Below are 115,343 nucleotides of genomic sequence, written 5' to 3' on the forward strand. Positions count from 1 at the left end.
GTCGGCGTCGATCTGGTGCTACGCCACGCCGGAGGCACGCGAGGCCTGGGGCGGGATGTGGGCGGACCGGATCCACACCGGCGTCGGCCGGATGGCGATCGAACGCGGGCTCGCCGAACCGTCCGAACTGGACGCGATCTCGGCGGCCTGGCGGGAGTGGACGGCGCACCCGGACGGCTGGTTCGTCGTCCCGCACGGCGAGCTGCTCGGCCGCGTCTGATCTCCGCGGTCCCGGTGAGTGATTCGCCCCGTTCCGTCGTGCTCGTCCTCCTGGCCTGGTAGGAAACACCCGCAAGGGGGCACACGGGAGGGGCGGGGCATGAGCGGGGGCGACCTGCCGGTCGGTGCGGAGTTCGGCGACTTCGAGATCCGGGGGCGGCTCGGGGCGGGCGGGATGGGCGTGGTGTTCCGCGCCTACGACAACCGGCACGGCGGTGAGGTCGCGCTGAAGGTGCTGCCCGCGCACCTGGCGACCGACCGGGTCACCGTCGAGCGGTTCCGCCGGGAGGCCCGCGCCGCGTTCGAGCTGCGCGACCCGCACGTCGTGCCGGTGCACGGCTACGGCGAGGTCGACGGCCGGCTGTACCTGTCGATGCGGCTGATCGACGGCGAGGACCTGGCCCGGCTGCTGGCGCGCAAGGCCCCGCTGCCACCGCGCCGCGCCGCAGGCATCGTCCGGCAGGCCGCGCACGCGCTGGACGCCGCGCACGCCGCCGGGATGGTGCACCGGGACGTGAAGCCGGCGAACCTGCTGGTCGTCGAGCCGCGCGACGACTTCACCTACCTCGTCGACTTCGGCATCGCCCGCGCCGTCGGCCCGGACCCGGACACCGCGCTCACCGCGACCGGGGCGACCGTCGGCACGCTGGGCTACCTCGCCCCGGAGCGGCTGACGGACACACTCGGCCCGGTCGACGGCCGCGCCGACGTCTACTCGCTGGCCTGCGTACTCGTCGAGATGCTGACCGGGCGGCCGCCGTTCGTGGGCTCGGACCCCGCCGTCGTGCTGTCGGCGCACCTGATGAGCCCACCGCCACGGATCACCGAGCTGGCGCCGGGACTGGACCCGGCCTGGGACACGGTGGTGGCCCGCGGGATGGCCAAGTCGCCGGACGAGCGGTTCGCCCATGCCGGGGAGCTCGCCGCGGCGGCCGCCCGGGCGGCCGGCGTCTCGGGCGGGACGGCGGTCGCGGGCGGGTCCGGGGTTCCCGGGGACGGCGCGGACGGTGCGCACGGCAGCGGCGGCGGAACGGCAGCCGGCGCCCCGGCCGCGACGCCGGGCGGCGCCGGCTCGGACGGCGGGGCGTGGAGCGGCGCCGGATCGGGCGGCGGTGCGGTGTCGGGCGGCGCTGGAGCCGTCCGCGCACCGGCCGGCAGCGCACCGGCCAGCGGTGGATCGGTACCCGGCGCACCCCCGCCGACCCTCCAGGGCCCGGGACACGGCGAGCGCCCACCGACCTGGATCCTGCCGCAGAACGACCACGACTCCGCCGGGTACGCCCCGGCCCACTCCGGAGGTCCGTCCCGCGGCCGTGGCCTCGCCATCGTGATCGGCGCGGTGGCGGTGGCCGCCGCCGTACTCGTCGGCGTCGTGTGGGCGGTCGTCCCCGCGCGGGGAACCGGGCCGGACACCGTCGCCGTCCCGACCATCACCGAGACCCCGTCCCCCGACACCCCGGGGCCGCTGCAGCCGGCAGGCACCGGGGAGGACGACCCCGCTCCGACGACGGCCCCCACCCCGGCGTTCGATCCGATGGAGGGCGACGGCGACCTCGGGCTCGACCGCCCCGTCACCCGGCTGGCCTGCACGAACACCGACGTCGTGATCGTCGGAGCCGGCGTCGACCCGGCCCGCTACCCGCAGGACGTCCAGGAGCACATCGACTCCCACCCCGGCTCGAACTACCTGCGCGCGCTGGGCAGCTGCACCTCGTTCCGGCCGCGCACCCCGACCGGCGAGCTGATCTACGTCGTCTACCTGGGCCCGTTCACCGACCGCGGGCGGGCGTGCGAGGCGCTCCGGCAGGCCGGCGGCGACTCCTACATCCAGCCGCTCGGTACCGCGCCGCTCTCTCCGGGCGGCCCCGGCTGCTGAGGGGTACACCGGCGTCGTCGCCGGAAGATCGAACTACTCGCACGTACCCGTCGGCGGCTCACTCCCGGCGGTGCAGGACGACCGCGTAGTCGCCGCCGGTGTAGGGGTCGCGGTGCCAGGTGGCCCAGCGGCGGAGCGGGACCAGGCCGGCGACGTCGCACCAGGTGTCGTAGTCGTCGAGGGCGGGCCAGCCGGGCCGCAGCGCGAACCCGGAGACCAGCAGCCCTCCCGGACGCAGGTGCCGGGCGCACCCGGTGATCACGCCGGCTCGGTCGGTCGCGTACGGGATCACGTTGCCCGCCAGCACGACGACGTCGAACCGGTCCGGCAGGTCGAGCTCCTCCAGCCCGGCGAGCTCCCAGCGCAGTCCGGGCGCCTTGGCCCGGGCCGCGGCGAGCATGTCGGGGTCCGGGTCGGCACCGACCACCTCGACGCCCCGCCGGGCCAGCTCGATCCCGACCCGCCCGGTGCCGCAGCCGCCGTCGAGCACGGCGCGGCCGGCCCCGTCCAGCTCGGAGAGGAGCGCCGAGACCAGGTCGGCCTCGCCGTGCGGGTTGTGACCGGCCTCGGCCATCGCTGCCCAGCGTGCGTCGTAGTCGTCGAGGTCGGTGCGGCCGCGCCAGGCGGCCCAGTCGTCGGGAAGATGATCGTCCGGCACGCCGGTGAGACTAGGTCTCCCGCCGCTAACGCTGCAGCCAGGTGGAGGCGAAGAACATCTCACGGGTCACGTAGCGGTCGACCCCGTGCACCGCCGGATCGGTGATCGTCGACAGGTAGCTGCGGCTGAACCACATGTGCGACAGGTCCTCCGCGGCAACGAGCTCCACGTCTTGATAAGCCCGCACCCGTTCCCCCTCGTCCGCGGTGGACTCGGCGAGGTCGAGCAGCTCGTCCACCCGCGGGTTGGCGTAGTTGCCGAAGTTGGTGTTGCCCTCGCTGTGCAGCAGTCGCTGCACCGCGGGGTACGGGTTGTCGAACGGGCCCACCCACTGAGCCAGCTGGAAGTCCCGGCTCTGGGCGACCGCGGACGAGTACTGCGCCAGGTCGAAGAACTCGACCTCGACCGTCACCCCGACCGCGGCGAGCTGGGCCTGCACGAACTCGGCGAACGGCACCCGGTTCTGGGTGGTCACGAAGCGGAAGTCCGGATCACCACCCTCTGCCCGGTACTCCTCGACCAGCGCCCGGGCCCGGTCCGCGTCGAACTCCGGCCACGCCTGCGCCGCCTCGGGGTTCGAGTGCGGGGTGTCCGGGCTGAACATCGTGACCGCCCGCGACATGTGTCCGCGGTACTCCGCCACGGCGAGCGCGTCGAGGTCGATCGCCCGGATGAAGGCCTCGCGCATCCGCCTGTCGTCGAACGGCGCCCGGTCGTGGTTGAAGTACAGGTACTCACCCCCGCTCCCGGGGCCGTAGTACACCCGCAGGCCGGGGTCGTCGACCGACCGGACGAGTTCCTGGTTGTAGGCGGCGAACGACACGTCGACGTCGCCGTTGGCGATCGAGCTCTGCCGGGTCTCGGTGTCGGTCAGCGGGCGGAACTCCAGGCCGTCGAGGTGCGGGAGCCCCTCCTGCCAGTAGTCGTCGTTCCGCTCGACGACCACCCGGGTCCCGGGCCGCCACTCCACGAACCGGAACGGTCCCGCGCCCACCGGCCGGCGGGCCACGTCGGCGTCGGGACGGGCGAGCTCGGCCGGCGAGATGATCACGCCGAGCGTGCCCGAGTTGAAGGTCTGGGCGAAGGCCACCGGGAAGTCGCCCAGCGGCGCGGCGAGGGTGAACTCGACGCGCAACGGGTCGACCGCGCGCATCCCGGCGATCTGCCGGGCGAAGCGGTTCGCCGGCGACGAGCCGACGTCGATGTGCCGCTGGGTGTTGACGACGACCGCCTCCGCGTCCAGCGGCGTGCCGTCGTGGAAGCGGACCCCCTCGCGGAGGGTGAGCAGCCAGGTCGTGCCGCCGTCCGGGGACTCCATCCCCTCCGCGAGATAGGGCTGGACCTCGCCGTCGGCGTCGAAGCGCATCAGCGAGTCGTAGATCGCGGTGGCGACCATGTTCGAGTTCTGGACGGTCGGATCGAACCCGACGACGTCGCGGTCCATGGCCAGCACGAGCGTGCCACCGGCGGTCGGTGCCCCCTCCGAGCCGGCCGGCGCGCCGTAGGGGTCACGCGCGTCGACCGGAGCGGCGTCCCCGGGCTCGACGGCCACCTGGCCACACGCGGCGAGTACCGCCACGGCGACGCAGGCGACCGCGACCCGGACGGCAGCGCTGATCCGGACGGCAGGGCTGGTCCGGACGGCAGGGCTGGGGAACGACCGCATGCAACACCTCGCTGTGTCGACGACCGACAACGACGCTAGAGACCGCGGCCCGGATGAGCAACAATGTTGTTAACAATCTCGTTCGCAATGTAGCGACGCACGGGAGGACAGATGGCTCCGCTCGCGGGATACCGGGTACTCGATCTGACCGACGAGCGGGGGCTCGCCGCCGGGCGGCTGCTCGCCGACCTCGGTGCCGACGTGGTCCTCGTCGAACCGCCCGGAGGCTCCCCCGCCCGCCGGTTCCCGCCGCTCGTCGACGGCGCCGGTTCGGCCTACTGGGAGGCGTTCGCGGCCGGCCGGCGGGGAGTCGTCGCCGATCCGGACACCCCGCAGGGCCGGGACCTGGTGCGCGAGCTGGCGCTCCGCAGCGATGTCCTGCTGACGACGTCGCCGCCGGCGGAGCTGCGTCGCCGCGGGCTGGATGCGGAGACGCTGCTCGCCGCCCGTCCCGGCCTCGTCCACGTGCACCTCAGCGCCTTCGGGGCGGACGGGCCCAAGGCCGGGTACCGGGACAGCGACCTGGTGGTGTGGGCGGCGAGCGGGCCGCTGGACCCGCACCGCGACGAGGACCGCCCGCCGGTGCGGATCAGCTCGTCGCAGGCGTTCCTGCACGCCGGGGCGGACGCCGCGGCCGCAGCGCTGCTCGCCCTGCGGCACCGGGCCGGCACCGGACGTGGCCAGGCGGTGGAGGTGTCCGCCCAGACCTCGCTGGGCCTGGCCACGATCGGGGTCTGCCTGTCGCACGCCGCGGGCGACGACTCGGTGTCGATGTGGCAGTCCAGCTCGACGCGACGCCTCGATCTCAGCGGCAGCGGCTCGGCGACCTCGCCGCGCCGCAAGAAGTGGGCCTGCCGCGACGGCATGGTCGAGATGCACCTCGGGATGGGCCCGGCCACCGGACGGTTCGCCAACGCCCTGGTCGGCTGGCTGCACTCGAGCGGGGTGCTGGACGACGAGGCCGCCGCGCTGGACTGGCGGGAGATCCCCCGGTTGATGTCCGACGGCGTGATCGACGATGACGACGTGGAGAAGGTGCGCGCCGCCGTGGCCGCCGGGCTCGCCACCCGGACGAAGGCCGAGATCGCCGCGGCGGCCGTGACCCACCGGGTGCTCGCCGCGGGCATCCACGACCTCACCGACATCGCCGCGTCGCCCCAGCTGCAGGCACGCGGGTTCTGGGTGGAGCTCGGCTCCGGCGAACGCCGGATCCGGCTGCCCGGTCCGTTCGCGGCACTCGGCGAGGACGCGTTCACCCACCTGCGGCCGGCGCCGACGTGCGGCGAGCACACCGGAGCCGTCCGCGAGGAGTGGCGCGCGGACCCGGCCGCGAACCGGTCCGCGGGGCCGGCACCACGGACCACGCCCCGGCAGGACCCGTGGTCCGCCGTCGCCCCCGCCGGCGCGCCGGCCGACGGAGGACCACTGGCAGGCCTGCGGGTGCTCGACCTGTCCTGGGTGGTCGCCGGCCCGATGATCGGCCGGGCACTGGCCGACTGCGGCGCCACGGTGGTGCGCGTCGAGTCGGGCGGGCGGATCGAGACAGCCCGTGCCATGGGCCCCTACTACGGTGGCCGGGAGGGGGTGGAACGGTCCGTGGTCTACGGCAACTGCAACGCCGGCAAGCTGGGGATCTCCCTCGACCTCGGCACCGCGGAGGCCCGCGAGATCGTGCGCGAGCTCGCCGCGCAGGCCGACGTCGTCATCGAGTCCTTCTCCCCCGGCACCCTCGACAGATGGGGGCTGGGCCCCGACACGCTGCGGGCGGCGAACCCCGCACTGGTCGTGCTGAGCACCTCGATCGCGGGGCAGACCGGGCCGCTGTCGCGGACCGCCGGGTACGGCAACATCGGCGCCTCGCTCGCCGGCTACGTCCACCTGACCGGTTGGCCGGACCTGCCGCCACTCGGGCCGTTCGGTCCCTACACCGACTTCGTCGCCCCCCGGATCTCGCTCGTCGCGCTGCTGGCGGTGCTCGACGAGCGGGCACGGACCGGGCGCGGGCGCTACATCGACGTCAGCCAGGTGGAGGCCGGGGTCTGGTTCCTCTCGGCCGAGCTGGTCGCCCACGACCGTACCGGCGAGGTCCCGGGCCGACGCGGCAACCGCGACCCGGGGATGGCACCGCACGGCGTCTACCCGTGCCTGCCCGAGGACGGCGAGCGGCGCTACGTGGCCGTCGCCGTCCGCGACGACGCCGAGTGGGCGTCGCTCGTCGCACTCCTCGACCGCCCCGACCTCACCGATCCGGGGTTGCGCACGTTGCCCGCCCGGCTGTCCCGCCACGACGAGCTCGACGTGGCACTCTCGGCCTGGACCTGCGCCCGCACCGCGGCCGAGGCCGAGCGCGCCCTGCAGGAGGCCGGGGTCGCGGCGCACGTGTCGGCGTCGAGCCGCGACCTCGCCCACGATCCGCAGCTCGCCCATCTCGGCCACCACGTCCGGCTCCCCCACCCGGAGCTGGGCGAGGTCGTCGTCGAGGGGCCGCGGTGGCGGTTCTCGAGCTGCCCCGCGGGGGTCCGGCGGGCCGCTCCGGTACTCGGTCAGGACACCGACACCGTGCTGGGCACGCTGCTCGGCTACCCGCCGGAACGGATCGCGGCGCTGCACGACGCGGGGGTGCTGCGGTGAGCGCCACGGTCCGGATGGCGGGACTGTGCGACGACCTGGCCGCGGAGACGGCCGCGGTGCGGGCACTGGTCGCACCGCTGTCCGAGGACGGCTGGCGGCGGGCGACACCGGCGCCGGGCTGGACGATCGCGGATCAGCTCGTCCACCTCGCCGACGTCGACGAGCTGGCCGTCCTCGCCGCCACCGGGCCCGGGTCCTTCCGCGCCGGACCGGACGGCCCGCACCGCGGCATCGACGAGCGGGTCGCCGCGCACCGGCACCGCAGCGGAGCCGAGGTCCTCGGCTGGTTCGACGCCGCCCGCGCACACCTGATCACCGTGTTCACCGGCACCGATCCGCGGGCCCGGCTGCCCTGGTTCGGTCCGCCGATGAGCGCCGCGTCCGCGGTGACGGCGCGGATCATGGAGACCTGGGCGCACGGGCTGGACGTCGCCGACGCCCTGGGCGCGGCGCCGGTGGTGTCGGAGCGCCTGCGGCACGTCGCGCACCTGGGGGTGGCGGCCCGCCCGTACAGCCTGCGGGACACCGGCGTCGCCGACCCCGGGGCCGACGTCCGTGTCGAGCTCGCCGCCCCGGACGGCGGCACCTGGGCGTGGGGCGGGACCGGGGCCACCGACCGGGTGCGCGCGTCCGCCCTGGACTTCTGCCTGCTCGTCACCCGGCGCCGGCACCCCGACGACCTCGACCTCGACGTCGACGGGCCGCTCGCCCGCCGCTGGGTCGGGGTGGCCCAGGCCTTCGCCGGCCCACCCGGCCAGGGCCGGGCACCCCGGGAGGAACGACCGGTCAGGCGGTGACCGTGGCGGCGAGCGTGCGGCGCAGCCAGCGCCCGAGCCGCTGGCCCTGGTGCAGCGGGTGGACCAGGACCACCGGCTCGATCCCGGCGGCCGGGTTCAACCCGTCGGCCGCCAGCAGCGAGGCGGCGGCGACGAGCGTGCCGTCGGCACCGCGGACGACCAGGCAGGTCCCGCCCGGCGGCCGCAGCACCGAACGCAGGTCGGCCGCGGTCCAGGTCTCGGCAGCCTCCGCGGCGGCCGGCGACCCCGCCAGGCAGGTGCGGATCAGCGAGTCGAGCTCGGTGACCTCCTCACCGGTGGCCGGGGTGGCGACGAGCTCCTCGCCGTCGGGCAGCAGCAGCTCGTACCCGGCCCGGACCGGCTGCGCGGTCGCGGCCCGCAGGAACGCCTCGGCGCGCGCCCGCTCGGTCACCGTGAACGCCGCCCAGCCGCGCCGGGCGACCAGCCAGCCCGAGTCCGGCGCCGGCAGGCCGAGCGCGTGCGTGTCGTCGTGGTCGGGCTCGGCGGGCTCGACGCCGACCTCGTCGGCCTGCAGCAGCGCGGCCAGTCCCTGCACGAGCCCCCCGGCGTCGCCGGTGTCCTGCGAGCGCGCCTGCGTGACCAGGTCCAGGGCCCGGGTCGGTCCGTCGACCAGCTCGTGCGGGTCGGCGACGACGACCCGGACGTCGTCCGGCCGGGAGGTCCGCAGCGCGCCGCGCAGCACCCGGCCCAGCCTGGCCGCGGACACCGCCCCGCCGACCAGCATCTCGTCGACGACCGAGCGGGAGTCCTGCCCGTGCACGGACAGGCTGAGGATGTTGCCGCCCGCCTCGGCGACGGCGGCGGTCAGCCGGGCCAGCGCGCCGGACTCGTCGGGCAGCAGCACGCGCACCTTGTACAGCGCCGGCAGCGACGTGCCGTCGTCGTCCTTGGCATCGTCGCCCTCGGTGCCCCCGGCGGCATCCGGCACGACGCGGAGCACCGGCCGGCCGCCGTCCGGGACGCGGCAGCCGACCAGGGCCTGGCCGGGGCCGACGGCGCCGTGGCCGACGGCGCCGAGCGCCGCCCACATGGTGACCTGGTTGGCGGTCAGCACCGGCTTGCCGATCTCGCGCTCGAGCTCGGCGATGACGTCGTAGGTCGAGAGGTTCGTGCAGGAGATGAACACCGCCTGCGCATCCGGATGGTCGGCGGCACGGACCGCGCGGACGACCTCGGAGTACGAGACCCGCCAGATCTGGCCGAGCAGCCCGAGCCCGATCCGGTTGACGGTGGTGACCCCGTGCGCGGCGAGGAAGTGCTCCAGCTTGGCCGTGAGGTCGTCGACGTAGGGCGTGACGACGGCGATCCGGTCCGCCTCGAGCGCCGCGCAGGCGGTCACGAGTGCACCCGCCGTCGTGAGCGCCTGCGGCGATCCGGCGTCGACCATGACCTCGACCAGTGCGCGCTCGCCGGTGACCCCGTCGACGAAGCTTCCCGACGTGCAGGCGAACGCGACGACGCCCGGCTCCGGGACGAGCACGTCCCGGGCCGCGCGGCGGACCGGCTCCGGGTCGCTGATCGCGCGGGCCTGGTCGGCGGTCACCGGGGACGCGACGAACGGGGTCCGGGTGACGTGCAGCGACGACGTCGGCGGGACCCACCGCCACAGCTCGCGGTCGAGCGCGAAGTCGTAGGGCACGATCACGCCCACGCTGCTGCCCGGCTCGGGCCCGGCGACCCCGGCCCACCCCGAGCCGTCGGGGAACTGCTGGTACTCACCCATGGCGGCCTCCACGTCGTCCACGATCGCCACCCGTTGTTGCTATTGCGGGTCACAACGGTTTCTTCGGGGTGAGGGCGTCACTCCGGAGGTGAGTGGGTTCCGCCGTCCGGGGAAGTCGACCGTGCACCGGTCACGCGGCCGGAGTTCCCGCGCGGGTTTCGGGTACGCCCTGCTGCGCACAGGATGCCATCCGGCGCCCGGTCCGGGAACCATCCGCCCCGCGACCGGTCCCCCGCCGTCGGGCAGCGGCGGAGCCCCCGGCGGCGCGAGGCGCCCGGGGCGGCCGGTACCTCCCGCGCGCCGAACTCCTGTTGATCGACGCTGGTCAGGCCCCGGTCGAGTGGCACACCCCGTGTCGCGACGGCCGGGCCGCGGACACGAGGTGTGCCGTTCGGCGGGGAGTCAGCCGCAGACCGCGCCGTCGGCTGCGGACGAGACGAGCTTCGCGTACTTGCCGAGCACGCCGCGGCGGTTCGTCGGCTCCGGGCGGACCCACTCGGCACGACGGCGTTCCAGCTCGGCGGGCTCGATCCCGATGTCGATCGTGCGCGCCTTCATGTCCAGGGTGACCGTGTCGCCGTCGCGGACCAGCGCGATCGGCCCGCCGTCGGCGGCCTCGGGGGCGACGTGCCCGACGCACAGTCCGGTGGTGGCGCCGGAGAACCGTCCGTCGGTCACCAGCAGCACGTCCTTGCCCAGCCCGGCGCCCTTGATCCGCCCGGTGACCGCGAGCATCTCCCGCATCCCCGGTCCGCCGCGCGGACCCTCGTAGCGGATCAGCACGATCGTGCCGGGCCCGATCTCGCCGTTGTCGACGGCGTCGAGCGCGCCCTGCTCGCCGTCGAAGACCCGGGCGGTGCCGGTGAAGGTGGCGGCGTCGAACCCGGCGGACTTGACCACGGCGCCGTCCGGGGCGAGTGAGCCGCGCAGGATCGTCAGCCCGCCGGTGGGGTGGATCGGGTTCGCCATGTCGTGGATGACCGCGCCGTCGAGACCCGGCGGGTCGATCTCGGCGAGGTTCTCGGCGACGGTGCGGCCGGTGACCGTCATCGCGTCACCGTGGATCAGGTCCGCGTCCAGCAGCGCCTTCATCACCACCGGCACGCCGCCGACCTGGTCGACGGCGTACATCAGGTGCTTCCCGAACGGCTTGACGTCGGCCAGGTGCGGGACCCGGTCGCCGACGGTGTTGAAGTCGTCGAGGGTCAGCGGCACCTCGGCCTCGCGGGCGATCGCGAGCAGGTGCAGCACCGCGTTGGTGGACCCGCCGAAGGCCATGACGACGGCGATCGCGTTCTCGAACGCCTCCCGGGTGAGCACGGCGCGGGCGGTCAGCCCGGTGTCCAGCATCCGGACGGCCGCCTCGCCGGACGCGCGGGCGACGCCGTCGCGCCGGCGGTCCACCGCGGGCGGGCTGGCCGAGCCGGGCAGCGCCATCCCGAGCGCCTCGGCCGCGGCGGCCATCGTGTTCGCGGTGTAGAAGCCGCCGCAGGCGCCCTCACCGGGACACATCGCCCGCTCGATCGCGGTCAGCTCGTCACGGGTGATCAGGCCGCGGGAGCAGGCACCGATGCCCTCGAAGGCGTCGCCGATGTTGACCTCCCGGTCGCCCACCCGGCCCGGCATGATCGTCCCGGCGTAGACGAACACCCCGGCCAGGTCGAGCCGGGCCGCGGCCATCAGCATCCCGGGCAGCGACTTGTCGCAGCCGGCCAGCTGGACGGTGCCGTCGAGCCGCTCGGCCTGCACCACCGTCTCCACCGAGTCGGCGATGATCTCGCGGCTGACCAGCGAGTAGTGCATGCCGACGTGACCCATGGAGATCCCGTCGGAGACCGAGATCGTGCCGAACTCCAGCGGGAAGCCGCCGGCGGCGTGCACGCCCTCCTTGGCGGCCGTCGCCAGCCGCTGCAGGGACAGGTTGCACGGCGTGATCTCGTTCCAGGACGAGGCGATCCCGATCTGCGGCTTGGCGAAGTCGTCGTCGCGCATCCCGACCGCGCGGAGCATGCCGCGCGACGCGGTGGCGCCGATGCCGTCGGTGACCTGGTGGCTACGGGGCTTGCGCGAGCTGTGCGGCGTGGTGGTCATGCGGCTCCTCGAGTGCGGTCCGGCTGTCGGGACGGCCTCCGATCCTGCCGCACATCCCCCACCCCGGCCGGACCGAACCGGGCGTCCGGCGGCCACGCGGCGCCGCTCACCCGATTCGCAGACGCTCACCGAACTTGCCGACGCTCACACGATCGCGCGAGCGTTGCCGGATCCCGTGAGCGTCTGACGCGGGTGTGAGCGCTGACTGACGCCGCGGGGCATCTGCGGCGCACCGATGGCCACCGCGCGCGCCCCGGAACGGCGACGGCCCCCGCGACCGGTGGTCGCGGGGGCCGTGTCACGTGGGCCGATCAGCGGGCGCCGGCGTTGTCCCGGTCCCGGCGGACGTTGGCCTTGCGGCCCTTCAGCGTCGTCGCGCCGCGCAGCGAGCGGAGCATGTCGTCGGCCGCGTGCTCGGGCACCTCGACCAGGGCGTGCCGCTCGTGGATCTGGATCGCGCCGATGTCCCGGCCGGAGATCCGGGTCTCGTTGGCCAGCGCGCCGACGATGTCCTGCGGACGCACGCCCGAGGCGCGGCCGGCGGAGACGAACAGCCGGGACATGCCGGCCTTCGGCGGGCGGGCGCCCTGACCACGGGCACCGCCGCGCGGGCCACCGTCGCGGGCGTCGCGGCGCGGACCCCGGTCGCCCGGGCCCCGCTCACGGCCGCCCCGCGAGCGGACCTCCGGGATCTCGATCTCGTCGTCCGGCACCGAGGTGCCGGCGCGCGCCATCCGGATCGCCGCGGCGGCGACGGAGGCCAGGTCGTGGTCGCGGGCCAGCTCGATGACCAGCTCGTCGACCCCGTCCTGCGGGTTCGCGTCGGCGTCCTGCCCGGCCTGCTCGCGCAGGGCCAGCGCGGTGCGGGCGAGCCGCACGGTGCGCAGGTCCTCCGGCGTCGGCACCGGCGCGCTGGGCACTCCGAAGCCGATCAGGCGCTCGATGTTGCGCAGGTGGCGCACCGACCCCGGGGTGACCAGGGTGATCGCGACGCCCTCGCGCCCGGCGCGGCCGACCCGGCCGATCCGGTGGACGTAGGACTCCGGCGACGACGGCACGTCGTGGTTGACCACGTGGGTCAGCGAGTCGATGTCCAGGCCGCGGGCGGCGACGTCGGTGGCGACCAGCAGCTCGGTGCGACCGGCACGCAGCCGCTCGACGACCCGGGTGCGGTGCTCCTGGTCCATCCCGCCGTGCAGGGCCTCGGCACGCAGGCCGCGCGCGGTCAGCGTCTCGGTGACGGCGTCGACGTCGGCCCGGGTACGGCAGAACACGATCGCCGCGGTCGGCTGCTCCATCTCGAGCACCCGGCCCAGCGCGACCGTGACGTGGCTGCGCGGGACCTGGTACGCGGTCTGGCGGACCTTCGGGGACTCGCCGTCCGGCGTCGGGGCCTTTTTGATCCGGATGTCGGCCGGGTCGGTCAGGTGCGTCCGGGCCAGGCTCTGGATCCGGGCCGGCATGGTCGCCGAGAACAGCACGGTCTGCCGGCCCGCGGGGGTCGCGCCGAGGATGGTCTCGATGTCCTCGACGAAGCCCATGTCGAGCATCTCGTCGGCCTCGTCCAGGACGGCGACCTCGATCGCGTCCAGCGCCAGCGCGCCACGGTTGATCAGGTCGATCGCCCGGCCCGGGGTCGCGACGACGACGTCCACGCCGCGGCGCAGCTGGCCCAGCTGCGGGCCGATCGGAGCGCCGCCGAAGACGGTGGCGACGGTCGCGCCGAGCTCGGAGCCGTACTTGGTGACCGCCTCGCCGACCTGCATCGCGAGCTCACGGGTCGGGGCGAGCACCAGGCCGAACGGCTTGTTGCCGCGGGTACGGGAGGTGCGGCCGTCGGCGAGACGCTGCAGCATCGGCAGCGAGAAGGCGGCGGTCTTGCCGGTCCCGGTGGCGGCCTGCCCGAGCAGGTCGCGGCCGGCGATCAGCGGGCCGATCGCGGCGGCCTGGATCGGGCTCGGGGTCTCGTAGCCCAGCCCGTCCAGCACGGACAGGATCTGCGGGGCCAGGCCGAGGTCGGCGAACGACGGGGTGGCGTCGGCCGCGCTCGGCTCGGGGGTCGTGCTGTCGACCTGGTTCTCGTTCTCGGGGGTGTCCAGGGAGGGGTGCTGTTCCAGCAGGGTGTTCACTCGGTCCTCAGGGGTCGCGCAGGGGTGTGCGCCTCGTCGGCGGGCGGCTCTCGCCCGCTCGGCAGCCCGCCAGGCCCGCGTGCGGCAACTCGTGTGGTGCCGGTGAACCCAGACCTCCGGGGCTCGCGGTGGCGCGACATCGCCGCCACCGTCGATCGACCATTCTTCCACGTCCGAAGCGGACGCGTCGGGCGGGTCCGGCGTGAGTGCCGCCACCGCGGCCGCGCTCCCCCTGTCGCACACAGGCGGACGCGCGGAGCGAGCTCGCAGACGCCGCGGTCACCTCGTAGGAGTCGCAGCGCCTGCGACGACGTCGACCACCCTGCGACGCCGGAGCAACGCCGACGGTCTGCGTCAGCCCTTGCCGAACCCGGCGCGGCGCAGCGCCTCGGCCATCGCGTCGTTCGCCGGAGCGGGCTTGCCCCGGTCCTCGCGCCGGTTGCCGCCGGGCTTCCCGCCGCCCTGCTTGCCGCCGCGCCCCCCGGAGCCACCCGAGCCACCGGGACCGCCGCGACCACCCTGGGACTGCGGGCGCCCGCCGCCGCGACCACCGCGGTCACCGCCGCGCTCACCGCGACCGCCACCGCCCTGACCGCCGCCGCGCTGCGGTCCCGACCCCGGCTCGTCGTCGAGACGCAGGGTCAGCGAGATCCGCTTGCGGGCCTCGTCGACCTCCAGGACCTTGACCTTGACCACGTCGCCGGACTTGGCGACCTCGCGCGGGTCGGACACGAAGTCCTTGCTCATCGCCGAGACGTGGACCAGGCCGTCCTGGTGCACCCCGACGTCGACGAACGCGCCGAACGCGGCCACGTTCGTCACCACGCCCTCGAGCAGCATCCCGACCCGCAGGTCGGAGATCCTGTGCACGCCCTCGGCGAAGGTCGCCGTCCGGAACGCCGGGCGCGGGTCGCGGCCGGGCTTCTCCAGCTCGGTGAGGATGTCGGTGACGGTCGGGAGCCCGACCGCGTCGTCGACGTAGTCCTTGGGCTTGATCTGGTGCAGCCGCGCGCCGTTGCCCATCAGCGCGGCGACGTCGAGCTTGGTGCGCTCCACCATCTTCCGGACGACCGGGTAGGACTCCGGGTGCACACCGGTGACGTCGAGCGGCTCGTCCCCGCCGCGGATGCGCAGGAAGCCGGCGCACTGTTCGAACGCCTTCGGCCCGAGCCGGGGCACGCCGCTCAGCGCGGTGCGGGAGCGGAACGGGCCGTTCTCGTCGCGGTGCGCGACGATCGCCCCGGCGAGCGACTCCGAGATGCCCGAGACCCGCCGCAGCAGCGGCGCGGAGGCGGAGTTGAGGTCGACGCCGACGGCGTTCACACAGTCCTCGACCACCGAGTCCAGCGACCGGGACAGCGACGACTCGGGCAGGTCGTGCTGGTACTGGCCCACGCCGATCGACTTCGGGTCGATCTTGACCAGCTCGGCCAGCGGGTCCTGCAGCCGCCGGGCGATCGACACCGCGCCGCGCAGCGACACGTCCATGTCCGGGAACTCGGTCGAGGCGTAGGCCGACGCCGAGTACACCGACGCCCCGGCCTCGGACACCATCACCTTGGTCAGCTTCAGGCCGGGGTTGGCCTTGATCAGCTCGCCGGCCAGGGCGTCGGTCTCCCGGGATGCGGTGCCGTTGCCGATCGCGATCAGCTCGGCCGAGTGCTTGGTGGCGAGGGCCGCGAGGACCTTCAGCGCGCCGGCCTTGTCGTTGCGCGGCTCGTGCGGGTAGATCACCGCGGTGTCGACGGCCTTGCCGGTCGCGTCGACGACGGCGACCTTCACCCCGGTGCGCAGGCCCGGGTCCAGGCCGATGGTGGCGCGGGTCCCGGCCGGGGCGGCGAGCAGCAGGTCGCGCAGGTTCGCCGCGAAGACGCCGATCGCGCCCTCCTCGGCGGCGGTGCGCAGCCGGACCCGGATGTCGATGCCCAGCGCGGTCTGCAGCCGGGTCCGCCAGGCCCAGCGGACGACGCCGACCAGCCACGCGTCACCGGGACGGCCCTTGTCGGCGATCCCGTACTCGGCCGCGATCATGCGCTCGTAGGAGGTGGGCTGCTCGTCGTCGCCGGCGTCGAGGGTGACGTCGAGAGCCTCCTCGGTCTCCCCGCGGAACACCGCGAGGATCCGGTGCGAGGGCAGCGTCGTGAACTTCTCGGAGAACTCGAAGTAGTCCGAGAACTTGGCCGCGGCCTGGTCGTTCTCCTTGCCCTCGCGGGCCCTGGTCACCAGCGAGCCCTGCGACCACATGCGCTCGCGCAGGCCGCCGACCAGGTCGGCGTTCTCCCCGATCCGCTCGACCAGGATCGACCGGGCGCCCTCCAGGGCGGCGCCGGCGTCGGCGACCTCGTCGGTGACGTACGCGGCGGCCTCGGTGTGCGGGTCGCGCGTCGGGTCGGCCAGCAGGGCCTCGGCCAGCGGCTCCAGCCCCTGCTCGCGGGCGATCATCGCCTTGGTGCGGCGCTTGGGCTTGTAGGGCAGGTAGATGTCCTCGAGCCGGGCCTTCGACTCAGCGGCCTGGATCGTGGCCTCGAGCTCGTCGGTGAGCTTGCCCTGCGAGCGGATCGAGTCGAGCACGGTGGCCCGGCGCTCCTCCAGCTCGCGCAGGTAGCGCAGCCGCTCCTCCAGGGTGCGCAGCTGCGCGTCGTCCAGCCCGCCGGTGGCCTCCTTGCGGTACCGGGCGACGAACGGCACCGTCGAGCCGTCGTCGAGCAGGGCGACCGCGGCCCCCACCTGGTCCGGGCGGGCGCCGAGCTCGTCGGCGATCCGCTGGTTGATCGAACGGTGCTGCTGGACGCTGCTGGGGGTGTCCGGGGTTGCCGTGCCTGTCACGCCCACCATCGTCGCGAACCGCCTCCGGAGGGCGACCGCCGGGTGGGTGGTCCGGGCCCCGACGTCGCTCTGGTCCGTTCCGGGCATGGCCCGTCCGGCGGTCGCGTGATCATCGCCAGGGTGCCGGACGGTGCCGTGCGCGGCACCGTCCGGCACCGGGACGACGATCACCGCGACGCCCCGGCCGACGTCACCGGGCCGCTCAGCAGTCGTCGTCGGTGCGGTGCCGGTCGGCGTGCTCGGCGGCCAGCCCCCGGGCGAGCGCCCGCATCATCCGGCTGTAGGCGTCCGGGGCGACCGAGCCCGGGTCCAGTCGGTACTGGCGGACCAGCCCGTGGAACATCGCGACAGCGGCGCCGGCGAACTCCTCGTCGCTCACCCCCATCTCGGGGGCACCCTCCGCGCGGTGCACCGCGACCAGCTTCGCGACGGCGGCGCGGGTCGCGGCCTCGTACCCGGCCATCTCATTGCGCAGGTTCTCGCACCGCATCGCCGACACCCAGGTCTCGGAGTCCAGCAGGCTGCGGGCCCGCGACGCGCCGGTCTCGCGCAGGATCGCGTCGGTGTCCTGCAGCGCGGTCCGGCCGGCCATCCGATCGGTGGTGAGGGCGAGCTCGCCGTCCAGGTGGTCCAGCACCAGGGCCCGGAACAGGGTCTCCTTGTTGCCGAACCGGCTGTAGATCGACCCGACCGAGACCCCGGCGACCCGCGCGATGTCGTCGACCGACGCGCCCTCGTAACCCCGCTCGGCGAACACCTCGCGGGCGGCCTCGAGCAGGGCGGCGCGGGTGCGCGCCGAGTCACCCCGCGGCCTGCGGTGCGTGCTCTGACTCATCCGACCCCTCCCCGGCGCCACGGGAGACCGGCGCCGGCGCGCCGATTTTCCCCTGTCGTGCCTACATTCGGTGAGGGGGCCCGGTTCTCCTCACGGTGACCGGTGTGCTGGGCACGGTGACCGGTGACGACCGGGCGTCCGAGGGTGATCCGGCAACGACAGAACGTGATCAACTCTCGCGGCACAGGAAGAACACGAAGGGCCGATCCATGCCCCGCAGGTCCATCACGCCGAGCACGGTGTCGTCGTCGACCCGGCGGAACACGTCGTGGATCGGCAGGTCGTTGTAGCACATGGTGGCGCTGACCACCCCGCGGTACTCGGTGGGCCGCAGCCGGGCCCGCGGTGCGCGGGTCCCGAGGACGGGTGCGACCGCACGGACCCCGCGGGCCAGGATCCGGCTGCGCAGCAGGGCCGGCACACCGAGCAGCCACGGCAGCGGGACGACGCCCGGGCGCAGGTTGAACGTGCCGCCACCGGCCCGGTCCATCACCAGCGGGTGGGCCTCCTCGGCGGAGTCGAAGCGCTTGCCGTGCCAGCCGACCCGGGCGAGCAGGCCGTCCAGGGGGTTCCCGGTGGGGATCTCGCCGCCCGCCCACCGGCCGAACATCGCGGGCACGGTGACGGCGGGCAACCCGTCGAAGAACTCCAGAGCAGCGGTCACGGTCGTGCCGGCCGTCATGTCGCGCAGGGTGTCCGCGGGGGCGGTCATGCGACTCCTTCGTCTCCGGCGGTCCCGGTACCGGTCGGAGACCCTACGCTCGCATCCGGGTCGAGGCCGGGTCGTGCAGCGGTCCCCGGACGACCTCGGCGGTCAGCCGGCGCCCGGCGACCTCGATCTCCACCCGGGTACCCGGGACGGCCCGCGCGGCGGGGAGCCAGGCGTAGGCGATGGAGGTGCCGGTGGTGTGGCCGGTGGCCGCGCTGGTGACCCGGCCGACGACGGGGCCGCGGCCCAGGTCGGACGGGCCGTCACCGGGCAGCGGGACCGGGTCGCGCGAGTACCGGCGGGCGGCGGGCAGGTCGTACACCGGCTCCTCTCCGAACAGGACGGCGCCGGGGTGGTCGAGCACCAGGGTGACCAGCCGCTCGGCGGGCCCGCCGGCCTCCCGGGACGCGTGCACGGCGGCCCGGCCGACGAAGGGGCCCTTGTCCATCGCGACCACGGAGCCGAGTCCGGTGGCGTCCGGGCCGTGCTCCGGGGAGAGGTCGGACCCCTTGGCCCGGCGGCCCCGCTCGATCCGCAACGAGTCGAACGCGAGCCGGCCGGCCGGGATCAGACCGTGCTTCGCCCCGGCGGCGTGCACGGTGTCCCAGAGCCGCTCGGCATCGGTCGCGGCGCAGATCAGCTCCCAGCCGTACTCCCCGACCGAGGACACCCGCAGGCCGGTGACGGGCACCGTGCCGACGGTGAACTCGGCGGCCCGAAAGGAGCCCAGCCGTCGTGCGGGGCCGGGGACCAGGCCGTCGAGGATCTCGCGGACCTTCGGCCCCCACAGCCCCAGGCAGGCGGTACCAGTGGTGTAGTCGGTGACGGTGACGCCGGGCCGGGCGGCGCGGCGCAGCGCGGCGACGTCGAGCCGGTCGGTCATCGTGGCCAGGAAGCGCTCGGTGCCGAGCCGGGCAACGGTCAGGTCGGTCAGGACGCCGCCGGCGGCGTCGAGCATCAGCGCGTGGACGACGCGGCCCACCGGCCGGTCGACGTCGGTGCTGACCAGGCGCTGCAGGAACTCCCGCGCGCCCGGCCCGGTGACCTCGACCCGTCGCATCGGCGAGAGGTCGAACATCCCGGCCGCCCGGCGGGTCACCAGCGCCTCGGCCCCGGCGATCGGTGACCAGTTCCGGGCGGCCCACCCGGTGCGGGGCGTGACCTCGCAGACCTCGGGCAGGCGGGCGTTCGCACCGAACCACAGTGGACGCTCCCGGGAACCGGCCTCGGTGAACGCCGCGCGCAGCTCGACCTGGCGCGAGTGGAACGGAGAGGTCCTGATCGGACGGCCGGCGGCCGGCGGGTCCGGCGGATGGATCAGGTCGTGGATCTCGTCGAACGCCCGGCAGGCCCGGGCGCGGACGACGTCCGGGGCCGGCGCCACCGGATCGAACCGGTCGACGTGCGCCGCCGCCAGGTCGACCGGCTCACCACCGAGAGTGGGACGCCCGGTCGTCACCCACTCCGCGACGGCCTCGGCCACCCCGGCGGCATGGGTGGTCCAGACGGCCTCGGCGGTCCAGAAACCGCGCAACGACGGGTGCTCGCCGAGCAGCGGCATCCCGTCCGGGGTCACGGACCCGACGCCGTCGACGCCCTCCTCGACCTTGGCGTCGCCGAGCACCGGCAGCAGCGCCGCGGCCGCCGTCCAGGACGGCTCGAAGTCGTCCGGGGTGAACCGGCGGCCCACGGGCGTCGTGCCGGCCGAGGTGGGCTCGTCGAGCTCGCGGGGGTCGATCGGCATCGGACGGTGGCCGTAGGCCCCGATGCCCAGCCGCGCGCCGTGCGTCCGGACGTGCAGACCGGCGTCGGCGTGGCGCAGGATCGGCAGCGCCGGGTCGGCGGCACCGGTCGCGACCTCGAGGGCGTGGATCGTCTCCAGCGCACGCAGCGGGTTCGTCCGGGCGTACTGGTGCACCATCGGGACCAGCGGGATGGAGACCCCGGCGAGCTCACCGACCACCGGCCCCCACACACCGGCGGCACAGAGCACGACGTCGGCGGGGTACTGCTCGTCCTCCCCGGTGGCGGTGGAGCACCGCACGCCGGTGACCCGGCCGCCACGCTGCCCGACGGCGGTGACGGTCCGGTGCGCGAGGAACATCGCGCCCCGGCCCATCGCGGCCCGGGCCTGTGCGCGGGCCGCGGCGAGGGGCACGACGGTGCCGTCCGAGGGGACGTGCAGTCCGCCGAGGATCGTCTCGGCGTCGAGCAGCGGGTGCCGCTCGGCGCACTCCCCCGGCTCGAGGACGGCGGTCTCGATGCCCGCGGCCGAGGCCCGGCCGTGCCTGCGGTGCAGCTCGGCGAGCCGTTCCGGGGTGGTGGCGACCTCCAGGCCGCCGACCCGGTCCATGCAGCGGACACCGCCGTCGGACAGCGCGGCGTACGTGCGGGCCGTCGCGGCGGCCAGCCGGGTCATGGTCCGGCCGGCCGCGGTCTGGAACAGCAGGCCGGGGTCGTGCGAGGTGGACCCGCCGGTGCGGAACAGCGGCCCCTTGTCCACGACGGTGACCCGGGTGTGACCGCGCCGGGTGAGCTCGTCGGCCAGTGCACAGCCGACGATGCCGGCGCCGATGATGACGATGCGGGGGGTGGTCGCCATGGTCGTGCTCCTGCGTCGAATCCGTGGTGTGCGAATCCGTCGTCGCGCAGCGCCGGGACCCGCCGGGGGCGGGTGCGTACACACGGGATGAGCCGGCGGCCACCTGACATTCCGACCGCGTGTGTTGCTTGATACGCAACTACGATGTACTTGCCGCAACACGGTGCGTCGCGCCGGAGCCTCGCGTCAAGGACTCGTCGACCAGCGGATATGCCCGGTACCGGACGTCATGCCGCGTTATCGATACCGAAACACGACGCAACGCCGACGGCACGATCCCGTGACACGGTGTGGCGCAACGGTGCCGGAGCGTGCCGACTCCATCTCAGGCCGGACCCGACGGTGCGACGTCGCAGGGACTCGACCGACCTCGCAGGCGCCACGGTGGCTGCGAGGTCGGCATTCGGTCTGCGAGGTGCTGAGGACAGGTCCGGTGAATCGGACAGACCGGTAACGCCACACCATCGGTTCCCGATCTTCGTTCGGGCGACGGGCGCCCGTTCGGGAGGGGCGGAATGAACGAGGGCGAGCAGCTCGGGGACTACCGGATCGACGGCCTGCTGGGTCGCGGCGGGATGGGCGAGGTCCACCAGGCTGTCGACACTCGACGGGCACGATCGGTGGCCCTGAAGGTGCTGCGAGCCGACACGGCTGGCGATCCCGAGTTCCGGGAACGGTTCCGACGTGAGGCTGGAGCGACCGCCAGCCTGCGAAGCCCGCACATCGTCCCGATCCACGACTTCGGCGAGATCGACGGACGTCTTTTCATCGACATGAGGCTGATCCAGGGCACCGGGCTGGACACGGTGCTGGCGCACGGGCCGCTCCCGGTACGCCGAGCAGTCACCATCGTCGCCCAGGTGGCAGAGGGCCTGGAACACGCGCACGAACACGGCGTGCTGCATCGAGACGTCAAACCGTCCAACATCCTTCTGACTCCGACCGACTTCGTGTACCTGGTGGACTTCGGGATCGCGAATCACGCCGACGGCAGAGACCCCGGACTGACCGCGACCGGGATGACGATCGGGACCTGGGCGTACATGGCACCCGAGCGCTTCGAGGCGGGAGAGACGGATCGCCGCGCCGACGTGTACTCGCTGGCCTGCGTCCTGGCCGAGTGTCTTCTGGGACGCCGGCCCTTCGAGGGCACCGCACCGGCCACGCTCATGAAGGCCCATCTCGTCACCGAACCGCCCCGGCCGTCCCGCGAGCGGGCCGACGTACCGTCCGCGCTGGACGACGTCGTGGCCCGCGGCATGGCAAAGGACCCTGCTGAGCGGTTCGGTTCCGCCCTCGAACTCGCCGCTGCGGCGATCGCGGCCGCCTCCGGACGAGCACCGACGCTGGTCGCCGCCATGCCCGGGCGATCCGGCTCGGGCCACCCCGGCTCCTCCGCGTCGGGCTCGAAGCCGGCCACTACCGCGGTCGCGCCGGGAGCCGGCACGCGGACGGCTGCTCCGCGGCGTTTCGGCCGGCTGCGGCGGAACCTGTTGGTCGTGGCGGGAGCCGCCGCTCTCGCCATTGCTGTGCTCTCCGGAATGGTCCTGGGACGCGCTGGTGCGCCCACACAGGCCGCGCCGTCGCAGGAGTCAGTGGCGGCAGCCGAGCCCACCCCCGCGCCCCTGGCAGAACCGACTCCTTCGGCATCCTCGAACTCGCCGGCCGCACGTCCAGCGGCGGACCCGGGCCGGCCATCCGGTTACACGTACACGGTGGACGGGAATTACCCGGCGCGCCTGATCTACATCGATGCCAATGGCGACCGCATCACGACCGATGAGACGGCGACCCCCTGGTCGATCACCTTCGACACCTCAGCCTGGGGATCCGATGCACAACCGTCGCTGTCAGCCTTCACCACGTCGACCCGTGGCGACACCTACCTTGAGTGCACGATCACAGACGCGGAGGGCCGGGTGGTCGCGAATCAGCGCAAGGAGACCGCCAGCGCGATGGTCATGTGCATGAGCTTCGGCTGAGGCTCGTCGCCGCACTCACTTCAGCACCGATCCCTTCGTCTCCGGCAGGGTCAGGATCGCCAGGAACGCCACGACCGCCCCGACGGCGACGTAGACGAAGAAGAAGATCGCCAGGTCCGCCTGCTGCAGGGTCTGGATCACCAGCGGCGCGGTCCCGCCGAACACCGCGACGGTCAGGTTGTACCAGGCGCCGATCCCCAGCCCCCGGACCGATGTCGGGAACAGCTCGCTCATGATCGCCGGCGCGATCGAGGTCATCATCGTGTACAGCCCCAGGCCGACCACGAACACCAGCAGCATGTTCCAGAACCCGGGTCCGATGAGGAACGACAGCGGGACGATCAGGATCGCCGTCGCGGCGGACCAGAACAGCAGCTGGGGACGCCGGCCGCGCCGGTCGGCGAGCGCACCCATCGGGTACTGCAGCAGCACGAACAGCGCCGTCGCGATCGACAGCGCGGCGAACACCTCGGTCGCGTCGGCGCCCCGCGAGGTGGTCGCGAACGGCGTCAGCGCGGAGAAGAAGGTGTAGTAGCAGAGCGTCGAGAGCAGCGTGAACCCGACGAGCTGACCGACCGCCCGCGGGTGCTCACGCAGCGTCAGCGCCAGCGGGTTCCTGATCTTCGCCGCCGCCTCCTTGTTCTCCTCGAACTGCTCGGTCTCGGCCATCTGCCGGCGCATCCACATCCCGATCAGGCCGAGCACGCCGCCGATCAGGAACGGGACCCGCCAGCCCCAGGAGGCCAGCTGGTCGTCGGTCAGCGTGGCGGCGAGCACGAAGCCCATCAGCGAGGCGATCAGCACCGCGGTGCCGGTGGAGATGTAGAAGAACGACGAGTAGCGCCCCCGACGGTCCGGCGGCGCGATCTCCGCCAGGTACGCCGACGCGTTCGACACCTCGCCACCCAGCGACATCCCCTGCGCGATCCGGGCCAGCAGCAACAGCACCGGGGCCAGCCAGCCGACCATCGCGAACGTCGGCAGCAGTCCGATCACGACGGAGCCACCGGCCATCATCAGGATGGTGACCAGCATGGCCGTCCGGCGCCCGCGCAGGTCGGCGAACCGGCCGAGCAGCAGACCGCCCAGTGGGCGGAAGAAGAACGCCAGGGCGTAGGTGGCCAGCGTCGAGATGAGCGCGAGCGCGGCGTTGTCCGGCGGGAAGATCTGGGTCGCGAAGTAGATCGAGAACGTCGCGTAGATGGTCCAGTCGTACCACTCGACGGCGTTGCCGATGGACGCCGCGACCAGCGTCCGCACCGGCAGCCGGTGACGTTCCGTCGCGGTCGTGGCCGGAGTGTCGGACACGGTCCCCCCTGACGTGTCGGACGAACAGTGCGCGAAGCGTAACGACGAAGATTCCGTCGCGAAAGGCAACGTTGCGTGGTTCGCCGAGTCGCCGCCGGGCGACCGGGCTGGTAGGTCGTGGTGGATCCCTGACCCGTGAGGAGCACCGCGATGCCACTGTCCGCCGCCGTCGACGACTTCCAGCTGGCCTACGACCGGCACGGCGACACCGGAGCTCCGCCGGTGGTGCTGCTGCACGGCTGGCCGGGTGACCGGACCGATATGGCGGCCGTCGCCGAGGAGCTGGCCGGGACGCACGACGTCGTCGTCCCCGACCTGCGCGGGTTCGGGCAGTCCGACTCCCACGACCGCGACCCCGTCGAGCACTACGGTGCTGCTGCCCAGGCGCGCTCGGTCGCCGGCCTGCTCGACGAGCTCGGCCTCACCGGAGTGGTGGCCGGGGGCTACGACGTCGGCAGCCGGGTCGCCCAGCGGCTCGCGGCCGACCGGCCCGAGCTGTTGCGCGCGCTCGTCGTGACCCCGCCCGCGCCGGGGGTGGGCCGGCGGATCCTCGGCGACGGGCCGATGCGCGAGTTCTGGTACCAGGCCTTCCACCAGCTGGAGCTGGCCGAGCAGCTGGTCGACGGGAACGCCGACGCCGTCCGGGCCTACCTGCGGCACTTCTGGTCGCACTGGTCCGGCCCGGACTTCACCGTCGCCGACGACCGGCTCGACCACCTGACCGCGACCTACTCGCCGCCGGGGGCGTTCGTCGCCTCGGTCGGCTGGTACCGGGCCGGCGGCGGCGTCGTCGCGCGCTCGCTGGCCGAGACCACACCGGACGCGACAGATCGGATCGGTGTCCCGACCACGTTCCTGTGGCCCGAGCACGACCCGCTGTTCCCGCGCGAGTGGTCGGACCGGGTCGGCGAGTTCTTCGCCGACGTCACGGTCACCCCGGTCGACGGCGTCGGGCACTTCGTCCCGGTCGAGGCGCCGGTGGTGTTCTCCCGGGCCGTCGCCGCGGCCGCGGCCCGATCCGGGCGGCCGCGGTGAGCACTACCCTCGCCCCATGGCCGTCACCACCAAGATCGCCGACCTGACCGGCCCCGGGCACACCGACCGTTTCGGGATCGGCGGCACCGACCTCGGGATCGTCGCGACCGCTCCGGACGGGCGGCTGGTCGCCGTCTTCGGCGACACCTTCGACCGGGCCGGCGTCGGCGGTCCGGGCTGGCGCTCCCCGGTGGTGCTGTTCGCCGACCCGTCGGGCTTCCGGGACGGCCTGCGGTGGACCGGCTCCGGCGGCGACACCGCCGACTACGCGTGCCGGCTCGTCGCCAAGCCCACGACGAACTGGTTCGCGCTGCACAAGCGGATCACCACCATCCTGCCCGCCGACGTGATCACCATCGGCGACACGATGTACCTGCACGTCATGGCCAACAAGGGCCTCGGCAACGTGCTGTGGAGCGAGATCCTCGCCTCGACCGACCACGGCGTCACCTGGCAGCGCACCGGCTGCGAGTGGCCCGGGGACCACTGCCAGGGCCTGTTCCAGCAGCTCACCTGGTGCCTCGAGGACGACGGGTACGTCTACGCCTACACCACCGGCTTCCAGCGCCGCGACGGCCTGCTGCTGCACCGGGTACCCGCCGACCGGATCACCGACGCGGAGGCGTGGGAGCCGTGGGGCTTCGCCGGCGAGCGCTGGGGCTGGGGCAACCCGCCGACGCTCACGGTGCCCGGCGCGTTCGGCGAGCTGAACCTGCGCAAGGTGCCGGGCCCGGACGGGCGCGAGCACCGGCTGCTGACCTTCTTCGACGCCGGGAACTACCGGATCGACACGATGCTGCTCGAGGAGCCGAACGCCGACCTGCACCGGGCCCCGCGGACCACCCTGCTGCGCGGCTCCGGCTGGGACGACGAGGACCACAACACCGGCCGGGTCGCCCAGCTCTACGGCGGCTACGTCGTCCCCGGGTCCACTCTGGACGACCTGCACGTGGTGGTCAGCCAGTGGAACACCACGACGAACTGGCCGTACCGGTCGATGCAGTTCCGGGCCGATGCGACCGGTCTGCTGGGGTAAGCGGTCAGTCCCCCGGAGGCAGCAGGCTCAGGTACCAGCGGCCGTTCTCCTCGGTGACCGAGAGCGTCGTGCGGTACGGGCCGGAGCGGATCTCGGCGGTCTCCGGGCCGGTCGGCGCGAGCTCCGGGACGCCGAGGGCGCGCAGCCGCTGCGCGTAGTCCTGGGAGAACTCCCGGTCCGGAGCGTCGAGCAGGAGGTCGTGGAAGCGGTTGCCGTCACCATCGCGAAGCGCCTCCGCGGCCCGGGTGCCGAGCGAGGCCGGGTCCTCCGCCCCACGGCCGGGCGCGAGCACGATGGCGACGAACGTCCCGCCGATCCACACTGCGAGCACCGCGAACGCGAGCCCGGCGAACAGCGTGCGCTTGCGGACGCGGAACGGACCACCCATGTTCCCGAACTGTGCCACCCCCCGTCGGTCGCGCCGAGGGGTACACCAGGCTCTCGCGGCGACCTCGTGTACCCCTCGGCGGCCGGAGGTGGCTTGACCCGGCCCTCGGGGCCGGGCCGAGCGTGTGTCCCGCCGGGCGCCGTGCCCGGTGACGAGGAGGCGGCGGATGCCTGACGTGCCGGCCGAGCTGACCACCGGCGGGTTCGCCCGGGCCACCGGTCTGACCCGCAAGGCACTGCGGCTCTATGACGAGCTCGGGCTGCTGTGCCCGGCCCGGACCGACCCGGCGGATGGCCTGGTTGCGCCGGGTCGGTACGCCGCTGGCGGCCGGGCACCCGACAACGTCGCCGTCGCCGTCGCGGAACGTGCAGAGCGGCGCTCCGCGCTCGTGAGTACGTCAGCGCACCAGGATGCCGACCTCCTCGCCGGTCAGGGCGCGGGTGAGGGTTCCGGGGGTCGTGCCGTCGATCACGCGGAACGAACGCACGTGCTTGGTGCACTGCAGGGTCGCCAGCGCCTGGCGGTCGACCGGCAGTGCGCGGGCCGGGTCGGCGGCGAGCAGTTCGGCGGCCGACAGCTCACCGGAGCCGGTGGCGGCGTCGCGGACGTAGGTCAGCGACGCCGCACCCCAGGCGTCGGCGAGCAGCAGCGCGCCGGTGTCCGTGCGGTGCGGCGGGAGCTTCCCCGCGGCGGGCGGGAACTCGTGCACGCCGAAGGGCGGGTAGCCGTTGGTGACGGCCGCGTTCGACGCGGCCAGGTGCACCGGCAACTGGTGGGCGACGGTGTCATGGCCCAGGTAGGCGACGCCCCGGTCGGCCAGCAGCGCGGCGACGAGGTGCCCGTTCTGCTCGGCCTCCCGGGCGGCGATCTCGGCGAGCGCACCGGTGGGCAGGCCCAGGTCGAGGCCGACCCCCAACGCGTGCCGGGCCCGGATCCCGGCACCCGTGCAGATCAGCAGCGGGTCGCCGTCCAGCGCGGCGCGGACCTCGTCGAGCACCGGGAGCAGCACGTCCCGGCCCTTGTCGATGATCGACCGTCCACCCAGGACGACCACGCGCAGGCTCGGCAGCATCCGGATGACCGGCTGCTGCTGGTCCACCGGCGCCACCCGCTCGCGGTCGAGCAGGGTCTGGCGGGCCAGCGCGGACTCGACGTCCTTGGAGTACGTGGCGCTCATCGGGTCCCCTCCGCGGTGATGATCGTGCCGACGTGCTCGCCGGCCAGTGCACGGGTCAGGTTCCCGGGCTTGAGCCCGTTGACGATCTGGACGCTGCGCACGTGCCGGGCCCGTGCCATCAGCTCCAGCACCGGACGCTCGACGACCAGGTCGGGCAGGTCCCGCTCGATCAGCTCCCCGACGGTGATCTCCGGGATCAGCGTCGCCGACGGGTCGGTCTTCGGGTTGGCGGTGTAGAGGCCGTCCTCGTCCTTGACGTAGATCATGTTCTGGCAGCCGTAGGTCTCGGCGACCAGGTAGCAACCCGCGTCGGTGCGGTACGGCGGGATGACGCCGGACTCCGGCAGCGGCTGCCACATCGCGTACGGCGGCATCCCGGCGAAGATGGCCGCCCGGACCTCGGCCAGGTACAGCGGCAGTGCCTCGAACCCGCCGCCGGAGACGACCGGGACGCCGTGGCGGGCCATCAGGTAGCCGAGCATCGTGGCGTTCTGCCCGGCGACGGCGTTGCCGAACGAGCTCAGCACGCCGGTGGGCAGGCCGAGCTCGGCGGCGAGGGCGTAGGCGTGCCGGGCCCGCGTGCCGCCGCCGGTGCCGATCAGCAGCCGGTACGTCTCGCGGGCCTCGAGCAGCTCCTCGACCAGCGGGAACACCGCCTCGCGACCCCGGTCGACGAAGCTCTGGCCGCCGACCTTCACCACCGAGACGTCGGGCAGCACGCGGAGGTCCGGCGCACGGTCGGTGGCCGCGGCGAGCTCCGGATCGTCGAGCGAGCGGGTCAGCAGCAACGACTCGAGTTCGGCCGCGGAGGCGGCGTCGGGCATCGGGTCTCCTCGGTGTGCGGGGTCGCGACCACCCGGCTGCGGACCGGCGGTGGTCGGGTCGCTTCCGAACCTAGCGACCGTGCCGGTGCCCGCGCTCGGTTCCGACCCCCGCCACGGGCACGGGATTGCGGTACCGGGTCGGTCCGCGGCCCCGTACCCGCGTCGCGCCCGGGGTTGCCGCCCCGCATCCGCAGGGCGCGAGCGGCGTGGAGTGATCCGCACCACCGACGGCCGTACTCCCGCGCGGTGCCGCACGGGCTCTGTCCGCCCCGCACGTGCGGACCCTGCACGGCGCCGGGGTGCTGGGTCCGGAAGGGCTGGGGCAGCCGGCCGGGGTCAGGAGGTCGGGCGGAGGTCGAAGGTGCCCTGGGCCGGGTCGAAGACCAGCTCGTCGGAGTCGAAGGCGGCACCGATCGCACCGGACGCGGACAGCGCGGCGGGGGTACCGGAGCAGCAGCCGCCGGCCCCGTCGAGCAGCCAGACCGCGTCGGCCAGCCGCAGGGCCAGCTCCAGGTCGTGGGTGGACAGCAGCACGCACAGGTCCTGCTCGCGGGCCAGCCGGCGCAGCAGCCCGAGCAGCGCCACCCGGGCGGCGACGTCGAGGAACGCACTCGGCTCGTCGAGCAGCAGGAGCGACGGCTGCTGGGCCAGCGCCCGGGCGACCATCATCCGCTGCCGCTCGCCGTCGGAGAGCCGGCCGAGCGGGCGCCCGGCCAGCGGCCCCGCCCGGACCGCGCCGATGGCGTCGTCGACGGCGGTGTGGTCGCCCTCCCCGAGCACGCCGGCCGCGCCGGTGTGCGGCAACCGCCCCAGCTCGACGACGTCGCGTCCGGTCAGCAGCCCCGGGTCGGGCCGGTCGGTGAGCACCACCCCGACGCGCCGGGCGCGGGCGGTCCCGCGCAGCGACAGCAGGTCGTCGCCGTCGAGCAGCGCGGTCCCGCCGAGTGCGGGCTGCAGGCCGGCCAGGGTGCGCAGCAGGGTCGACTTGCCGGCGCCGTTCGGGCCGAGCAGCACGGTCAGCTCACCCCGCCCCGCGACGGCGTCCACCCCGGGCAGGACGGCGACGCCGCTCCCCCGCCCGAACGCCCGCTCGGAGCGGTGCCCGACGGTGAGCCCGGCGAGCACCAGCCCGCGCCCCGCCACGGCGGCCGGACCGGGCGTCCCCGCCCCGCTCACCACGCCCGTCCGCCGATCCGCCGCGACCGCAGCAGCACCGCGATCACCACCGGCGCGCCGACCAGCGAGGTCACCACGTTCAGCGGGATCACCGTGCCGACCCCGGGCGGGTGCGCGGCGACCGCGCACGCCAGCCCGACCACCGCACCGGTCAGCACCGTGGCGGGGACGAGGATCCGGTGCCGCGAGGTCCCGACGGCCAGCCGGGCCAGGTGCGGCACCGCGATCCCGAGGAACCCGATCGGCCCGCAGAACGCGGTCACGGTCCCGGCCAGCACGGCCGCGACGACGAGCACGACCAGCCGCACCCGGGCGACGTCGACGCCGGCGGTACGGGCGTAGTCGTCGCCGAGCAGCAGCCCGTCGAGCGGCTTGGTCAGCAGCACGACCCCGAGCAGGCCCACACCGATCAGGGTCGCGAGCACCGGCAGCTCCCCGCGGGCCACGCCGCTGACGCTGCCCAGCCCCCAGACCAGGAACTGCTGGGCGGTCTCCGGGTCGGTCCAGACCAGCAGCAGGCTGACCACCGACGTGATCATCGAGCCGAGCATGACGCCGATGACCAGCAACGCCGTCACCGAGCGGGCGAACCGGGACAGCAGCAGCACCAGGCCGAGCACCAGAACGGCACCGACCGCCGCCGCGGCGACGGTCGCGAGCCGCCCGCCCGGCACCGGCGCCGAACCCAGACCGCCGGAGACGAACACCGCCGTGCCCGCGGCGCCGAGGGTCGTCACCAGGGCGACCCCGAGCCCGGCGCCGGCGCTGACGCCCAGCACGTAGGGCTCGGCGAGCGGGTTGCGGAACAGCGTCTGGGTCAGCAGGCCCGCCGCACCCAGCCCGGCACCGATCAGCGCCGCCGTCACCGCGCGCGGCACCCGCAGCTCGGTGACCAGCAGGTCCAGCCGGGGGTCCGGGGTGCCGATCCCGAGCAGCGCCGAGACGGTCCGGTCGAGCGGGATCAGCACCGAGCCGGTGGAGACCGCCAGCGCGAACAGCACCACCACCCCGGCCGCGAGCACGCCCAGAACCAGCGGCGCCCGGGCACCGGACCGCTGTGCCGAGCGGCCGGCACCGTCGTCCACGGTGGACGACGGGAGCACGGACCGCGCACCCGTCATCCGGTGGGGACCTGCCGGTAGTAGACGAACTCGTGCCCGGGCAGCTGCTCGGGGTGCAGGATCGCGACGAGGTCGGCGAGGATCTCGTCGGGGCGCAGGACACCGCGCTCGTAGATCTGGTTGCCGCCGGTCGGGCCCAGGAACGCGTCCCGGGTCCAGACCTGCCCGCCGGACCCGGCGGCGGTCAGCGAGGTCAGCCGCGGGTCCACCGCGGCGATGTCGGAGGTGGAGTCGAACGGGCCGTCGGCCAGCCAGATCCCGGCGTCGCCGTCGGAGGCCAGCACGCTCTCCAGGGTCTGCGCCGACGTCCCGGTGGCCCGGATCCCGAGCCCGGACCAGGTCGCGCCGGCGTCGCGGAACAGGACACCCGCGGTCGAGTCGGCGCCCGCGACGTTCCAGCTGCCCTGGTACGGCTGGCCGGCGACGATCGGGGTCGGCTCCGTGCCGCGGACCCGGCCGGCGAGCTCGGTGTAGCGCTGGGAGATCCCGTCGAACGCGGCCGCGGCCTCGTCGTCGCGACCGGTCAGCGCGCCCATCACCTTGATCCACTCGGCCTGGCCGAGCGGCCCGGTCTCGAGGTAGTCCGCCCAGCCGACGACCGGGATGCCGGCCGTGTCCAGCGCGGGGAACGCGGCGTCGTCGGTCCCGCCGGACAGCAGCACCGGCGGCGCGGCCGCGACGACCTGCTCGGCGTCGATCGTGCCGTTCGGCGCGAACTCGGTGGCCGCGCCGGACTCGACGTGCGCGCGCACGTCCTCGCCGCTGATGTAGTCCAGGGTGCCGACGCCGGTGAGCCGGTCCAGCACGCCCAGCTCGGTGAGCATCGGCAGCTGGGTGGTCGAGGCGGCGTGGATCCCGTCGACGGGGGTGTGCACGACCGGGGCGTCGGACAGCCCGGCGGGCAGGTTCGGGACCTCCTCCCCGCAGCCGACCAGGACGATCGACTGCAGCGGGCCGGCCGGGTACGGCTGCCGGACGGTCAGCACCCGGTAGCCGTCGCCACCGGCGATCTCGACGTTGCTCGCGTGCTCGAACGGGACGCCCGACGTCGGCGCCGGATCCCCGCCGGCCACGCATCCGGAGGCCCCGTCCGATGACGACGAGGGTGGGGCGGTGGCCGGGGCCGCGCATCCGGCGACGAGGAACAGGAGCAGCAACGCGGCCGTCAGCCGGCGAAGGCGAATCACCTGAACAGTCTCACATATGTGGATCACGCGCCGACGAAGGCCGAGAGCCCGTCGAGGAGGCGTTCGACGTCGCCGTCGTCGGTGTAGCAGGCGAGCCCGATCCGCAGCCCGCCGGTGTCGCCGAGCCCGAGGCGCCGGGAGCACTCCAGCGCATAGAACGACGACGCCGGCGCCGCGATCCGCCGCTCGGCCAGGAACCGGTAGGCCTCGGCCGGATCGCGGTCGTCGAAGGTGACCAGGAGCGTCGGGGTGCGCGACGCCGCGCGGGAGCGGACCGTCACCCCGGGCAGCGCCGTGAGGTGCTTCTCGATGCGCTCCCGCATCGGCTCCTCGTGCGCGGCGACCGCCGCCAGGGAGGCGCGGAGCCGGGCCCGCCGGTCCCCCGGCGCTCCCTGGTCGAGACCGGCGAGGAAGTCGACGGCGGCGGTGGTCCCGGCGAGCAGCTCGTAGGGCAGCGTGCCCAGCTCGAACCGCTCCGGGACGGCGTCGGACGACGGCAGCAGCTTGGCCGGCCGCAGCGTCTCCAGCAGCGCGGGGTCGGCGGCGAGGACCCCGCAGTGCGGGCCGAGGAACTTGTACGGCGAGCAGGCGTAGAAGTCCGCCCCGAGCGCGGCGACGTCGACGGGCTCGTGCGCGGTCAGGTGCACCCCGTCCACCATCAGCAGCGCACCGGCGTCGTGCGCGGCGCCGGCGATCGCCGCGACGTCGGGGCGGGTCCCGACCAGGTTGGACGCGCCGGTCACCGCGACCAGCCGGGTCCGGTCCGACAGCAGCGGCGTCACGTCCTCGAGCTCGGTGCTGTCCGGGTCGAAGTCCAGCCACCGCACCGTCACCCCGGCCGCCTCGGCGGCGATCACCCAGGGGCGGATGTTCGCGTCGTGGTCCAGCCGGGTCACGACGACCTCGTCCCCCGGCTCCCAGGTCGCGGCCAGGGTCCGGGCCAGGTCGAAGGTCAGCGCGGTCATGCTCCGTCCGAACACGACACCCCGCGGGTCCGCGCCGAGCAGGTCGGCCATCGCCGCGCGGGCACCGCGGGTGATCGCGTCGGCCGCCCGCTCCCCGCTGGTGACGGTGCCGCGGTTGGCCAGCGGCGAGGTCATGGCCCCGGCGACCGCCCCGGCGACGGCGTCCGGGGTCTGCGACCCGCCCGGCCCGTCGAAGTGCGCGATGCCCGCCCGCAGCGCCGGGAACCGGCTCCGGATCGCGGCGACGTCGTAGGTCATGGGTGCTCCTCTCCCGTCGGAGGAGAGCCTCGCATCCGGCGCCCCCGCACCGACCGGCGACACCGTGCGCGGTGGCCTCGCGCGGCCGCCCGGCCACCGCGCCGTCCGGTGACCCCTCGCGGTCCGGTGACGCCATGATCACCGGTGACACCCTGTCGCAGACGGGTCCCCCGCATCGCTCCCGGCCGCTGCGCTCGTCCGGTGACACCGTCGTCGCCGGTCACCCACCGTGCAGTAATGCAACGGTGATCTGCGATGGCGTCCGTGTGGGTGACCAATGCGCCACACTGTCCCCATGAGCAGGTCCTGGGGGGACTCGCGCGGCCGGCACACGCCGGACCGCCGCCGGCGACCGGTGCGCCGGCGCACCCTGGCGACCCTCCTCACCGGACTCGCCGTCCTCGCGGTGCTGATCGCGAGCGGCAGCATGGCGGTCGCGGACGGCCGCATCGGCGAGTCGATCGCCCGTGGCATCAGCAGCGCGGTCGACGGGTTCGGCCCCGGCCCCCGCGCCGCACCCGCGGTCCCGGTGACCCGGTCGACGACGCCGCGTCCCGGCCCGCCGGTCGCGCCCCGCGGCCCGGCGCAGGTGTTCGTCACCGACGGCACCCTGGAGGGCGTCGCGCTCACCGGCGACGGCGTCGACGGCGAGGGCGGGCCGGTCCCGGGCGGCCTCTCCCCCGACGGCCGCACCTGGACCGCGACCGCCCCGCTGGACTACGCCACCACCTACCGCTGGTCCGGAACCTGGGTGATCGGCGACGAACCCCGCCCGCTGCCCGAGGACGCCTTCACCACCGTCGACCCGGCGACGACGATCACCGGCACCATGAACATCCGCGACGGTGGCACGGTCGGCGTCGCCGCCCCGGTCGTCCTGAGCTTCCCGGCGTCGCTGTCCGACGAGGCCAAGGCCACCGTCGAGGAGGAACTGACCGTCGAGACGTCGGCCCCGGTCGAGGGCGGCTGGGCGTGGCTGCCGGACACCGCGGAGGGCTCGCGGGTGCACTACCGGCCGCGGGAGTACTGGCCGAGCGGCACCGAGGTGACGGTGCGCGGGACGCTGCGCGGGCTCGACCTGGGCGAGGCCGGCTGGGTCACCGACGACGTCGACCGCACCTTCTCGATCGGCCCGACCCGCATCACCCGCGCCGACACGCAGAGCCACGGGATCACCGTCATCGAGGACGGGAAGGAGATCGCCCGCTACGACGCCTCCTACGGCCTGGAGTCCGACCCGCGGCGGGTGACCCGCTCGGGCGTCCACGTGGTGATGGCGAAGTCCGAGACGGTGTACATGTCCAACCCGGACTACGGCTACGTCAACGAGCGCCACCACTGGGCCGTGCGGATCTCCAACAACGGCGAGTTCATCCACGCGAACCCGGGGTCGACCTACGCGCAGGGCAACAGCAACGTCAGCCACGGCTGCATCAACCTGTCCACCCGGGACGCGCAGGAGTACTTCGGCCTGGTCGAGTTCGGCGACCCGGTCGAGGTGGTCGGCAGCTCGCAGCCGCTGACCGAACGGGACGGCGACTTCTACGACTGGACGATCCCGTGGGAGGACTGGCTGTCGATGTCCGCGCTGGCCCGTCCCTGATCCTGAGTCGCGCGCTCCCGCAGCACGTACTTCTGGACCTTGCCGGTCGAGGTCTTCGGCAGCTCGCCGAACTCGACCCGCTTCGGCGCCTTGAACCGGGCGAGCCGTCCCCGGACGTGCTCGACGATCTCCTCCGCGGTCACGGTCGCGCCCTCGTGCAGGGTGACGTAGGCGGCCGGGACCTCGCCCCAGCGCTCGTCCGGCACCGCGATCACCGCGACCTCGAGCACGGCGGGGTGGTCGGCGATCGCCTGCTCGACCTCCACGCTGGCGATGTTCTCCCCGCCAGAGATGATCACGTCCTTGGCCCGGTCGCGGAGCTCGACGTAGCCGTCCGGGTGCATGACGCCGATGTCCCCGGTCCGGAACCAGCCGTCCGGCGCGGCGTCCCGGGTGGCCTGGTCGTCGCGCAGGTAGCCGAGCATGACGTTGTTGCCGCGCAGCGCGATCTGCCCGGTCGTCTCGCCGTCGGCGGGGGCGTCGGTGCCGTCGTCGGTGATCACCCTCGCGGCGCAGGAGATCATGTTCGCGACGCCCTGACGGGCCTTCATCCGGGCCTGGGCATCGGAGTCGAGGTCGTTCCACTCGGACTGCCAGTCGCAGATCATCGCCGGGCCGAAGGTCTCGGTGAGGCCGTAGAGGTGGGTGACCTCGAAGCCGAGCTCGGCCATCCGGCGCAGGATCGCCGGGCTCGGCGGCGCTCCGCCGGTCGCGACCCGCACGGTCGTCTCCACCGGCCCGGCCTCCGGCGCGTGCGCGATCATCGACAGCACCGTCGGTGCGCCGTTGAGGTGGGTGACGCCGTGGTCGCGGACGAGCTCCCAGATCCGGGCCGGCTCGACGCGGGGCAGGCACACGTGCGTCCCGGCGGCCGCGGTCACCGCCCACGGGAAGCACCAGCCGTTGCAGTGGAACATGGGCAGGGTCCACAGGTGCACCGACGACGGCGACAGCCCGGTGTGCCCGGCCATCGCCAGCGCCTGCAGGTAGGCGCCGCGGTGGTGGTACATGACGCCCTTGGGGTTCCCGGTCGTCCCGGACGTGTAGTTGATCGACAGCAGCGCGCGCTCGTCGTCCGGGGTGATGGCGGTCGGCTCGCCCCAGGTGATCAACCGCTCGTAGTCGGCGCCGACCCGGACGGCCTGCGGCGGCTCGGCCATCCGCCCGAGCGCGTCGGCGACGAGGTCGTCGAACACCGGGTCGTGCACCAGCACCGAGGCCCGGCTGTGCTCCAGGATCCAGGCGACCTCACCGGCCGCGAGGCGGGTGTTCACCGCGACCAGCGGGGCCCCGGACCACGGCACCGCGAACGTCGCCTCCAGCCCGACGTGGGTGTTCGGTACCAGGACGGCGACCGGGCGCCCGCTGTGCAGCGCGGCCAGCCCACCGGCGAGCCGGCGGCAGCGATCCCGCAGCTCCGCGTAGGTGAGGCGCAGGTCGCCGTCGACGACGGCGGTGCGGGTGCCGTGCGCGGCCGCGGCCCGGTCCAGGAACGACGTCGGCGAGAGCGGTTCGTACGACAGCGCCATCAGGTCCGCCGGGACCCCCGCCGGATGGTCCGGCGCGGCGGCAGCGGACGTGTGGGCGGTGACAGCACTGTCGGTCATGCCCCCAGCCTCGCCGTCCGGCGCGGGCCGTGCAACGACACCGTCTTCGCACCCCTCGACCACGCTTCGCACCCGTAGCTACGGGTGCGAAGCGCTGCCAGGGGGTGCGAAGGCTCAGCGAGCGTCGGCGGGGTCGGCGGGGTCGGCCGCGGCGACGTCGGCGCGGTAGTCGGCGACGAGTGCGTTCATCGCGGCCAGGAACCGCGACGCCGCGTCGAGCTCGGCGTCGTCGAACTCCGCCAGGAGCACGTCCATCCGGCTGCCCAGCGGGCCGAAGAAGGCGCCGCCGATCCCGGCCGCGTTCTCGGCCTGCCGCAGCGTGACCCGTCGCCGGTCGGTGGACTCGCGGCTGCGCCGCACGTGCCCGGCACGCTCCAGCCGGTCGATCAGCGCCGTCGTCGCACCGGTGGACAGCCCCAGCCGCGCACCCAGCACGCCCGGGGTGAGCGGTGCGCCGGCGGCGTCGGCGCGCATGACCGCGAGCAGCGCGTGCCAGTCGGTCGGGTGCAGCCGGTGCCGCCCGGCGAACGCCTGCCCGAGCAGGTCGGCCTCGCCGGCGTAGTCCTGCAGCAGCCCGACGAGCTCCTCGCGTCGCGTCGGGCCCGGCATACCGGCGAGCCTAGTCACCGTCCCCCGTCCGGCCGTAGGAACGGCCTATCGTCCGGTCCAGCGCGGCGCCCGCTTCTCCAGGAACGCGGCGATCCCCTCGGCCTTGTCCTCGGAACGGTCGATCGCGGCCGAGGCGATCTCGGTCGCCGCCCAGCCCCGCTCGTCGGGCTCGGACACGACCCGCTCGAGCGCCCGCAGCGACACCGACACCGCCAGCGGCGAGTTCTCGCACACCTGCCCGGCCAGCTGCAGCGCGGCCGCCTCCGCACGGCCCGGCTCCACCAGCTCGTTCACCAGGCCCAGCGCGTAGGCCCGGTCCGCCTCCAGCGGGCGCCCGGTGACCAGCATCTGCTTGGCCACGTTGAGCGGGAGCGGCCGCGGCGTCCGGAACAGCGCGCCGCAGTTCGCGACCAGGCCGCGGGCGACCTCGGGCAGGCCGAAGCGGGCGTCGCGGGAGGCGACGACCAGGTCGCAGGCGAGCACCATCTCGAACCCGCCGCCGTAGGCGACGCCCTCCACGGCGGCGATCAGCGGCCGCCGCCGGTCGCGGCGGACGACGCCGTAGTTCCCGCCGCGCGGGGTCGGGCCTCCGGAGCCGGCGGCGAGATCGGTCCCGGCGCTGAACGCCGTCGCGTCACCGGCCAGCACGCCGCACCGGAGATCGGGGTCGTCGTCGAGCAGGTTGAGCGCGTCGTCGAGTGCGCGGGTCATCGCGGCGTCCACGGCGTTGCGCTTGTCGGGGCGTGTCATCCGCACGACGAGCACGTGGCCGTGCCGCTCGGTCTCCACACGCGGTTGACCCGCGCGATGTTCATTGAGCTGGGTCACGTTCGGCAGCCTAGGTGGGAGCGGGGATCCGACGTTCGTAGTCTGGAGATCGTGCCCCGACACACCACGCGCACGGCGGCCACCGCCGCCCTGATCTCCCCGCTGATCGCCCTCGCCGGACTCGGCCTGCACGTGCGGCGCAACATGGGCGCTTCCGCCGCGGAGCTGCGCCGGATCGCCGAGGGCTCGCCGAACGCCGTCGACGGGCACTTCGCCAACACCGAGCCGGGACTGCCCCGCGCGAAGGCCTCGATCCGGATGATCGTCAACATGCTGCGCAGCCGTACGACGACGGGACTGCCGCCGGGGCCGATCCCACTGGAGGCCCCACGGGTGCCGGTCGTGCCCGGTCCGCTCGCGGTGACCTGGCTGGGCCACGCCGGCGTCCTGCTGGAGATCGACGGCCACCGGGTGCTCGTCGACCCGGTCTGGTCCCGCTACGCGACGCCGGTCCCCGGCATCGGGCCGCGCCGGATGCACCCGCCGGTGGGGCCGCTGTCCGCGCTCGGTGAGCCGCACGTGGTGCTGATCAGCCACGACCACTACGACCACCTCGACCGGCCGACGGTCACCCGGCTGGCCCGCGACACCGCGGCGGTGTTCGTCGGGCCGCTGGGCGTCGGCGCGCACCTGCGGTCGTGGGGGGTGCCCGCGCACCGGGTCGTCGAGCGGGACTGGGACGGCGAGGTGCAGGTCGCCGGCCTGACGCTGACCTGCCTGGAGACCCGGCACTTCTCCGGCCGCGGGCTGCGGCGCAACACCACGCTCTGGGCGGCCTGGAAGGTGGCCGGCGCGGAGCACAGCGTCTACCTGGGCGGCGACGCCGGGCCCACCCGGGCGCACGCCGCGACCGGCGAACGGCACGGCCCGTTCGACCTGACCGTGCTCCCGATCGGCGCCTACGCCGACCTGTGGCCGGACATCCACGCCGACCCGGAGCAGGCGGTCGCCGCGCACCTCGAGCTGCGGGGCCGGATCATGCTGCCCATCCACTGGGCGACGTTCAACCTCGGCTTCCACCCGTGGGACGAGCCCGCCGAGCGGGCGCGGAAGGCGGCGGCCGCCCGGGACGTGCAGCTCATGCTGCCCCGGCCGGGGCAGCGGGTGGATCTGTCCGGCGCCCCGGATGCGATCCGCGCCACGATCCCGACCGATCCGTGGTGGCCCGTTCCCCGCTGAATCCACCGCGGTACTGCATCTCGGAGTGGATTCCGGCTTCGACCGTACGTCGTATCGCGCAGTTCGTCATGTCACGACTTCGCTCATATTCGGGGTAGGGGTTCGACACGGGACAACGGCATCCCTTACTGTTCGCTTCGGAAAACGGTTCGCCGCCCGTTCCGGTTCGTTCCCCCGATGTGGACCCGTCCGGGCCGCCGGCGGAACGTGCGGACCGATTCACCGTCTCGGATGTCCGAGAATCCCCCGGAAGGAACCACGCCGTGGCACAGCAGACGACGATCACCCTGGTCGATGACCTGGATGGCTCGGAAGCCGACGAGCAGGTGGAGTTCGGCGTCGACGGCCGCACCTACGAGATCGACCTGTCGGCCGAGAATGCCGAGCGCCTGCGTGAATCCCTGGCGCCCTTCGTCGCCGCGGCCCGCCGCACCGGCGGGCGCCGGGCGGCCGCTTCGGCGCCGTCGAGTTCGTCGAACGGATCGAGTGCCTCGGAGCGTGCCGCGAACCGTGCGGTGCGTGAATGGGCGATCGCACAGGGCATGAAGATCTCAGAACGTGGACGTATCCCGTCGTCGGTTCTGGAGGCCTACCAGAACGCCCACTAGGCCGACGATCCGCACTACGGGGCGGATGGCAGGATCGGGGGCGGACGAGCCGCGCGGCATCGCGCGGCACTGCGCCACCGAACCCCGAGAGGCCCCGATGTACCCAGGCACGCACGCCGCCACCTCCCCCGACAAGCCCGCCGTCGTCATGGGCGGGTCGGGCGAGGTCCTCACCTACGGGGAGCTCGAGACGGGGTCGGTCCGGCTGGCGAACCACCTGCGGGACGCCGGGCTGGAGCGGGGCGACGTCGTCGCGCTCGTCTCGGACAACACCCCGCGGGTCTACGAGGTGTACTGGGCCGCGCAGCGGTCCGGGCTCTACATCACCGTCGTCAACCACCACCTGTCCGCGCCCGAGGCGGCCTACATCGTCCGGGACTGCGGGGCGAAGGCGCTGATCGTCTCGGCCGGGGTGGCGGGGCTGGCCGCGGCGATCGAGGACCACGTGGACGCCGGGGTCCGGCTCGCGTTCGGCGGCGAGATCCCGGGGGCGTCGAGCTACGCCGACTACGACACCGCGCTGGCCGACGCGTCCTCCGAGCCGCCGGCGGACCAGCCACGCGGTGCCGACATGCTCTACTCCTCCGGCATCACGGGTCGCCCGAAGGGCGTGCTGCCGACGCTGCCCGAGCGGCAGGTCGACGAGCCCGGTGACACCTACGTGGCGCTGTTCGGGCCGCGCTACGGATTCGGCACCGACACCGTCTACCTCAACCCCGCGCCGCTGTACCACGCCGCGCCGCTGCGGTTCACCGCCACGGTGCAGGCGCTCGGCGGCACCGTCGTGGTGATGGAGCGGTTCGACGCCGAGAAGGCGCTCGCGCTGATCGAGCGGCACGCGGTGACCCACTCGCAGTGGGTGCCGACGATGTTCGTGCGGATGCTCAAGCTGCCCGCCGACGTCCGCACCCGGTACGACGTGTCGTCGATGCGGGTCGCGATCCACGCGGCGGCGCCGTGCCCGGTCGAGGTCAAGCAGGCCATGATCGACTGGTGGGGCCCGGTGCTCTACGAGTACTACGCCGCCACCGAGGCGATCGGCATCACCTTCATCGGCCCGGACGAGTGGGCCGAGCGCCCCGGTTCGGTCGGCCGGGCGGGTCTGGGCGTCATCCGGATCTGCGACGACGAGGGCACCGAGCTCCCGACCGGCGAGGTCGGCACGGTCTACTTCGAACGCGAGACCCGCCCGTTCGAATACCACAACGACCCGGGCCAGACCCTGGCCGCGCAGCACCCCGAGCACGAGAACTGGACCACCACCGGTGACCTCGGCCGGGTCGACGCCGACGGCTACCTCTACCTGACCGACCGCCGGGCCTTCACGATCGTCTCGGGCGGGGTCAACGTGTACCCGCAGGAGGTCGAGAACGCCCTGGCCCTGCACCCGTCGGTCCTCGACGTGGCCGTGATCGGCGTGCCGGACGACGAGATGGGCGAGGCGGTCAAGGCGGTCGTGCAGACTCCGGAGGGCGTCGAGGCCGGGCCGGAGCTGGAGCGGGAGCTGATCGACTTCGTGCGGGAGCGGATCGCGCACTTCAAGGCGCCCTCGTCGGTGGACTTCACCGACTTCCTGCCCCGCACCCCCACCGGGAAGCTCGTCAAGCGGGAGCTGCGCGACCGCTACCTCTGATCCCGCCGGGTGTAGCGGGCGCGGCCCCAGGCGGCGCCGAGGGCCAGGGGCACCGAGACCACCAGGGCGGCGAGGAACAGCGAGGCGAACGCGTCGCGGTCGGCGAGCGGCGCACCCAGCGCGGTCCCGGCCGAGCTGCCGAGGAACAGCATGGTCGCGAACAGCGCGACGGCGGTCGCCCGGGCCTGCGGCACGACCTCGGTGGCCCAGGTCTGCAGGGTGGAGTGCAGGAACGCCCAGGTGCCGCCGAGGCACAGGCCGGTCAGCGCGATCGTCACCGGCTCGACCGTGACCAGCGGGAACACCCAGGCCAGGGTCAGGAACGCGCCGCCGATCCCGGCGAGCGCGGCCGGGGTCAGCCGGCCGACCAGGCGTCGCACCACCCGGGAGAACAGCACCGCACCGACGCCGTAGCCGCCCGCGACCAGCCCGGCGAGCGCGGCGGAGCTGCCACCGGCCTGCAGCGAGGGGGCGAGGTAGGTGAGCACGCCGAGCACGACCGCGCCCTCGACGAAGGCCAGCAGCAGGACCAGCAGGGCCCAGCGGTGACCGAACACGGCCCCGAGCGAGCGCAGCACGGTCCACCGGGCCGCCGCGTCCGGTGCGCCGTCGGGCCGCCCGCCCGCACCGGATCCGGACCCCGCCGCCACGCCCGGTTCGGGCAGCGCCCGCAGCGCGACGAACAGCACCGCGGCCGCCGCGGCCGTCGTCGCGAACACCACCCGCCAGCTCGCCAGGTCGGCCAGCGCGCCGGCACCGACGGTGGCCACCGCCGTCCCGACCGCGGTCGCGGCGAGCAGATCGGACAGCGGGCGCTGGCGGACCGCGGCCGGCCAGGTGTCGCCGACGTAGACCAGGGCCGCCGGGATCAGGGCCGCGGTGCAGGCACCGGTGAGCACCCGCGCCGCGATCAGCACCGGCAGCGTCGGCGCGAGCACCGACACCGCACCGCCGAGCACCGCCCCGATCAGGGCCAGCCGCATCGCCCGGACCCGGCCGATCCGGTCGGACGCCATCCCCCACACGATCTGCATCAGGCCGTAGGCCAGGAAGTAGCCGCCCGCGGTCGCGGCCGCCGCGGCGAGCGGGGCGCCGAAGGCGAGCGCGATCGGCACGAGCAGCGGCGCGATCGCGAACCGGTCGCAGGTGCTGATCAGGCTGGCCAGCTGCAGGAGACGGAGCCGGCGGGCTCCGTCGGGGATCTCGGCGTCACTGCCGGTACCGCTCGTACGCACCGCCGTACCCTTCCTCGCCGCGACGCAACGCGCCCGGCGAACGTGGCACCGGCCACACCACCGTCGGCGAGTAGCGTCACGCTCCGTGCCCGACCTCACCCCGGACGAGTTCCGCGCCCTCGGCCATCTCTTCGTCGACGCCGTCGCGGACGCCCGGGCCGGGATCGAGCGCCGCCCGGTCCGTGACGCCGTCGAGCCCGGCACCGTGCGGGCCCGGTTCGACCGGGAGGCCGCGGAGGCGCCGTCGCCGCTGGCCGCGTTCCCGTCGCTGGTGGAAACCGTCACCGGGGACGCCGAGACCCGCTGGCAGCACCCGGGTTTCCACGCGTTCTTCCCGGCGAACGCCTCGCTGACCTCGCTGCTGGGGGACCTGCTCTCCGGCTCGGCGGGCGTCCAGGGCATGTTGTGGTCCACCTCGCCGGCCTGCACCGAGGTGGAGCAGGCGGTCACCGACCAGCTCGCCCGCGCGCTGGGCCTGCCGGAGGCCTTCACCCACGACGGCGGGGGCGGCGGGTCCATCCAGGACTCGGCGTCGTCGGCGGCGCTGGTCGCGCTCACCGCCGCGCTGCACCGCGCGGCCCCGGACCCGGAGACCGGCTGGCGGGCGCGCGGGGTGACCGGGCGGGAGCGGGTCTACGTCTCCGCCGAGACGCACTCGTCGCTGGCGAAGGCGGTGCGTGTCGCCGGGCTGGGCGAGCGGGGGCTGCGCACGGTGCCCTGCGCGGCGGGGACCCGCGCGATGGACCCGGTGGCGCTGAGCGACGCGATGGCCGACGACGTCGCGGCCGGTCTGGTCCCGGTGCTCGTGTGCGCGACCGTCGGGACCACCTCGACCGGGGCGTCGGACCCGGTGACCGAGATCGTCGGGGCCGCTCGTCCGCACGGCAGCTGGGTGCACGTCGACGCCGCCTGGGCCGGGGTGGCCGCACTCTGCCCGGAGCACCGGTGGGTGATCGACGGGGTGGACGGCGCGGACTCGTTCTGCACCAACGCGCACAAGTGGCTGATGACCGCGTTCGACGCGTCGCTGTTCTGGGTCCGCGACGCCCGGGCGCTGCCCGCCGCGCTCTCGATCACGCCGACCTACCTGCGGGACGCCGCGTCGGACTCGGGGGCGGTCGTCGACTTCCGGGACTGGCAGATCTCGCTCGGCCGCCGGTTCCGGGCGCTGAAGCTCTGGTCGGTCCTGCACGGCCAGGGGTTGATCGGGCTGCGCGCGCACCTGCGCGGGCACGTCGCACTGGCGGCCGAGCTCGCCGAGCGGGTCCGCGCGCACGACGGGCTGGAGCTGGCCTGCGAGCCGGTGCTGTCGCTGGTCTGCCTGCGGGTCACCGGCGACGACGACGGGACCGCGACCACCGCGCTGCTGGAGCGGGTCAACGCCGACGGCCGGGTCTTGCTGTCCGGCACCGAGATCGACGGACGGCCGGTGGTCCGGGTCGCGTTCGGTGCGACCGGGACGACGGCGGAGCACCTGGACGTGCTCTGGGAGATCCTGACCCACCCGCGGTGATCTCCGGCGAGAAGGTAAGGGTAACCTGACCAGGTGACAGGGTCGGCTCCACACGAGTGCACCGGGACGGACGTCCTCCGAGGCTCGTTGCGGGCGTTCCGCGGCCGGATCGCCGCCGCGTCGGCGCTGTTCTGCAGCCACCAGGCCGGCGAGGCGCTGGTACCGCTGCTGGTCGGTGTGGTGATCGACCGCGCGGTCGACGGGGGTGACCCGGTCGCGCTGGCCGGGTGGCTCGCGGTGCTGGCCCTGGACTTCGTGGTGCTGTCCTACTCCTACCGGTTCGGCGCCCGGCAGGCCTGGCACGCCGAGGCATGGGCGGACGCGCGGCTGCGCCGGCTGGTCGCGGGCCGGCTGCTCGACCCGCGTGGCGGTGGCGAGCGGGGCCGGCTGCCCGGTGAGCTGACCGGCATCGCGGTGTCCGACACGAAACGGGTGTCCGAGCTCAACACCGCGCTGCCGTTCGCGCTGGCCGCGCTGTCGGCCGTCGCCGTCGCCGCGGTCGCGTTGCTGACCATCGACCTCTCCCTCGGGCTGCTGATCCTGCTGGGCACCCCGCCGCTGCTGTGGCTGGTGCAGCAGGTGGTGAAGCCCCTCGAACGGCGGTCCGGTCCGGAGCAGGAGCGCGCGGCCCGCGCCGCGGGCACCGCCGCCGACCTGGTGTCCGGGCTGCGGGTGCTGACCGGGATCGGCGCCCGGCCCGCCGCGGTGAACCGCTACCGCGCCTCCAGCCGCGACGCGCTCGGTGCGACCCTGCGCGCCACCCGCGCCGAGGCCGGGTTCCTCGGCTCCGTGCAGCTGGCGAACGGCCTGTTCCTGGCCGTGATCGCGCTGGTCGGCGGGCGGGCCGCGGCGAACGGGGACATCTCGGTCGGGCAGCTGGTCTCGGCCGTCGGGCTGGCCCAGTTCCTGGTCGGGCCGCTGCAGATGGTCGGGTTCGTCAGCGCCCGGCTCGCCCAGGGCCGGGCGTCCGCGGCCCGGATCGCGGCCGTGCTGTCCGAGCCGCCCGCGGTCGGCTCGGGAGGGACGCCGGACGCCGGGTCCCACACCGGCGTGCCGGGGGCCGCCTCCGGGAACGGCGACGCACCCGGCGGCCGGCTGCTGCGGGCACCCGCTGACGGGCCGGCCGTGCTGGCCGTGCGCGGGCTGCGGCTGAACGGGACGGGCCCGGACACCGGGCTGGACCTCGACGTCGCCCCGGGCCCGCCGGCCGCCGTCGTGTCCGCCGACCCGGAGGACGCAGCCACCCTGCTCGCCTGCCTGGCCCGGGAGACCGATCCGGACACCGGGACGATCACCCTCGACGGGGTGCACCTGCGGGACTGGCCCGCCGAGGTCGCCCGCGGCGCCGTGCTGGTCGCCGCACACGACGCGCACCTGTTCACCGGCTCGCTGACCGGCAACGTGCTGGCCGGCGCCGGGGAGGGCACGGACCCGGTTCCGGCGATGGCCGCGGCCGCCGCCGACCAGGTCGCCGCGACCCTGCCCGACGGCGCCGACACCGACGTCTCGGCCCGCGGGCGCTCGCTGTCCGGCGGCCAGCGCCAGCGGATCGCGCTCGCCCGCGCGCTGGCCGCGGACGCGCCGGTGCTCGTCCTGCACGACCCGACGACCGCGGTGGACGCGGTCACCGAGGCGCGGATCGCCGAGGGGCTCGCCGCGCACCGGGCCGGGCGCAGCACGCTGCTCGTGACGACCAGCCCGGCGCTGCTCGACCGGGCCGGCACGGTGGTGTTCCTGGCCGACGGCGCGGTGCGGGCCACCGGGACGCACGCCGAGCTCATGGCAGACCCGGCCTACCGCGCGGTGGTGACGTCGTGAGCCAGGTCCTGCTGCCCACCGCCTCCGTCGCGCGGATCCGGGCCGTGCTCGTCGAGCTGGGCCGGCCGCACCGCGGGACCGCGATCGTCGCACTGGCCGTGCTGGCGGGTGGGGCCGCGGTCAGCCTGCTGGCCGCGCCGCTGCTCGGGAACATCGTGGACCGGGTCGCCGAGAGCAGCGCAGGCGGAACGAGTATCGGCGCAGCGCGCCGGGGCGCGGATGCGGTGCTGCCGCCGGTGATCGCGCTCGCCGTCGTCGCCGTCGTGCAGGGGTTGCTGGCCGCGCTGGGTGTCGGGATGACCGCGCGATTCTGCGAGACGCTGCTCGCCGGGCTGCGGGAGCGGTTCGTCGACCGGGCGCTGCACCTGCCGCAGGCCCGGGTCGAGGCGGCCGGGGCCGGGGACCTCACCTCCCGGGTCACCGACGACGTCTCGGTGGTCGGCGACGCCGTGCGCGAGGCCGTCCCGGAGCTCGCCCGGGCCGTGTTGCTGGTGGCGCTGACCCTGGTCGGGCTGGCCGTGCTGGACTGGCGTTTCCTGCTCGCCGCGCTGCTCGCCGTGCCGATCCAGGTGTGGACGGCGCGCTCGTTCGTCGGGCGCTCCACCCCGCTCTACACCGCGCAGCGGGTCGCCGGTGGCGCCCAGCAGCAGCTGCTGCTCGACACCGCCGCCGGGCTGCCGACGGTGCGCGCGTTCCGGCTGCACGACACTCATGCGGCGGGCATCGCCGAGCGCGCCGCCGAGGTCGCACGCCTGGTCGTCGCGGTGGTGCGGATGCACACCCGGCTGTTCGCCCGGCTGAACCTGGCCGAGTTCGTCGGCCTGGCCGCGGTGCTGGTCACCGGGTACTGGCTGGTCACCACCGGTGGCACGACGGTCGGGACGGCCAGTGCGGCGGCGCTCTACTTCGTCAACCTGTTCACCCCGATCAACATCGTGCTGTTCCAGCTCGACGCGGCGCAGACCGCGCTCGCCGGGCTGCGGCGGATCGTCGGCGTCGCGGACCTGGACCGCGAACCCGGCCCCGAGTCGCCCACGACGCCGGCCGACGCCCGGGTACGGGTCCGTGCCGTCACGCACCACTACGTCGACGGGCACCCCGTGCTGTCCGATGTGGACCTCGACGTCGCGCCCGGCGAGCGGGTCGCGCTGGTCGGGGCCAGCGGTGCGGGCAAGACCACGCTGGCCGGGATCGTCGCGGGCGTGCACTCCCCCGTCGCCGGGTCGGTCGAGATCGGCGGCGCACGCCTCGACGACCTCGGCCCCGAGGGGCGCCGGGGGGCCGTCGCGCTGGTGACCCAGGAGTCGCACGTGTTCGCCGGCACGCTCGCCGAGGACCTGCGGCTGGCCCGCCCGGACGCCGGCGAGGACGCACTGCTCGACGCGCTCGACCGGGTCGGCGCCGGCACCTGGGCGCGCGCGCTGCCGGACGGGCTGGACACCGTCGTCGGCGACGGCGGGCACCGGCTCCCGGTCGTCGCCGCCCAGCAGCTCGCGCTCGCCCGGGTCGTCCTGGCCGACCCGCGGGTGCTGGTGCTCGACGAGGCCACCGCCGAGGCCGGCAGCGCCGGCGCCCGCGCGCTGGAGGACTCCGCCGAGGCCACGCTCGCCGGGCGGACCGGGCTGGTCGTCGCGCACCGGCTGACCCAGGCCGCCGCCGCCGACCGGATCGTCGTCCTCGACGCCGGCCGGGTGGTCGAGCAGGGCCCGCACGACGAGCTGGTCGTCGCCGGCGGCCGGTACGCGCGACTGTGGGCCGCCTGGTCCGGCGCCCGGGCCTCACCCGGCGCCCCCACCGCGGATCCGGCCGACCCGCACCGAACCTGACCGCCGTCGCGCGGTCGCACCCCACCGAAATTCCCCGAGAGGAACACCGTCATGTCCCGCACCCTGCTGCGCACGCTCGCCGCGTCCGCGGTCCTGCTGCTCGCCGTCGCCGGCTGCTCGTCCGGCGCCGGACAGTCCGGTACCACCGACGAACCCGCCGCGGCCGGCGAGTTCCCGGTGACGCTCGAGCACGCGTTCGGGTCGACGACCATCGAGCAGGAGCCGCAGCGCGTCGTCACCGTCGGGTTCAACGACGCCGACTTCGCCCTCGCCCTGGGCGTGCAGCCGATCGCCGTCCGGGAGAACATCGGCGACTACGACTACGAGAACCGCCCCTGGGCGCAGGAGGCCCTGCAGGGTGGTCCGGCACCGGAGATCCTCGTCGGGGCGGACATCCCGATCGAGCAGGTCGCCGCGCTGGAGCCCGACCTGATCCTCGGCGTCTACTCCTTGATGGACCGCGCGACCTACGACGCGCTGTCGCAGATCGCGCCGACGATCGCCCAGGGCACCGAGGACGGCACCAACGCCGCCACGTGGGACGAGCAGACCCGGATCTCCGGCCAGGCGCTCGGCCGGACCGCCGAGGCCGACGAGGTCATCGCGCAGACCCAGGCGAAGTTCGACGAGGCGCAGCAGACCTACCCCGACTTCGCGGGCAAGAACCTGAAGTTCGGCTTCTACATCGAGGGCACGCCCTATGACATGGGCACCGAGGACCTGCGGGCACAGCTGTTCGACGGCCTGGGCTTCACCGTCCGCCCGGACTCCGAGACGCTCTCGCTCGAGGAGCAGGGCCGGCTCGACACCGACCTCCTCACGGTGATCGGCCGCAGCCGCGCCGACTCGGAGGCCGACCCGGTGTTCTCCGCGATCCCGGCGGTGCAGGAGGGCCGGGTCGTCTACCTGGGCGCCTTCGACACCGAGTTCGCCGCCGCGCTGGGCTACTCCAGCCCGCTGTCGCTGCCCTACGCGGTCGACGTGGTCGCCCCGCAGCTCGACGCCGCCCTGAAGGGCGAGGCGCAGGGCAGCTGACGCTGCTCGTGAGTGGTTGTCGCGGCCGGAGACCGCGACAACCACTCACGAGCGGAGTGTGCGACGCAGTAGCCGCTCCGGATCGGGGGCGGCCGCCGGCGCGGCGACGGCGATGATCAACCACCCCTCGACGACGGCGAGCAGGGCGCGCACGCCGTCGTCGTCGAGCGGGGTGCCGAGGCGCTCCAGCCAGGCCGCCCCCCGCTCCTCGATCCGCGCCCGCGCCGCGGCGATCCGCTCCTGCAGCGCGGGGTCGAACGCCGCCTCCACGAAGATCGCGTGCCGGGCGAGCGTCAGCTCCCGCCCGGGCCCGGCGAGCTCGCGCAACATCGCACCCAGCACCGCGACCGTCCCCTCGACCCCGCCCCCCTCGGACTCGAGGGGTACACCAGGGCTCTCGCGGGCCGCGCCCACGACGCTCCTGTGCCTCTCGGCGCCGCCCGCCGTGGCCAGGGCCTCCCAGGCGACGACCTCGCGCTGCAGGAGCCGGTCGACCACCCCGGCGACCAGCTCGGACCGGGTCCGCGCCACGTTCGACGCCGACCCCGGCGGGAGCCCGGCCGCCGCGTCGACGGCCCGGTGGGTCAGCGCCCGCGAGCCGCCCGATCCCAGTACGGCGATGGCCGCATCCAGCACCCGGTCCTGTCGTTCCGACACCGCGGCAGACTACATCCGTAGTGACATCCCACTACAGCCGTAGTAGTTTCGCGCTCATGCGGGTGACGGTGGTGGGCGCGGGGATCGGCGGGCTGGCCGCGGCGGCGGGGCTGCACGCGGCGGGACACGAGGTGACGGTGCGCGAACGCGCCCCCGGCCCCGCGACCGACGGCACGGCGCTCGGCATCTGGCCGGCCGCGGTCCGCGCACTCGACGACCTCGGCCTCGGTCCGGGCCTGCGCGCCGTGTCGCACCCGCAGGCGAGCGGGGCGTTGTGCCGCCCGGACGGCACCCGGCTGGCGCGGATCGACGTCCGCGGCGAGGTCCACCTGGTCGCCCGCCCGGACCTGCGCACCCTGCTCGCCGGGACACTGCCCGGCGACACGGTCCGCTACGGCAGCCCGGTCGCCGAAGCCGACCTGCCCGCCCTGCGCGACGGCTGCGACCTGCTGGTCGGCGCGGACGGGCTGCACGGCACGACCCGCACGCTGCTGCCCGGCGGCGACCGGGTCCGGCCACGACGGACCGGGACGGTCGCCTACCGCGGCGTCGCCACCGTGACGGTCGGCGCCGGGACCGAGACCTGGGGCCGCGGCGCGCGCTTCGGGGTGCTCCCGCACGGCCCGGACGGCGACCGCGCCAACTGGTACGCCGTCCTCCCGTCGGCCGACGCGCCGCCGTCGCCGGACCCGGCGGCCGACCTCGCGTTGCTGCGGGAACGGTTCGGCGCCTGGCACGACCCGGTCCCCCGCGTGCTCGCCCGGATCGGCACCGACGGCTACCTGCGCCACCACCTCGCCGACCTGCGCCCGCCGCGCCGCTACACCGACGGCCGCCGCGTCGCCGTGCTCGGCGACGCGGTGCACGCGATGACCCCCGACCTCGGGCAGGGCGCCTGCCAGGCACTGCTCGACGGCATCGCGCTCGCCACCGCGGTCACCCGGTCGGCCGACCTGCCCTCGGCGCTGCGCGCCTACGACCGCCGGCGCCGCCCGCCGACCCGCCGGCTGGTGCGGCTGGCCCGCGCCGTGCACCGGGTCGCGCAGGCGCGGCGCGGGACCCGGCTCCGCGACCGCGCGGTGTCGACGCTCTCCGCGCTGACCCCGTCATCGACCGCCCGCCCGGCTCCGTCCCCGCACTGAACCTCAGGCGTCCGGCCGGTTGACCGACGTCATGAACGACTGCTGGCCGTGCACCTCCATCTCGGCGAGCACCACCTGCGGATCGCCCGCCTCGATGAGCCCGACCAGGTAGCGGTGCCGCGCCGCGTGCTCGAGCAGCGACTCCTGGACCCGGTCGCGGGCGACGAGGTTGCGGGACATGCAGAGCAGGACCTGCTGCTGCACCGACCGGTAGATCGCGCTGAGCCGGCGGTGGCCGGCGATGTCGACGATCGAGGCGTGCAGGCCGTAGGAGCTCTGGACCAGCGACGCACGGTCCCCGGCGCGGGCGTCGGCCTCCAGGACGTCGAGGGCCTCGCGGACCGGCACCAGCCGGCGCGGGTCGCGCACCGGCACCCCCTGCTCGATGGCCATCCGCTCCAGCCCGAGGCGCAGCACCATGACCTCGACGACGTCCTGCTCGTCCAGCGTGGTGACGACGGCGCCGCGGCGGGGCCGGATGGTGATCAGCCCGTCGCCCTCCAGCAGCCGCAGGGCTTCCCGCAGCGGGGGCCGGCTGACTCCGAACCGTTCGGTGAGGCGCTCCTCGACCAGCCGCTCCCCCGGCTCCAGCTCGCCCGCGAGGATCTCGCGCCGGATCTCCTCGTGGACCAGTGTCACCAGGCTGCGCTGCTCGATCCGCCCCGCGGCCGCCTCGTGCGATGACAGCATGATCTCCACCCGCCGTCCTCCGGACTCACGCGCGCCGACCGTTTCGCCTCGAATGAGACTTGCCACACAGCCCGTCCGGACTGTAGACAATAGTCCACGCGAGTCCGGCACGTCCCACCCCCGCCCGATCGTCAGACGAACGGTCACTCGATCCAAGACTGTAGACAATAGTTTGTCGTCGCCTGCCGGTCCGCTCCGCAGAACTGCTCAACGAGGAGAGAGTTCATGAACCGACCGTGGAAGTCCGCGATCGTCCCCGCCCTCGTCGGCGTCGCGGCCCTGGCGCTCACGTCATGTGCCGGCGGCGGCTCGGCCGACGCCGGCGGCGGCGACTACAGCCCGGGGAACTCGGTCCGGATGATCGTCCCGTTCGCCGCGGGCGGTGGCTCCGACCTGGCCGGACGGGCCATCGCGACGGGCCTGGAACCGATCACCGGCGCCACGGTCACCGTCGAGAACCTGGTCGGGGGCTCCGGCGCCGTCGGCTACGCGCAGCTGGTCGGCAGCGCCGGCGACGCGTCCATCCTGCTCGCCTCCGAGACCTCGCTGATCACGCTCCCGGTCGTCCAGGACGTCCCGTTCAGCTACCAGGACTTCACCCCGATCATGAAGCTCGCCGAGGACTACAACCTCGTCGTCGTGCGGGCCGACTCCCCGCACCAGACCTGCAACGACCTCGTCGACGCCGCCGCCGACACCACGATCGGCATCGCCGGCACCACCGGCCCCGACCACATCGCCCTGAGCCTGGTGGAGCAGGAGACCGGCAGCTCCTTCGAGCGGGTCAACTTCGAGTCCGGTGGCGAGATCACCGCGGCCCTGCTCGGCGGGCACATCGGCGCCGCGGGAGCGAACCCGGGCGAGATCCTGGGCCAGCTGGAGTCCGGCGACGTCCGGGCGCTGTGCGCCCTCGCGCCGGAGCGCTACGAGTACCCGGCACTCGCCGACATCCCGACCGGGATCGAGCAGGGCATCCCGGTGGACTTCGCCCAGTGGCGCGGCTTCGTCGCGCCGGGCGGCATCCCCGAGGAGGCCACCGAGTACTGGATGGACGCCGGGCGCCAGCTCGCCGGGAGCGAGGCGTTCACGACCTACATCGAGGACAACATGCTGCAGGAGTCGGTGGCCTACGGCGACGAGTTCCGGACCTACCTCGACGAGTACCAGGCCGACGTCGAGTCGGTCCTCGGCGATGAGTGAGGCGGCCACCGTCCGCCCCGCGCGGGAACGGCCGGCCCGCTCCGACCTCGTCGGCACCCTGGTACTGGCGGCGGTCGGCGCGGTCGCCACGGTCATGGGCATCGGCTACGGCGTGTTCGACGACGGCCAGGTCGGCCCGGGTTTCCTGCCCACGGTCACCGGCGCGTTCATCCTGCTCGCGTCGCTGGCCGAGATCGCCCGGATGTACCTGGCCGCGCCGCGGGTCGACACCGGCGGACTGCTCGCCGCCGCGGAGAGCGCCGAGAAGGCGGCCGCCGAGGTCACGACCGAGGAGCGCGACGTCTTCGGCCGGACGGCACGCCAGCGCGGCCGGGCGATCCTGCTGGTGTTCGGGACGATGCTCGGCGCCCTGCTGCTGGTGCAGGTGATCGGGCTGCTGCTGTCGCTCGGCGTGATGGTCCTGGCGATCACCCTCGGGGTGGAGCGCAAGCCGCTGCTCATCTCGGTGCTGACCACCGCCGGAGCCGTCGGGGCGGCCTACCTGATCTTCATCGTGGGTCTGGGTGTCCCGACCCCCACCGGCGCCCTCGGGCTGATCTGAGGGGACGACAGCATGCTCGAGAACCTCCAGCTCGGCCTCGAGACGGCCCTGACGCCGACGAACCTGCTGTGGTGCTTCGTGGGCGTGTTCCTCGGCACCGTGATCGGGCTGCTGCCCGGTCTCGGCTCGGCGACCGGCGTGGCGATCCTGCTGCCGGTCACGCTGGCCATGGAGCCGATCACCGCGCTGACGATGCTGGCCGGGATCTACTACGGGTCGCAGTACGGCGCCTCGACGAGCTCGATCCTGCTCGCGACACCGGGCGACTCGTCGTCGGTGGTGCTCACCCTCGACGGCTACCAGATGGCCCGCAACGGCCGGGCCGGCGCCGCACTGGCGATCTCGGCGATCTCGTCGTTCATCGCCTCGATCGTGACGCTGGTCGGCCTGCTGCTGCTCGCCCAGCCGATCGCCGCGTTCGCGCTGAACTTCGGGCCACCGGAGAACCTGGCGATCATCCTGCTCGGCCTGGCCACGATCGTCACCTTCGCCGGCAAGAACGTCCTGCGCGGCATCATCATGGCCGCGGTCGGCCTGCTGATCTCGATGGTCGGCATCGCGGCCGGGTTCCCGACGGCCCGGTTCACCTTCGGCAGCGTCAACCTGCTCAGCGGGCTGGAGTTCGTCGCGGTGATGATCGGGTTGTTCGCGCTCGGCGAGGTGCTGCACCAGATCCACCGAGGCGGCGAGAAGCCGATCCGGGCGTCGTTCCGGGACCTGCTGCTCACCCGCGAGGAGCTGCGCCGGTCGGTGGCGCCGACGTTCCGCGGCGCCGGTCTGGGCTTCGGGCTCGGCGTGCTGCCCGGTGCGGGCGCCACACTGGCCAGCTTCATGTCCTACGGCCTGGAGGGCCGGGTGGGCCGCCACCGGCGCAAGCTCGGCAGCGGCACCGTCGAGGGCGTCGCGGGGCCGGAGGCGTCGAACAACGCCGCGGCCAACGCGAGCTTCATCCCCACGCTCTCGCTCGGCATCCCCGGCAGCGGGACGACCGCGATCCTGCTCGGCGCGTTCGTGATCTTCGGGCTGCAGCCCGGCCCGCTGCTGTTCGAGCAGCACCCGGCGCTGGTGTGGGGCCTGCTGGTCTCGTTCTTCTTCGGCAACCTGCTGCTGCTGGTGCTGAACCTGCCGATGGCGCCGGTCTTCGCGCAGCTGCTGCGGCTGCCCTACAGCTACCTCTACCCGCTGATCCTCTTCCTGGGCTTCATCGGTGCGTTCGCGGTGGGGAACAACATGTTCACCCTCTACGTCGTGTTCGCCGCCGGGGCGCTCGGCTACCTGATGAAGCGGTTCGACTTCCCGGTGGCCCCGCTGGTGCTCGGCCTGGTCCTCGGACCGCTGCTGGAGCGGGCGCTGAACCAGACGTCGTCGATGGGCGGGGGCAACCTGCTCATCGTGTTCCAGCGGCCGATCGCCGCCACGTTCGTCGCCGCCGCGGTGCTGGCCTTCGTCGCCCCGCCGCTGATGAAGGAGATCGGACGCCGGCGGGCACTGCGGCGCGCCGCCGACCGTCCCGACAACGAGGAGATCGATGCCTGAGACGTCCACGACCGTCCGCGGCGCCGTCCTGGAACGGATCGGCGACGAGCGGCCCTACGCGACCACGCGCCCCGTCACGGTCGGCGAGCTCGAGCTGGGGCCACCCGGCCCCGGCGAGCTGCTCGTCCGGATGGAGTCGGCCGGGCTCTGCCACTCCGACCTGTCGGTGGTGAACGGCAGCCGGGTCCGGCCGGTACCGATGCTGCTCGGCCACGAGGCCGCGGGCCGGGTCGAGCGAGCCGGGCCGGGCGGGTCCGACCTGGCGCCCGGGCAGCGGGTGGTGATGACGTTCCTGCCCCGGTGCGACGGCTGCGCCGGGTGCCGCACCGGCGGCCTGCTCCCCTGCGAGCCGGGCACCGCCTCGAACACCGCGGGCACGCTGCTCGGCGGCGGGATCCGGCTGCGCCGCGCCGACGGGCCGGTCCTGCACCACATGGGCGTCTCCGGGTTCGCGACGCACGCCGTGGTCGACCGCCGGTCCGTCGTGCCGGTCGACGACGACGTCCCGCCGCAGGTCGCGGCCCTGTTCGGCTGCGCGGTGCTGACCGGCGGCGGGGCCGTGGTGAACGCCGGCCGGCCCCGCCCCGGCGACGACGTGCTGGTCGTCGGGCTCGGTGGTGTCGGCCTCGCGGCGGTGCTGACCGCCGTGTCGCTCGGCCACGGGCAGGTGATCGGCGTCGATCCGGTCCCGGCGAAGCGGGAGCTCGCCCGCGCGCTCGGGGCGCGGGAGGCGCTGAGCCCGGAGGAGGCCGTCGCGCGCGGCGCGACCGCCCCGGTCGTCGTCGAGGCCGCCGGCAGCGCGCCGGCGTTCGAGACCGCGGTGGCGCTGACCGCCCCCGGCGGGACCACGGTGACCGTGGGGCTCCCGGCGCCGGACGCCCGGGCGAGCATCGCGCCGCTGGGCATCACCGCGCAGGCCCGCACCATCGTCGGGTCCTACCTGGGCTCGGCGATCCCGTCCCGGGACATCCCGTGGTTCGTCGACCGGTGGCGGGAGGGCCGGCTCCCGGTCGAGCGGCTGGTGTCGGACACGATCGCGCTCGAGGACCTCAATCGCGCGATGGACGCCCTGACAGACGGGCACGCGGTCCGCCAGATGATCCGGTTTCCCGACTGAAGAGCCGTGTTCTGCGGCCATCGATTGTAGACAATAGTCGGTCGTCGTGACCGACGGAGGAGGAGTCGTGGCACAGCCCAGCGCGAACGGCACGGCGCCCGGCGGCGCCCTCGCCGACCTGAGGATCGTCGACCTCACCCAGGTGATGGCCGGCCCGTTCTGCACGATGGTGCTCGCCGACCTCGGCGCCGACGTGATCAAGGTGGAGAACCCGGAGGAGGGCGACCAGACCCGCCGGTCGTGGGGGCGCCCGGCGCCCGGACGGGACAGCCGCGCGTTCATGGCACTCAACCGCAACAAGCGCAGCGTCACCCTCGACCTCAAGACCGCCGACGGGGTGGCCCGGCTGAAGGACCTGGTCGCCGACGCCGACGTCGTCGTGGAGAACTTCCGGCCCGGCGTCGCGGCGCGGCTCGGCGTCGACCACGCGGCGCTCTCCGCGGTGAACCCCGCGCTGATCTACGCCAGCATCTCCGGGTTCGGCCAGGACGGGCCGTACTCCTCGCGCCCGGGCTACGACCTCATCGCGCAGGCGATGGGCGGGGTCATGAGCGTCACCGGCGAGCCGGACGGGCGCCCGGTCAAGTGCGGGCTCCCCCTCGGTGACCTCGGCGCCGGCCTGTTCACCGCGATCGGCATCCTGTCCGCCTGGAACTGGCGCCGCCGCTCCGGCGAGGGTCAGTACCTGGAGACCTCGCTGTTCGAGTCGGTGGTCGCGCTCTCGGTGTGGGAGTCGGTCGAGTACTGGGGTACCGGCAACGTGCCCGGCCCGCTCGGCTCGGCGCACCGGATCAACGCCCCCTACCAGGCGCTGGCGACCAAGGACGGCTACGTCACCGTCGGCGCCAACAACCAGCGGCTCTGGCGGCGGATGTGCGAGGCGATCGGCGAGCCCGAGCTGGCCGACGACCCGCGGTTCGCGACCAACATGGACCGGCTGGAGAACCTGCCCGCCCTGGTCACCCACCTGGAGGCCCGGCTCGCCGAGGCCGACACCGACACCTGGGTGGAGACCCTGCTCGACCACGGGGTGCCGGCCGGTCCGATCCAGGACTACCGCCAGGTCCTCGACGAGGACCCGCACCTGGCCGCACGCGGAATGGTGACCCAGGTCGAGCACCCGCTGGAGGGGATCATGAAGCTGGTCGCCAACCCGATCCGGCTGACCGCGACACCACCGGACATCCGCCGCCATCCCCCACGGCTGGGCGAGCACGTCGACGAGGTCCTCGGCGCGCGGACCGGGGAGGCCGGAGCGTGAGCGACGACGAGGTGATCTCCCGTCGCGACGGCGCGGTGCTGTGGATCCAGCTGTCCAACCCACCCCGGCGCGGCGCGCTGACCTGGCGGATGTACGACGAGCTGGAGCGCCTCTGCCTCGCCGCGAACGACGACCCCGACCTGCGGGTCGTGGTCATCGGTGGCCGCGACGGCTCGTTCGCCGCGGGGACCGACATCGGCCAGTTCGCCGCCTTCACCTCCGGCGCCGACGGGGTGGCCTACGAGCACCGGATCGGCGAGATCGTCGGGGCGCTGCTCGCGGTCCGGGTACCGGTGGTCGGCGTCGTCGAGGGGCCGGCGGTGGGCGGCGGGCTGTCCATCGCCGCCTGCTGCGACCTGCTGATCGCCACCGAGGACGCGAGGTTCGGCGTCCCCATCGCGCAGACGCTGGGCAACGTGATCTCCCCCGCCGCGGTGCAGCGCCTGCGGGACCGCCTCGGTGCCGGCCGGACGATGGCGATGCTGCTGACCTCGCGGCTGCTCGGCGCGGCCGAGGCGCAGACCGCCGGTTTCGTGCACACCGTCGTCGGGCCGGACGATCTCGAGGCCACGGTCACCGGGATCGTCGAACGGATCGCCGCCGGCGCGCCGCTCACCCTGGCCGCGATCAAGGAGCTGGACCGCCGCCTCGGCGGCCTGACCGCCCTCGACCCCGCCGACGAGCTGATGGCGTCGGTCTACGGCAGTGCCGACTTCCGGGAAGGGGTCGCGGCCTTCGGCGAGAAGCGCAAGCCCGTCTGGACCGGGCGCTGACGCGCCCGTGAGTACTTTTCGTGGCCGGGGCCACGAAAAGTACTCACGGGTGGTGAGGTGTACCGATGGAACCGGCCGGCCCCGCACGTCTCCCCCGGCTCACCCCCGGCGATCTCGACGAGGACCAGCGGCGCGTCTACGACGCCGTCACCGGCGGGGAGCGCGCCCGGATCCCGGGCCGCGTCCCGCTGACCGGCGACGACGGCGCCCTGAACGGGCCGTTCGGGGTGATGCTGCTGGCGCCCGGGGTCGGTGACGCCCTGCAGCAGCTCGGGTCGCGGATCCGGTTCGGCACCGCGCTGGACGGCCGGGTCCGCGAGGCGGCGATCCTGCAGGTCGCCCGCACGCTGGACAGCTCCTTCGAGTGGTACGCACACGTGCCGGCCGCCCGGGCCGCGGGCCTGACCGAGGCCGAGATCTCCCGGATCGCCGACGGTGGCCTCGTCGGGGCGTCCGAGGCGGAGACGGCCGCCGCGGACTTCTGCCGGGTGCTGCTCGCCTCGCCCGGGGTCACCGACGCCGAGTTCGCCGCCGTCCGCCGGCACCTCGACGACCGGCAGGTCACCGAGCTCACCGCGCTGGTCGGCTACTACCGGCTGCTGGCCCAGCTGATGGCCGTCTACGACGTGGGCGCTCCGCGCTCGTGAGTGGTTGTCGTGGCCAGGGCCACGACAACCACTCACGAGCGGCGCAGCCGCCTCGCGGTCAGCACCGCGACCCCGCCGGCCACCAGGACCAGCGCGAGCACTACCCCGGTGGGCAGCATCCAGAGCAGTAGCGTCCACCCCGTCCAGCTCGGGGGCAGCGCGAGCAGCGACAGCGCGGGCAGCAGCAGGAGCCCGCCGACCACCGCCAGCGCGGGCGCGGAGACCGGACGCCGCCGCCCGGCCCGCCGGGGCGCCCGCACCACCCCGATCACCGCCGCGACCACGGTCAGCGCGGCCATCCCGAGCAGGACGGGCTGCAGCACCCGCACCGGGTCCGTCGTCGGCGGCACCGGCGCCACGCCGTCGGCCGCGGCGACCAGGTCGGCCGCCAGGTTGCCGGGACGGCCGGCCGCGTCGGTCAGCACGAAGGCTCCCGTCCCCCGCGGCGAGAGCTCGATCGCGCTGGTGAAGGTGCCCAGCTCGCCGGTGTGCAGGGTGCGGACCCGGCCGTCGTCGGTGGTCCGCGACGACCACCCGAGCCCGTAGCGCCCGTCGGTGCCGGGCGCCGGGGTGTGCGACTCCCGCAGCGACGCGGCCGAGAGCAGGCGGGTGCCGTCCGGCGTGGTCCCGTCGCCGAGCTGGAACCGCAGCCACCGGGTCAGGTCGGCGGCGGTCGTCACGACCCCGCCGTTGCCGGTGCACACCGCCGGGATCTCCGGGACCGCGATCTGCACCCCGAGCGCGCCGACGTGCCCGCGCGCCAGGCCGGGCACCTCCTCCTCGCACCGGTCGGTCGCGACCGTCGCCGTCATCCCCAGCGGTTCCAGGACGGCGTCGTGCAGGTGATCGCCATAGCTCCGCCCGGTCAGCTCCTCGATCATCCGGGCGAGCACCGTGTAGTTCGTGTTCAGGTACTCGTGCCGGGTACCGGGGTCCGTCGCGAGCGGGACCCGGCGCAGGTGCTCGACGTCGGCCGCGGCCGAGGCGGGCGAGGGCTGCCGGAACTCGTCGACGTCGGCGAGCGCCAGTCCCGAGGTGTGGCCGAGCAGGTGCCGCACGGTGATCCGGTCACCGCGCGGGTCCGCGACCGCGAAGTCCGGGAGCAGCTCGACGACCGGCTGGTCGAGCCGCAGCCGGCCGGCCTCGGCGAGCTGTTGCACCGCGACGCCGGTGAAGGCCTTGGCCATCGACGCGATCCGGAACGGGGTGTCGGCCGTCACCGGTGCCCCGTCGGAGGTGCGGCCGTGCGGCACCGTGGTCACGGCGCCGTCGGAGGGGACGACCACTGCCACCATGCCGGGCACCGCGTTCGCCTCGGCGTAGCCGCGGACCGCGGACTCCACATCGGACCGTGACTCGGACGCGGCCGACGGGACGGCGACCGCCGCCAGCGCGATCACGACGGCCAGCGACAGCAGCGTCGGCGCGGGGCTGCGCATCGGGACTCCTCGCTCGTGGACGGTCGGTACCGGCGATCATGGCGAGCCGGGCACGCCGCCTCATCGGGGTGACCCCGGAGACGATCGTCGGGGACGCCCCGACGTCGCCCTCGACCGAGCGTGAGCGGCCGGACACCTCCCGTGTTACTCGGTAACGGGGTGGTGTCCGCCCGTGCGCGCCGGTGGCACAGCCCCTCCCGAGCTGCCTAGGGTCGTTCCGTTTGGCTGGTTCGTCACGCAACCCTGCGGCGGGCCGGTGCCCGGCGACATCCGAGGAGGCCCAGCTCCGATGAGCGACACCGCGTCCCCGATCACCACGGAACCGCGTCCCGGCGACGGCGGTGACGACGACGGACCCGCGGTCCGGCTCAACAAGCCGGTCTTCTACGGCTCCGCGATCGGCGTGCTCGTCGTCGCCGCCTGGGCGATCTTCGCCCCGACCCACGCCGACGCCGTCATCGGCGAGCTCGTCGGCTACATCTCCACCGGGTTCGGCTGGTTCTACATCCTGGTCGCCACCGCGGTGCTGGCTTTCGTGCTGTTCCTGGCGTTCTCCTCCTACGGGTCGATCCGGCTCGGCCCGGACCACTCGCGCCCGGACTTCTCCAACCTGTCCTGGGCGTCCATGCTGTTCGCCGCGGGCATCGGCACCGACCTGATGTTCTTCTCGGTCGCCGAACCGATCACCCAGTACACCGCGCCACCGGTCGGGCCGGGCGAGACGGTCGAGGCGGCCCGCGAGGCGACGGTCTGGACCCTGTTCCACTACGGCCTCACCGGCTGGGGCATGTACGCGCTGATGGGCATCGCACTGGCCTACTTCGCCTACCGCCGGGAGCTGCCGCTGTCGATCCGCTCGGCGCTCTACCCGCTGATCGGCAAGCGGGTGTTCGGCCGGGTCGGGCACGCCGTCGACCTCGCCGCCGTGCTCGGCACGATCTTCGGCGTCGCGACCTCGCTCGGGATCGCGGTCGTGCTGCTCAACGTCGGCCTGAACGTGCTGTTCGGGGTGCCACAGGGGCTCGCGGCCCAGGTCGGGCTGGTCGTGGTGGCGGTGGCGATCGCGACCGTCTCGGCCGTGTCCGGTGTGGACAAGGGCATCAAGCGGCTCTCCGAGCTCAACGTGATCGCGACGCTGGTGCTGGCCGCGTTCATCCTGGTCACCGGGCAGACCTCGTTCCTGCTCAACGCGATGGTGACCAACCTGGGCGACTACCTGGCGTCCTTCCCGTCGCTGACCATGGAGACCTTCGCCTTCGAGCAGCCGACCGAGTGGCTGAACTCCTGGACGCTGTTCTTCTGGGCCTGGTGGATCGCCTGGGCCTCGTTCGTCGGGCTCTTCCTGGCGCGCATCTCGCGCGGGCGCACGATCCGGCAGTTCGTCGTCGGCACCATGGTGATCCCGTTCCTCTACATCCTGATCTGGGTGTCGATCTTCGGGAATGCCGCGCTGGCGAGTGTCCGCGGTGGCAACGACGCGCTCGCCACCGCCGCGGTCGAGCAGCCCGAACAGGGCTTCTACCTGCTGCTCTCCGAGTACCCGTGGTTCGGGTTCCTGGCCGGGCTGGCCACGCTGACCGGCCTGCTGTTCTACGTGACCTCCGCCGACTCCGGCGCGCTGGTCATGGCGAGCCTGACCTCCTACCGGCGCACCCCGCGCGACGACGGCTCGACGGCCAACCGGATCTTCTGGGCCGCGGCGACCGGGCTGCTCACCCTCGGCATGCTCTTCGTCGGCGGCATCACCACGCTGCAGAACGCCACGGTGATCATGGGGTTGCCGTTCGGGCTGGTCATCGTCCTGGTGATGCTCGGGCTCTGGAAGGCACTGCGGCTGGAGCGCTACCGCACGGAGAGCAGGCGCTCCAGCCTGCCCGCGCTGCTGTCCGGCCGCAGCGGGCCGTCCGCGACCGACACGACCCCGGACGACGACGGCGCCGGCGCGGGCTGGCGCGAGCGGCTGCGACGCACGATGGGGCACGCCGACGGGCCGGGCGCCGACCGGTTCCTGTCCGGCACCGCGACCACCGCGCTGACCGACGTCGCCGAGGAGCTGCGTGGGCAGGGTGTTCCCACCCGGGTGCGGCGGTGCACCGACGAGGAGGCTCCGGAGGTCGAGCCGGGTGAGGAACGCCCGGAGGGCATGCGGCCGCTCGAGCTCGTCGCCGAGGTGCACGAGAGCCTGCCGTTCGTCTACCGCCTGGTCCCGCGGGTGACGGGGCTCCCCCGCTATCCGCTCGACGGCGCCCCGGGCGCGGACGGCGCCGTCCGTCCGGACGACACCGCGGCACGCGTCGAGACCGCGGGGACCGCCGGCAGCGCGATGCCGGCGGCCGCCGGGATCGAGCGGGCCGGCACCGGCGGCGCGTCCGGCTCCGCAGAGGGCGCCGGGGCCTGGACCGACCACCACCGCGTCGAGGTGCACCTGCAGGGCGGCGGGCAGGGCTACAACGTCATGGGCTACAGCTACGGCCAGCTCGTCGACGACCTGCTCGACCAGTACGAGCAGCACCTGGAGCTGCTGCGCCTGGAGCGCGAAGCCGCTCCCTGACCGGTGCGACCGTCCTCGTGCGGCTGCGCGATGGTCTCGACGTGGGCGAACCCGCCCGGCTCGGCCGGGTGAACGACTACGCGCCCTCCACCCGTACACACCCGCACGCAGCCCGGGACCGCTCACCGCGATTTAACGCGCCCTTGAGCCGCTCACCGTCCATCGCGACCCGCTCGTCGCGGAAACCGGCTCCCGGCACGATCATGTCGGGACGGCACCGAACCCGGGGGTAGCCTCTCACCAAATTTTGCGGCAGCAACGAACGGGGCGAGCGACGTGACCTCCCACCAGCGGAAACCGCGCCGGGCGCGGGCCCGCCGGGAGCCCGTCGCGGATCCCCCGTCCCGAGCCGTGCCGATGCGTGCCCGGCTGTTCGCGCTCGGTGTCGAGGCGGTCGCGCTCGCGCTGGTCGTGCACGCGATCATCCACGTGACGGTGCCGGGTGTCGACCAGCTGGTGCTCGCCGGCCTGCTGGCCGGCGTCGCCGTGGCGCACGTCGAGCTGTCCCGCACCGCCGAACGGGTGCGGCGCCGGATCAGCGACACCACCCACGTCAACATGACGTCGGTCTGTACCTTCGCGGCGGCCCTGTTGCTGCCGGTGGTGCCGGCCACGGTCGTCGTCGTGGTGATCTACACCCACCTCTACCTGCGGGTGTGCCGGCCGGCGGGGATCGCCGCGCACCGGCACCTGTTCAGCGCCACCACCGTCGTCCTCGCGGTACACGCGGTCGCCGCGGTCTCCGGCCTCCCCGGGGACCCGCTGGGCGGGTTCGGGTCGTTCGGCGACGCCACCCTCATCCTCGCCGCGGTGGCCGCCTTCACCGCGGTCAACATGCTGCTGGTCGTCACGGCCGTCCGGCTGTCCCAGCCCGGGACCCGGTTCCTGCGCATCCTGCTCGGCGGGGAGATCGTCCTCGAGCTCGCGACGGTCTCGCTCGGCGGGCTGGTCGCGGTCATCATCGCGAACACGACCCCGTGGCTGGTGCTGCTCGCGATACCCCCGCTGCTCGTGCTGGAGCAGGCCACCCTGGTCCGCCAGCTGGAGACCCGGGCCGAGACCGACGCCAAGACCGGGCTGCTCAACAACGACGCCTGGCGCTGGCGGGCCCGGCAGATGGTCGAGCGCTCCGCGCGCTCCGACCGCGCCGTCGCCGTCCTGGTGCTCGACCTCGACCACTTCAAGGCGGTGAACGACCGGCACGGCCACCTCGCCGGGGACGACGTGCTACGTGCCGTGGCCGGGGTCCTCACCGCCGAGGTCCGCGACCAGGACCCGGCCGGGCGGTTCGGTGGGGAGGAGTTCGTCGTGGCGATCGGCGGCCTGCAGCGCGACGACGTCGTGTACGGCCGGGCCCGCGAGGTCGCCGAACGGATCCGGCGCAACATCGAGGCCCTCGTCGTGACCCCACCGAGCGCCGGCCGCCCGGTCGACGGGCTGTCGGTCTCGATCGGCGTCGCGGCCTCCCCCGACCACGGCGACGACATCGAGGCCCTGCTCACCGCCGCCGACGCCGCGTTGTACGCGGCCAAGCGCGCCGGGCGCAACCAGGTGCGGGTGTGGGGCGACCCCGAACCGGCCGCGCCGGCCCCGGCCACCCCGCCGTTCGGGATGCGGTACAGCGCCTGAGGTCACGGGCTGGAGAGCAGCACCCGCGCCAGGTCCTTCCACTGCCCGACCATGACGTCGGAGCGCGCGTCCCGGGGGTCGAACGCGTAGGTCAGGGCGGCCCCGCGCATCGAGGTCAGCAGCAGGTCCCGCAGCTGCGTGAAGCGCGGGCGCGACGCGAGCTCCTCGCCGAACATCCGGGCCGCGGAAGCCCGGATCGCCGCGCCGAGCCGCCGCTCCTCGGGCCGCAGCGCGTCGGCGATGCCGTCGTTGATCCGGGCCGCGGTCCACAGCTCCACCGACGCCCAGAAGTGCGGCTCGCCGAAGCTCTCCCACAGCAGCTCGATGACCCGGTCCGCGCGGTCGAACGGGTCGGACGGCGGGCTGTCGGTCCCGGACAGCGCGCGGCGGATCCGCTCCTCGGTGTCGGCGACCCGCTTGGCCGCCAGGTGCTGCGCGGCCGCGACCAGCAGCCGGTCTCGGGACGGGAAGTGGTGCAGCAGCCGCCCGCGGGACACCCCCGCGGCGGACTGGATGGTCAGCGTCGTCGCCCCGGAGTAGCCGCCGTCGACCAGGCAGGTGACGGCGGCGTCGAGGATCCGGGAGCGGCTGTCCTCGGAGCGCTGCGCCCGGCTCCGCGCCGCCGGCCGGGTCACCGGGTCTCCCCCAGCCCGAGGCCGCGGCCGATGACCTCCTTCATGATCTCGGTGGTGCCGCCGTAGATCCGGGTGATCCGGGCGTCGGCGTAGGCCTTCGCGATCGGGTACTCGCTCATGTACCCGTACCCGCCGTGCAGCTGCAGGCAGCGGTCGACGACCCGGCCCTGCAGCTCGGTGCACCAGTACTTGGCCTTCGACGCGTCCACCGCGGTCAGCTCGCCGGCGTCGAGGGCGCGGACGCAGTCGTCGACGTAGTGCTCGGCGATGTCGATCTCGGTGTCCATCTCGGCGAGGGCGAACCGGGAGTTCTGGAACGAGCCGACCGGCTGTCCGAAGGCCTTGCGCTCCTTGACGTAGCCCAGGGTCCCGTCCAGCGCGGCGCGGGCCGCGGCGACCGCGGCGACCGCGATCGAGAGCCGCTCCCGGGGCAGGTTCGCGACCAGCTGCGCGAACCCCTGGCCCTCCTCGGGACCCAGCAGATTGGCCACCGGCACCCGGGCGTCGGAGAAGGAGAGCTCAGCGGTGTCCTGGGCGTGCTGGCCGAGCTTGTCGAGGTTGCGGCCGCGGGTGAACCCCTCGGTCCCCCGCTCGACGACGAGCAGGCTCATCCCCCGGTGCTTCTGCGCCGGGTCGGTCTTCACCGCGACGACGACCAGGTCGCCGTTGATCCCGTTGGTGATGAAGGTCTTGGCCCCGTTGACGACGTAGTGGTCGCCGTCGCGCACCGCCGTCGTCGACATCGACGCCAGGTCCGAGCCGATGCCCGGCTCGGTCATCGCGATGGCCAGGATCTGCTCGCCGCTGCAGATGCCGGGCAGCCAGCGCTGCTTCTGCTCCTCGGTGCAGTAGGCGAGGAAGTAGGGCAGCACGATGTCGTTGTGCAGGCTGATCCCCAGCCCGGCCGCGGCGGCACCGGAGCGCATCAGCTCCTCGGCCGCGACGGCGTTGAACCGGAAGTCGTCGACCCCACCGCCGCCGTAGGTCTCCGGCACCTCCATGCCGAGGAAGCCGGACGCCCCGGCCGTGGTGAACAGCGAGCGCGGCACGATGCCGTCCCGTTCCCACTGCGGTTCGTGCGGGACGATCTCCTTCTCGACGAAGGCCCGGTAGGCCTGCCGGAAGTCCTCGTGGTCGGACTCGTAGAGCGTGCGCCTCATCGCGCGTTCCCCTTCCCGCCTAGCGCGGTGTCATCCGGATCGCGCCGTCCAGGCGGATCGTCTCGCCGTTCAACATCGGGTTGGCGACGATCTGCGCAGCCAGCTGCGCGTACTCGGTCGGCCGGCCCAGCCGCGACGGGTGCGGCGCCTGCGCGCCCAGCGAGGCCTTGACGTCGTCGGGCAGGCCCGCGAGCAGTGGCGTCTCGAACAGGCCCGGCGCGATGGTCACGACCCGGATCCCCAGGCTCGCCAGGTCCCGCGCGATCGGCAGCGTCATCCCGACGATCCCGCCCTTGGACGCCGAGTAGGCGGCCTGGCCGATCTGGCCCTCGAACGCGGCCACCGAGGCGGTGTTGACGACCACGCCGCGCTCGTCGTCGACCGGCTCGGCCGCGGCGATGCGCTCGGCGGCCAGCCGGATCACGTTGAACGTCCCGATCAGGTTCACGTTGATCACCTGGGTGAAGGTGTCCAGCGGGAACGGGCCGCCCTTGCCGTAGGTCTTCGCGGCCGGACCGATGCCGGCGCAGTTCACCGCGACGCGCAGCGTCCCCAGCTCCTGCGCGACATCCAGCGCGGCGGAGACCTGCTCGGGGTCGGTGACGTCGGCGGCCGCGAACCGCGCGTGCGCGCCGAGCTTCTCGGCGACCGCCTCCCCCGGCGACGACGGCAGGTCGAGCAGGACGACCTTCCCCCCGTCCGCGACGAACCGTTCGGCGGTGGCGAGACCGAGACCGGAGGCACCACCGGTGACGACGGCGACAGAGCCGTTGATGTCCATGTGTCCACGCTAGCAGCCGAACAGTCAGAACTGACTGGATCCGGCGACGCGCCGCTAGCGCCGGCCCGCACATAGGTGGAGTCACCACTTACACCGCCCGGCGCATCGCCGTTACAACGTGACTCCCACCACACTGCGAGGCGCCGCATGTCCGACAACGGGGCCGAGGGCCCGGTACACATCCTCTGGATCAACGCGGGCCTGAGCTGCGACGGGGACTCGGTCGCGCTCACCACCGCAACGCAGCCGAGCATCGAGGAGATCGCCCTCGGCGCCCTGCCCGGCCTGCCGAAGGTGGCGGTGCACTGGCCGCTGATCGACTTCGAAGCCGGTCCGACCGGGTCCACCGACGACTTCCTGGAGAACTTCTTCAAGGCCGAGCGCGGTGAGCTGGAGCCGTTCGTGCTCGTCGTCGAGGGGTCGATCCCGAACGAGAAGATCAAGCCGGAGGGCTACTGGTCCGGGTTCGGCAACGACCCGACGACCGGGCAGCCGATCACCACCAGCGAGTGGCTGGACCGGCTCGCCCCGAAGGCGCTGGCGATCCTGGCCGTCGGCACCTGCGCCACCTACGGCGGCATCCACGCGATGGCCGGCAACCCGACCGGCGCGATGGGCGTCCCCGACTACCTGGGCTGGTCCTGGAAGTCGAAGGCCGGCATCCCGATCGTCTGCGTGCCGGGCTGCCCGACCCACCCGGACAACCTGTCCGAGACGATCCTCTACCTGCTCTACCAGGCCGCCGGCTCGGCCCCGATGATCCCGCTCGACGACGCGCTGCGTCCGCGCTGGCTGTTCGGCGCCACGGTGCACGAGGGCTGCGACCGCGGCGGGTACTACGAGCAGGGCCAGTTCGCGACCGAGTACGGCAGCCCGGAGTGCCTGGTCAAGCTGGGCTGCTGGGGCCCGGTCGTGAAGTGCAACGTCCCGAAGCGGGGCTGGGTGAACGGCGTCGGCGGCTGCCCGAACGTCGGCGGGATCTGCATCGGCTGCACCATGCCCGGCTTCCCGGACATGTTCATGCCGTTCATGGACGCCCCGCCCGGATCGCTGGTCTCCAGCGGCGCGAGCAAGGCCTACGGGTCGGTGATGACCCGGCTGCGCAAGATCACCGAACGCAAGCTCGACCACGAGCCGGCCTGGCGGCACGACGGGACCGAGCTGACGACCGGCTACGCGAAGGCCTGGTGAACTCTATGACCGCCACCGAACCGCAGCGGGCCGCGACCGAGACCACCGGCCTGACCGACATGTCCTGGGACCCGATCACCCGCATCGTCGGGTCGCTCGGGATCTACACCAAGATCGATTTCCCGAACCGGCGGGTGGCCGAGTGCCACTCGACGTCGTCGATCTTCCGCGGTTACTCGATCTTCATGAAAGGCAAGGACCCCCGGGACGCGCACTTCATCACCAGCCGGATCTGCGGGATCTGCGGGGACAACCACGCGACCTGCTCGGTCTACACCCAGAACATGGCCTACGGCGTCCGCCCGCCGCACCTCGGCGAGTGGATCATCAACCTCGGCGAGGCCGCCGAGTACATGTTCGACCACAACATCTACCAGGAGAACCTGGTCGGGGTGGACTACTGCGAGAAGATGATCTCGGAGACCAACCCCGGGGTGCTGGAGCTCGCGAACCGGACCGACGCCCCGCACGGCGACGCGCACGGCTACCGCACCATCGGCGACATCATGCGGGCGCTGAACCCGTTCACCGGGGAGTTCTACCGGGAGGCGCTGCAGGTCAGCCGCTACACCCGCGAGATGTTCTGCCTGATGGAGGGCCGGCACGTCCATCCGTCCACGTTGTACCCGGGCGGTGTCGGCACGCACGCGACGATCCAGCTGTTCACCGACTACTACACCCGCCTCATGCGGTACGTGGAGTTCATGAAGAAGGTCGTCCCGATGCACGACGACCTGTTCGACTTCATGTACACCGCGCTGCCGGGCTACGAGAACGTCGGGCGGCGACGGGTGCTGCTGGGCTGCTGGGGCTCGCTGAACGACCCGGCCTACTGCGACTTCGACTACCGCACGATGACCAGCTGGGGCCGGCGGATGTTCGTGACCCCGGGCGTCGTCGTCGACGGGAAGCTGGTCACCACCGACCTCGTCGAGATCAACCTCGGGATCCGGATCCTGCTCGGCCACTCGTTCTACCGGGACTGGGAGGACCAGGAGCGGTTCGTGACCAACGACCCGCTGGGCAACCCGGTCGACATGCGCCACCCGTGGAACCAGCACACGATCCCGGAGCCGCAGAAGCGCGACTTCGACGACAAGTACTCCTGGACGATGTCGCCGCGCTGGTACGACGGCACCGACTTCCTCGCCCTGGACACCGGCGGCGGCCCGATCGCCCGGCTCTGGTCGACCGCGCTGGCAGGGCTGGTGGAGACCGAGTTCGTCCGCTCCACCGGGCACAGCGTGGTGATCAACCTGCCGCGCACCGCGCTCAAGGGAGAGGTCAGCTTCGAGTGGCGGCCGCCGACCGACTCGCACGGCGAACCGCTGTCCAACGCACTGGAGCGCAACCGGGCCCGCACCTACTTCCAGGCCTACGCCGCCGGCGTCGCGCTGCACTTCATCGAGCAGGCCCTGGCCGAGGTGCGCGGCGGCAACTCGAAGACCTGGGAACGGTTCACGGTGCCCGAGGACGCGATCAGCTGCGGGTTCACCGAGGCGGTGCGCGGGGTGCTGAGCCACCACATGGTGGTCCGCGGCGGGAAGATCGCGAACTACCACCCCTACCCGCCGACGCCGTGGAACGGCAGCGTCCGCGACCAGTTCAACACCCCGGGCCCGTACGAGGACGCGGTGCAGAACACCCCGATCTTCGAGGAGAACCGCGGGGACCGGTTCAAGGGCATCGACATCATGCGCGCGGTCCGCAGCTTCGACCCGTGCCTGCCGTGCGGGGTGCACATGTACGGCACCGGGGTGGACCGCCACACCGTCCACTCCCCCGGCTCGCTGAACCAGATCTGATGGCCGCCGAGCTCGACCCGGCGACCGTCGCCACCCGGATCGAGGCCGTCCTGGACGGTCTCGACGAGGCGGCGCGGCCGGCCGCCGAGGAGCTGGTGGGGCTGCTGATGCGGTTCTACGGGGCCGGGCTGGACCAGCTGGTCACCGTGGTGCGGGCCGGTGCCGGGGACCAGCTGATCCACCGGATGGCGGCGGACCCGCTGGTCGGTGGGCTGCTCGCGCTGCACGACCTGCACCCGGTCGAGCTGCGGACCCGGGTCGGGCACGCGGTCGAGGGGGCCAAGCGCTCGCTGGGCGGGCACGGCGACGACGTCGAGCTGCTCGGTATCGACCCGGACGGCACCGTCCGCATCGGACTGACCGGGGCCGGCTGCGGCTCCGCCACGATCCGGGAGGTGGTGTCCGACGCGGTCACGGGGGCCGCCCCGGACGCCGCCGGGGTCGCGTTCGTCTCCGAGCCCGCGCTGCTGCGCATCGGGATCCGGACGTCCTCGTGACCGGGCTGCGGCGCTTCCTCGACCGGACGGCACCGGTTCCGGTCCCGGAGCGCTGCGAGCTCTGCGCCACTCCGGTTCCCGGCGAGCACCCGCACCTGGTGCACGTCACCGAGCGGCGGCTGCGCTGCGCGTGCGGGCCGTGCGCGTTCCTGTTCGACAATCCCGGTGCCGGCGCCGGCGAGTACCGGCGGGTGCCGGACCGCTGGCTGCGCGACCCGTCCGCGACCGGGGTGGATGCGCTCGACGTCCCGGTCGGTGTCGTGTTCCTGATGCGCAGCTCGGCGTCCGGCCGGATGCTCGCCTGCTATCCAGGCCCGGCCGGGGCGACCGAGAGCGAACTGCCGCCGACGGCGTGGGAGTCCGGTCCCGGCCGCGGGCCGCTGGCCGACGAGCTGGCCGACGACGTCGAGGCGCTGCTGGTGCGCCGGGACCCGCCGACGAGCCTGCTGGTCCCGATCGACGCCTGCTACCGGCTGGCCGGGATCGCGCGGCGGACCTGGCACGGGTTCGACGGCGGCACCGAGGCCCGCGACGCGATCGAGGCGTTCTTCGCCGACGCGCTGGCCCGCGCGACCGTCCTTCCGCTGGAGCGGCAGCCATGACCCGCGTGCTCCCGTCGACGCTGACGTTCGCGTGCACCGGGTCACGGCCCGAGCCCTACGCGGCCGGCCCGTCCCTGGAACTGGACCTGCGGATCGTCGACGGGACCGGGCGCCGGGTGCACGCGATCGCGCTGCGGGTGCAGGTCCGGATCGACCCGCGCCGCCGCGCGCACACCCCGGACGAGGCCGCCCGGCTCACCGGCCTGTTCGGCGAACCGGCGCGCTGGACCGAGACGCTCAACCCGCTGCAGCTGGCGACGGTGCCGGTGATGGTCACGTCCTTCACCGGGGAGACCACGGTGCCGGTCGCGGTGCCGCTGTCCTACGACCTCGACGTCGCCTGCCACCGCTACCTGTCCGCACTGGACGCCGGTGTGATCCCGCTGGTCCTGTTGTTCTCCGGGACACTGTTCTACGCCGGCGACGACGGCGTGCAGGTCGGCCTGGTCTCCTGGTCCGAGGAGGCCGCGCACGACCTGCCGGTGACGGTGTGGCGGGGTGCGATGGACGCGCACTTCCCCGGCTCCGGCTGGGTGCGGCTGCGCCGCGACACCCTCGACCGGCTCGCCGCCTACCGCGCGGAGCACGCGCTGAGCTGGGACGCCGCCGTGACCTCGCTGCTCGGGGGTGCGCCGTGACCGATCCGTTCGCCGAGGTCGCCGCGCTCGCCGACGCGGTGTTGTTCGAGGGGTATCTCCTCTACCCCTACCGGGCGTCCGCGCAGAAGAACCGGCTGCGCTGGCAGTGGGGCGTGCTGCCCCCCGGCGGCGAGGACCCCCAACGCGTCGAGTTCCTGGCCGAGCCCCGGGTTGCTGCCGCGACCGGACCGGGCGGCACCGAGCCGTACGGGTTGGCGACGCTGCGGGTCCGGGTCCGGTTCCTGCGGCTGGAACGACGCACCGTGCTCACCGCCGACGGGCTTCCGGTGTCCGAACTGGACGTCGACGGTGTCCGGTACCTCCCCTTCGACGAGGGGGTCCCCGACTCCGAGGAGACCGTGCTCGACCTGCGGACCGGCGGGACCGTGCCGATCGAGCGGGACGCCGTCGAGACGGTGGAGGAACTGGTGCGCGCCGACGGGACCCGGGCGGGCCGCATCGTCCGCACCCGGGAGCCGATCTGCGGAAGCGCGACGATCACCGCGACCGAGGTTCCCGGTCCGTACGACCTCGTGAGACTCCGGCTGGAGGTCCGCAACGACACGCCGGCCGCGTCCCGCGGCGGGGCGACCGCGGTCGTCGGCGAGGTCGCGCCGCCGTGCACGAGCGACGACGCCGGGCGGGACGAGATGCTGCGCACCGCACTGATCGGCACCCACACCCTGCTCGCGATCTCCCCCGGCGCCTTCCTGTCCCCCGTGGACCCACCGGAGTGGGCGTCCGCGCTCACCCGCGACTGCGTCTCCGACCGCTGCTGGGCCGCGCTCGCCGGCCCGCCCGAGCGCTCCGACCTGCTGCTCTGCTCCCCGATCATTGTCGGCGACTACGCCGCGATCGCCCCGGAGAGCGGCGTCGACCTGTTCGACGGCACCGAGAACGACGAGATCCTCACCCTGCGCACGATGGTGCTCACCGACGCCGAGAAGGCCGAGGCCCGGGCCACCGACCCGCGCGCCGCCGCGATCCTGGACGCCGTCGACGGGTTGCCGCCGGAGATGCTGGAACGGCTGCACGGCGCGGTCCGCTCCCTGGACGAGGTCCCCACGATCAGCACGCCACCGCCGTTCGAGGGCCCCGTCGACGCGCCCTGGTGGGACCCGGGTGCCGACGCGGCCGTCGCCCCGGAGACCGACGCGGCCGACGTCGGGGGCATCCCCGTGTCCCGCGGATCGACGGTGCACCTGCGCCCGGGGCGGGGCACCGATGCCCAGGACGCGTTCCTCGAGGGGATGCGGGCCACCGTCCAGGCCGTCGTGCACGACGTCGACGGCGGTGTGCACGTCGCCGTCTCCCTGGATGACGATCCGGCCGCCGAGCTGCAGCTCGCGCACGGCCGGTTCCGCTACTTCCGCCCCGACGAGCTGGAGGTCGCACCATGACCGACGGCGTTCTGGTGGCCGGGATCGGCAACGTCTTCCACCGCGACGACGGGTTCGGCGTCGAGGTCGCGCAGCGCCTGCTGAGCCGGGGCGGGCTCCCGGGGCACGTCACCGTCGTCGACGTCGGGATCCGCGGCATCGACCTGGCCTACCGGCTGCTCGACGGCTGGACCGGCTGCGTGCTCGTCGACGCGCTGGAGGGCGACGGCCCGCCCGGCAGCCTCTACCGGCTCGAACACACCTGGGACGGCCCGGCGGCGCGGCCCGCGCGCGGGGTCTCGCTGGACGGGCACGACATCGGCCCGGACGTCGTGCTCGGGCTGCTGCGCGAGCTGGCCGACGCGACCGGCGTCGCCGACCCGGTCGGCCGGATCCTGGTGCTCGGCTGCGAGCCGGCGGACACCACCCCGGGGATGGGGCTGTCCGCCCCGGTCACCGCCGCCGTCGAGCTCGCGGCCGACGCCGTCGCCGGGCTCGTGGAGCTGATCGTCGGAGAAGGCCAGGAGGCACACCCATGAGGTTGCTGAAGCTGCTCGCGCTGGTCGCCACGGCCGGTGCGGCGATCACCGCGTACCGCTCGCGCGACGAGATCGCGCGCTACCAGCGCATCCGGAAGATGTAGGGGGACGACACGATGTGCCTCGGGATTCCCGGCGAGGTGGTCGAGCTGATGTCCGGCCACGAGGACCTCGCGATGGTCAGCGTCGAGGGCGTGCAGCGGGCGGTGAACATCGGCCTGCTCCGCGACGACGACAGCGCCGAGCTCGACCTGCGTCCCGGCGACTGGATCCTGATCCACGTCGGCTTCGCCCTGTCCACGATCGACGAAGCGGAGGCGAAGGCGTCGCTGGAGTGGCTGACCGGCACCGGGGACGCCTACACCGACGAGCTCGACGCGTTGCGCGCGTCGGACATCACCGACGGTGCCGGTCTCGGGGAGGGGGCTCGATGAAGTACGTCGACGAGTACCGCGACGCCGGCGCCGCCCGCGCGCTCGCGAAGGAGATCGCCGAGGTGTGCGAGCCCGGCCGCGACTACCAGTTCATGGAGATCTGCGGCGGACACACGCACACGATCTACAAGCACGGCCTGGAGGACTACCTCCCGGAGCAGGTGCGGCTGGTGCACGGCCCGGGCTGCCCGGTCTGCGTGATCCCGATGGGCCGGGTCGACGACGCCATCTCCCTCGCCGCGCACGACGACGTGATCATGACGTCGTTCGGGGACATGATGCGGGTGCCCGGCGGGCAGGGATCGTTCCTCGACGCCAAGGCCGCCGGTTCCGACATCCGGATGGTGTACTCCCCGCTCGACGCGCTCAAGGTCGCCCGCAGGAACCCGGACAAGCGGGTCGTGTTCCTGGCCATCGGGTTCGAGACGACGACGCCGTCGACCGCGATGACCGTGCTGCGCGCCGCCGCCGAGGGCCTCGACAACTTCTCGATCTTCTGCAACCACGTGCTCGTCGAGCCGGCGATCCAGGCCATCCTGGACTCGCCCGACCAGCGTCTGGACGGCTTCGTCGGGCCCGGGCACGTCTCGACGGTGATCGGCTGCGCGCCGTACACCTGGATCCCGCGGGACTACGGCCGCCCGATCGTCGTGTCCGGCTTCGAGCCGCTGGACATCTTGGCGTCGGTCCACCGGCTGTTGCTGCAGTTGCGCGAGGGCCGCTGTGAGGTCGAGAACCAGTACACCCGCGTCGTGCCGTGGGACGGGAACCCGACCGCGCTCTCGGTGATCGACAAGGTGATGGAGCCGCGGGAGACGTTCGAGTGGCGCGGTCTCGGGTGGATCCCGCACTCGGCGCTGCGGGTGCGTGACGCCTACGCCGCGTTCGACGCCGAGACGGTCATCGGCATCCCCGGCGACCGCGTCGAGGATCCGAAGGCCTGCCAGTGCGGCGAGGTGCTGCGTGGCGTCCTGCGGCCGTGGGAGTGCAAGGTCTTCGGCACCGCCTGCACGCCGGAGACCCCGATCGGGACCTGCATGGTCTCGTCCGAGGGCGCCTGCGCGGCCTACTACAACTTCGGGCGGTTCAGCCGGGAGCGGGTGCGGGAGGCGAGCCGGGTATGACCTCACACGATCTCGGTACCACCATCCCGAACCGGGCCTCCGATCCCGAGCACCCGCGTCCCGGCGCGCCGCACGCGACCACCGAGGAACAGGTGCTCGACCGGATCGCCCGCGCCCGGGCCGCCCGGCCGCGGCTGCGCGAGGACCGGATCACGCTCGCGCACGGCGCGGGCGGGAAGGCGACGCACACGCTGATCGAGGCGGTGTTCCTCGACGCGTTCCGCAACCCGGTGCTGGAGGCGATGGAGGACGGCGCCGCCGTCGACGGGGGCGAGCGGCTGGCCTTCACCACCGACGCGTTCGTCGTCTCGCCGCTGTTCTTCCCCGGCGGCGACATCGGGGACCTCGCCGTCAACGGGACCGTGAACGACCTCGCGATGACCGGAGCCCGGCCGCTGCACCTGTCCGCGGCGTTCGTCCTGGAGGAGGGGTTCGCCGTCGCCGACCTGCGCCGGATCGCCGCGTCGATGGCCCGTGCCGCCGACGCCGCCGGGGTGCGGATCGTCGCCGGCGACACCAAGGTCGTCGAACGGGGGAAGGCCGACGGCTGCTTCGTGGTGACGTCCGGGGTGGGGGTGCGGGAACGCCCGCTGGAGCTGTCGGCGACGGCCGCCCGGCCCGGGGACCGGGTGCTCGTGTCCGGGCCGATCGGCGACCACGGCGTCACGGTGATGCTCGCGCGCGGTGAGCTGGACATCGTCGCCGACCTGGAGTCCGACACCGCGCCGCTCAACGGGCTGGTCGACGCGCTGCTCGACGCCGCCGGGGACGGCGTGCGCTGCCTGCGCGACGCGACCCGCGGCGGGGTCGCGACGATCTGCAACGAGGTCGCCGTCGCGTCCGGGGTGTCGCTCGTGCTCTCCGAGGACGACGTGCCGGTCCGGCCGGTCGTCAACGGCGCGTCGGAGCTGCTGGGCATCGACCCGCTGTATGTGGCGTGCGAGGGCCGGCTGGTCGCCGTCGTCGCACCGGAGCGGGCCGACGCCGCGCTCGCCGCGCTGGCCGGGCACCCGCTCGGCGAGGGTGCGGCGATGATCGGGACCGTGGTCGACGACCCGCCCGGGCTGGTGCTGCTGCGCACCGCGTTCGGCGGAACCCGGATCGTGGACCTGCTGGTCGGGGATCCCCTCCCCCGGATCTGCTGAGGCATGTCGCCGTGCACGAGCTGTCGATCACCCAGGAGGTCGTGGACGCGATCGCCGGGCGGTTCCCGGACAGGCCCGTCCGACGGGTCCGGCTCGAGGTCGGACGGCTGTCCGGGATCGTGCCGGAGGCGATGGAGTGTTGTTTCGAGATGGTCGTCGCCGGGACGTCGCTGGAGGGGGCGGAACTGGAGTTCGACCGTCCGGTGGGGACGGCGGCCTGCCGGACCTGCGGGAGCGCGTTCGAGACGGGCGAGGTGCTGCCGCTGTGCGACGGCTGCGGCAGCGCGGACGTCGAGGTCACAGGCGGGCGGTCGCTGCGGATCATCGAGGTGGAGACATGTGTGCGACCTGCGGATGCGACGACGTAGCCGGTGTGCGGGTGGTTCCGGTGCCGGCCGGGGCGGTCGAGGACGGCATCGACCCGCACCGGAACCACGACCACCACGGCCACGGAGCCGACGGGCACGAGCACGGGCACGGCCACGGGCACGGGGGCCACGGGCTCGGCACACGAGCACACGGGCCGGCTGCGGCACCGTCCCCTCCGGGCTCCGAGGCTGTACACCGCACGGACTCGCCCGCCGACGTCGTCGCGCTGGAGATCGACGTCCTCGCCCGCAACGACACCCTCGCCGCGCGGCTGCGCGACCAGCTACGCGCAACCGGAACCGTCGCACTGAACCTCATGAGCTCCCCGGGCTCCGGGAAGACCACCCTGCTGGAACGGACCTTGCGCGATCTCGGCGGGGCCCTCCCCTGCGCCGTGCTGGAGGGCGACCAGGAGACCCTGCTCGACGCCGAGCGCATCGCCGCCACCGGAGCCCGCGTGGTGCAGGTCAACACCGGCGCCGGCTGCCATCTCGACGCCGACATGACCGCCCGGGGCCTGCGCGAGCTCGACCCGTCCCCCGGCTCCGTCGTGTTCGTCGAGAACGTCGGCAACCTCGTCTGCCCGGCGCTGTTCGACCTCGGTGAGACCGCCCGGGTCGTCGTGATCTCGGTGACCGAGGGGACCGACAAGCCGCTGAAGTACCCGCACATGTTCTGCACCGCGGACCTGGTGCTGATCAACAAGATCGACCTGCTGCCCTATGTGGACTTCGATGTCGAGGCGTGCTCGGGGTACGTCCGCCGCGCCGCGCCGGGCGCGGAGATCCTGCAGCTCTCGGCGACCCGGGGCGACGGGTTGGACGGGTGGTACGCCTGGCTGCGCGCGCTCCGCTCGCCCGAGTCGGTCGCGCGCCTGACCGGGTGCCTGCGGCCCGGAAGTTAGGCCCTTCACGTCTCAGGACATCGGTGACGAATACGGTCTCGCAATCGAACCGGCGTTCGAGTAGAATGGGCGTATGACCGCGCTCCTCGAACCCCCGATCTGGGCACTCGACCCGGACGACGAGGAGCTGCCCACCTTCCCCGACGACGACCTCGACCTGGTCTTCGTCGAAGCAGCCCTGGACCGGCTCCTGGCCTCGGCCAGCGCCGCGCGCTCCGAGCCGGACAAGATCGACCGGATCCGCCGGATCAAGACCCAGCTCAACCGCCTCGACGCCGCCCTGCACGACACCGCCCACGACTTCGCCCGCACCCACGTCACCACGCGCATCGACACCGCCGGCGCCCAGGCCGCCGAGACACTCGCCCCGGACAAGCTCGAACAGAGCGTCGCCGCCCAGATCGCCCTCGCCTGCCGCACCTCGGTCCACCAGGGCCGCACCCGGATGCGCGTCGCCCGGGACCTGCACAACGGATTCGACCACCTGCACAGCTTGTTCCTCGCCGGGGAGCTGGATGCCGACAAGGTCTCGGCGATCGTCACCGCCGCCGACACGTTGTCGCGCGCCCAGCGGGCCGAACTCGACCGGCGCCTGGCCGAGCACGACCTCACCCGCCTCGGGATCGGACGCCTGCGGGACCTGACCCGGCGGCTGGTCGCCGAGATCGCCCCCGCCGACTTCGCCCAGCGCTGCGAGGCCGCGAAGAACACGCGCCGGGTCACCGTCCGCCCCGCCGCCGACGGGATGGCGTTCCTGACCGCCCACCTGCCCGTCGAGCAGGCCGTCAGCTGCCTGGCCGCACTCGATAAGGCTCACCGCGACCTCTCGGCCAGCCCCGAGCCGCTGCCCCGCACCCGGGGGCAGGTCATGGCCGACACCCTCGTCGAACGCCTCACCGGCAAGACCCACGCCACCGACATCGACCTACACGTCCAGGTCATGATCCCGGTCGAAGCACTGATCGACCCCGAATCCCCACTCCCCGCCGAGATCCCCGGCTACGGACCCGTCCCCGCCGAGATGCTCGCCACCACCGACGGCCGCACGACGCTACGCCGGCTCATCACCCGCCAGGGCATCGTCATCGGCGGAGACACCCGCCAACGCCGCTTCACCCGCTTCCTCGACGAACTCATCCGCGCCCGAACCCGCAACCGCTGCACCGAGGCCTACTGCGACGCCCCCATCCGCCACATCGACCACATCACCCGCGCCGCCGACCACGGAACCACCACCCTCGACCAAGGCCGCGGAACCTGCGAATTCCACAACTACCTCCGCGAACAACCCGGATGGACCGTCGAACACACCCCCGACGGCGTCCAGACCACCACGCCCACCGGGCACACCTACCCGAACGCACCGCCCGGCTGACCGGGCGGCGGTCATGAACTCGAGACGAACGCCGCGATGATCGACACCGTGGCCGCGATGATGAGGGTGTTGAACAGGAACGCCATCCCACTGTGGACGGACACCTGACGACGCATCCTTCGCTCCGTGACGGTGACGTCCGACGTGCTGAAGCTGGTACCGACCGCGATCGTGAAGTAGACGAAGTCATCGGTGTGCGGCTCGTCGGTTCCGGGGAACGACAGGCCTCCCCCTGCGGCGTACCCACTGACGTACCCGATCATGAATCCGGTCTGCATGGTCAGCCAGCAGGACACGACCGCGACGACGCAGATGCCGAACACGAGCCCCGGTGGTGCACCGAGGCTGTCGTACCGCGGCATGATGAGTGCGGTGGCCAGCAGCGCGATCACCGCAGCGGCCTGGGACAGGTCCGTCGGCGAGCTGGCCACGAACCGTTCGGCCAGCCGGGGCCGCCGACGGGCTGCGAGCCCGAGTACCTGCAGCTCCGCAGAATCACGCCGACGATAGGTGAGCCAGGTCAGGAGCAGGTACACCAGCGCGAACGAATCCCAGAACAGCAGCCCTCTCACCGTGTAGTCGCCGGGCACCAGGTAGGTCGGCGGGACTGCCACGACCGTCGCGACGAGCTGCCGGAACCACTCGCGATGCCACCAGCGCACGGTCTCGAGCCGGCCGGACCACGCTCGCGTCACGATGACTCTCCTGCCAGACGATGATCGGCCCGTCAGCCTGGCGCACTGTCCCGATCGGCACCACCACACCCGGGCACCGGGTGACCCGCTAGCCGGCGACGACACCGCTGACGATGGAGACCGTGGCCGCGAGGATGAGCGTGTTGAACACGAACGCCAGGACGCTGTGGGTGAGCACCGTGCGGCGCATCTCCCGGGTCGTCACGGTCACATCGGTCGTCCCGAAGGTCGCGCCGATCCCGACGGAGAAGTACAGGTAGTCCACCAGGCGCAGCTCGTCGTCGCCGGGGAACACGAGCCCGCCCCGCTCGGCATGTCGTCCGATGTAGGCGATCGTGAAGCCGACCTGCATCGTCAGCCAGCAACTGACGATCGCGACGATGCAGATGCCGAGCGTCCAGCCCGGCGGAACGTCCAGCATCGCGTACCGCGGCAGGACGAACACGGCGGCGATCAGAGCGATGGTCGCGCCGAGCTGCGGCAGCTCCTCGGGTGAGCTGGCGAGGCTGAGCCGTTCGGCCAGTCGTCGCTCCCGGGAGGCGACTCCGAGCGCCCGGAGCTCGGCCGGGTCACGTCGTCGATAGGTCAGCCAGGTCAGCAGCAGGTAGACCACGGCGAAGACGTTCCAGGCGACGAGCACCCGCACCGCGGGTTCGTCCGGCACCCAGAAGGCCGGTACGGCCGGCAGCAGCCCGGCGATCTGCCGGAACCACTCGCGATTCCACCATCGGACCACGTCCGACGGCTCCACCCGTACCTCCGACACCGCGACTCCCCCACCATGACGCTGACGATCAGCGGTGAGCCTGACGGACCCGCATCCGGGCCGCCACAGGGAGGGTCAGGCTCGCGCGGCGGCCACCGCGACCTGCCCGAGGCTGATGCCGCCGTCGTTGCACGGGACGCGCGAGTGCACCAGCACTCGCAGCCCCCCGGCCTCCAACCGCGACCGCAACAGCTCCAGCAGCAGCTGGTTGGCGAACGCCCCGCCGGACAGCGCCACGGTGTCCCGGCCGTACGCACGCGCCGCCACCACTGCGGCGTCGGCGAGCAGTCCGGCCAGACCGTGATGGAACCGGGCGGCCACGACCGGCACCGGTACGTCGGCGACCAGATCGGCGACGACCGCGCGGATCAGCTCCCCCGCGGCGAGCCGAGCCGGACCCTCGGCGGGAGGACGTGACCCGGGCCCCGGCTCCCCCACCCGGTAACAGTCGCGCACCGAGAGGTCGGCAACGCGTTCGAGCTCGATCGCCGCCTGCCCCTCGTAGGTCACCCGGTCCCGCACCCCGCACAGCGCCGACACCGCGTCGAACAGCCGCCCCGCGCTGCTGGTCACCGGCTGGCGCATCCGCCCGGCCTCGTGCGCGGCGAGCAGGCGCTGGACGTCATTCCACATCGGACCGACCCGGTCCGGCAGCCCGGGAGGCGGAGCGACGCCGGCGGTGCGCAGCCACGACGCCGCCGTCCGCCACGGCTCCCGGATCGCGGTCTCCCCGCCTGGCAGCGGAACCGGCTCGAGGTGCGCGACCCGGGTGAAGCCGGCGACCGACACGTCGAACACCTCGCCACCCCAGAGGGTGCCGTCGGTGCCGTAGCCGGTGCCGTCGCACGCGATCCCGATCACCGGCCCGGCCTCGCCGTGCTCGGCCAGGCACCCGGCCAGGTGCGCGTGGTGGTGCTGCACCCCGACCAGCTCCACCCCGTCGCGGTCGAGCGCCCAGCGCGTCGACAGGTGGTCCGGGTGCAGGTCGTGGGCGACCACACCCGGCTCGACGTCGAGGATCCGGCACAGCTGCGCGATGCCGTCGGTCCAGGCCGCCATCGTCTCGGCGTTCGCGAGGTCGCCGATGTGGTGCGAGACGAAGGCCTCCGCGCCGCGCAGCACGCAGAACGTGTTCTTCAGCTCCGCCCCGCAGCCCAGCACCGGCACCGCGGAGGCGGCGCACAGCACGATCGGCTCCGGGACCCAGCCGCGCGAGCGCCGCACCGGGTACGGGCGACCACGCACGACCCGCAGCACCGAGTCGTCGGCGCGGGTGCGGATCGGCCGGTCGTGGGTGAGGAGCGCGTCGGCGATCGGGGCGAGCCGGGTCGCGGCGTCGTCGTCGCGGTGCGCGATCGGCTCGTCGGAGACGTTGCCGCTGGTCAGCACGATCGGCTCGGCGAGGTCGTGCAGCAGCAGGTGGTGCACGGGTGTGTAGGGCAACATCAGGCCGAGGTGGGTGTCCCCGGGCGCGACGGCCGGGGCGAGGCCGTCGCCCGGCCGGCGAGCGAGCAGCACGATCGGCGCGCGGTGCGACGTCAGCTGGGCGGCCTCGACCTCGTCCACCCGGCACAGCTCCCGGGCCCTCGCGAGGTCGGGCACCATCACGGCGAACGACCGGTCCTCCCGGTGCTTGCGCGCCCGCAGCGCGGCGACGGCGGCACCGTCGCGGGCCCGGGCGGCGAGGTGGTAACCACCCACCCCCTTCACCGCGACGACGGCGCCCGCCCGCAGCGCGTCGGCGGCGGCCGCGACCGGGTCGTCCGGCACGTCGCCGGCCCCGCCGTACCGGCCGTCCGCGATGCCGGTCCACGGCAGACCGGCGCGATGCGTGGCCGGTCCGCGCGCCACTCCGAACGGGTCATGTCCGGCAACCGGGACGCCCGGCAGGGACGCGGCATCGACGAACCGCAACGTGGGTCCGCAGTCCGGGCAGCACACCGGCTGGGCGTGGAACCGCCGGTCGGCCGGATCGTGGTACTCCGCGGCGCAGGCCGCACACATCGCGAAACCGGCCATCGTGGTCATGGCGCGGTCGTAGGGGACGCCGGTGACGATGGTGAACCGGGGTCCGCAGTTGGTGCAGTTGACGAACGGGTGACGGTAGCGGCGGTCGGCCGGGTCGAACAGCTCGGCCAGACAGTCGTCGCAGGTCGCGGTGTCCGGGGAGACCAGCGTCGCGGCGGGCGCGGCGACGCCGGTGCTCGGCACGATCGTGAAGCCGGATCCGCCACGGGGCGCCATGACCGCCGTCTCCACCCCGGACACGGCGGCCAGCGGTGGTGGCCGTTCGCGCAGCGCCCGGACCAGCCCGACCAGCGCGCCCGGCGGGCCCTCGGCCTCGATGAGGACCCCGCGCTCGTCGTTGCCGACCGATCCGGACAGTCCGAACTCGGCGGCGAGGCGGTGCACGAACGGCCGGAAGCCGACGCCCTGCACGATCCCGGTCACCCGCACCGACCAGCGCTGCACGGCCGGGGCGCGCACCGTCACCGCACCCGGCCGATGGCCTCACCGGCGTGCACGAGCAGCCGGTCCCCCACCGCGGCGTCGACGAGCGCGACGCTGACCTCCTCCCGGGTGCCGGCCTCGGTGTCGACCAGCGCGAGCCCCGTGTCGAGCAGGACCGCGACGGTGACCTCGACCGCGGCGTCGGAGCAGGTGATGCACTCCGGCCCCGAGCAGTGCTGCCCGGCGGGCTGCTCAGGGGGCGCCACGGCGCTGTCCCGGGACGGCGGTTCGGTGGACGGCGGCACGGCTCACCTCCCCTACGTCGACGCGGTCGGCCCCGTCGAGCGCGGCGTAGCGGTCGAGGAACTCCTGCAGTGACGCGCACACCTCGGCCAGGTGCAGGACCTGCCCGTCGAGGTGCTCCCGGCCCGCCACCGTCAGGTGGTAGGTGCGCCGCGCCGGCCCGACCGCGGACGCGTGCCACTCGGACCGGACCAGGCCGCACTTCTCCAGCCCGCGCAGCGCGCGGTACACGCTGCCCGCGTCACCGTCGTCGTGCCACGGGTGCAGCCTGCCCGCCAGGCCGTACCCGTGGTCGTCGTGCTCGCGCAGGAGCAGCAGCAGGCACGGCTTCAGGAAGTTCCGTGGTTCCAGCTCGGCCATCTGGCCCCCAGTGGTGGTGGGTGGGGCCCTGACCTCCTCGACTGTGCCAGTGTGTGACCCGCGCCACAAGTCGTCAGGTCGTGGCGGGCTCCGGCGTCCGCTCGGTCTCCGGAGCCGATCCGTCACGGCCCTCGCGGTCGAGCAGCCCCTCCTGCGCGGCGACGATCGTCGGCACGGTGATCTGCCCGGCCACGTTCGTGGCGGTGCGCATCATGTCCAGGATCGGGTCGATCCCGATGATGACGGCGATCCCGACCGCGATGAGCTCCGGCGGCATCCCGACCGCGCCCAGGGTGAGGGTCAGCATCGTGAACCAGCCGGTGGTGCCCGCGGTGGCGAGCGCGCCGAACACGGCGACGGCGATGATCGCCAGGTACTGCCAGATCGCGAGCGGGTAGCCGGTCAGGTGCGCGATGAAGATCGTCGCGAGCGCCGGGTACACGGCGGCGCAGCCGTCCATCTTGGTCGTCGTCGCCAGCGGGACGGCGAACCCGGCGTAGCCGCGGTCCACACCGAGGTCGATCGCGGCCTGCCGGGACAGCGGCAGCGCCGCCCCCGACGAGCGGGACACGAACGCGAACTGCAGCACCGGCCAGGTCACCGAGAAGAACCGGCGCGGGCCCACGCCGGCCACGAACTTCAGCAGCAGCGGGTAGACACCGAACAGGATGATCGCGCACCCCAGGTAGACGGTCGCGATCAGGCTGAACAGCGAGCCGATGAAGTCGCTGCCGTAGGTCGCGAACGCGTTGCCGATCAGGCCGAGCACGCCGATCGGGGCCAGCACGATGATCCAGCCGATGATCCGCAGGACGATCTCGAAGGCGGACCGGGAGAACGCGACGAACGGCTCGGCCGTCGATCCGAGCGCGTAGGCGGCGGCGCCGACGAGCAGGGCGACGAGGACGACCTGGAGCACCTCGCCCTCGGCGAACGCGGAGAACATGTTGTCCGGCAGGAGCCCGGAGAGCAGCCCGTCCCAGGACCCGGCGGTGCGCTCGGCGACGCTCTCGAGGTCGGCCGGGTCGGCGGTGAGCGAGACCCCGGCGCCCGGCCGGCCGATCAGGCCGATCGCGAGCGCGATCAGGACGGCGATCAGCGACGTCCCGGCGAACCAGGCGACGGTGCGCCCGCCGAGCCGGGCGGCGACGCGGCCACCGCCGAGGTCACGCAGGCTGACGATGCCGACCACGATCGCGAGGAAGACCAGCGGGACGACGGTGAGCTGCAGCAGTCCGGTGAACAGGCTGCCGATCGTGTCCAGGACGGACACCAGCCAGTCCTGACCGGTGAGCCGGGCGACGACGCCGAGCAGGGCTCCGAACACCAGGCCGGCGAGGGTGAGGACGGCGAACACGCGCGGCTTCCGCCAGGCGCGCGCCGCACGGACGACGAGTGACATGTGGATTCCTCCGATGGGGAGCAGGGCTTTCAGGACTCGTCAGACCCGACAGCCCGTGCTCACCCGCCGGCACAGGTCGATCACCCGACGCCGGACCAGCAACAGACCTCTCCCCCGCACGGGTTGGTCAACTGGTCGTGACCGGTCGATGTTCCGCGGCGGCACGGGGAAATGTCGGTGGCGTCCGTCATAGTTCGCACATGAGTTCGAACCGAGGAGGGTTCCATGTGCGGGATCTGTCAGGGGAAGTCCCAGTTCGAGTGCGATCCGGAGATGATCGGGCTGATCGAGCGGTACGGCTGGGCGGTGCAGACCGTCTAGGGCAACCGGGTGCATCCGCCGTTCGCCTACACGGTGGGACCGCACCTGCGGGAGCGGTCCGAACTGGTTTTCGCTCGGCCCGCGGGGTGCGGGGCGCCCAGCCGGTGCTCGGTCCCCGCGCGCAGTCGCGTCCCTGGGACGGCTGAGACCACGGCCTGCTCTGCCGGGCACCCGCTATCGAGGGGTGAGCTCGGCGACCGCGGCCCGCTCGGCCTCGTACACGGCTCGCAGTGCGGCGGCGAGGTCGGCGAACAGGGCCGCCTGGTCGGCCGGGGACAGCGGCGGTGCGGAGTCGAGCTCCGCCTGCAGCGCCCACAGCTGCGCGGCGTCGGCGCGGACGTCGCCGGCGTCGCCGTCCGCGACCAGGGTCTGCTGGACCGACGCGGTCAGCTCGCGGATCCTGCCGAACTCGGGGACGTCCGCGGGCAGCGCGGCCTCCGCCACCGTCCGCCAGGCCTGTGCGGCAGCCCGCCAGGCCGTGGCGGCCGCGGACAGGTCGCGGTCGAGCACGACCCCGGCATCGTCGAGGAAGTCCGCGGTGAGGTCCCGCAGGTGCCCGCCGCTCATGCCCGCCGGTGTGACGCCCTCCCACACCGAGGTCAGCGCCCCGACCAGTCCACGGCCGTCGGCGAACACGCTCGGCCATCCCTTCGCCGCCCTCGGGTCCACGACCGTCCTCGCCCACTTCGCCCACGCGGGCAGCGCGAACGAGGCGGACGTGCCGCCGAGCTGCTCGGCGCAGTCGGCGATCCCCGCGAGCACGGCGCGACGGAGCACCTCCTCGGGGACCGGCCCGGTGGGCCGGGGGACGAGGGCGAGGTTCTTGTACGACCCGACCCGGGCGCGGGCGGCCTCGAGCCGCTCGGCCGGCACGGACAGCGGGGCGAGGTTGCGGTCGTCGAGGTGGTAGCGCCCGCCGTCGAACCCGTGCACGACGACGAGGTCGCCGCCCCGCCCGTCGAGCTTCGGCGGGAGGTGCCGGAGGCCGAGCGTGTAGCGGTCGGGCAGCACGATCACCGGCCCGTCGTCGAGGTCGGCACGCAGGCTCCGGGTCGCCCCGGTGGCACCGCCGGTGCGGCGGACCTCGACCGGGATCCCGAGCCGCTCCAGCCCGGCCAGCGGGGCGCGGTCCGGGTACTGCCACCGGGCCCCGAAACCGAGGACGACCACGCGACTGTCGTCGTGGGCGAACTCCCAGAGGATGTAGCCGGCGCCGGGACCGCCGGTGATCCCGAAGACCAACGGCTCCCCGAGGTCGACGCCGTGGTGGGCGAGCACGTTCGCGAGGGCGGCCGACGGCGGGTGGACCCCACCGCGCAGGGAGTAGCCGCCGTCGTGGACGGGCCGTGGTTCACCGGCGATGCGCCGGTGGGCGGTGGTGTAGCTCTCGCCGGTGCGCGCCATCCGGGCGCGGATGCGGGCCTTCAGCTGCTTACGGCTGGTCATGACCGATCTTCCGGGCGGCGTCGGCGGTGAGTCTGCCACAGCGGACCGCAGCCCCCGGTCAGCCGGCGAGGGTGTGTGCGGCGGCGAACGCCGCCGTGCGGGCACGCCCGGTGCGCACGAGGTCGGCGACGATCTCCCCCACCGCCGGCGCGTACTTGAAGCCCTGACCGGAGAACCCGCCGAGCGTCACCACCCGCGGCGACGCCGGGGCGAGCGCGACGACGCCGTGCCGGTCGGCGGTGTAGCCCTCCACGTAGGACTCGGTCCGCACCGGGAGCGCGGCCATCCCGTCGATCCGGGCGGCGACGGCGTTCGACCACGGGTCCGCGTAGCCGGGGGTGACCGTCGGATGATGGGTGCGGGCGTCGGTCACCGGCGGCTGCGGCTGCTGGAAATTGATCTTGATGGTGGCGTGGTCCACGGACGGGAAGAAGGTGAACACCGGGTCGCTGCCGCTGTGCACACCGGGCGGGAAGGTCTCCGGCCCGAACCGCCCCGGCCCGGCGACCGGGAACCAGCTCAGCACGACCCGCCGCTGTTCGACCCGGGCCGGTCCGTCGAGCAGCGGGCGCTCGTGGCCGGTGGCGAGCACCGCGGCGTCGGCGACGGTCTCGCCGTCGACGGTGCGGAGCACCACCTGCCCGCGCCGGTACCCGATGCCCAGCACCCGCACGCCCTCGCGCACGACGGCGCCGCCCCGCCGGGCCTCCGCCACCAGCGCGCGGGTGCACCCCGCGGCGTCGAGCACCCCGCCGCGGGGGTCGAACAGACCCAGCTCACCGGGGCCGGGACGGTGCCCCGGCCACCGCTCCGCCACCGCCTCGGCACGGAACGGCTCGGTCCGCCCGGACAGTGCGACCGACCGCAGCCGGGCGTCGTCCGGCGGGCCGAGGGTGAGCGCACCGCAGGGGGTGAACAGTCCGGGACCGTGCCCGGCGGCGAGATCGGCCCACAGCTCGCGGCTGCGGTCGAGCAGCCGCTCGTAGGGCGCACCGTCGGCGACGGCGGTCCGGAAGATCCGGGTCTCGCCGCCGCCCGACGCCCCGTCCGGATGGCCGACGGTGCCCGACTCCAGCCCCACGCACTCGACCCCGGCCCGGCTCAGCGCCAGCAGCGCCGCGCCGCCCAGCACGCCGAGACCGACGACGGCGCACCGGGTCACGGCCGCTCCGACCAGGTCCGGACGTCCGCGGGCAGCGGGACCCGCGCCGGGTCCCGGGGCAGCCGGCCGGGCCACACCAGGCAGAGCACCGGCGGCGCCCCGACCGCGCGCAGCGCCTCCATCACCGTGACGACGTCGGACGCCCGGGTGCCCGCGGTCTGCACGGCGAGCACCGTGGGACCTCCCTCCCGCACGAGCCGCAGGTCCTCGTGCGAGATCCGGTGCACCCGCAGGGCCCGGATCACCGGCACCGCCGGGTCGACCCGGACGGGCGTCGCCCCCGGGGTGAGGTCGGTGTACTCGCGCCGGTCGCCGACCAGCGCGGCCGCCTTGACCAGTTCCGAGCCGACGTCGCAGGCCGGTTCCCCGGTCAGCTGGACCACGGTGAGCACCGGCGCACCGCGCAGCAGCGACCGGTACGCCGACGCGAGCAGCGGCACCGCGTCCGGGGCGTACCCCGGCTCCAGCACCGGCAGCCCCAGCACCGGCCGCAACCGGTCGGCCGGGGAGGCCTCGGGCAGCAGCCCGCGGGCCCGCCGGACCGCCGGCACCGCGATCGCCACCACGACCGGCACCGCGAGCGCGGCCAGCACGGCGGCCCCGCCGACCCACCAGCCGATCGCGACCTCCGGCGCCACGACGGGCTCCGGACCGGGCACGACGACGGTCGCCTCGCCGGGCTGTCCCCCGCCGGCCCGGGAGACCGCCGCGTCCAGGGCACCGACCTGCTCGCCGAGCGCGGTCACGGCGTCGCCCGCCAGGGCGGAGGACCCGGCCGCATCGGTCCCGGCCGCCCGGACGTCGACCACACCGGGCGTCGGCGCGGTGACGGTGAGGCGCGCGGCGACGTCGGCGGGCGTGGTCCCGGCGAGCTGGGCGACCCGGTCGGTGAACGCGTCCGACGAGGCGGCGCCGAGCGCGCGGGCCGTGGCCGGGCCGGGATCGGCCGTGCCCACGGCGCCGACCTGCACCGACGTCGTCGCGACGGTGGGTGCGGGGAACAGCAGGGCGAGACCGGCGGCCGCCACCGCCGCGGCGAGCGAGAGCCCGACCACCCGGCGGTGCCGGCGCCGGAGCGCGACGGCGGCCGCGCGCAGCGGACCACCGCGCCGGCCGGCCGGGACCGGACCCGGGGGTCCTCCGCTGCGACCGGGACCGATCGGTCCGCCGGGCCCGCCCGGCCCGGGCCGGAACGGCGGGACCGGGCGGGCCGGCAGCCCTTTGGCCGTCCGCGGGACCGGGCCCTCGGGTGCGACCGGGGCGACCCGGGCGCGCGGCGCGGACGGGACGCCGGGGCCCCGCGGACGACGCGGCTCGGGTGTGTCCCCGCCGGCGGGCCCGTGCGCGGGGCCGTACGGGCGTCGGGGCTCGGGCAGCTCGCCACCGCCCGCGTGCCGGGCGAGCGGCCGCGGCACCGGGCTCGGTCGCGGGACGGGCCGGCCGGTGTGCCCGGTACCCGCGGCCGATACGGCGGCTCCGGTCGCGTCGACGGCACCGGGGGACCGGTCGTCGGGCACCGGGGGCTCGGCGGACCCGGTCGAGGCGGTCGCCCGGTCACCGGAACCCCGGTCCTCGGCGACGGAGGACTCGCCGGGCCCGGTCGAGCCGTCCGCCCGGTGGTCACCCGCGGGCCGGTCGCCGGAGCCGGCGGAACGGGTCCCGGCCGTGGACGCCGGCTCCGTCCCGGGCGGAACTGCGCCGTCGTCCCCGGCCGCCGGCTGCTCCGGGTCCGGGCGCGACGGCGGCCGGGACGGGACGAGCGGGGCGCGGACCTGCCTCGTGCGCGCCATCAGAACCGCGCCGCCGGGTGGTCGAGCCCCTCGCCGAGCGATCCCGCGAGCTGGCCCACGGTCATCGCCGCCGCGCCGGGGGCGCCGGCGGCGACGTCGTCGCCGAAGTGCTCCCGCAGCCAGGACGGCCGGTACACCGTGTCCAGATAGCGCTCGCCCAGGTCCGGGGCCAGGGCCACCGCGGTGGTGCCGCGGTCACCGTGCCGGGCCAGCCACGCCGTCGCCCCCGCGACGACGGTGCCGGTCGAGCCGCCGAACAGGAACCCGTGCCGGGCCATCCGGTGGCAGGCCTCCAGCGTGTCCGGCTCGGCGACGTGCACGACGTCGTCGATGTAGGACTCGTCGAGCAGGGCCGGCCGGACGCTGGTGCCCAGGCCCGGGATCAACCGCGGGGTGGGCCGGTCGCCGAAGGTCACCGACCCGACGCTGTCGACCGCGACGACCCGCACCGGTCGCGGCCGCGACCGGAAGTACCGGGCCACCCCCATCAGCGTCCCGGTCGTCCCGGCGCCGACGAAGACCACGTCGAGCTCGGGGAACGCGGCCTCGATCTGCGGGCCGGTGCTGCGCAGGTGCGAGCCCCAGTTCTCCGGGTTGGCGTACTGGTCGAGCCAGACGTAGCGGTCGTCGGACGCGACCAGCGACCGGACCATGGCGATCCGGGTGGCGAGGAACCCGCCGGCGGCGTCCCGCACGTCGACCACGCGGACGTCGGCGCCGAGCGCCTCCATCAGCCGGTGCGTCGCCGGGTTGCAGCGCGGGTCGGTCACGCAGACGAACCGGTACCCGCGACTCGCCGCGATCATCGCGAGCGCCACACCGAGGTTCCCGGACGACGACTCGACCAGTACCGACCACGGATGCAGCCGCCCGGCCCGCTCGGCGGCGGTCACCATGCCGAGCGCGGCCTTGAGCTTCACCGACCCGGCGAAGTTGAAGCCCTCGCACTTGAGGTACAGCGGCGTGTCGACGACCGTGGCGAGATCCACGTACAGGTCGTCGGTGTTGAAGTCTTCGGGGGCGGAGATGACGGTCATCGCAGCCTTCCTGGCAAGTACGTGCGTTGCTCAGCCGTGCCGGCTCAGCTCGTGGAAGAAGTCGTCGACCACGGCCAGATCTCCGGAGCGGGCGACGCGCTCGTGCACGTAGCGCCCGACGGCGAGGTCCAGCACACCCAGGCCGAACGGGGAGAAGACGACGGTGCGCCCGGCCGGGACCGTGAGCGCGCCGCTCAGCACCTGGTCCAGCGTGCCGTCGACGAAGTCCCGGTTCCCGGTCAGTTGTTCGGCCAGGTGCGGCGAGGTGTTCGCCTTGAGGCAGTGGTCGACGTCGTCGAGGACGTTGAAGGACGCGAGCACGATCTCCGGCGAGAGGTCGCGCAGCGACACGTTCAGCACCAGCGGGTGGTGCGAGAACCAGTCCGGGTCGTGCACGTGCGGCTCGCCGGCGACCGTCGCGAACACGATCAGGTCCGACGAGCGCACCAGCGACTCCACCGAGTCGTGCACCGTGACCCGCGCGCCTGGCACGGCGCGCGAGACGTAGCCGCGGAAGCCCTCGGCGGAGTCCTCCGCGAGGTCGAAGACGCCGACCTCGTCGAACGACCAGCCGGTGCCGTCGAGGAACGTGTGGATGTAGCGGGCGATCAGCCCGGTGCCGACGAAGCCGACCCGCCGCGGACGCCCGCGGTCCCGGGACAGCCGGTCGGCCGCCGCGGCCGCGGACGCCGCCGTGCGCGTCGCCGAGATGATCGAGCTCTCCAGGCACGCGTACGGGTAGCCGGTGGCCGGATCGTTGAGGATCAGCACCGCCGACGCGCGCGGGATGCCCTCCGCCACGTTCCCCGGAAAGCTCGAGATCCACTTGATCCCGTCCACACCGGACTCCCCGCCCAGCGACGCCGGCAACGCGATGATCCGCGACGACGGCCGGTCCGGGAACCGCAGGAAGTACGACGGCGGGTTCACCGTCCCGCCGGCGCCGTGCACCCGGTAGGTCTGCTCGACGAGCTCGACGATCTCCTTCTCCCGGCCGGCCAGGGCCCCGGCGACCTGGCCGCCGCCGATCACCGCGAACGGCGGGACCTGGGCGCTCATCGGCCGTCCTCCGGGGCCGGCACCGCGACGCCGTCGGTCATCGCGACCACCACCTCCCGCTTGCCGCTCCACGGATCACGCCCGTGCGCGACCCGCAGGTTGTCGACGACGAGCAGGTCCCCGTCCCGCCACGGCTCGCGGACGGTGTGCCGGTCGTGCGCCGCGTTGATCAGGTCGACGACGTCGGCCGGGATCGGCGAGCCGTCGCCGAACCGGGTCGAGAACGGCAGTCCGTCCGGTCCGTGCATCTCGAGCAGGAACTCGCGGACCTCGGGGTCCATCGCCCACTCGGACAGGAACGCGACCTGGTTGAAGAAGACCTTCTCCCCCGTCACCGGGTGCATCAGCACCGCGTACCGGTGCTGGTGGGTGCGCAGCCCGCCGCCGGGCAGCCACTCGGCCTCGATCGCGTTGGCCCGGCAGTACCACTCGACGTCGGCCCGGTCGCTGGTCCCGAACGCCTGCTCCCAGGAGGAGCCGATCTCGTCGCCGTAGGTGCGGGTGAGCATCCAGCCCTGGTCCTCGAACCGCTCCACCAGCCGGGTCGGCAGGTCGTCGAGCACCCGCGCGGAGTCCGCCAGACCGGTGGCACCGCCGTCGTCCGGGGCGTGCAGGCAGGCGAACAGCAGCGTCGCCGGCGTCTCGAGCACGTAGGACAGCTCGTGGTGGGCGCACATCGGCTGGCGGGCCGGCCACGGCGTGTCGGCGTAGATGCCGTCGGCGATCACGGTGCGCGCGGCGAAGGCCTCCCGCTCCACGTAGCAGCCGGACCCGAGCCGCGCGGCGACGCCGCCGACGTCGGCCACGGTGCGCAGGCCGAGTCCGCGCACCAGCACGGCGCCGTGCTCGTCGACGAGGTCCCGCAGGGCGTCGCCGTGCCGTTCGGCCCACGCCCCGGCGTCCCCGGCGGGCCCGGCGTCGAGCAGCGGCGGCCGGCCGGGGTCACGTCGTACCCCGAGCAGTGATCCGGTCATTTCTCTCCCCCTGTGTGTGTCGTGTCGCCGTGTCGTGTCGGATCGGCCGGCAGCAGGCCGGCGAGATCGGCGAGGACCGGGTTCAGCAGCACGTCGCGGACGGTCACCGCCCGGTCCAGTGCGATCACGAGCTTCACCGCGGACAGCGAGCTGCCTCCCAGCTCGGCGAAGTGGTCGCGCGGCGCGACGGTGCCGGCGGGCAGGTCGAGCACGCGGGCGACGGCGTCGACGACCCGCTGCTCGGCCGGCGAAGGCCCGCCGGTGTCCGGAACGGAGGTGTCCGCAGTGGGCGTGTCCGCGGTGGACGACGCCTGCGCGGCGAGCGCCTTGCGGTCGATCTTCCCGTTCGGGGTGACCGGCAGCGGGTCGAGCCGGTGCACCGCCGGCGGCACCATGTACCCGGGCAGGCGCTCGGCGAGACGGCGCTGTACCTCGGCCTGCTCCGGCCCGTCGCCGGCGTGGAAGGCGACCAGCGCCGGCCCGCCGTGCCGCTCGGCGACGACCACGCACGCGTCGCGGACCCCAGGCACCCGCAGCAGCGCGTTCTCGATCTCGCCGATCTCGATCCGGAAGCCGCGGATCTTGACCTGGTTGTCGCGGCGGCCGAGGAACTCCAGGGCGCCGTCCGGACGCCAGCGGCCGTGATCGCCGCTGCGGTAGAGCCGCTCGCCGGGCCGGTGCGGGTCACTGCCGAACGCCGCGGCGGTGCGGTCCGGGTCGTTGACGTACCCGCGGCCGACGCAGACGCCGGAGAACACGATCTCCCCCGGCGCGCCGAGCGGGACCGGCTGCAGGTCGGCGTCGACGACGTAGACCCGCACGCCCGGCACCGGCGGCCCGAGCGGCACCCGGTCGCCGTCGGGGACCTCGCGGAGCACCGCGTGGTTGGTGTCGTCCGAGGTCTCGGTCAGGCCGTAGGCGTTGACCAGCGGCACCCCGGGCATCGTGGCGAACCAGCGCTCGACCAGCTCGCGCTTGAGCGCCTCGCCGGTCGCCGAGACCATCCGCAGGTCCGGCAGCGGGGTCGGGTGCGACTCGAGGTAGGTCAGCACCACCTCGAGGTAGCTGGGGACCAGCTGAGCGACCTGCACGCGCTGCTCGACCAGCGTGCCGACGAACCGGCGGACGTCGAGGATCGCGTCCTGCTCGACGAGCACCGTCCGGCCACCGACCAACGGCCCGGCCAGCAGCTGCCACAGCGAGATGTCGAAGCACTGCGGTGCGGTCTGGGCGACCACGCAGCCCTCGCCCAGCTCCAGGTCCTCGATCTTGGCGAGCAGGTGGTTGAGCATCCCGGCGTGCTCGCACATGGCGCCCTTCGGCTCGCCGGTGGAGCCGGAGGTGAAGTACAGGTAGGCCAGCGCGTCCGGTCCGATGGCGACGCCCGGGTCGGAGTCGTCCGACGTGGACACGACGGCACCGGCCACCGTCCACACCGTCGTCCCCGGCAGCTCCGCGGCGTCCAGGTTCTCCCGGGTCTCCGACGTGGTCAGCGCCCACCGGCAGCCGGCCCGGGTCAGGGTCCGGGCGATCCGCTCGGCCGGGAAGTGCGGCTCGACCGGCAGGTAGGCGCCGCCGGCCCGTAGCACCGCGACCACGGCGACCAGCCAGTCCAGGTCGCGGTCGGTGACGACCGCGACGACGTCCTCCGGCTCGAGCCCGGCGGCCAGCAGGGTCCGGGCCGCCCGGTTCGCCCGGCGGTCCAGCTCGGCCCGGGTCAGGGTGGCGCCGGCGTGCTCGGCGACGACCTCGTCCGGATGCTGCGCGGCCCGCTCGGCGAGCAGCTCGGGTACCCGCCGGTCGGGCAGCGTCCGCGGCCGGCCGGCGAGCTCGCCGAGCTGGTGGGCGCGCTCCTCAGGCCCGACCAGCGCGGACGGCCGCACCGCGGCGTCCGGGTCGGCGGCGGCCAGGGCCAGCCCGGCCGAGTGGTAACCGGCGACGCGGGCCGCGGACGCGGCGTCGAGGTGGTCGCGCCGGTACCGCAGCCGGAGCCGGTCGCCGGACGCGGTCAGCCGCAGCGGTTCCCGGGACCCGTCCGGGCCGCCGTGCAGGTCCAGCACGGTGCCGAACTCCGGGAGCGGGACGCCGAGCTCGTCGGCGAGCGCGTCCGGGTCGACGCCCGCGTGCGCGCGCAACCCGGCGAGCGCGGTGGCGGCGTCGGTGACCAGCTCGGCCCACGACCCGGTGACGGCCAGCGGTACCGGACGCGGTGCCCCGCCCGCGGCGGCCGGGACGCCCGCGGTCACCCCGGCGTCGCCGGACAGGGCGGCGAGGACCGCGGCGTGCACGGCGAGCAGTACCGCGCCCGGCTCGGTGCCGGTCGCCGACGCCAGGGACGCGATCACGTCGCGGGCCAGCGGCTCGTCGTGCACGGCGGTGCCGCACTCCGGGGCCGCGGTCCAGCGGGGCGCCGGGGTGGCGCCGCCGGTCTGCAGCACCCGCATCCAGTGGGCGCGGGCGTCGGCCTCGGCGGGCCGGATACCGATCGTGCCGGTCATCGGTTCGTCACTCCGTTCACGGAGACGGTGTTCACGGGAGTTCCGGGAGTTCCGGGAGTTCCGGTGTTCACGGAGGTACCCGCGGAGACGGTGTTCGCGGTGGTCCCCGCCGGGGCCGCGTTCGTGGTGGACGCGGCGGTGGTCGCGTTCCCGACGGGGGCCGGGTGCGGACGGGCGGTCGCGCGCGCCGGGTTGCCGCCCCAGTAGGCGCCGGCGGGGACCTCCTCGCCCTTCATGAGGAAGGCGTGGCAGCCGATCCGGGCGCCCTCGCCGAGGACGGCGCCGTAGTGCACGAACGCGCCGACGTCGAGGCAGACCCCGTCGTGGATGCGCACACGGTCGGACTTGAAGGTGCCGTCCTCCTGGGAGTGGCACTGGATCGCCGCACCGGCGTTGAGCACCACGTCGTCGCCGATGGTGATCAGCGTGCGGTCGGTCATCGCGGCGCCGTCGTCGAACACCCGGCGGCCGATCTTCACACCGAGCGCCCGGGAGACGAGGTTCTTGAACGGCGTCCCGGCGAGCATCGCGTCCCAGCCCTGGATCACGAGCTTCCAGTAGCGCTCGTGCCACCAGAAGTACGGGTCGTAGACCGAGGCCAGCCGGGGCCGCAGCGGGCGCCGGATCGTCGCGAGGCGCTCGACCGCGACCGTGAAGACCATGGTGAACACCAGCGCCAGCAGCAGCTGGATCCCGACCGCGACCGGGCCCAGCGGCACCGTGACGTCGGCGACGGCCACGGTCAGCAGGGTGATCCCGAACAGGCTGCCCCAGCGGACCAGCAGGGCCACCCCGATGGTGCGCCGGTTGTAGCGGTTCTTGCGGCGCAGCCGCTCGTGCAGGTCGAACCCGGTCCGCAGGTGGCCGTAGGCGTTGTCCCGGCTGACCGTGCGCGGGATCTCGAACGGCGGCGAGCCGAGCAGGCCGACCCCGGACCGGACCGGACCGTCGGTCGGCACGAGCGTCTTGGTCGCGATGAGGCAGTCGTCGCCGACCCGCGCCCCCGCCGGATACGCGATGCGATTGCCGAGGAAGCTGTTCGCCCCGAGCCGGGTCCGGTTGATCACGAAAGCGGTCGACGAGTAGTCCGCATTCATGATCGAAAGGCCGTCGGCGACCATCGTCCCGGTACCGATCGAGCTCGCGAACGGCGTCTCGTGCTTCACCGCGGTGCCGAAATTCGTCCCGGTCTGCGGCACCAGTCGAAGATCGTAACCGAGACCCTTCAGATAACCGACGATGTACGAGCTGTCACCCAGCAGGTACGTGAAGAGCTTGATGTTGGTGATCCGGAGGATGGTTCGATGCAGCGTGTAACGGATTCCGTACAACGGGTACGTGCGCCCCTCGACCAGACCGAGTGAGAGCAGCCGGGCCAGCAGCATCGACACGACGAGCCCGCCCACGATCCCGGCGAGCATCAGCACGACCGACACCAGGACCACGTCGAGGTAGAACGTGGGCGAGGCGAGCTCCGCGGCGTGGTCGCCGAGGATGCTGGACAGCTGCGGGACCCGGATCAGCGCGGCGTCGATGACCCCGGTGCCCAGCGGCAGCCACACCACCAGCAGCACGAGCAACTGCCCGGCCGCGTAGGTCGTCCGGCGCATCCGGCCGCAGCGGGCCACGGCGTCCGACCCGCCGGGCGCACCCCCGCCCTGCCGCCCCGGCGACCCCCACCACGTCTCGCCGGCCGGGACGTGCTGCCCCTCGTGCAGCGACGACGCGTGCGCCAGCCGTGCGCCGTCGCCGATCGTGACGCCGATGTCGATCACCGTGTTCTCGCCGACCACCACGTCGGACCCGATCGTGACCCGGCCGGTCCGGATGATCCCCGGCTCGGCCCGGTAACAGGCCACCAGCCCGTCCTTGCGCAGCACCGTCCGCGCGCCGACGGTCAGCAGGTCCGGACAGGCCGGGATGGTGCGCGAGAGCATCACCACGCCCGGGCCGATCCGGGCGCCCATCGCCCGCAGGTAGAGCGAGATCAGCGGCGAACCCGGCGCGACCAGCAGCAGCGGGTTCATCCGGGCCAGGATCCTGGCCAGCCAGAACCGGTAGTACCGGAATCCCCACAGCGGGATCTCCTGCTCGGTCCAGCGCCCGACCAGCACCCACTTGGCCACGACCGGCAGTACCGCGAAGACGGTGAAGGCGATCGACACCGCGACCAGCGCCCGCAGGTAGAACGCCCAGAGGTCCGCCCCCTGGGCGATCCACATGTAGGCGTAGCCGAGCATCGTGCCGTAGGCGAGCGTGAACACCACGAACGCCAGCAGCTGGGCCGCCCCGCAGAGCACGTAGGCCCTGGTCGACGCGCGCGGCGCCGGTGCCGGCGCGGGCTCCTCGGGCTCGGCCACCCCGTCCCCGGCCGGCTCCGTGCCGAGCGCCTCCGCCAGCCCGGCCGCGGTGGGGTGGGCGTAGACGTCGGTCATCGCGACGTCCGGCAGGTCGGGACGGCTGCGGACCCGGGCGCAGAACCGGGTCATCGTCATGGAGTCGGCACCGAGGTCGGTGAACAGGTCCGCGTCCGCGGGAACCTCGGCCCCCAGCAGGTCGGCGAGCACCTCCCGGTAGCCGGCCAGCGCCGCGCCCGGCCCGCTCGGCCGGGGGGCTGCCAGCGCGATCGCCAGGTCACGGGCCGTGGGGTGGGCGTAGACGTCGGTCATCGCGACGTGCGGCAGGCCCGGCATCTTCCGGACCCGGGCACAGAAGCGGGCGAGCAGCATCGAATCCGCGCCCGCATCGGTGAAGAAATGATCGTCGGGACCGACCGGCGAACCGGTCATGTCGGTCAGGATCGAACATAATTGATCGACCACGGACAATTCGGCCCGAGAAGCCGAATGCAGCTGCTGTGCACGCACGTACTGTTCCCCCGAAGCAACGTGAAGTGACGCCGCCGTCACCCCCCGGTCGACGAAAAGCCCTTGCTCGAACGGCATCGTGGCACATTTCCCTGCTGTTACGGAAAGCAGTTAGAGGCCACCCTTTCGGCGCAATACGATGGAGTGCCCACGCGTACCGAGGTAGCCGTCGGGCCGCGATCACCGTCGGCGCCGCGGTCCGGGTCACGCCGTGGCGTGACCCACATCACTGCTTTCGGAGGGCACCCCGCCGCGGTTCACCACGCGGCGTAATGTGACTCGCGTCACAAACAGCCCAAGGTTCACCCGGCCGCGGTCAGCACACCGGCGCGTGCAGCACCCGCCGGGTGACCCTGCGGGCGCACCATGGCGGGATCCGACCGAGGAGAACCCCCGTGACCGGCTTGTCCCGCCGCACCGTGCTCGTCCTGGGTGGGTCGAGCCTGCTCGCCGGGATGCTCCCCGGCTCCCGCGCCCTGCCCGACCCCTTCGGACTCGGAGTGGCCTCCGGCGACCCCTCCTCCGACGGCGTGGTGCTGTGGACCCGCCTGGCGCCGGACCCGGACGCCGAGGACGGGCACGGCGGCATGCCCGACCGCCCCGTCGCTGTGGACTGGGAGGTCGCCGAGGACGAGCGGTTCACCCGGGTCGTCGCCCGCGGCACGGAGACCGCGCGGGGCCAGTCCGCGCACAGCGTGCACGCCGAGCCGGCCGGTCTGGCCCCGGGCCGGGACTACTTCTACCGGTTCCGCGCCGAGGGGCACCTCTCCCCCGCGGCCCGGACCCGGACCGCCCCGGCCCCGGGCGCCGCGGTCCCGGCGCTGACCGTCGCGGCCGCCTCCTGCGCGAACTTCGGCAGCGGGCACTTCACCGCCTACCGGGCACTCGCCGACGACGACCCCGACCTCGTGCTGCACCTCGGTGACTACCTCTACGAGTCGGGCGGCAGCGGCGTCCGCGACCCCGGCGGCCCGGAACCGACCGACCTCGCCGGGTACCGGCGGCGGCACGCCCACCAGAAGACCGATCCGGACCTGCGCGCCGCGCACGCGGTCGCCCCGTGGCTGGTCGTCTGGGACGACCACGAGCTGGTGAACAACTGGGCCGGCGGGGACCGCGACCGGTCGCCGGACCGGCGGGCCGCCGCGTTCCGGGCGTACTACGAGCACATGCCGCTGCGCCGGTCGTCGGTGCCGCGTGGGATCGACATGCGCCTCTACCGGCGTCTCGAGTGGGGTTCGCTCGCGCGGTTCCACATGCTCGACACCCGGCAGTACCGGGATCCCCAGGAGTCCGGAGCCGACCGGGACCGGTCGATCACCGGGGCGGACCAGGAGCGCTGGCTGCTCGACGGGTTCCGGTCCTCGACCGCCGGGTGGGACGTGCTCGGCCAGCAGGTGTTCTTCGCCCGGCACCGCGGCGCGCGCGGCTCCGACGCCTGGGACGGCTACCCCGGGTCGCGCGAGCGCGTCGTCCGGGGCTGGGTGGACGCGGGCGTGCGCAACGCCGTCGTGCTGACCGGAGACGAGCACCAGCACTACGCGAACGAGATCGAGCTCGACCGCGACGACGAGGGCGGCCGCACCGTCGGCACCGAGCTCGTCACCACCTCGGTCACCTCCGGCGGCGACGGCGAGGACGGCGCGGGCGACGGCGGTGGCGAGAACCCGCACATCCGCTACCGCGAGGACCGGCGGGGTTACCTGCTGACCCGGTTCGCCCCCGATGCGCTGCGCGCCGACTTCCGGGTCGTCGAGCGGGTCAGCCGGCCCGACGGGCGGGTCCGGACGTCCACCTCGTTCGTCGTCCCCGACCGGGAGCCGGGCCTGCAGCGCGCCTGACCGGGCCCGGGATACTGGCGGCGATGGCCTCCCTGCCGCCCGACCTGCCCGACCTGCCGGTCCGCGCGATCCTCGACGACGTCGTACGCGCCCTCGACGACACCGGCTCGTGCGTGCTCGTCGCCCCGCCCGGCACCGGGAAGACGACCCTGGTGCCGCTCGCACTGGCCGGTGCGGGCGGCGCCGGCCGGGTGCTGGTGGCCGAGCCGCGCCGGGTCGCCGCCCGGGCGGCCGCGGCCCGGATGTCCGCGCTGCTCGGCACCCCGGTCGGCGGGTTCGTCGGCCACCGGGTCCGGGGCGAGAACCGCACCGGCCCGGACACCCGGATCGAGGTGGTGACCTCCGGGCTGCTGCTGCGCAGGCTGGCCGCGGACCCGGAGCTGTCCGGGGTGTCCACGGTGATGCTCGACGAGGTCCACGAGCGGCACCTCGACGCGGACCTGCTGCTCAGCCTGCTGCTCGACGCCCGCGACGGTCTCCGCCCGGACCTGCGGCTGCTCGCGACCTCGGCGACGCTGGCGGCGGCCCGGCCCGCCGCCCTGCTCGGCGGCCACGGTGGCCCCGCCCCGGTCCTCGAGGTGGCCGCCCGCACCTTCGACGTCGCCGTGACCCATGTCCCCCCGCACCGCGGCGAGCGGATCGAGACCACCGTCGTGCGCGCCGTCCGGCGGGCGCGGGAGCACGGCAGCGTGCTGGCCTTCCTGCCGGGGGTGGCCGAGATCGGCCGGGTGGCCGCCGCGCTGCGCGACGACCCCGGTCTCGACGCCGACGTCCTCCCGCTGCACGGACGGCTGCCGGCGTCCGAACAGGACGCATCGCTGCGCGAGGGCGACCGGCCGCGGATCGTGCTGGCCACATCGGTCGCGGAGTCCAGCCTGACCGTGCCCGGGGTGCGCGCGGTCGTCGACTCCGGACTCTCCCGGGTGCCGCACGTCGACCACCGGCGCGGGCTGTCCGGGCTGGTCACCCGCCGGGTGTCCCGGGCGACGGCGACGCAGCGCGCCGGGCGGGCCGGTCGCGAGGCGCCCGGGCACGCCTACCGCTGCTGGCCCGAGGGCGAGGGACTCGCCGACGCGCCGGAACCGGAGATCCGGACCGCGGACCTGACCGGGCTCGCCCTCGACCTCGCCGCCTGGGGCACCCCGGACGGCGCCGGGCTGCGCTGGTGGGACGCGCCTCCGCCGGGTCCGCTGGCCGCCGGGCGCGCGGTCCTCACCGCGCTGGGCGCGCTGGACCCCGCGGGCGACGTCACGACCCGGGGCCGCGCGATCGCCGGGCTCGGGTTGCACCCGCGGCTGGCCCGGGCGCTGCTCGACGGCGCCGCCGGCGGCGCGGACCCGCGGGAGGTCGCCGGGATCGTCGCGGTGCTCGACGACGACACCCTCGCCGGCCCGCAGGACGACCTCGCCGCCGCGCTCGCCCGGCTCCGCTCCGGGGACGCACCCGGCGCGCGGCGCTGGCGGTCCGAACGGGACCGCCTCGCCGGGGCGCTGCGGCGGACCGGATCCGGGCCCGCGCGTGCGCACCCCACGCGCGACGGCGAGGGTTCCGGCGACGACCCGGCGTCGCTGGTCGCCCGGGTGACCGGGCTCGCGCACCCGGAACGGCTCGCGCGGCGCCGGGACACCTCGTCCGGGGTGTACCTGATGGCCGGGGGGACGGCCGTCGAGGTCCCGGCCGGCCCGCTGCGCGACGCCGAGTGGCTGGCCGTCGCGGTCGCCGACCGGCGGCCGGGGCAGGTGCACGGCCGGGTGCGGCTGGCCGCGGTCACCGACCGGGAGGCCGCCGAGACGGCGGGTGCCGCGCTGCGGAGCTCCGGGGCCGAGGTCGGCTGGACCGACGGCGACGTGCGCGCCCGGAGGGTCGAGCGGCTCGGTGCGATCGTGCTGGCGGAGCGTCCCGATCCCGACCCCGATCCGGCCGCGGTGCGCGCGGCGCTGCTCACCGGGCTGTGCGAGGAGGGCACCGGCCTGCTGCGGTGGACGGCGGGGGCGTCGTCCTTGCGCGAGCGGCTCGGCTTCCTGCACCGCGTCCTGGGCGACCCCTGGCCCGCGGTGGACGAGGAGTCGCTGCTGGCCTCGGCGGCGGACCCGGCGGGCTGGCTGGCCGGTCCGCTCGCCACCGGACGCCGGCGCTCGGACCTGGCCCGGACCGAGGCCGGGCAGGCGCTGCGCGGGTACCTGGCCGCGCACGTGGGCGGGCTCGCCGGGCGGGTCGACGAGCTCGCCCCGGAGCGGCTGACCGTGCCGTCCGGGTCCCGGATCGCGCTCGACTACTCCGGCGACGCGCCCGCGCTGCCGGTGCGGGTGCAGGAGGTGTTCGGCTGGACGGGCTCCCCCACCGTCGCCGGGGGCCGGGTGCCCGTGGTGCTGCACCTGCTGTCGCCGGCCGGGCGCCCGACGGCCGTCACCGCGGACCTGACCTCGTTCTGGGACACCGGCTACCCGCAGGTGCGGGCGGAGCTGCGCGGCCGGTACCCGAAGCACGCCTGGCCCGAGGACCCGACCACCGCGACGCCGGGCCGCGGCACCGCCCGCCGGATCTAGGCTCCGGGTGTGCCCACCGAGACCGTCCCCCACGATCTGCCCACCGCCGACGACGTGCACGCCGCCGCGGAGATCCTGCGCGGCTCCGCGCACCGCACCCCGGTACTGACGTCCCGGCTCACCGACGCCGAGCTGGGCGCGTCGGTGCTGGTCAAGGCGGAGAACCTGCAGCGCACCGGCAGCTTCAAGTTCCGGGGGGCGTTCCACACGCTGTCCCGGCTCGGCCCGGACGAGCGCGCCGCGGGCGTCGTCGCGTTCTCCTCGGGCAACCACGCGCAGGCCGTCGCGCTGGCCGCGCAGCTGCTGGGCGTGCCGGCGACGATCGTGATGCCGACCGACGCCCCCGCCTCGAAACTCGCCGCGACCCGCGGCTACGGCGCCGAGGTCGTCTCCTACGACCGGTTCACCGAGGACCGGGACGCGATCGCGGCCGATCTCGCCGCCCGGCGCGGCCTGACCCTGGTCCCGCCCTACGACCACCCGCACGTGATCGCCGGTCAGGGCACCGCCGTCCTGGAGCTGCTGGAGGAGCACGGCCCGCTGGACGCGCTGTTCGTCTGCCTCGGCGGCGGCGGGCTGCTGTCCGGCTCGCTGCTCGCGGCGCAGGCCCTGTCGCCGGGCTGCGCGGTGTTCGGCGTGGAGCCCGAGGCCGGCGACGACGGCCGCCGCTCGCTGCGGGCCGGCCGGATCGTCACCATCGACCAGCCCCGCACGCTCGCCGACGGCGCCGCCACCCGGTACCTCGGCAGCCGGACGTTCCCGATCATCGCCGAGTACGTCGAGGACATCCTGACCGTGCCCGACGACGCGCTGGTCGAGTCGATGGCGCTGTTCGCGTCCCGGTACAAGGTGCTCGTCGAGCCGACCGGGGCACTGGCCTTCGCCGGGATGCGCGCCGCGGTCGCCGCCGATCCGGAGCGCTTCTCCGGCACCCGGATCGGGGTCACGATCTCCGGCGGGAACGTCGACCTGGACCGGTTCGCCGCACTCGTGGGCGCTCGGCGCCCGTGAGTCAGCGCCGCCGGTCGTGCTGCAGCGCGTCCTCGGCGAGCACCGCCTCCGACGGCAGCGTGGGGACCTCGCCGACCGCCTCCTCGGCGTTCCGGCGCTCCCTCGACGGTCCGGGCGCGACGGCCGCGGCGTCGGCCTCGGCGAGCGGGCCGCGGATCGTCGTCAGCAGTACCACCCCGGCCAGCACGACGACGGCGGCGATCAGGAACGGCACCGACGCGCCGACCCAGGCCGCCATCAGCCCGGCCGCGAACGGGGCGAGACCGCCGCCGATGAACCGCACGAAGCCGTAGGTGGCCGACGCGGTCGCGCGCGGCACCGGCGAGACCGACATGACCGCCGTCGTCACCAGGGTGTTGTTCAGCCCCACCACGATCCCGGACAGGATCACCGCGACGATCACGACGACCGGGGTCGTGTCGAACAGGCCGATCGCGGCGCACAGCACCGCGATGCCGGTCAGCGCGCCGTAGAGCGTCCGGGCGGTGCCGAACCGGTCCTTCAGCCACGGGGCGCCGAACACGGCGAACACCGCGACCAGCAGCCCCCAGCCGAAGAACACCGCGCCGAGCGCGATCGGCTCGAGCCCGCCCATCAGGAACGGCGCGTACCCGAGCATGGTGAAGAACGCCCAGTTGTAGAGCAGCCCGACGACGCTGGTCGTCGCGAGCGCCCGGTGGCGCAGCGCGGTGATCGGCTCCGACAGCCGCGCGCGGTGGCCCGGCGGCGGGGTCGGGTCCAGCAGGACGACGGTGGCGACCAGCGCGATCAGCATCAGCGCCGAGACCCCGAAGAACGGACCGCGCCAGGAGATCCCGCCGAGCAGGCCGCCGAGCAGCGGGCCGGCCGCGATGCCCAGGCCGAGGGCGGACTCGTAGAGCACGATGGCGCCGGCGAACCCGCCGCTGGCCGAGCCGACGATCACCGCCAGCGACGTGGCGATGAACAGCGCGTTCCCCAGGCCCCAGCCGGCCCGGAAGCCGACGATGCCCCAGATGCCGCCGGACGCGCCGGCCAGGGCGGCGAAGACCACGATCAGGACCAGCCCGGTGACCAGCGTGCGCTTGGCCCCGATCCGCGACGACACCCAGCCCGAGACGAGCATCGCCACCGCCGTCACCACGAGGTAGCTGGTGAACAGCAGCTCCACCTCGGCGTGCGAGGCGCGCAGCTGCCCGGACAGCGCGGGCAGGATCGGGTCGACCAGACCGATGCCCATGAACGAGATGACGCAGGCGAAGGCGACCGCCCAGACCGCCTTCGGCTGGCGGAACGGGCTCGGCGCGGTCGTCTGGTCCATCCCAGAATTGCATCACGCAATCATGGTCGTGAGCAATGCGAACCATCGTGACGCCGGACTCCCGCCCGGGTGGCATCGTCCCGAACCGGTGCACGACGACCGTCCGATGCGGCATGCTCATCCGCCCGGCGAGACCCCGGCGAGGCGAGACCCCCGGCGACGCGGGACCCCGGCGACACGGAGGCGGACTGGTGGTGCGGGCGAGGCGGGCGGACGAGGTCGGGCTGGACCGGATCCCGATGTTCAGCGACGGGGTGTTCGCGATCGCGATCACCCTGCTGGTGCTGCCGCTGACCGACGCCCGCATCACCGAGGGCCGGGTCGGCCAGGACCTGGCCGAGCTGTCCCCGCGGATCTTCACGTTCGCGCTGAGCTTCGTGGTGATCGGCCGGTACTGGATGGTCCACCACCGGATCTTCGACCGGTTCGACCGCGCCGACCGGCGGTTGATGGTGCTCAACCTCGCCTACCTGTTCGGCATCGCGTTCCTGCCGTTCCCCACCTCGGTACTGGGCGGGCACGGCTCGTCGACGCCGGCCGTCGTGCTGTACGCGACCAACCTGCTCTGGATCGGATGCGCCTCGGCGGCGATCTGGTGGTACGGCTCCTCCGGCGGGCGGCTGACCCGCGACGAGGTCACCCCGCAGGGAGCCAGGGCCACCCTCGCGCACTCGGTCGCGGCGCCACTGGCGCTGCTCCCGTCGATCCCGCTGGCGTTCCTCTCCCCCACCCTCGCGATGTACTCCTGGCTGCTGATCGTTCCGGTGTCGTTCGCCGCGGACCGGCTGTTCCCGGACGAGGCGGTCTGAGCGCCGGTCACATCTCGTTGCTGATCTCGACCAGGTTGCCGTCCGGGTCGCGCAGGTAGACGCTGCGCAGCGTCGCCCGGGCGCCGGTGCGCTCGACCGGGCCCAGCTCGACGGCGACGCCGTGCCGAGCCAGTTCCTCGACGACCTGATCCAGCGGGTCGAGGGTGACCAGACAGAGGTCGGCGCTGCCGGGCGTCGGGACCTCGGCACGCGGCGAGAACTCGTTCCCGGCCTCGTGCAGGTTGATCTTGTTCGGGCCGAACGCGAGGGCCTTTCGCCCCTCCCCGAAGTCGACCTCGGTCATGCCGAGGACGTCGGAGTAGAACGCGATCGTGCGCCCGAGGTCGGCGACGGTGAGCACGAGGTGGTCCAGGTGGTCGATGCGCATCCCGCGGATCGTGCCCGGTGACCGCGGCGTGCGCCGGGCCGCCGTGGAAATGGTCGACGCGGGTGACCCCGGACCGGCACCCGGTGACCGCCCGGAGCGACGGCCCCGCACACCACACCCACATGGGGCACGACCCCGGGTCAGCATTCTCGAACGCACGTTCTAGCCTCACCCTTGTACCTGTCGGCGCCGTACCCGACGACGAGGAGACGAGGGAGCACGTGGACGACGACCTGGCCACCACCGGAACCACCACCGGGAGCGACTCCCCCGGCGTGCCGGGATCCGGGGACGCCCCGTCCGCGGCGGGCCCTGCCACCACCCCCGCCGCCGACCCGGCCGCGACGACCGACGGTGAGGCCCCCAAGCGCAAGCGCGGACGCCCGAAGGGCTCGACCGCCCGCACCACCCGCGTGGTCACCATGACGCTGACCGTCAGCGGCTCGGCCGACGGCGAGTGGCAGGCCGAGCTGAAGAACGGTTCGACCTGGGTGGCCCGCGGCCTGCCGGTGCCGGCGACCGCGGTGTCGGCGGCGGCCGCCGCGCTGCACGCCGACCTGGCCGGGCCGGTCGACGAGGTCATCGAGATGGCGAAGGCAGCCAAGGCCGCGCGCGTCGCCGAGCTGGAGGCCGAACTGGAGCAGGCGAAGAAGGCCCTGGCCGACCTGGAGCAGTGACCCCGGCCGACCCGATCTATCGTCTGCGTCGAACCAGCCTTTCCCCCTGGAGGAACCGTGGCCCTCTCCGCCGGTGACAAGATCCCCGACGTCACCCTCCGCACCCCCACCGAGGACGGGCCGAAGCCCGTGCAGACGGCCACCGTGCTCGGCAGCGGTACCGTCGTGCTGTTCGGCGTCCCCGGTGCCTTCACCCCGGCCTGCTCGGACACCCACCTGCCCGGCTTCGTGCTGCGTGCCGACGAGCTGAAGGCCAAGGGCGTCGACACCGTCGCCTGCGTCTCGGTGAACGACGCGTTCGTGCTCGACGCCTGGGCCAAGGCCCGCAACGCCGACGGCGCCGTGCTGATGCTCGCCGACGGCAACGCCGAGTTCGCCGCCGCCGCCGGCCTCGAGATGGACGGCAGCAAGTTCGGTCTCGGCACCCGCTCCCGCCGGTTCGCCGCGGTCGTCACCGACGGCGTCGTGCAGTGGATCGGCGTCGAGGAGGTCGCCGGCACCGTCGACGTCTCCGGCGTCGAGTCGGTGCTCGCTCAGCTCTGACGCTCGCTCGGCTCTGACCCGGACGGCGCGCGGGCCTACACTCGCCCGCGTGCCGAAGGTCATCGGTGGCTCGCTCGCGACGCACCGCGAACAGGTGCGCGAGCGGGTCTTCGCCGCGCTGCGCGCGCAGCTCTACGAGCGCGGCTTCGGCTCCGTCACCCTCGCCGGGGTCGCCGCGGCGGCCGGGGTCGGCCGGTCGGCGATGTACAACCACTTCCCGGACCGCCAGGCACTGCTGGTCGCGTTCGTCGAGGCCGAGGCCGCCCGCTACGTCGGCGAGCTGGACGCCGCGCTGGCCGGCGCCGCGTCGCCGTCGGACCGCCTCGCCGTGTTCGCCCGCACGCAGCTGCGCCGCCTCGCCGAGTTCCACCTGCCGCCCGGCCAGGCGCTGGCCGGGGCGCTGGACCCGCAGGCCTACCGCCGGATCGCCGCGCACGCCGACCCGATCGGCGACCGGCTCACCGCGATCCTCGCCGACGGCGCGGCCGACGGTTCGATGTCCGGCGACGACCCGGTCGTGCTCGCCGCGATGGTCTCGGCGGCGCTGTCGACCCGGAAGATCATCGACGTTCCGGCGTCCGACCTGGACGGATGCGTCGAGACGGCGGTCGCCGCCGTGCTCCGGATGGTCGGACCCTCGACGGCCGACAGCGACTGAGGCTAGCCTTACCGCGATCGCTGGCCTAGCATCGGGATCTGACACGGCGTCAGATCCGGCGCCGTGACGCTGTCCGGGAGGGCCGATGGGCGCCACGACACCGATCTCCGGCACGCTCTCCGCGGAGCTCCGCCACGCCACGCACGAGGTGCACGAGCAGGCGCACCGCTCCACCTACATGGCCGCGCTGCTGGACGGCACGCTGCCGCTGGACGCCTACACCCTGCTCGCCGAGCAGTACGGCGCGATCTACGGCGCGCTCGAGGCGGCGTCGGACGCGATGACCGGCCACCCCGTCGCCGGCCCGTTCGTGATCGACGAGCTGCGCCGGCTGCCGGCCCTGCACGACGACCTCGACGCCCTGGGCAGCGGCGTCCCGCGGATCCTGCCCTCCACCGCCCGCTACGTGGAGCGGTTGCACACCGCCGCGACCGACCCGGAGCGGTTCGTCGCCCACCACTACATCCGCTACCTCGGTGACCTGTCCGGCGGGCAGATCATCGGCCGGATGCTCCAGCGGACCTACGGGCTGTCCGGGGACGGCGTGCGGTTCTACGACTTCTCCGCCCTCGGCGCCCCGCCGCGGTTCCGGGCCCGCTACCGCGCACTGCTGGACGCGACGCCGTGGGACGCCGACGCCCGCGCCCGGGTCGCCGCCGAGGCCGTGCTCGGCTTCGAGCTGAACATCGCCGTGCTGTGCGAGATGGCCGAGGAGGTCGGCCTGGCGCAGCCGCTCGCATCGTGATTCCTAGAATGCTCGGGTGACCAGCGGTATCGACCCCGACGAGCTCGCCGTCGCACTGAAGGTTCTCGCCCAGGTCGACGACCTGGCGCCCGAGCATCCGGACGCCGTGACCGTCCGGCGCGCGACGGCGGGGATCTGGAAGTCGGTGCGCCTGCGCCGCCGCGCCGACAAGCGCCGCGCCGAGCGCGACAACGACGAGGCGGTCACCGCGGCGACCGCCACCGGCGCGAGCGGCCGGATCGACGACGAGACCGCCGGCATCCCGCTGGTGTCGACGGCCCGTGGCGCGACCGCCGGGACGCTGCACCGGGCGCGCGGCTGCTACGTCTGCAAGACCCGCTTCACCGTCGTCGACGCCTTCTACCACCAGCTCTGCCCGGACTGCGCGGTCTCCCACCACGCGCACCGGGACGCCCGCACCGACCTGACCGGGCGCCGGGCGCTGCTCACCGGCGGCCGCGCCAAGATCGGCATGTACATCGCGCTGCGGCTGCTGCGCGACGGCGCGCACCTCACGATCACCACCCGGTTCCCGCGCGACGCCGCCCGCCGGTTCGCCGCGCTCGACGACAGTGCCGACTGGCTGCACCGGCTGCGCGTGGTCGGGGTGGACCTGCGGGACCCGTCCCAGGTCGTCGCGCTGGCCGACGAGGTCGCCGCGGCCGGCCCGCTGGACGTCCTGGTCAACAACGCCGCGCAGACCGTCCGCCGCTCCCCCGGCTCCTACTCCGCGCTCGAGGCGGCCGAGGCCGAGCCGCTCCCGGGCGGGGAGCTGCCGGAGATCGTCTCCTTCACCCACGCGACCACCCGCGCGCACCCGCCGCTGCTCACCACCGCGCTGCCCGGGCGGGACCTCGCCGCGCTCGCCACCGTCGCCCGGTCGGCGTCGCCGGAGCGGATCGCCGCCGGCACCGCGGTCGACGCCGGCGGCCTGCTGCCCGACACCGCCGCCGTCAACAGCTGGACCGACCACGTCCAGCACGTCGACCCGCTCGAGCTGCTGGAAGTGCAGCTGTGCAACCAGACGGCGCCGTTCGTGCTGGTGTCCCGGCTGCGCCCGGCGATGACCGCGTCGACGTTCCGCAACAAGTACGTGGTGAACGTGTCCGCGATGGAGGGTGTGTTCGGCCGCGGCTACAAGGGACCCGGGCACCCGCACACCAACATGGCCAAGGCCGCGCTGAACATGCTGACCCGCACCAGCGCGGAGGAGATGTTCGCGACCGACCGGATCCTGATGACCGCGGTGGACACCGGCTGGATCACCGACGAGCGCCCGCACCCGCTGAAGCTGCGGCTGGCCGAGGAGGGGTTCCACGCCCCGCTGGACCTCGTCGACGGCGCCGCCCGGGTCTACCACCCGATCGTCGCCGGTGAGGCGGGCGAGGACCTGCACGGCGTGTTCCTGAAGAACTACCGGGAGTCCTCCTGGTGACGGCCTGACGACAGAACTGTCGGGGGGCGCCGATAGCGTGCCCCCCGTGCTGGAACTGCATCGGGCCGAACGCGCCGACACCCTCGTCGACGCGCTCGCCGGCGTGCTCGGCACGCCCGGTGCGGACCCCTTCTCCCCCGAGGTCGTCGCCGTCCCGGAGCGCGGGATCGAACGCTGGCTCGCGCAGCGGCTCTCGCACCGGCTCGGCGCCGGGACCGGCTCCGGCGGGGTGTGCGCCAACGTCCGGTTCCCCTCCCCCGCCGCGTTGCTCGGCGAGGTCGTCACCGCGGTCGGCGGGCACGACGCGGAGGCCGACCCGTGGGCCCCCGGCCGGGCGGTCTGGCCGCTGCTGGAACTGGTCGACTCCGCCGCCGCGTCGGGCGACGGCCGGTTCGCCGGGGTCGCCGCCCACCTCGAACGCGGCGGGCACGGCCGCCGGTACGCGCTGGCCCGCTCGCTGGCCGGGCTGTTCGCGAGCTACGCCACCCACCGTCCCGGCCTGCTGCGCGCGTGGCGGGACGGGGACGGGGACGTCCCGCCCGACCTGTCCTGGCAGCCCGAGCTCTGGCGACGGCTGCGGGGCCGGCTCGGCGGCACCGACCCGGTCGACCGGCTGGACCACGCCGTCGACGCGCTGCGCGCGGGCACCGATCCCGGCCCGGTGCCGAGTGCGGGCGGCAGGCTGCCGGCCCGGCTGTCGATGTTCGGGCCGACCCGGCTCGCCGCCGAGCACCTCGCAGTGCTGGAGGCCCTGGCCACCCACCGCGACGTGCACCTCTGGCTGCCGCACCCGTCCCCGGTGATGTGGGACGCGGTGCGCGCCGTCCGGCCGCCGGCCCCGCCGGCCCGGGCCGGGGACGACAGCGCGGGCCGGGTCCGCAACCCGCTGCTGCGCTCGCTCGGACGCGACGTGCGGGAGCTCGCGCTGCGGCTGCCCGCCGCCGGGCCCGGGGTGGTCGACACCCGCCATCCCGCGCCGGAACCGGCCGGGCCGCCGTCGCTGCTGCGCCGGCTGCAGGAGGCGCTGCGCGACGACGTCGGGCCGCCCGCGCCCGCCGACCGGCCGCTGCTCGACGGGAGCGACCGCAGCGTCGTCCTGCACTCCTGCCACGGACCGGACCGGCAGGTCGAGGTGCTCCGCGAGGCGCTGCTCGGCCTGCTCGCCGCCGACCCGACCCTCGAACCGCGCGACATCGTGGTGATGTGCCCGGACATCGAGGTGTTCGCCCCGCTGATCACCGCGTCGTTCGGGCTGGCGCCGGACGCCTCGACGCCGGACGGTGCCGGGCCCGGCCGGGACGAGCTGCACCCCGGCCACCTGCTGCGGGTGCGGCTCGCCGACCGGGCGCTGCGCCAGGCCAACCCGCTGCTCGGCACGGTATCGGTGCTGCTGGAGCTCGCCGGGTCCCGGCTCACCGCCTCCCAGGTGCTGGACCTGATCGCGTCCGGCCCGGTGCGGCGCCGGTTCCGGCTCGACGACGACGGGCTGGAGCGGATCTCTGAGCTCGTCACCGCCGCCGGGGTCCGCTGGGGACTCGACGCCGGTCACCGGGCCCCGTACAAGCTGGACACCGTCGAACAGAACACCTGGCGGTCCGGGCTGGACCGGCTGCTGGTCGGCGTCGCGATGGCCGAGACGCCCGGCGCGCCCGCCTGGCTGGGCGGGGCGCTGCCACTGGACGAGGTGGACTCGTCCGACGTCGACCTGGTCGGGCGGCTCGCCGAGATCGTCGACCGGCTCGACACCGCGCTCGCCGCACTCCGTGGCCCCCAGCCCCTGTCGGACTGGGTGACCGCCCTGAGCGAGGCGCTCGGCGCACTCACCGACACCGCGCCGTCGGACGCCTGGCAGACCGCGCAGGCCCGCGCGGAGCTGGCCGACGTGCTCACCTCGGCCGGCCCGCAGGCCGAGCGGGTCGATCTCGCGCTGCCGGACGTGCGCGGCCTGCTCGCCGAGCGGCTGCGCGGCCGGCCGAGCCGGGCGAACTTCCGCACCGGCACCCTCACCGTCGCCACCCTGGTCCCGATGCGCGCGGTCCCGCACCGGGTGGTGTGCCTGCTGGGCTGCGACGACGGCGTCTTCCCCCGGGCCGGCGCGCCCGACGGCGACGACGTGCTGGCCCGCGACCCGGTCGTCGGTGAGCGCGACCCGCGCGGTGAGGACCGCCAGCTGCTGCTGGACGCGATCTGCTCGGCCGGCGAGCACCTGGTCGTCGTCAGCTCCGGCGCCGACGAGCGCACCGGCGCCGACCGGCCGCCGTCGGTCCCGATCGGCGAGCTCACCGACGCGATCGATGCCCTCGTGCGCACCCCGTCCGGCGAACCGGCGTCCCGGACGCTGCGGGCCCGGCATCCGCTGCAGCCCTTCGACCGGCGCAACTTCGCCCCCGGCGCGCTGCTGACCGACGGACCGTTCAGCTTCGACCGGGCCGCGCTGCACGGCGCCGAGGCGGCCGCGGGCCCACGCACCGCGGTGTCCCGGTTCCCGGCCGACCCGCTGCCGGACCCGGAGGACGACGACCCCACCGTCGAGCTCGACGAGCTCGTGGCGTTCGTCGAGCACCCGGTGCGGGCGTTCCTGCGCCAGCGGGTGCGGGTGCTGCCGCCCCAGGAGAACGCCGAGCCCGACGACGCGCTGCCCGTCGAGCTCGACGGGCTCGCCGGCTGGAAGATCGGCGACCGGCTGCTCGCCGACCGGCTCGCCGGGGCCGAGCCACCGGCGGTCGCACACGCCGAGCGGCTGCGCGGTGACCTGCCGCCGGGCGGGCTCGGGCGCCGGGTGCTGACCGACGTCGGCGGCAAGGTCGAGCCCCTGGTCGCGGTCGCGGCGACGGTCCGTACCGGTGAGGCGGCATCGCAGGACCTCGTCGCCCCGCTGACCGGTACCGCGCTCGACGGCATCACCGTGGCCGGCACCGTGCCCGGTCTGCACGGTGACGTCGTCGTCCGGGTCGAGTACTCGCGGCTCAAGGCCAAGCAGCGTCTGCGGGCGTGGGTGCAGCTGCTCGCGCTGACCGCGGCGCACCCGGACCGGCCCTGGACCGCGGTGACGATCGGCCGCGGCACCGGCGGCGCGGCCCGCTCGGTGCTCGGCCCGGTCGAGCCCGCCCGGGCCCGGGCCCTGCTCGCCGACCTGGTCGCGCTGCGCCGCGAGGGTCTGCGCGCGCCGCTGCCGCTGCCCACCGATGCCGGCGCCGCCTACGCCCGCGCCCGCGCCCGCGGCGCGGCGGCGCCCAACGCACTGGCGTCCGCGGACGCCGAGTGGAACCGGTTCGAGCGCGACGACGCCACGCACGTCTTCGTCCGCGGCGCCGGCGCCCCGCTGCTGGTCTCCGACGAGCCCGGCACCGGCGGCGAGCCGACCCGGTTCGGCGCGCTCGCGACCCGGCTGTGGACCCCGCTGCTCGACCACGAGAGGCAGGACGCGCCGTGACCGCGGTTCTCTCCGCCCCGACGTTCACCGTCGACGGCCCGCTGCCGGCCGGCACCGTCGTGCTGGAGGCCAGTGCCGGCACCGGCAAGACCTACACGATCGCCGCGCTGGCCACCCGGTACGTGGCCGAGGGCGTGGCCGGGCTGGACCGGCTGATGCTGGTGACCTTCGGCCGGGACGCCACCCAGGAGCTGCGCGAACGGGTCCGCGAACGCCTCGTCGGCACCGAGCGGGCGCTGGCCGCGGTGCTGGCCGGCGGTCCAGTGGGCGACGACCCGGTGGTCGCGCTGCTCGCCGACGGCGACGCGACCGAGGTCGAGCGGCGGCGCCGGCGGCTGGCCGAGACGTCGGCGTCGTTCGACGCGGCGACGATCGCGACCACCCACCAGTTCTGCATGCAGATGCTCGCCGGGCTCGGGGTGGCCGGGGACAACGACCCGGACGCCGAGTTCGTCGAGCACGTCGACGACATCGTCACCGAGGTCGTCGACGACTTCTACGTCCGTAAGTACGCCCACCCCGACGCCGGGAAGCCGGCCTTCACCCGGGCCGAGGCGCTCACCCTGGCCCGCCGCGCGGTCGCCGACCCGCAGGCCGAGCTGGAGCCGCGCGACGCCGACCCGCGCTCGGTCGCCGCCGTCCGGCACGGGTTCGCCGCCGCCGTCCGGCGCGAGGTCGATGCCCGCAAGCGCCGGCTGCGCGTCTACAGCTACGACGACATGCTGACCCGCCTCGCCGAGGCGCTGCGCGACCCGCTCCGCGGGCCGGCCGCCCGGGAGCGGCTGCGGTCCCGGTTCTCGGTGGTGCTGGTCGATGAGTTCCAGGACACCGACCCGCTGCAGTGGGAGATCCTCTCACTGGCGTTCCACTCCGCACCGGGGACGACCCTGGTGCTGATCGGCGACCCGAAGCAGGCGATCTACGCGTTCCGCGGGGCGGACGTGCACAGCTACCTGCGCGCCTCGGACGCCGCGACCGACAAGCGGACCCTGTCGGTGAACCGGCGCAGCGACGCCGCGCTGCTCACCGCGCTGGAGAGGGTGTTCGACGAGGCCGCACTCGGCGATCCCCGCATCGTCGTGCACCCCGTCGACGCCCACCACACCGGACGACGGCTCGTCGCCCGCCGGGATGCGCCACTGCGGCTGCGCGCGGTGGACCGGGACCGGCTCGACCTGACCGGCCGGCAGCTGGGCCGTGCGGCGGGCGCGCGGACGGTCGTCGCGCGTGACGTCGCCGCCGACCTGTCCGAGCTGCTCGACGGCTCGGCCCGGTTCGAGGGCGCCCCGCTGCGGCCCGGCCAGGTGGCGGTACTGGTGCGGACGAACGCCCAGGGCCTCCTGGTCCGCGACGCCTGCGCCGACGCCGGGGTGCCCGCGGTGCTGACCGGCAGCACCAGCGTGTTCACCACCGACGTCGCGCTCGAGTGGCTGACCCTGCTGGAGGCCGTCGAGCAGCCGCAACGGTCGCTGCGGCTGCGGGCCGCCGCGCTGACCCGGTTCGTCGGGCTCACCGTCGCCGAGCTCTGCGGCCCGGACGGCGACCGGCACGTCGACACCCTCGGCGCCGACCTGCGTGCCTGGCACGCGGTGCTCGCCGAGCGCGGGGTCGCCGCGCTGCAGGAGGCGGTGTTCGCCCGTTACGCCCCGGCGCAGCGGCTGCTGTCCCGGCCCGACGGCGAGCGCGACCTGACCGACCTGCGGCACGTCGGGCAGGTGCTGCACTCGGCCGCGCTGGAGCGCCACCTCGGCCCGACCGCGCTCACCGAGTGGCTGCGGCACCGGATCGGCGAGGCCGCCCGGGACACCTCGGCCGAGCGCAGCCGGCGCCTCGAGTCCGACGCCGACGCCGTGCAGATCGTCACCGTGCACCGGTCCAAGGGACTGGAGTTCCCGGTCGTCTACCTGCCGTTCGCGTGGGACCGGTGGGTCGCCGACACCCCGGACACGCTGCTCTACCACGACGCCGCCGGCGACGACGGCCCGTCTCGCAGGCTGCTCGACGTCGGCGGGTCGTCCGGTCCGGACCGGCAGCGCCGCACCGGGCTGCACCAGGCCGAGGAGTCCGGTGAGGACCTGCGGCTGCTCTACGTTGCGCTGACCCGGGCGCGCAGCCAGGTGGTGGCCTGGTGGGTGCCCGCGACGACCACGGCCGCGTCGTCGCTGCACCGGATGCTGGTCGGCCACCCCGGCCCCGGCCGGGAGCCCGAGGCCACCGCGAAGGTGCCCGGGGACGCGAACGCGCTGCAGGTGTTCCGCGGCCGGCTCGCCGGCAGCGAGGCGGTCGTGGAGACCCTGCACGACCGCGACC

Annotated in this window: 93 protein-coding genes and 1 pseudogene (2 of these 94 running past the window's edge); 49 read left to right on the top strand and 45 right to left on the bottom strand. The window is 74.2% G+C overall.

Features of this window, described 5'->3' with window-relative positions; translation table 11 throughout:
* Together WIS52_RS05925 and WIS52_RS05930 are read left to right on the top strand one after the other, a co-directional pair.
* On the top strand, positions 1 to 220 hold the 3' portion of the coding sequence (locus WIS52_RS05925; RefSeq protein WP_349297090.1) for a methyltransferase domain-containing protein. Its footprint begins 578 nt before the window's first position; the window shows 220 of its 798 coding nt (coding positions 579-798); its start codon lies beyond the left edge, outside the window; it ends in the stop codon at positions 218 to 220.
* 99 nt (positions 221 to 319) lie between these two features.
* Positions 320 to 2,095 carry a serine/threonine-protein kinase gene (locus WIS52_RS05930; protein WP_349297091.1) on the top strand — a complete coding sequence of 592 codons (1,776 nt, stop codon included), beginning with the start codon at positions 320 to 322 and terminating at the stop codon, positions 2,093 to 2,095.
* A 58-nt stretch (positions 2,096 to 2,153) separates the two neighbouring features.
* Here the strand turns inward: WIS52_RS05930 and WIS52_RS05935 are convergent, their stop codons facing one another.
* Complete coding sequence (locus tag WIS52_RS05935) at positions 2,154 to 2,753, bottom strand: class I SAM-dependent methyltransferase (RefSeq protein ID WP_349297092.1); 600 nt, start codon at positions 2,751 to 2,753, stop codon at positions 2,154 to 2,156.
* A gap of 25 nt (positions 2,754 to 2,778) precedes the next feature.
* Positions 2,779 to 4,419 (bottom strand): ABC transporter substrate-binding protein, encoded by a 1,641-nt coding sequence (locus tag WIS52_RS05940; RefSeq protein ID WP_349297093.1) that lies wholly within the window; start codon positions 4,417 to 4,419, stop codon positions 2,779 to 2,781.
* A gap of 111 nt (positions 4,420 to 4,530) precedes the next feature.
* Here WIS52_RS05940 and WIS52_RS05945 point away from each other — a divergent pair, with 111 nt between their 5' ends.
* A complete protein-coding gene (locus WIS52_RS05945; RefSeq protein ID WP_349297094.1) occupies positions 4,531 to 7,050 on the top strand; it encodes a CaiB/BaiF CoA-transferase family protein in 2,520 nt (839 codons plus the stop codon).
* Positions 7,047 to 7,847, top strand: coding sequence for a TIGR03084 family metal-binding protein (locus WIS52_RS05950; protein WP_349297095.1), 801 nt, complete (start codon positions 7,047 to 7,049; stop codon positions 7,845 to 7,847). The genes WIS52_RS05945 and WIS52_RS05950 overlap by 4 nt, the downstream gene beginning before the upstream one ends.
* Here the strand turns inward: WIS52_RS05950 and WIS52_RS31830 are convergent.
* The 8 genes and pseudogenes from WIS52_RS31830 to WIS52_RS05985 all read right to left on the bottom strand — a co-directional run bounded on the left by WIS52_RS31830 (position 7,837) and on the right by WIS52_RS05985 (position 20,783).
* Positions 7,837 to 8,808, bottom strand: coding sequence for an ACT domain-containing protein (locus WIS52_RS31830; RefSeq protein ID WP_459077132.1), 972 nt, complete (start codon positions 8,806 to 8,808; stop codon positions 7,837 to 7,839). The two genes, WIS52_RS05950 and WIS52_RS31830, sit on opposite strands and share 11 nt — an antisense overlap.
* A 33-nt stretch (positions 8,809 to 8,841) precedes the next feature.
* A pseudogene (locus WIS52_RS31835) lies at positions 8,842 to 9,591 on the bottom strand (maleate cis-trans isomerase family protein); the annotation flags it as partial.
* A 402-nt stretch (positions 9,592 to 9,993) separates the two neighbouring features.
* Positions 9,994 to 11,682, bottom strand: coding sequence for a dihydroxy-acid dehydratase (gene ilvD / locus WIS52_RS05960; RefSeq protein WP_349297097.1), 1,689 nt, complete (start codon positions 11,680 to 11,682; stop codon positions 9,994 to 9,996).
* A gap of 311 nt (positions 11,683 to 11,993) precedes the next feature.
* The gene (locus WIS52_RS05965; RefSeq protein ID WP_349297098.1) at positions 11,994 to 13,811 is read right to left on the bottom strand and encodes a DEAD/DEAH box helicase; all 1,818 of its coding nucleotides are present in this window, start codon (positions 13,809 to 13,811) and stop codon (positions 11,994 to 11,996) included.
* 354 nt (positions 13,812 to 14,165) lie between these two features.
* A complete protein-coding gene (locus tag WIS52_RS05970) occupies positions 14,166 to 16,637 on the bottom strand; it encodes a Tex family protein (protein WP_349297099.1) in 2,472 nt (823 codons plus the stop codon).
* 202 nt (positions 16,638 to 16,839) lie between these two features.
* Complete coding sequence (locus WIS52_RS05975) at positions 16,840 to 17,472, bottom strand: TetR/AcrR family transcriptional regulator (protein WP_349297100.1); 633 nt, start codon at positions 17,470 to 17,472, stop codon at positions 16,840 to 16,842.
* A 169-nt stretch (positions 17,473 to 17,641) separates the two neighbouring features.
* Positions 17,642 to 18,184, bottom strand: a complete 543-nt coding sequence (locus tag WIS52_RS05980) for a DUF4334 domain-containing protein (protein ID WP_349297101.1) — start codon at positions 18,182 to 18,184, stop codon at positions 17,642 to 17,644.
* Between the two features lie 43 nt (positions 18,185 to 18,227).
* Positions 18,228 to 20,783 (bottom strand): GcvT family protein, encoded by a 2,556-nt coding sequence (locus tag WIS52_RS05985; protein WP_349297102.1) that lies wholly within the window; start codon positions 20,781 to 20,783, stop codon positions 18,228 to 18,230.
* Between the two features lie 515 nt (positions 20,784 to 21,298).
* Here WIS52_RS05985 and WIS52_RS05990 point away from each other — a divergent pair.
* Positions 21,299 to 22,765 (top strand): serine/threonine-protein kinase, encoded by a 1,467-nt coding sequence (locus WIS52_RS05990; RefSeq protein WP_349297103.1) that lies wholly within the window; start codon positions 21,299 to 21,301, stop codon positions 22,763 to 22,765.
* Positions 22,766 to 22,780: 15 nt separating this feature from the next.
* Here WIS52_RS05990 and WIS52_RS05995 read toward each other — a convergent pair whose 3' ends face one another.
* Positions 22,781 to 24,073 carry an MFS transporter gene (locus tag WIS52_RS05995; RefSeq protein ID WP_349297104.1) on the bottom strand — a complete coding sequence of 431 codons (1,293 nt, stop codon included), beginning with the start codon at positions 24,071 to 24,073 and terminating at the stop codon, positions 22,781 to 22,783.
* Between the two features lie 150 nt (positions 24,074 to 24,223).
* Here WIS52_RS05995 and WIS52_RS06000 point away from each other — a divergent pair, with 150 nt between their 5' ends.
* Together WIS52_RS06000 and WIS52_RS06005 are read left to right on the top strand one after the other, a co-directional pair.
* Positions 24,224 to 25,108: an alpha/beta fold hydrolase gene (locus tag WIS52_RS06000; protein ID WP_349297105.1), complete on the top strand. Its 885-nt coding sequence runs from the start codon at positions 24,224 to 24,226 to the stop codon at positions 25,106 to 25,108.
* A 16-nt stretch (positions 25,109 to 25,124) separates the two neighbouring features.
* Entirely contained in the window at positions 25,125 to 26,144 is a 1,020-nt protein-coding gene (locus WIS52_RS06005; protein WP_349297106.1) for a DUF4185 domain-containing protein, read from the top strand.
* 4 nt (positions 26,145 to 26,148) lie between these two features.
* On the opposite strand, the gene WIS52_RS06010 is transcribed toward WIS52_RS06005, so the two are convergent.
* The 7 genes from WIS52_RS06010 to WIS52_RS06040 all read right to left on the bottom strand — a co-directional run bounded on the left by WIS52_RS06010 (position 26,149) and on the right by WIS52_RS06040 (position 33,240).
* Complete coding sequence (locus WIS52_RS06010) at positions 26,149 to 26,532, bottom strand: hypothetical protein (RefSeq protein WP_349297107.1); 384 nt, start codon at positions 26,530 to 26,532, stop codon at positions 26,149 to 26,151.
* Positions 26,533 to 26,929: 397 nt separating this feature from the next.
* Positions 26,930 to 27,709 carry an amino acid kinase family protein gene (locus WIS52_RS06015; protein ID WP_349297108.1) on the bottom strand — a complete coding sequence of 260 codons (780 nt, stop codon included), beginning with the start codon at positions 27,707 to 27,709 and terminating at the stop codon, positions 26,930 to 26,932.
* Entirely contained in the window at positions 27,706 to 28,533 is an 828-nt protein-coding gene (locus WIS52_RS06020) for an amino acid kinase family protein (protein WP_349297109.1), read from the bottom strand. Before WIS52_RS06020 ends, WIS52_RS06015 begins: the two co-directional genes overlap by 4 nt.
* 336 nt (positions 28,534 to 28,869) lie before the next feature.
* Positions 28,870 to 29,709 (bottom strand): ABC transporter ATP-binding protein, encoded by an 840-nt coding sequence (locus WIS52_RS06025; protein WP_349297110.1) that lies wholly within the window; start codon positions 29,707 to 29,709, stop codon positions 28,870 to 28,872.
* Positions 29,706 to 30,794, bottom strand: coding sequence for an iron ABC transporter permease (locus WIS52_RS06030; protein WP_349297111.1), 1,089 nt, complete (start codon positions 30,792 to 30,794; stop codon positions 29,706 to 29,708). The genes WIS52_RS06025 and WIS52_RS06030 overlap by 4 nt, the downstream gene beginning before the upstream one ends.
* A gap of 32 nt (positions 30,795 to 30,826) precedes the next feature.
* Positions 30,827 to 32,017 carry an ABC transporter substrate-binding protein gene (locus WIS52_RS06035; RefSeq protein WP_349297112.1) on the bottom strand — a complete coding sequence of 397 codons (1,191 nt, stop codon included), beginning with the start codon at positions 32,015 to 32,017 and terminating at the stop codon, positions 30,827 to 30,829.
* 23 nt (positions 32,018 to 32,040) lie between these two features.
* Positions 32,041 to 33,240 (bottom strand): cysteine desulfurase-like protein, encoded by a 1,200-nt coding sequence (locus WIS52_RS06040; RefSeq protein WP_349297113.1) that lies wholly within the window; start codon positions 33,238 to 33,240, stop codon positions 32,041 to 32,043.
* A gap of 295 nt (positions 33,241 to 33,535) precedes the next feature.
* Between WIS52_RS06040 and WIS52_RS06045 the strand changes: the two genes are divergently transcribed.
* Positions 33,536 to 34,843, top strand: a complete 1,308-nt coding sequence (locus WIS52_RS06045) for a L,D-transpeptidase (protein ID WP_349297114.1) — start codon at positions 33,536 to 33,538, stop codon at positions 34,841 to 34,843.
* Here WIS52_RS06045 and WIS52_RS06050 read toward each other — a convergent pair.
* The 3 genes from WIS52_RS06050 to WIS52_RS06060 all read right to left on the bottom strand — a co-directional run bounded on the left by WIS52_RS06050 (position 34,783) and on the right by WIS52_RS06060 (position 37,887).
* Positions 34,783 to 36,372, bottom strand: coding sequence for an acyl--CoA ligase family protein (locus WIS52_RS06050; protein ID WP_349297372.1), 1,590 nt, complete (start codon positions 36,370 to 36,372; stop codon positions 34,783 to 34,785). The genes WIS52_RS06045 and WIS52_RS06050 overlap by 61 nt on opposite strands.
* A 192-nt stretch (positions 36,373 to 36,564) precedes the next feature.
* Positions 36,565 to 37,059, bottom strand: a complete 495-nt coding sequence (locus WIS52_RS06055) for a MarR family winged helix-turn-helix transcriptional regulator (RefSeq protein ID WP_349297115.1) — start codon at positions 37,057 to 37,059, stop codon at positions 36,565 to 36,567.
* Positions 37,060 to 37,104: 45 nt separating this feature from the next.
* Positions 37,105 to 37,887, bottom strand: coding sequence for an enoyl-CoA hydratase-related protein (locus WIS52_RS06060; RefSeq protein WP_349297116.1), 783 nt, complete (start codon positions 37,885 to 37,887; stop codon positions 37,105 to 37,107).
* A gap of 51 nt (positions 37,888 to 37,938) precedes the next feature.
* Between WIS52_RS06060 and WIS52_RS06065 the strand changes: the two genes are divergently transcribed.
* From WIS52_RS06065 to WIS52_RS06075, 3 genes are all read left to right on the top strand, one after another.
* Complete coding sequence (locus WIS52_RS06065) at positions 37,939 to 39,066, top strand: MBL fold metallo-hydrolase (protein WP_349297117.1); 1,128 nt, start codon at positions 37,939 to 37,941, stop codon at positions 39,064 to 39,066.
* 263 nt (positions 39,067 to 39,329) lie between these two features.
* On the top strand, positions 39,330 to 39,674 hold the full coding sequence (locus tag WIS52_RS06070) for a histone-like nucleoid-structuring protein Lsr2 (protein WP_349297118.1): 345 nt from the start codon (positions 39,330 to 39,332) through the stop codon (positions 39,672 to 39,674).
* 97 nt (positions 39,675 to 39,771) lie between these two features.
* The gene (locus WIS52_RS06075) at positions 39,772 to 41,307 is read left to right on the top strand and encodes an acyl-CoA synthetase (RefSeq protein WP_349297373.1); all 1,536 of its coding nucleotides are present in this window, start codon (positions 39,772 to 39,774) and stop codon (positions 41,305 to 41,307) included.
* Here the strand turns inward: WIS52_RS06075 and WIS52_RS06080 are convergent.
* Positions 41,298 to 42,542 carry an MFS transporter gene (locus WIS52_RS06080; RefSeq protein WP_349297119.1) on the bottom strand — a complete coding sequence of 415 codons (1,245 nt, stop codon included), beginning with the start codon at positions 42,540 to 42,542 and terminating at the stop codon, positions 41,298 to 41,300. The genes WIS52_RS06075 and WIS52_RS06080 overlap by 10 nt on opposite strands.
* A gap of 85 nt (positions 42,543 to 42,627) precedes the next feature.
* Here WIS52_RS06080 and WIS52_RS06085 point away from each other — a divergent pair, with 85 nt between their 5' ends.
* From WIS52_RS06085 to WIS52_RS06100, 4 genes are read left to right on the top strand one after another with little or no spacing between them, the layout of a single operon-like run.
* Positions 42,628 to 44,055: a pyridoxal phosphate-dependent decarboxylase family protein gene (locus WIS52_RS06085; protein ID WP_349297120.1), complete on the top strand. Its 1,428-nt coding sequence runs from the start codon at positions 42,628 to 42,630 to the stop codon at positions 44,053 to 44,055.
* Positions 44,056 to 44,088: 33 nt separating this feature from the next.
* Positions 44,089 to 45,873, top strand: coding sequence for an ABC transporter ATP-binding protein (locus WIS52_RS06090; protein ID WP_349297121.1), 1,785 nt, complete (start codon positions 44,089 to 44,091; stop codon positions 45,871 to 45,873).
* A complete protein-coding gene (locus WIS52_RS06095) occupies positions 45,870 to 47,699 on the top strand; it encodes an ABC transporter ATP-binding protein (protein WP_349297122.1) in 1,830 nt (609 codons plus the stop codon). Before WIS52_RS06090 ends, WIS52_RS06095 begins: the two co-directional genes overlap by 4 nt.
* A gap of 51 nt (positions 47,700 to 47,750) precedes the next feature.
* A complete protein-coding gene (locus WIS52_RS06100; RefSeq protein ID WP_349297123.1) occupies positions 47,751 to 48,734 on the top strand; it encodes an iron-siderophore ABC transporter substrate-binding protein in 984 nt (327 codons plus the stop codon).
* Positions 48,735 to 48,779: 45 nt separating this feature from the next.
* Here WIS52_RS06100 and WIS52_RS06105 read toward each other — a convergent pair whose 3' ends face one another.
* Positions 48,780 to 49,391 (bottom strand): TetR/AcrR family transcriptional regulator, encoded by a 612-nt coding sequence (locus WIS52_RS06105; protein ID WP_349297124.1) that lies wholly within the window; start codon positions 49,389 to 49,391, stop codon positions 48,780 to 48,782.
* 56 nt (positions 49,392 to 49,447) lie between these two features.
* On the opposite strand from WIS52_RS06105, the gene WIS52_RS06110 reads away from it, so the two are divergent.
* A complete protein-coding gene (locus WIS52_RS06110) occupies positions 49,448 to 50,533 on the top strand; it encodes an FAD-dependent monooxygenase (protein ID WP_349297125.1) in 1,086 nt (361 codons plus the stop codon).
* A gap of 3 nt (positions 50,534 to 50,536) precedes the next feature.
* Here WIS52_RS06110 and WIS52_RS06115 read toward each other — a convergent pair whose 3' ends face one another.
* The gene (locus tag WIS52_RS06115; protein WP_349297374.1) at positions 50,537 to 51,223 is read right to left on the bottom strand and encodes a GntR family transcriptional regulator; all 687 of its coding nucleotides are present in this window, start codon (positions 51,221 to 51,223) and stop codon (positions 50,537 to 50,539) included.
* A 225-nt stretch (positions 51,224 to 51,448) separates the two neighbouring features.
* On the opposite strand from WIS52_RS06115, the gene WIS52_RS06120 reads away from it, so the two are divergent.
* The 7 genes from WIS52_RS06120 (at position 51,449) to WIS52_RS06150 (ending at position 58,319) form a co-directional block, all read left to right on the top strand.
* Positions 51,449 to 52,423: a tripartite tricarboxylate transporter substrate binding protein gene (locus tag WIS52_RS06120; protein ID WP_349297126.1), complete on the top strand. Its 975-nt coding sequence runs from the start codon at positions 51,449 to 51,451 to the stop codon at positions 52,421 to 52,423.
* Positions 52,416 to 52,985: a tripartite tricarboxylate transporter TctB family protein gene (locus WIS52_RS06125; protein WP_349297127.1), complete on the top strand. Its 570-nt coding sequence runs from the start codon at positions 52,416 to 52,418 to the stop codon at positions 52,983 to 52,985. Before WIS52_RS06120 ends, WIS52_RS06125 begins: the two co-directional genes overlap by 8 nt.
* A 12-nt stretch (positions 52,986 to 52,997) precedes the next feature.
* The gene (locus WIS52_RS06130; RefSeq protein WP_349297128.1) at positions 52,998 to 54,521 is read left to right on the top strand and encodes a tripartite tricarboxylate transporter permease; all 1,524 of its coding nucleotides are present in this window, start codon (positions 52,998 to 53,000) and stop codon (positions 54,519 to 54,521) included.
* Positions 54,514 to 55,638 carry an alcohol dehydrogenase catalytic domain-containing protein gene (locus WIS52_RS06135; protein ID WP_349297129.1) on the top strand — a complete coding sequence of 375 codons (1,125 nt, stop codon included), beginning with the start codon at positions 54,514 to 54,516 and terminating at the stop codon, positions 55,636 to 55,638. The genes WIS52_RS06130 and WIS52_RS06135 overlap by 8 nt, the downstream gene beginning before the upstream one ends.
* 67 nt (positions 55,639 to 55,705) lie before the next feature.
* Positions 55,706 to 56,899 (top strand): CaiB/BaiF CoA transferase family protein, encoded by a 1,194-nt coding sequence (locus WIS52_RS06140; protein ID WP_349297130.1) that lies wholly within the window; start codon positions 55,706 to 55,708, stop codon positions 56,897 to 56,899.
* Positions 56,896 to 57,672 carry an enoyl-CoA hydratase gene (locus WIS52_RS06145; RefSeq protein WP_349297131.1) on the top strand — a complete coding sequence of 259 codons (777 nt, stop codon included), beginning with the start codon at positions 56,896 to 56,898 and terminating at the stop codon, positions 57,670 to 57,672. The genes WIS52_RS06140 and WIS52_RS06145 overlap by 4 nt, the downstream gene beginning before the upstream one ends.
* A 65-nt stretch (positions 57,673 to 57,737) precedes the next feature.
* A complete protein-coding gene (locus WIS52_RS06150) occupies positions 57,738 to 58,319 on the top strand; it encodes a carboxymuconolactone decarboxylase family protein (RefSeq protein ID WP_349297132.1) in 582 nt (193 codons plus the stop codon).
* Between the two features lie 32 nt (positions 58,320 to 58,351).
* Here WIS52_RS06150 and WIS52_RS06155 read toward each other — a convergent pair whose 3' ends face one another.
* Complete coding sequence (locus WIS52_RS06155) at positions 58,352 to 59,758, bottom strand: serine hydrolase domain-containing protein (protein WP_349297133.1); 1,407 nt, start codon at positions 59,756 to 59,758, stop codon at positions 58,352 to 58,354.
* Between the two features lie 289 nt (positions 59,759 to 60,047).
* Between WIS52_RS06155 and betT the strand changes: the two genes are divergently transcribed.
* A complete protein-coding gene (betT, locus tag WIS52_RS06160; RefSeq protein WP_349297134.1) occupies positions 60,048 to 62,309 on the top strand; it encodes a choline BCCT transporter BetT in 2,262 nt (753 codons plus the stop codon).
* A 76-nt stretch (positions 62,310 to 62,385) separates the two neighbouring features.
* Here betT and WIS52_RS06165 read toward each other — a convergent pair whose 3' ends face one another.
* Positions 62,386 to 62,514 (bottom strand): hypothetical protein, encoded by a 129-nt coding sequence (locus WIS52_RS06165; protein ID WP_349297135.1) that lies wholly within the window; start codon positions 62,512 to 62,514, stop codon positions 62,386 to 62,388.
* Positions 62,515 to 62,666: 152 nt separating this feature from the next.
* Between WIS52_RS06165 and WIS52_RS06170 the strand changes: the two genes are divergently transcribed.
* Positions 62,667 to 63,938: a GGDEF domain-containing protein gene (locus WIS52_RS06170; RefSeq protein ID WP_349297375.1), complete on the top strand. Its 1,272-nt coding sequence runs from the start codon at positions 62,667 to 62,669 to the stop codon at positions 63,936 to 63,938.
* Between the two features lie 2 nt (positions 63,939 to 63,940).
* Here WIS52_RS06170 and WIS52_RS06175 read toward each other — a convergent pair whose 3' ends face one another.
* Genes WIS52_RS06175 through WIS52_RS06185 form a run of 3 tightly spaced genes read right to left on the bottom strand, consistent with a single transcriptional unit; the run spans position 63,941 to position 66,514 of the window.
* The gene (locus WIS52_RS06175; RefSeq protein WP_349297136.1) at positions 63,941 to 64,573 is read right to left on the bottom strand and encodes a TetR/AcrR family transcriptional regulator; all 633 of its coding nucleotides are present in this window, start codon (positions 64,571 to 64,573) and stop codon (positions 63,941 to 63,943) included.
* The gene (locus WIS52_RS06180) at positions 64,570 to 65,733 is read right to left on the bottom strand and encodes an acyl-CoA dehydrogenase family protein (protein ID WP_349297137.1); all 1,164 of its coding nucleotides are present in this window, start codon (positions 65,731 to 65,733) and stop codon (positions 64,570 to 64,572) included. Before WIS52_RS06180 ends, WIS52_RS06175 begins: the two co-directional genes overlap by 4 nt.
* A 19-nt stretch (positions 65,734 to 65,752) precedes the next feature.
* Entirely contained in the window at positions 65,753 to 66,514 is a 762-nt protein-coding gene (locus WIS52_RS06185) for a 3-hydroxyacyl-CoA dehydrogenase (protein ID WP_349297138.1), read from the bottom strand.
* Between the two features lie 147 nt (positions 66,515 to 66,661).
* On the opposite strand from WIS52_RS06185, the gene WIS52_RS06190 reads away from it, so the two are divergent.
* The 13 genes from WIS52_RS06190 (at position 66,662) to WIS52_RS06250 (ending at position 78,516) form a co-directional block, all read left to right on the top strand.
* Positions 66,662 to 67,705 (top strand): NADH-quinone oxidoreductase subunit B family protein, encoded by a 1,044-nt coding sequence (locus tag WIS52_RS06190; protein ID WP_349297139.1) that lies wholly within the window; start codon positions 66,662 to 66,664, stop codon positions 67,703 to 67,705.
* Between the two features lie 5 nt (positions 67,706 to 67,710).
* Complete coding sequence (locus WIS52_RS06195; RefSeq protein WP_349297140.1) at positions 67,711 to 69,510, top strand: nickel-dependent hydrogenase large subunit; 1,800 nt, start codon at positions 67,711 to 67,713, stop codon at positions 69,508 to 69,510.
* Positions 69,510 to 70,007, top strand: a complete 498-nt coding sequence (locus WIS52_RS06200; protein ID WP_349297141.1) for a NifU family protein — start codon at positions 69,510 to 69,512, stop codon at positions 70,005 to 70,007. Before WIS52_RS06195 ends, WIS52_RS06200 begins: the two co-directional genes overlap by 1 nt.
* Positions 70,004 to 70,609, top strand: coding sequence for a DUF5947 family protein (locus tag WIS52_RS06205; protein ID WP_349297142.1), 606 nt, complete (start codon positions 70,004 to 70,006; stop codon positions 70,607 to 70,609). Before WIS52_RS06200 ends, WIS52_RS06205 begins: the two co-directional genes overlap by 4 nt.
* Positions 70,606 to 71,247, top strand: a complete 642-nt coding sequence (locus tag WIS52_RS06210; RefSeq protein WP_349297143.1) for a DUF6084 family protein — start codon at positions 70,606 to 70,608, stop codon at positions 71,245 to 71,247. Before WIS52_RS06205 ends, WIS52_RS06210 begins: the two co-directional genes overlap by 4 nt.
* Positions 71,244 to 72,647, top strand: a complete 1,404-nt coding sequence (locus WIS52_RS06215; protein WP_349297144.1) for a hypothetical protein — start codon at positions 71,244 to 71,246, stop codon at positions 72,645 to 72,647. The genes WIS52_RS06210 and WIS52_RS06215 overlap by 4 nt, the downstream gene beginning before the upstream one ends.
* The gene (locus tag WIS52_RS06220; RefSeq protein WP_349297145.1) at positions 72,644 to 73,165 is read left to right on the top strand and encodes a hydrogenase maturation protease; all 522 of its coding nucleotides are present in this window, start codon (positions 72,644 to 72,646) and stop codon (positions 73,163 to 73,165) included. Before WIS52_RS06215 ends, WIS52_RS06220 begins: the two co-directional genes overlap by 4 nt.
* Before the next feature lie 116 nt (positions 73,166 to 73,281).
* A complete protein-coding gene (locus tag WIS52_RS06225; RefSeq protein ID WP_349297146.1) occupies positions 73,282 to 73,599 on the top strand; it encodes a HypC/HybG/HupF family hydrogenase formation chaperone in 318 nt (105 codons plus the stop codon).
* Entirely contained in the window at positions 73,596 to 74,723 is a 1,128-nt protein-coding gene (hypD, locus tag WIS52_RS06230) for a hydrogenase formation protein HypD (RefSeq protein ID WP_349297147.1), read from the top strand. Before WIS52_RS06225 ends, hypD begins: the two co-directional genes overlap by 4 nt.
* Entirely contained in the window at positions 74,720 to 75,868 is a 1,149-nt protein-coding gene (gene hypE / locus WIS52_RS06235; RefSeq protein ID WP_349297148.1) for a hydrogenase expression/formation protein HypE, read from the top strand. The genes hypD and hypE overlap by 4 nt, the downstream gene beginning before the upstream one ends.
* A gap of 11 nt (positions 75,869 to 75,879) precedes the next feature.
* Positions 75,880 to 76,236 carry a hydrogenase maturation nickel metallochaperone HypA gene (locus WIS52_RS06240; protein WP_349297149.1) on the top strand — a complete coding sequence of 119 codons (357 nt, stop codon included), beginning with the start codon at positions 75,880 to 75,882 and terminating at the stop codon, positions 76,234 to 76,236.
* A gap of 227 nt (positions 76,237 to 76,463) precedes the next feature.
* Positions 76,464 to 77,141, top strand: coding sequence for a hydrogenase nickel incorporation protein HypB (gene hypB / locus WIS52_RS06245; RefSeq protein WP_349297376.1), 678 nt, complete (start codon positions 76,464 to 76,466; stop codon positions 77,139 to 77,141).
* A 73-nt stretch (positions 77,142 to 77,214) separates the two neighbouring features.
* Entirely contained in the window at positions 77,215 to 78,516 is a 1,302-nt protein-coding gene (locus WIS52_RS06250) for a DUF222 domain-containing protein (RefSeq protein WP_349297150.1), read from the top strand.
* A gap of 11 nt (positions 78,517 to 78,527) precedes the next feature.
* On the opposite strand, the gene WIS52_RS06255 is transcribed toward WIS52_RS06250, so the two are convergent.
* The 14 genes from WIS52_RS06255 to WIS52_RS06320 all read right to left on the bottom strand — a co-directional run bounded on the left by WIS52_RS06255 (position 78,528) and on the right by WIS52_RS06320 (position 97,725).
* Positions 78,528 to 79,211 carry a DUF1345 domain-containing protein gene (locus WIS52_RS06255; protein WP_349297151.1) on the bottom strand — a complete coding sequence of 228 codons (684 nt, stop codon included), beginning with the start codon at positions 79,209 to 79,211 and terminating at the stop codon, positions 78,528 to 78,530.
* Between the two features lie 88 nt (positions 79,212 to 79,299).
* Positions 79,300 to 79,977 carry a DUF1345 domain-containing protein gene (locus tag WIS52_RS06260; protein WP_349297152.1) on the bottom strand — a complete coding sequence of 226 codons (678 nt, stop codon included), beginning with the start codon at positions 79,975 to 79,977 and terminating at the stop codon, positions 79,300 to 79,302.
* Between the two features lie 75 nt (positions 79,978 to 80,052).
* Positions 80,053 to 82,464 (bottom strand): carbamoyltransferase HypF, encoded by a 2,412-nt coding sequence (gene hypF, locus WIS52_RS06265; protein WP_349297153.1) that lies wholly within the window; start codon positions 82,462 to 82,464, stop codon positions 80,053 to 80,055.
* Positions 82,465 to 82,466: 2 nt separating this feature from the next.
* Entirely contained in the window at positions 82,467 to 82,694 is a 228-nt protein-coding gene (locus WIS52_RS06270) for a HypC/HybG/HupF family hydrogenase formation chaperone (protein WP_349297154.1), read from the bottom strand.
* A complete protein-coding gene (locus tag WIS52_RS06275; protein WP_349297155.1) occupies positions 82,681 to 83,091 on the bottom strand; it encodes a helix-turn-helix transcriptional regulator in 411 nt (136 codons plus the stop codon). Before WIS52_RS06275 ends, WIS52_RS06270 begins: the two co-directional genes overlap by 14 nt.
* 73 nt (positions 83,092 to 83,164) lie before the next feature.
* On the bottom strand, positions 83,165 to 84,493 hold the full coding sequence (locus WIS52_RS06280) for a dicarboxylate/amino acid:cation symporter (protein WP_349297156.1): 1,329 nt from the start codon (positions 84,491 to 84,493) through the stop codon (positions 83,165 to 83,167).
* Positions 84,494 to 84,988: 495 nt separating this feature from the next.
* Positions 84,989 to 86,260 (bottom strand): BtrH N-terminal domain-containing protein, encoded by a 1,272-nt coding sequence (locus WIS52_RS06285; RefSeq protein ID WP_349297157.1) that lies wholly within the window; start codon positions 86,258 to 86,260, stop codon positions 84,989 to 84,991.
* A gap of 58 nt (positions 86,261 to 86,318) precedes the next feature.
* Positions 86,319 to 87,422, bottom strand: a complete 1,104-nt coding sequence (locus WIS52_RS06290; RefSeq protein ID WP_349297158.1) for an FAD-dependent oxidoreductase — start codon at positions 87,420 to 87,422, stop codon at positions 86,319 to 86,321.
* Positions 87,419 to 89,212, bottom strand: a complete 1,794-nt coding sequence (locus tag WIS52_RS06295) for a hypothetical protein (protein ID WP_349297159.1) — start codon at positions 89,210 to 89,212, stop codon at positions 87,419 to 87,421. Before WIS52_RS06295 ends, WIS52_RS06290 begins: the two co-directional genes overlap by 4 nt.
* Positions 89,212 to 90,249, bottom strand: coding sequence for a 2,3-diaminopropionate biosynthesis protein SbnA (sbnA, locus tag WIS52_RS06300; RefSeq protein ID WP_349297160.1), 1,038 nt, complete (start codon positions 90,247 to 90,249; stop codon positions 89,212 to 89,214). Before sbnA ends, WIS52_RS06295 begins: the two co-directional genes overlap by 1 nt.
* 30 nt (positions 90,250 to 90,279) lie before the next feature.
* Positions 90,280 to 91,308, bottom strand: a complete 1,029-nt coding sequence (gene sbnB / locus WIS52_RS06305; RefSeq protein ID WP_349297161.1) for a 2,3-diaminopropionate biosynthesis protein SbnB — start codon at positions 91,306 to 91,308, stop codon at positions 90,280 to 90,282.
* Positions 91,305 to 92,282, bottom strand: coding sequence for a TauD/TfdA family dioxygenase (locus tag WIS52_RS06310; protein WP_349297162.1), 978 nt, complete (start codon positions 92,280 to 92,282; stop codon positions 91,305 to 91,307). Before WIS52_RS06310 ends, sbnB begins: the two co-directional genes overlap by 4 nt.
* Positions 92,279 to 94,780: a non-ribosomal peptide synthetase gene (locus WIS52_RS06315; protein WP_349297163.1), complete on the bottom strand. Its 2,502-nt coding sequence runs from the start codon at positions 94,778 to 94,780 to the stop codon at positions 92,279 to 92,281. Before WIS52_RS06315 ends, WIS52_RS06310 begins: the two co-directional genes overlap by 4 nt.
* The gene (locus WIS52_RS06320; protein ID WP_349297164.1) at positions 94,777 to 97,725 is read right to left on the bottom strand and encodes a Pls/PosA family non-ribosomal peptide synthetase; all 2,949 of its coding nucleotides are present in this window, start codon (positions 97,723 to 97,725) and stop codon (positions 94,777 to 94,779) included. The genes WIS52_RS06315 and WIS52_RS06320 overlap by 4 nt, the downstream gene beginning before the upstream one ends.
* A 377-nt stretch (positions 97,726 to 98,102) precedes the next feature.
* Between WIS52_RS06320 and WIS52_RS06325 the strand changes: the two genes are divergently transcribed.
* The 3 genes from WIS52_RS06325 to WIS52_RS06335 are packed head-to-tail and all read left to right on the top strand — an operon-like array spanning position 98,103 to position 103,045.
* Positions 98,103 to 99,488: an alkaline phosphatase D family protein gene (locus WIS52_RS06325; RefSeq protein WP_349297377.1), complete on the top strand. Its 1,386-nt coding sequence runs from the start codon at positions 98,103 to 98,105 to the stop codon at positions 99,486 to 99,488.
* A gap of 23 nt (positions 99,489 to 99,511) precedes the next feature.
* Complete coding sequence (hrpB, locus tag WIS52_RS06330; protein WP_349297165.1) at positions 99,512 to 102,034, top strand: ATP-dependent helicase HrpB; 2,523 nt, start codon at positions 99,512 to 99,514, stop codon at positions 102,032 to 102,034.
* 9 nt (positions 102,035 to 102,043) lie between these two features.
* Positions 102,044 to 103,045: a threo-3-hydroxy-L-aspartate ammonia-lyase gene (locus WIS52_RS06335; RefSeq protein WP_349297166.1), complete on the top strand. Its 1,002-nt coding sequence runs from the start codon at positions 102,044 to 102,046 to the stop codon at positions 103,043 to 103,045.
* A 1-nt stretch (position 103,046) separates the two neighbouring features.
* Here the strand turns inward: WIS52_RS06335 and WIS52_RS06340 are convergent, their stop codons facing one another.
* A complete protein-coding gene (locus tag WIS52_RS06340; RefSeq protein ID WP_349297167.1) occupies positions 103,047 to 104,345 on the bottom strand; it encodes an MFS transporter in 1,299 nt (432 codons plus the stop codon).
* Between the two features lie 191 nt (positions 104,346 to 104,536).
* Between WIS52_RS06340 and WIS52_RS06345 the strand changes: the two genes are divergently transcribed.
* A complete protein-coding gene (locus WIS52_RS06345; RefSeq protein ID WP_349297168.1) occupies positions 104,537 to 105,154 on the top strand; it encodes a TMEM175 family protein in 618 nt (205 codons plus the stop codon).
* A 7-nt stretch (positions 105,155 to 105,161) separates the two neighbouring features.
* On the opposite strand, the gene WIS52_RS06350 is transcribed toward WIS52_RS06345, so the two are convergent.
* Complete coding sequence (locus WIS52_RS06350; protein ID WP_349297169.1) at positions 105,162 to 105,542, bottom strand: VOC family protein; 381 nt, start codon at positions 105,540 to 105,542, stop codon at positions 105,162 to 105,164.
* A 221-nt stretch (positions 105,543 to 105,763) separates the two neighbouring features.
* Between WIS52_RS06350 and WIS52_RS06355 the strand changes: the two genes are divergently transcribed.
* The 7 genes from WIS52_RS06355 to WIS52_RS06385 form a co-directional block, all read left to right on the top strand.
* Positions 105,764 to 106,219 carry a DUF6319 family protein gene (locus tag WIS52_RS06355; protein ID WP_349297170.1) on the top strand — a complete coding sequence of 152 codons (456 nt, stop codon included), beginning with the start codon at positions 105,764 to 105,766 and terminating at the stop codon, positions 106,217 to 106,219.
* 57 nt (positions 106,220 to 106,276) lie between these two features.
* Positions 106,277 to 106,762 (top strand): peroxiredoxin, encoded by a 486-nt coding sequence (locus WIS52_RS06360; RefSeq protein WP_349297171.1) that lies wholly within the window; start codon positions 106,277 to 106,279, stop codon positions 106,760 to 106,762.
* Positions 106,763 to 106,811: 49 nt separating this feature from the next.
* On the top strand, positions 106,812 to 107,420 hold the full coding sequence (locus WIS52_RS06365) for a TetR/AcrR family transcriptional regulator (RefSeq protein WP_349297172.1): 609 nt from the start codon (positions 106,812 to 106,814) through the stop codon (positions 107,418 to 107,420).
* Between the two features lie 85 nt (positions 107,421 to 107,505).
* Entirely contained in the window at positions 107,506 to 108,165 is a 660-nt protein-coding gene (locus WIS52_RS06370; protein WP_349297173.1) for a biliverdin-producing heme oxygenase, read from the top strand.
* 16 nt (positions 108,166 to 108,181) lie between these two features.
* Entirely contained in the window at positions 108,182 to 109,600 is a 1,419-nt protein-coding gene (locus WIS52_RS06375; RefSeq protein WP_349297174.1) for an SDR family NAD(P)-dependent oxidoreductase, read from the top strand.
* Positions 109,601 to 109,646: 46 nt separating this feature from the next.
* Positions 109,647 to 113,033 carry an exodeoxyribonuclease V subunit gamma gene (recC, locus tag WIS52_RS06380; RefSeq protein WP_349297175.1) on the top strand — a complete coding sequence of 1,129 codons (3,387 nt, stop codon included), beginning with the start codon at positions 109,647 to 109,649 and terminating at the stop codon, positions 113,031 to 113,033.
* Positions 113,030 to 115,343: the 5' portion of a UvrD-helicase domain-containing protein gene (locus WIS52_RS06385; protein WP_349297176.1), read on the top strand. The gene runs 1,196 nt beyond the window's last position; only the first 2,314 of its 3,510 coding nucleotides appear in the window; the start codon lies at positions 113,030 to 113,032; the stop codon falls past the right edge of the window. Before recC ends, WIS52_RS06385 begins: the two co-directional genes overlap by 4 nt.

Origin of the sequence: Pseudonocardia nematodicida, assembly GCF_040105385.1 — a bacterium.
Taxonomy (GTDB): domain Bacteria; phylum Actinomycetota; class Actinomycetes; order Mycobacteriales; family Pseudonocardiaceae; genus Pseudonocardia; species Pseudonocardia nematodicida.

Excerpts from the sequence above, each read along its gene's own strand:
- WIS52_RS06120 (WP_349297126.1), top strand. The coding sequence starts at position 51,449 with ATGAACCGACCGTGGAAGTCCGCGATCGTCCCCGCCCTCGTCGGCGTC.
- WIS52_RS06155 (WP_349297133.1), bottom strand. The coding sequence starts at position 59,758 with ATGCGCAGCCCCGCGCCGACGCTGCTGTCGCTGGCCGTCGTGATCGCG.
- WIS52_RS06220 (WP_349297145.1), top strand. The coding sequence starts at position 72,644 with ATGACCGACGGCGTTCTGGTGGCCGGGATCGGCAACGTCTTCCACCGC.
- sbnA (WP_349297160.1), bottom strand. The coding sequence starts at position 90,249 with ATGACCGTCATCTCCGCCCCCGAAGACTTCAACACCGACGACCTGTAC.
- WIS52_RS06340 (WP_349297167.1), bottom strand. The coding sequence starts at position 104,345 with ATGGACCAGACGACCGCGCCGAGCCCGTTCCGCCAGCCGAAGGCGGTC.
- WIS52_RS06315 (WP_349297163.1), bottom strand. The coding sequence starts at position 94,780 with ATGACCGGCACGATCGGTATCCGGCCCGCCGAGGCCGACGCCCGCGCC.
- WIS52_RS06130 (WP_349297128.1), top strand. The coding sequence starts at position 52,998 with ATGCTCGAGAACCTCCAGCTCGGCCTCGAGACGGCCCTGACGCCGACG.
- WIS52_RS06200 (WP_349297141.1), top strand. The coding sequence starts at position 69,510 with ATGGCCGCCGAGCTCGACCCGGCGACCGTCGCCACCCGGATCGAGGCC.
- WIS52_RS06275 (WP_349297155.1), bottom strand. The coding sequence starts at position 83,091 with ATGGCCGAGCTGGAACCACGGAACTTCCTGAAGCCGTGCCTGCTGCTG.
- WIS52_RS06280 (WP_349297156.1), bottom strand. The coding sequence starts at position 84,493 with ATGTCACTCGTCGTCCGTGCGGCGCGCGCCTGGCGGAAGCCGCGCGTG.
- WIS52_RS06020 (WP_349297109.1), bottom strand. The coding sequence starts at position 28,533 with ATGCCCGACGCCGCCTCCGCGGCCGAACTCGAGTCGTTGCTGCTGACC.
- hypD (WP_349297147.1), top strand. The coding sequence starts at position 73,596 with ATGAAGTACGTCGACGAGTACCGCGACGCCGGCGCCGCCCGCGCGCTC.
- WIS52_RS06040 (WP_349297113.1), bottom strand. The coding sequence starts at position 33,240 with ATGACCTACGACGTCGCCGCGATCCGGAGCCGGTTCCCGGCGCTGCGG.
- WIS52_RS06165 (WP_349297135.1), bottom strand. The coding sequence starts at position 62,514 with ATGATCGTGCCGGGAGCCGGTTTCCGCGACGAGCGGGTCGCGATGGAC.
- WIS52_RS06225 (WP_349297146.1), top strand. The coding sequence starts at position 73,282 with ATGTGCCTCGGGATTCCCGGCGAGGTGGTCGAGCTGATGTCCGGCCAC.
- WIS52_RS06100 (WP_349297123.1), top strand. The coding sequence starts at position 47,751 with ATGTCCCGCACCCTGCTGCGCACGCTCGCCGCGTCCGCGGTCCTGCTG.
- ilvD (WP_349297097.1), bottom strand. The coding sequence starts at position 11,682 with ATGACCACCACGCCGCACAGCTCGCGCAAGCCCCGTAGCCACCAGGTC.
- WIS52_RS06135 (WP_349297129.1), top strand. The coding sequence starts at position 54,514 with ATGCCTGAGACGTCCACGACCGTCCGCGGCGCCGTCCTGGAACGGATC.
- WIS52_RS06190 (WP_349297139.1), top strand. The coding sequence starts at position 66,662 with ATGTCCGACAACGGGGCCGAGGGCCCGGTACACATCCTCTGGATCAAC.
- WIS52_RS05980 (WP_349297101.1), bottom strand. The coding sequence starts at position 18,184 with ATGACCGCCCCCGCGGACACCCTGCGCGACATGACGGCCGGCACGACC.
- WIS52_RS06185 (WP_349297138.1), bottom strand. The coding sequence starts at position 66,514 with ATGGACATCAACGGCTCTGTCGCCGTCGTCACCGGTGGTGCCTCCGGT.
- WIS52_RS06110 (WP_349297125.1), top strand. The coding sequence starts at position 49,448 with ATGCGGGTGACGGTGGTGGGCGCGGGGATCGGCGGGCTGGCCGCGGCG.
- WIS52_RS06125 (WP_349297127.1), top strand. The coding sequence starts at position 52,416 with ATGAGTGAGGCGGCCACCGTCCGCCCCGCGCGGGAACGGCCGGCCCGC.
- WIS52_RS06010 (WP_349297107.1), bottom strand. The coding sequence starts at position 26,532 with ATGGGTGGTCCGTTCCGCGTCCGCAAGCGCACGCTGTTCGCCGGGCTC.
- WIS52_RS05940 (WP_349297093.1), bottom strand. The coding sequence starts at position 4,419 with ATGCGGTCGTTCCCCAGCCCTGCCGTCCGGACCAGCCCTGCCGTCCGG.
- hypE (WP_349297148.1), top strand. The coding sequence starts at position 74,720 with ATGACCTCACACGATCTCGGTACCACCATCCCGAACCGGGCCTCCGAT.
- WIS52_RS06325 (WP_349297377.1), top strand. The coding sequence starts at position 98,103 with ATGCTCCCCGGCTCCCGCGCCCTGCCCGACCCCTTCGGACTCGGAGTG.
- WIS52_RS06285 (WP_349297157.1), bottom strand. The coding sequence starts at position 86,260 with ATGACCAGCCGTAAGCAGCTGAAGGCCCGCATCCGCGCCCGGATGGCG.
- WIS52_RS06195 (WP_349297140.1), top strand. The coding sequence starts at position 67,711 with ATGACCGCCACCGAACCGCAGCGGGCCGCGACCGAGACCACCGGCCTG.
- sbnB (WP_349297161.1), bottom strand. The coding sequence starts at position 91,308 with ATGAGCGCCCAGGTCCCGCCGTTCGCGGTGATCGGCGGCGGCCAGGTC.
- WIS52_RS06015 (WP_349297108.1), bottom strand. The coding sequence starts at position 27,709 with ATGAGCGCCACGTACTCCAAGGACGTCGAGTCCGCGCTGGCCCGCCAG.
- hrpB (WP_349297165.1), top strand. The coding sequence starts at position 99,512 with ATGGCCTCCCTGCCGCCCGACCTGCCCGACCTGCCGGTCCGCGCGATC.
- WIS52_RS06050 (WP_349297372.1), bottom strand. The coding sequence starts at position 36,372 with ATGGCGCTGTCGTACGAACCGCTCTCGCCGACGTCGTTCCTGGACCGG.
- WIS52_RS06170 (WP_349297375.1), top strand. The coding sequence starts at position 62,667 with ATGCGTGCCCGGCTGTTCGCGCTCGGTGTCGAGGCGGTCGCGCTCGCG.
- WIS52_RS06295 (WP_349297159.1), bottom strand. The coding sequence starts at position 89,212 with ATGGCGCGCACGAGGCAGGTCCGCGCCCCGCTCGTCCCGTCCCGGCCG.
- WIS52_RS05930 (WP_349297091.1), top strand. The coding sequence starts at position 320 with ATGAGCGGGGGCGACCTGCCGGTCGGTGCGGAGTTCGGCGACTTCGAG.
- WIS52_RS06005 (WP_349297106.1), top strand. The coding sequence starts at position 25,125 with ATGGCCGTCACCACCAAGATCGCCGACCTGACCGGCCCCGGGCACACC.
- WIS52_RS06075 (WP_349297373.1), top strand. The coding sequence starts at position 39,772 with ATGTACCCAGGCACGCACGCCGCCACCTCCCCCGACAAGCCCGCCGTC.
- WIS52_RS06055 (WP_349297115.1), bottom strand. The coding sequence starts at position 37,059 with ATGCCGGGCCCGACGCGACGCGAGGAGCTCGTCGGGCTGCTGCAGGAC.
- WIS52_RS06000 (WP_349297105.1), top strand. The coding sequence starts at position 24,224 with ATGCCACTGTCCGCCGCCGTCGACGACTTCCAGCTGGCCTACGACCGG.
- WIS52_RS05985 (WP_349297102.1), bottom strand. The coding sequence starts at position 20,783 with ATGGCGACCACCCCCCGCATCGTCATCATCGGCGCCGGCATCGTCGGC.
- WIS52_RS06045 (WP_349297114.1), top strand. The coding sequence starts at position 33,536 with ATGAGCAGGTCCTGGGGGGACTCGCGCGGCCGGCACACGCCGGACCGC.
- WIS52_RS06180 (WP_349297137.1), bottom strand. The coding sequence starts at position 65,733 with ATGAGGCGCACGCTCTACGAGTCCGACCACGAGGACTTCCGGCAGGCC.
- WIS52_RS06320 (WP_349297164.1), bottom strand. The coding sequence starts at position 97,725 with ATGCCGTTCGAGCAAGGGCTTTTCGTCGACCGGGGGGTGACGGCGGCG.
- WIS52_RS06210 (WP_349297143.1), top strand. The coding sequence starts at position 70,606 with ATGACCCGCGTGCTCCCGTCGACGCTGACGTTCGCGTGCACCGGGTCA.
- WIS52_RS06115 (WP_349297374.1), bottom strand. The coding sequence starts at position 51,223 with ATGCTGTCATCGCACGAGGCGGCCGCGGGGCGGATCGAGCAGCGCAGC.
- betT (WP_349297134.1), top strand. The coding sequence starts at position 60,048 with ATGAGCGACACCGCGTCCCCGATCACCACGGAACCGCGTCCCGGCGAC.
- WIS52_RS05945 (WP_349297094.1), top strand. The coding sequence starts at position 4,531 with ATGGCTCCGCTCGCGGGATACCGGGTACTCGATCTGACCGACGAGCGG.
- WIS52_RS05975 (WP_349297100.1), bottom strand. The coding sequence starts at position 17,472 with ATGAGTCAGAGCACGCACCGCAGGCCGCGGGGTGACTCGGCGCGCACC.
- WIS52_RS06350 (WP_349297169.1), bottom strand. The coding sequence starts at position 105,542 with ATGCGCATCGACCACCTGGACCACCTCGTGCTCACCGTCGCCGACCTC.
- WIS52_RS06370 (WP_349297173.1), top strand. The coding sequence starts at position 107,506 with ATGGGCGCCACGACACCGATCTCCGGCACGCTCTCCGCGGAGCTCCGC.
- WIS52_RS06150 (WP_349297132.1), top strand. The coding sequence starts at position 57,738 with ATGGAACCGGCCGGCCCCGCACGTCTCCCCCGGCTCACCCCCGGCGAT.
- WIS52_RS05990 (WP_349297103.1), top strand. The coding sequence starts at position 21,299 with ATGAACGAGGGCGAGCAGCTCGGGGACTACCGGATCGACGGCCTGCTG.
- WIS52_RS06250 (WP_349297150.1), top strand. The coding sequence starts at position 77,215 with ATGACCGCGCTCCTCGAACCCCCGATCTGGGCACTCGACCCGGACGAC.
- WIS52_RS06310 (WP_349297162.1), bottom strand. The coding sequence starts at position 92,282 with ATGACCGGATCACTGCTCGGGGTACGACGTGACCCCGGCCGGCCGCCG.